The following is a 110,568-nucleotide window of genomic DNA, read 5'->3' on the forward strand; positions in this document are numbered from 1 at the left end:
CTCGGCTTCGTCGAAGCGCTTGATCATCGCGGCGGAGGGGCCGTTGCCGATGCGGCTGAAGATCAGGATGCCGAGGGTGGCGAGGATGAAGCCCGGGATGATTTCGTACAGGCCGGTCCATCCGAGGAGGTTCTTCCACAGGATCACGGTGACGGCGCCCAGCATCATGCCCGCCAGGGCACCGTTGCGGGTCATGCCCTTCCACACCAGGGAGAGGATCACCACCGGGCCGAAGGCGGCACCGAAGCCGGCCCAGGCGTAGGACACCAGGCCCAGCACCTTGCTCTCGGGGTTGGAGGCGATGGCGATGGCGATCACGGCCACCAGCAGCACCATGGCGCGGCCGACCCAGACCAGTTCGTTCTGGCTGGCGTTCTTGCGGAAGAAGGCCTTGTAGAAGTCTTCGGTCAGGGCGCTGGAGCACACCAGCAGCTGGCAGCTCAGGGTGGACATCACGGCCGCCAGGATGGCGGACAGCAGCACGCCGGCAACCCAGGGGTTGAACAGCAGCTTGGCCAGTTCGATGAACACGCGCTCGGGGTTGGCGGTGACCGGGCCGGCCACTTCCGGGTGAGCGGAGAAGTAGGCGATGCCGAAGAAGCCGACGGCGACCGCGCCGCCCAGGCAGGCGATCATCCAGATCATGGAGATGCGGCGGGCGTTGGGGATGGACTTCACCGAATCGGCGGCCATGAAGCGCGCCAGGATGTGCGGCTGACCGAAGTAGCCCAGGCCCCAGGCCATCAGCGAGATCACGCCGATGAAGGTGGCGCCCTTGAGCATGTCGAAGTGGGCGGCGTCCTGCAGTTCGATGGCTGCGAAGGTCGGCTCGATGCCGCCGTTGATCATCATCACCACGACCGGGGTGAGGATCAGGGCGAAGATCATCAGGGTCGCCTGCACGGTGTCGGTCCAGCTCACCGCCAGGAAGCCACCGACGAAGGTGTAGGCGATGGTGGCGGCGGCACCGGCCCACAGCGCGGTCTCGTAGGACAGGCCGAAGGTGCTTTCGAACAGGCGGGCGCCGGCGACGATGCCGGAGGCGCAGTAGATGGTGAAGAACACCAGGATCACCACGGCGGAGAAGATGCGCAGGACGCGGCTGTTGTCTTCGAAGCGGTTGGTGAAGAAGTCCGGCAGGGTCAGGGCGTTGCCGTTGTGCTCGGTCTGCACGCGCAGGCGGCCGGCCACCAGCAGCCAGTTGAGGTAGGCACCGACGATCAGGCCGATGGCGATCCAGGCCTCGGACAGGCCGGAGAGGTAGATGGCGCCCGGCAGGCCCATCAGCAGCCAGCCGCTCATGTCGGAAGCGCCGGCCGACAGCGCGGTGACGAAGCTGCCGAGGCTGCGGCCACCGAGGATGTAGTCGGAAAGGTTGTTGGTGGAGCGATAGGCCGCGAAGCCGATCAGCACCATGGCAGCGATATAGATCACGAAGGTGATCAGCATCGGGTTGCTCATACTCATTGGGGGTCTCCCCTGTCGTTTGTTGTTATTGAGACGCGACGGGTATTCCGCATCTCTCTGGTTGGCATTTGGCAGTTGCTCGTGGCAATTACCGATTGGTTTGCGGGCCCGGCGCAACCCTTGGGGTGCAACCTCTGCCCGTCATCGGTGCTCAGGCGTCATGCCTCGCCGCAGGACGAGACGCCGAGCCACCCGGACTGCACCGGGTCGTCCTGGTCCGGTCTGGCTACGTCGGATCGCCTCCCGGTCAAGTGTCGACCCGGGCGCGCGAAAGGGACAGCGGAATGTAGAGAGCGCAGGCCGCCTTTTCTTTCGAAAAGCTCCGGAGTTATTGCCAAATTCTCTGACTGTCCGACAAGACGTGCAACCCGGTTGCACCATAAGGTGCAACCACCGCTCTGCAATGCTACTTGTGGATGACCTGACCGCGCATCGGAGCGAGGCGCGCGAGCAGGCGATTCTGCGTGCGGCTGGCGATGCCCTCGGCATCCATGGCGTCCTGCAGGTTCTCGACCAGGGCGTTGAAGTCGCTTTCGGTGAGCTGCTGGCCCTTGTGGCTCTCCTCCATGCTGTCGCCGGTGTACCGGCAGGGGCCGCCGGCCTCGACGCAGAACTGCTCCACCAGCTTGTCGCGCAGGCGCTCGATGTCGATGTTGCGGAAATGCTCGACGATGCGCGGGTCCCCGGCGATGTTCAGCAGCATCCCTTCGACGATGCGGGTGATGCCGGCCTTGCCGCCCAGTTCCTGGTAGAGGCTGTCATCCCCGGGTGGCTGCTGGGCACAGGCGGCCACCAGGGCCAGGGCGGCGGCGATGAGCAGGCGGTGCATGTCAGAAGCTCCCCTGCACGGACAGGTAGACGCCGTCCTGGTGGTCGAGGGTGGCGATCTCGCCGAGGCGCGCATAGGCCAGCACCACCGCCAGGTTCTTGTTGGGGAAGTAGCCGATGAACAGGTCCGCCCAGTCGCTTTCCCCCGCGAAGCTCAGGTTGTCGGGCTTTTCACGGTATTCGATGCCAACGGCCCAGTGGCGGTCGGGCAGCACGGCGATGGCGCCTTCCTTGAGCAGCGAGCGCTCGTCGCGCCGGTCACCGCCGAAGCCCAGCAGGCCCAGTTCGTTGGCCCGGCTGTAGCGCAGCCCGCCATTGAGCAGCAGGTTGTAGCCGAAGGCGCCGCCGAGGATGAGGCGGCTCACGGCGAGGTAGCCCTCGGTGTCTTCGTCGCGCCGGGCGCCCACCAGGGAGGGGATGAGGAAGTCCTTCTGCCGCTTGTATTGCAGGCCCAGGGACACCTGCGGCAACGGGTCGTAGATCAGGTCGCCGAACAGCCGCACCTTGAGCCCCACCACATCCTGGCTGAGGGTGTTCTCCGGCAACGACAGGTCGCGGGCCAGGGTGCCGAGGTCGAAGCGCTGGCGGGCATAGGACAGCTCCACGCGGTTGTCCCAGGAGGCGGCCACCCCGGCGGCGTCGAGGCGGTAGTCGCCGGTCTCGACCCGGGTGGCGAAGGCGGTGGCCCCCCACTCGCCCTTCTCGCCGTAGCCGGCCAGCACCGCCCAGGGCGTGATGCCGCCGCCGGCGGCGCCTTCGACGCTGGTCGCGCCGCCGGTGGCGAGCAGGCGTCCTTGGTCGGCGATCGCCGCAGCGGGCAGGGACAGGGCGAGGAGCAGGGCAAGGCATCGGTTCATGGTCAGTGCACCGCGGCGAGGGGTGAGCGGAGTGGCTGGGCGATCCAGGCCTCGAAGGCGGCGGCCGACAGCGGCCGGCTGATCAGGTAGCCCTGGGCGGTGTCGCAGCGCCAGCGTTCGAGCAGGCGCAGGCTGTGGGCGTGCTCGACGCCCTCGGCGACCACCTTGAGGCCGAGGCTGTGGCTCATCTCGATGGTGGAGCGGACGATCACCGCGTCTTCGCTGGTCTCGTCCAGCTCGCGGATGAAGGACTGGTCGATCTTCAACTCCTGCACCGGCATGCTCTTGAGCTGCGCGAGGGAGGAGTAGCCGGTGCCGAAATCGTCCACCGACAGGCTGATGCCCAGCTCGCGCAGGCCATCGAGTACGCGGAGCGCCTGCACGAGGTCGCCCATGACCGCGCTTTCGGTGATCTCGAAGACCACCTGCCCGGGGTGCACGCGGTAGTTGCGCAGCAGCGCCGACACCCGCTCGACCAGGTCGCGGCTCATCAGGTCGTCGGCGGAGATGTTCAGCGAGACCTGCAGATCGAGCCCCCGCCCCGCCCATTCCTGGAGCTGGCGCAGCACCTCTTCGATGACCCAGGCGGTGAGCGACTGGATGCTGCCGGTGCGCTCGGCCAGCGGGATGAACTCGCCGGGCGAGACCATGCCCAGGTGCCGGTGCTGCCAGCGCAGCAGCGCCTCGGCCTGGAGCACCCGGCCTTCGGCGATGTCGAGCTTGGGCTGGTAGTGCAACACCAGCTCGCCACGCCCGGCGGCGTGGCGCAGGTCGCGGATCAGCACCACCTGGCGTTGCAGGGCGTCGTCGCGGCCCTGCTGGTAGAGCTGCAGGTGGCCGGGCGACTGGGCGGCGTCCTGCATGGCGATGCTGGCGCGACGCAGCAGTTCGTCCGGCGTGCCACCGTCGGTGGGGTAGCAGGCGATGCCGATGCGCGAGTCGATGGCGACGTCGAGGCTGCCGATGCGCAGGGGCCGGAGCAGCAGTTGCTGGAGCTTGTCCGCCGCGGCCACCGCGCTGTCGCGGTCGGCGCCCTCGAGCAGCAGGAGGAATTCGTCGGCCACCAGGCGCGCCAGGCTGTCGCCGGGCCGCAGGGTGGCCTGCAGGCGCCGGCAGATCTGCTGCAGGGCCAGGTCGCCGCCGCCTGGCCCGCAGGCTTCGTTGACCGCGCGGAAGTTACCGATGCCCAGGTGCAGCAGCGCGGTGGGACGTGCGGCGGTGATGGCGCTGCCCAGCCGGTCGAGCGCCAGGGCGCGATTGGGCAGGCCGGTGAGCGAATCGTGCAGGGCGTTGTGGGCGAGCTGGCGCTCGCGCTCGGCGATGTCCTCGCGCATGCGGTCGATCGCGCCGGCCAATTGCCCGAGCTCGTCGGATCGATGCAGTTCGACGGTGCTCTGGTAGTCGCCTTCACCGATGCGCCGGGTCGCGAGGGCCAGTTGCCGCACCGGCTGCGAAACGCTGCGGGCCAGCAGCAACGCGCCGGCGAGGGAGCCGAGCAGCGCGCAGAGGGCGATCAGCAGGATGTCCCGGTCCAGCGGCGCGAAGGCCTCCTGGGCCTGCTCCAGGGATTTGTGCAGGAGCAGCAGGACCTGGTAGTCCGCCCCGCTGGACAGCACCAGGCGGCGCCCCATGTAGCGCTGCTCGCCGATGCGCAGGATGTCGCCATCGCGGGTCTTGATCTCGCTCCTGAGCGCCTCCTCCAGATCACCCGGCAACGTGCTGAGCCAGATGTCCGGCTTGCCCGCCTGGGTCGCCACCAGGCTCATGTCGAGGTGGGTGAGCTCGCGCATCTCGCTGGCGAAGTCGGCGTCCAGGCGAAAGCCCATCACCACGCGCGCGATGGGGATGGGCGCGGTGACATTGGCCTCGACCAGCAGGTAGATGTCGTCGTCGATGGGTTGCAGCAGGCCCTGCCCGCCATTGCGCTGGTGCTCCTGCATCAGTTCGGCGAGGCGCGCCGAGGAGTCGCTGCCGACCCGCGCGGCGGTGGAGACCTGCAGCTTGCCGTCCATGCCCAGGAGCATCACCGCACCGGCGTTGATGCGTGCACCGGAGTTGCCGAGGGCGGAGCGGATGGTTTCCTCGTCGCCGCTGGAAACGGCCTCCTTGAAGCCGAAGTCGGCCGCCAGCACCTGCACGGCGTCGTGCAACTGGCGGCTGCGCGACTCCAGCAGGCGCCCGAAGACGCGCCCACCGATATCCAGCTCCTCGCGCGCCTGGGCCTGCACGGCGGCGCCGGTGGCGACCTTGACGGCGAAGTACAGCGCGCCGATCACCACCAGCAGCAGCAGGATGAGGACGCAGGCGATGCGCGCCTGGAAGCTGTTACTGAGCCTCACCCGTGGCCCTCTTGAATGCGGCGCCGAAGCCCTTCTCTTCCGGCACCCGGGGTTGTACGGCAGGCGCGCCTTGCAGGGTCAGCGGGAAGCGCTGGACGAGGCCGGCGGCCGGGACTTCCACCTCGCCCGCGGCGACGGGCAGCATGCCGGCGACCTGGGGGTGCCAGAGGCTGGCGGTGTAGCGCCCGGGTGGCAGGTCGAGGGCCAGGCGGCCGGCGTCATCGCTGACGGCGAAGAAGGGGTCGTCGGTGATGTAGACGTAGCCGAGCATCCAGTCATGGATGTTGCAGCCGAGCACGACGACGCCGGGCTTGTCGAATACCACAGGGGCCGCCGGCGTGCCCTGGTAGAGGCGCAGCTCGAAGCGCTTGGCCGGCGAGAAGGAGTAGACGTGGTGGCGGATGTTGTCGCTGTTGGGGAAGCTCACGGCGGTGCCGGTGTGCACCGCCAGCACGTAGGGGGCGAATTGCTTGTCGCGCTGGTCCATCACGGCCGTGTCGGGGATGGCGGCGCTGCCCGAAGGGCCCTTCAGGCTGAGCACCGCATTGCCCAGGGGCTGGCCATGGCCATCGACCACCTCGCCCTGCAGGGTCGCCGCCGAGAGCGAGCCGCCCAGGCAGCACAAAAGACCGATCAGGCCCACCCCGGGGGCCCATGGAGCGAAGCGCAGCATGTCGTCTTCCACCCTTTCAAAGGCCGGCGGGGGCCGGCTCGTGCGCCATGCCCCTGGCCTGTGCGAACCAGTTGGATTGCAGATTAGCTGTCGATCGGCGGAACTTCACGCGGCCCGCGGAAGCAATTGGCCATCACCGTCGCTTCAATGGCCGCTGCGCAGGCGCCGGGGGGTGAGGCCGAGGTAGCGGCGCATGGCGTTGGTCAGGGCGCTCTGGCTGGAAAAGCCGCATTCCTCGGCGATGCGCACCAGCGCCAGGTCGCTCTCGCGCAGCAGCCGGGCGGCGCGATCGAGGCGGGTCTTGAGCAGGTACTGGTGGGGACTCAGGCCCACGCTGTCCTTGAACTGGGCATGGAAATGGCTGGGGCTGAGGCAGGCGACCTGGGCCAGTTCGGCGACGCTGATGCGCCGCGCGAGGTTCTGGCGGATGTGCGCGTCGAGGGGTTCGAGGTCGAGCCCACCGACCGGGCGCCGGGGCGGGTCGGCGAACAGGCGCAGGTGCAGGGCCCGCAGCAGCACGCCACCCAGGGAGCGGGCGAGGATCGGGTCGCTGCCGTAGCGCGCCAGCTCGGCGCCGGCGTAGCTCAGGAGGTTCTGGAAATCGGCGTCCAGCTCGGGGTAGCGCGGGGTCTCGAACAGGCGCACGAGCAGTTCACGGTCTTCGCTGCTGGTGCCCTGCTCGTCCAGGTCGAGGATCAGCATGCGGTTCTCGCCCATGCCGGCGAACTGGTGTTCGGCATCCCCCGGCACCAGGCAGGCGCGCATGCGGCAGACCTCGCCGCCCCGGCCGTTCACCTCGAATTCGGCGCGGCCAGCCAGGGACATCACCAGTTGGTGATGACCGTGGGCGTGGGCGTGGGCCTGTTCATCGAGGCGCAGGAGGCGGGCAACTAGCATGGCGGGTCGTGGTCAGAATTTGCGCATTTTAGGCAAGTGGCCAGCCGTTGCCCAGCACCGCCCGGCAGCACGAGGGCGACCCACGCGCTTGAAAAGCCCGCGATACAGCCCCATCTGCCTCACATGCCCCGACCACACGCCTTCAATTCCCAGCTACCAGGTGCCCAATGAGCGATCAGGACATCAACGCCGATCTGGTCGAAGAAGCGACCGCCCCGCACAGCACAGGCCTGGTCCTGCCCGGACAGACATTGCCGGACACGGTCTACATCATCCCCATCCACAACCGCCCGTTCTTCCCGGCCCAGGTGTTGCCGGTGATCGTCAACGAGGAGCCCTGGGCCGAGACCCTGGAACTGGTGGCCAAGACCGACCATCACTGCCTGGCGCTGTTCTTCATGGAGAACCCGCCGGAGGACCCGCGCCACTTCGACCCGTCCACCCTGCCGGAACACGGCACCCTGGTGCGCGTGCACCACGCCAGCCGCGAGGGCGGCAAGCTGCAGTTCGTCGCCCAGGGCCTGTCGCGGGTGCGCATCCGGGGCTGGCTCAAGCGCCATCGCCCGCCCTACCTGGTGGAGGTGGACTACCCGCGCAACCCGGCGGACCAGCGCGACGAGGTGAAGGCCTACGGGATGGCGCTGATCAACGCCATCAAGGAGTTGCTGCCGCTCAACCCGCTGTACAGCGAGGAGCTGAAGAACTACCTCAACCGCTTCAGCCCCAACGACCCCTCGCCGCTCACCGACTTCGCCGCCGCGCTGACCAGCGCCCCGGCAAGGGAGCTGCAGGAGGTGCTGGACACGGTGCCGGTGCTCAAGCGCATGGAGAAGGTGCTGCCGCTGCTGCGCAAGGAAGTGGAGGTGGCGCGCCTGCAGAGCGAGCTCTCCGCCGAGGTGAACCGCAAGATCGGCCAGCACCAGCGCGAGTTCTTCCTCAAGGAGCAGCTGAAGATCATCCAGCAGGAGCTGGGCATCACCAAGGACGACCGCAGCGCCGACGCCGAGCAGTTCCAGCAGCGCCTGGTGGGCAAGGTCCTGCCGGAGCAAGCGAAGAAGCGCATAGACGAGGAGCTGAACAAGCTGTCGATCCTTGAGACCGGCTCGCCGGAATATGCGGTGACGCGCAACTACCTGGACTGGGCCACGAGCGTGCCCTGGGGCGTGTACGGCAAGGACAAGCTCGACCTCGGCCATGCGCGCAAGGTGCTCGATGCGCACCACGCGGGGCTCGACGACATCAAGAACCGCATCCTCGAATTCCTCGCCGTCGGCGCCTTCAAGGGCGAGATCGCCGGCTCCATCGTGCTGCTGGTGGGACCGCCCGGCGTGGGCAAGACCAGCATCGGCAAGTCCATCGCCGAATCCCTGGGTCGCCCCTTCTACCGCTTCAGCGTCGGCGGCATGCGTGACGAGGCCGAGATCAAGGGCCACCGCCGCACCTACATCGGCGCCCTGCCCGGCAAGCTGGTGCAGGCACTGAAGGAAGTGGAGGTGATGAACCCGGTGATCATGCTCGACGAGATCGACAAGCTCGGCGCCAGCTACCAGGGCGACCCGGCGTCGGCGTTGCTGGAGACGCTGGACCCGGAGCAGAACGTCGAGTTCCTCGACCACTACCTGGACCTGCGCATGGACCTGTCCAAGGTGCTGTTCGTGTGCACGGCCAACACCCTGGACTCCATCCCCGGGCCCCTGCTCGACCGCATGGAGGTGATCCGCCTGTCCGGCTACATCACCGAGGAGAAGCACGCCATCGCCAAACGCCACCTGTGGCCGCGCCTGCTGGAGCGCACCGGGGTGCCGAAGGAGCGCCTGTCGATCACCGACGGCGCGCTGACCGCGGTGATCGAGGGCTACGCCCGCGAGGCCGGGGTGCGCCAGCTGGAGAAGCAGCTGGGCAAGATCATCCGCAAGTCGGTGGTCAGGCTGCTGGAGGACCCGGCGACCAGGATCAAGGTCGCGCAGAAGGATCTGGAACCCTTCCTCGGCATGCCGCCGTTCCGCAAGGAGCAACTGCTCTCGGGCACCGGCGTGATCACCGGGCTGGCCTGGACAAGCATGGGCGGCGCCACGCTGCCGATCGAGGCGACGCGCATCCATACGCTGAACCGCGGCTTCAAGCTCACCGGCCAACTGGGCGAGGTGATGAAGGAGTCGGCCGAGATCGCCTACAGCTACATCAGTTCGAACCTGAAGAAGTTCGGGGGCGACGCCGGTTTCTTCGACCAGGCCTTCGTCCACCTCCACGTGCCGGAAGGCGCGACGCCCAAGGATGGCCCCAGCGCCGGCATCACCATGGCCAGCGCCCTGCTCTCCCTGGCCCGCGACCAGGCACCGAAGAAGGGCGTGGCCATGACCGGCGAGCTGACCCTCACCGGCCAGGTGCTGCCCATCGGCGGGGTGCGCGAGAAGGTGATCGCCGCGCGGCGGCAGAAGATCTTCGAGCTGGTCATCTCGGAGGCCAACCGCGGCTCCTACGAGGAATTGCCGGACTACCTGCGCGAGGGCATGACGGTGCATTTCGCCCGGCGCTTCTCCGATGTCGCCAAGGTGCTGTTCGGCTGACGCCCGCGGTGCCTACCCAGGGGCCGGGGCAGCGGATATGCTGCTCCGGCCCTTGAACGACGGAGCCGTCCATGAAACCTGCCCGCCTTCCCCGCCTGCTGCTGCCCGCCGCCCTGGTGCTGCTGGCCGCGTGCGCCCATGAATCCACCAGTCTGGTGGTGCAGAAACAGAGCAGTTGCCCGATCGAGCTGGACAAGGGCCAGTTGCTGGTCCTGACCCTGCCGAGCAATCCCACCACGGGTTTCCGCTGGGTGGTGAAGGACGCCGCGCCGGGTGTGCTGCGCAGCCTCGGCCCTGAGGTGTACGACACGCCGGAGGAAGCCGGCCTGGTGGGCGGCGCCGGCGAATCCACCTGGCGCTTCAACGCCGCGCAGAGCGGCGAAGGCCGCCTGCTGCTGGTCTACCAGCGCCCCTGGGAAGCCGACGTAGCGCCGGAGCAGACCTTCGATTGCAAGGTCAGCGTCGACTGACCGCGCGGGCCCGCGACCTGGCGGGCCCTGCTGGCTAAACGCCGCGCATACCCCATGACGCCCACCGCCGGGCCTAGGACTCGGCGGTGATGCTGTGCTGGCCGCGCAAGCCCTGGTACAGGCACAGCTGGTTGCGACCGGCGCGCTTGGCCTGGTACAGCGCGCTATCGGCAGCGTTCAGCAGCGCATCGGCACCTTCGCCATCGGCGGGGAAGCAGGCCAGGCCCAGGGAAATGGCGATGGGCCCCAGGGGCTGGCCGCCGTAGCGGATCTGCAGGCGCGTGACCCCGAGACGGAGCGCCTCGCAGCGATCGATGGCATCTTCGAGGCTGATCTCCGGCATCACCAGGGCGAACTCCTCGCCGCCGTAGCGGCAGGCCAGGTCGCTGGAGCGCACGTGGCGCTTCATTTCGAGCGCCAGGTGGCGCAGGACCAGGTCGCCGGCCTCATGCCCGAAGGTGTCGTTGAAGCGCTTGAAGTGGTCCACATCCAGCAGCACGACGATCACCGGCGACTGCTTGCGACCGGCACGCAGCAGTTCGCGGCGCAGGGTCTCGTCGAGGAAGCGGCGGTTGTGCAGGCCGGTCAGAGCGTCCATCACCGACTGCTGGCGCAGGCTCTCACGCAGGCTGAGGTTGGCCACGCCCAGGGACACCTGTTCGGCGAAGGCTTCGGCCAGCTCCAGGTCGGCGCCCCCGCCGCACAGGGTCATCACCCCCAGGGGTTCGCCCTGGGCCATCAGGGGCACGCAGAGCGACCCGTTCCGGGCCAGGTGACGTTCGTGCAGGTGCGGGCAGACCAGGTCCTTGTCCACGTCCAGCACCAGGTGGCTCTGCCCGCGACGGATGGCCCAGCAGTCGTCGGGCTCGAACAGCTCGACGCTGCCGGCCTCCCAGCCCCCCCAGCAGCCGGCCTCTTCGAGAACGTCCCGCGAGGGGTGGTAGAGGTGCAGGCAACCATCGCTCTGCGGGAACAGCTGGCCGGCGAAGCGGCTGATGATGTCGAAACACTCGTCGAACTCGTTCACCGAATGCAGGGCACCGGCCATGCGGCTCAACAACGAGATCTGGTGGTTGCGCAGTTCCACGCGCTGCATGCCCAGGCTCAGCTGCTCGCTGAGCAGGTTCTGGGCGATACGGGCTTCGCGGCCCTCGCGCAGCATGCGGAAGGTGAAGTGGAAGAGCAGCGCGATCACCAGCAGGTCCAGCAGGGTGATCAACCCCAGCATCGCCATCCCGGCCCAGCCGCGCCATTCGATCTCCTGCTTGGCCAGCAGCACGCGCTGCTCGACCACCCCCTGCATCTCGCCGAGGCGCAGGCGGATCGCATCCATCAGTTGCTTGCCCTTGCCGGTGCCGACCAGCTCGCTGGCGGCGGCCAGCCCTTCGCTGCGGCGCAACTCGATGACCCGGGCGAAGAACGCGCGCTGCTCGGCGATCAGGCCGGTGAGCAGCTGCAGGTCGTCGAACAGTTCGTCGCCAACCAAGGTGACGCGGAAGCGCGCCATGTCCTTGTCGACATCGCCGTAGCCCTGGTAGAGCGGGGTCAGGTAGTCGTCGCGGCCGGTCAGGGCGAATCCGCGCTGGCCGGTTTCCCCGTCCTTGAGGGAGGAAAGCAGGTCGGTGAGCTCGCGCCCGGTGTGTTCATGCTGCTCCAGCTGGCGCTCGGCGCTGCCGACCCAGCGGGTGGTGGCCAGCGGCAGCACGATATTGAGTGCCAGCATGCCGATCGCCAGCAGGAATCCGGCCTGCAGGCGAGTCGCCGTCTTCATCACATCGTCGTCCTCGTAGCGGGGTGCGTTTTCAGTCTAGCGGCGCAATCGGCGACTGCACCTGGCGTTTTGCGCCTGGAGCCCGATCGTGTCGATGCGCAGAGTGGCGCAGGGCCGAGAAAGGCCGCAGCGAGTCGCCAGTGGGCGACCGCGCCCATTCATTCGAGGAGCTTCCCATGCAGTGGCTGTTGATCGGGCTGGCCGGCGCGCTGGCCTACCTCTACGGCGATGCCAACGACCTGGCCACGCTGTGCCTGTGGACCAAGCCGGTACCCATCCTCGCCCTCCTCGCCTGGCTGGTGCGCAGCGCCCCACCCGGCCACTACCGACGCTGGATAGTGCTGGGCCTGCTGCTGTGCCTGGCCGGCGACATGCTCCTGCAGGGGTCGCCGGATTTCTTCGTCTTCGGCCTGGGGGCCTTTTTGCTCGGCCACCTGGCCTATATCGGCGCCTACCTGTCCGACACCCGGCGCCTGGCGCCCCGGGCGCTGTTGCCGGCAGTGCTGTTCGGTGCCGGCATGTTCGCGGTGCTGGCCCGTGGCGGCCTCGGCGGCCTGCTGGTGCCGGTGGCGCTCTATGCCCTGACCATCAGTGCGATGCTCTGGCGCGCCCTGGCCCGCCTGGGCACCCGCGGGCCGGGGCGGCGTTCGGTGAGGGTCGCGGCGGCGGGGGCGCTGTGCTTCGTGGTCTCGGACAGCCTGCTGGGGATCAACCGCTTCGTGGCGCCCTTCGAGACGGCCGGGCTGGCCATCATGCTCACCTACTGGCTGGGGCAGCTGGGCATCGTCGCCTCGGCGGTGCTGCACGGGCGACGCTGATTTTCGACCGATCGGCACGCCGGGATTCTGGCCGGGCGCGGTCTTGGCTAGAATGCCGGCCTTTCCACCAGCTGGTACCGGCACCGTGAAGCACAACCCCGACCGCATCTACGCCACGCCTCAGGCTCAAGTCACCGACTTCGCGTTCAACGAGGACGTGGTCAAGGTGTTCCCGGACATGATCAAGCGCTCGGTGCCGGGCTACCCGACCATCGTCGAGAACATCGGCGTGCTGGCCGCCCGCTTCGCGCAGCCCAATACCCGCCTGTACGACCTCGGCGCCTCCCTCGGCGCGGTGACCCAGGCCCTGCGCCGCCACGTGCGCAGCGAAGGCTGCCGGGTGCTGGCCGTGGACAACTCGGCGGCGATGGTCGAGCGCTGCCGCGAATACCTGCATGCCCAGGACTCGATGTACCAGGAGCTGCTGCCGGTGGAAGTCCTGGAGGCCGACATCCTCGCCCTGGACTTCGAGCCCGCCTCCCTGGTGGCGATGAACTTCACCCTGCAGTTCGTCGCCCGCGAGGAGCGCCAGGCCCTGCTGGCACGCATCCGCCAGGCGCTGCTGCCAGGCGGCGCGCTGATCCTCTCGGAGAAACTGCGCTTCAACGACGCGGCGGAGCACGAGTTGCTCACCGACCTGCACATCGACTTCAAGCGCGCCAACGGCTACAGCGAGCTGGAAATCGCCCAGAAACGCAGCGCCCTGGAGAACGTGATGCGCCCGGACAGCCTGGAGGAACACCGCGAGCGCCTGCTGGCGGCCGGTTTCTCCCGCGTGGTGCCCTGGTTCCAGTGCCTCAACTTCGCCTCGCTGATCGCCCTGCCATGATCCGTACGCTCGACCTCGACGCCCTGCAGCAGACGCTGATGGGCACCCCGCTGCAGGACTGGGCCGCCGACCTGCCCGCCCAACTCGACGCCAAGCTGGCCGTCGGCCACGGTGACCTGGCGCGCTGGGGCGCGGCGGTGGAGGCCCTGCCCGCGCTGACCCCGACCAGTGTGGAACTGGCCCGGCGCTTCGCCCTCGACGGCCCCTGCGACGACGCCACCCGTGCCACGCTGAAGACCGCCCTGCAAGGGCTGATCCCCTGGCGCAAGGGGCCCTTCGAGCTGTTCGGCGTGCACCTCGACACCGAATGGCGCTCGGACTGGAAATGGACACGGGTCTCGCCGCACCTCGACCTGCGCGGCAAGCGGGTGCTGGATGTGGGCTGCGGCAATGGCTACTACCAGTGGCGCATGCTCGGCGCCGGTGCCGAGAGCGTGGTGGGTATCGATCCCAACTGGCTGTTCTTCTGCCAGTTCCTGGCGATCAAGCGCTTCCTGCCGGACCTGCCTGCCTGGCACCTGCCCCTGGCCCTGGAAGAGCTTCCGGCCAGGCTGGAGGGCTTCGACACGGTGTTCTCCATGGGCGTGCTCTATCACCGCCGCTCCCCCATCGACCACCTGTTCGACCTCAAGGACTGCCTGGTGCGTGGCGGCGAGCTGGTGCTGGAAACCCTGGTGGTGGAAGGCGACGCCCAGCAGGTGCTGGTGCCCGAGGACCGCTATGCGCAGATGCGCAACGTGTGGTTCCTGCCATCGGTGCCGGCGCTGGAACTGTGGCTGCGCCGCGCCGGCTTCGTCGATGTGCGCTGCGTGGACGTCAGCGCCACCAGCGTCGAAGAGCAGCGCAGCACCGAGTGGATGCGCTTCCAGTCACTGCCCGAGTTCCTCGACCCCGCCGACCACAGCCGCACGATCGAGGGGCTCCCTGCCCCGGCACGGGCGGTGGTGGTGGCGAGGAAGCCGTAGCTGGAAGCTGGAAGCTGGAAGCTGGAAGCTGGAAGCTGGAAGCTGGAAGCTGGAAGCTGGAAGCTGGAAGCTGGAAGCTGGAAGCTGGAAGAGCCTGGGGGATTGACGAAAGCCGTCAACCTCCAGACTCATTTATTCCACTCGCCGGCCGTAGGCTGGGCCACGCTTCACCGGCCCACCATTCGGGGTCATGCCGAGCGCAGGCCGCATGGGTCTCGCAAAACTCGTGGACACCGCCTGGCCCACCCTACACACGACGCTTCAAGCTTCAAGCTCGTGACGCTTGCGCCGCTTGGATCAGTTCCTTCATCTCCACCACCGCCTGCTTGAAGCCAACGAACAGCGCGTGTGCCACCAGGGCATGGCCGATGTTCAGTTCGTTGATGCCGGGGATGGCGGCCACCGGCTCGACGTTGTGGTAGTGCAGGCCATGGCCTGCATTGACCACCAGGCCCAGCTTCAGGCCCAAGGCCACGCCTTCACGGATGCGCTGCAGCTCACGGGCGGCCTCTTCCGGGGTGTGGGCGTCGGCATAGCGGCCGGTGTGCAGCTCGATGGCCGGGGCACCGACGCGATGGGACGCTTCGATCTGCGCCGGATCGGCGTCGATGAACAGGGAGACTTCGCTGCCCAGGCGCGCCAGGCGCTCGACCGCCGCCTTGATCCGCGCTTCCTGCCCGGCGACATCGAGGCCGCCTTCGGTGGTCAGCTCCTGGCGGGTTTCCGGGACCAGGCAGACATGTTCGGGGCGGATTTCCTCGGCGAAGGCGAGCATGTCCTCGGTCACGCCCATCTCGAAGTTCATGCGGGTCTGCATGACCTCCTTGAGTACGCGCACGTCGCGTTCCTGGATGTGCCGGCGATCCTCGCGCAGGTGCACGGTGATGCCGTCGGCACCTGCCTCCTCGGCATCCAGGGCGGCCTTCACCGGGTCCGGATAGCGGGTGCCACGGGCCTGGCGCAGGGTGGCGACGTGGTCGATGTTGACGCCGAGCAGAACACGGTTGGCTTCAGTCACGGGAAGGTTCCTTGATCGTCATGAAGAGTTCGCGGCTGGCCAGTGGCCGTCCGCCGAGATGGGGCGCCAGGGCCTGGCGCATCAGGCGCTTGGCCGCAGCGAGGGCGCCGGGGGCACTCCAGTCGGCCTCGGCCAGGGCCAGCAGCTCGGCGCCCTGGAACAGGCCGGGCTGCAACTGCCCGACGGGCTCCAGGCCGGCGTCGGGCAGCAGGCGGTAGATGCCACTGGCGAGGATGGGCGCGCCGCTGAGGTCCAGGTCCAGCGCGAAACCATAGCCCAGCTCGTCCAGCAGGCGCCATTCGAAGGCGCGCAGCAGCGGCTCCAGCGGTCGGCCGGCGGCCAGGGCCTGAAGGGTGGCGGCGTAGTGCTCGAACAGCGCGGGGTGCGGCGCTTCGGCCGGCAGCAGGCGGATGGTCAGTTCATTGAGGTAGAGGCCGCTGAAAAGGGCCTCGCCGGTGAGGAAGTGGGGGATGCCGGCACCTTCCAGACGCCCCACGTTCTTCAGGTCGCCGCGGCCGCGGAATTCGACCTCCAGCGGCACGAAGGGCCGGGCCAGGGTCCCGGCCTTGCCCCGCGCGCCCCGCAGGACGGCGCGCAGGCGCCCTTCCGGGGTGAGGAAATCCACCAGTGCGCTGCTTTCGCGGTAGGCCCTGCTATGCAGCACGAAGGCCGGTTGCGCACAGGTCTGCATCGGCTACTGGTCGTTGTAGCCCAGGGAACGCAGGGCACGCTCGTCGTCGGACCAGCCGCCCTTCACCTTGACCCAGAGGTTGAGCATGACCTTGGAGTCGAACAGCACCTCCATGTCCTTGCGCGCCTCCTGGCCGATGCGTTTGATGCGCTCGCCACCGTCGCCGATGATGATTTTCTTCTGGCCGTCGCGCTCCACCAGGATCAGTGCGTGGATATGGAGGATGCGGCCTTCCTGCTTGAATTCCTCGATCTCGACGGTGATCTGGTAGGGCAGTTCGGCACCCAGCTGGCGCATGATCTTCTCGCGAACCAGCTCAGCGGCGAGGAAGCGGCTGCTGCGATCGGTGATCTGGTCTTCGGGGAAGAAGTGCTCGCCCTCGGGCAGGCGCTCGGCGACCAGGCGCTCGAGGGTGTCGAGGTTGTGCCCCTGCTGGGCGGAGATGGGTACCACCTCGGCGTTGGGCAGTTGCTCCTGGAGCCAGGCCAGGTGCGGCATCAGGTCGGCCTTGTCGTCCAGGCGGTCGGTCTTGTTGATGGCCAGGATCACCGGGCCCTGGACGTACTGGACGCGTTCGAGCACCAGTTGGTCCTCGTCGGTCCAACGGTTGCGGTCCACCACGAAGATCACCACGTCGACGTCCTTGAGGGCGGCCGAGGCGGTCTTGTTCATGTAGCGGTTGAGCGCTTTCTCGTTGTTCTTGTGCAGGCCGGGGGTGTCGACGTAGACGGCCTGGACCTCGCCCTCGGTCTTGATACCGAGCATGTTGTGGCGGGTGGTCTGGGGCTTGCGCGAGGTGATCGCGAGCTTCTGCCCGAGGATGTGGTTGAGCAGCGTGGACTTGCCGACGTTGGGACGCCCGACGATAGCCACGTAGCCGCAGCGCGGATTGTTCGATTCAGTCATGGCCGTTCTCCACGCCCAGGGCCACCAGTGCCGCCGCCGCCGCCACCTGTTCGGCGATGCGTCGGCTGGCACCCTGGCCTCGGGTCTTGTCATTGAGCAGGGCGACTTCGCACTCGACGAAGAAGGTGCGGCAATGAGGCTCGCCCTGGATATCCACCACTTCATAGCGGGGCAGTTCGCAGGCCCGCGACTGGAGGAATTCCTGCAGACGGGTCTTGGGGTCCTTGTTGGTATCGACCAGGGTCAGGCCTTCCAGCTCGTTGTGCAGCCAGGCCAGCACGCGCTCACGCGCGCAATCCATGCCGGCATCGAGGTAGATGGCCCCGATCAGCGCTTCCAGCGCATCGGCGAGGATGGACTCGCGGCGGAAACCACCACTCTTCAGCTCGCCGGAGCCCAGGCGCAGGTATTCGCCCAGCTCGAAGCCCCGGGCCAGCAGGGCCAGGGTCTCGCCCTTGACCAGGCGGGCGCGCAGGCGCGATAGCTGGCCTTCGCGCGCCTGGGGGAAACGCTCGTAGAGCGCCTCGCCGGCGACGAAGTTGAGGATGGCATCACCGAGGAACTCCAGGCGCTCGTTGTTGCGCCCGGCGAAGCTGCGATGGGTCAGGGCCAGGGTCATCAAACCCTGGTCCTGGAAGGTGTAGCCGAGCTGACGCTCGAGACGGCTGAGGGATACGCTCACGGGACTCGCACACGGAATTCTTTGTCGAAATGCACCACGAGGTCGAGGTTCTCGACCAGCGGCTCGCGTTTTTCGTATTTCAGCGTGGCATAGAAGTCGTTGTTCTCGACCTTGACCTGCAGGGCCTTCTCCAGGTCGATGTCACGGATGCTGTTGACCATCATGCCCTTGCGCACGTAGTCCAGGAAATCGCGCGGCGTGGAGATGGCCTGGCCTTTCTCGTTCTCAACGGACTTGATGAGCTTCTCGAGCGCGTAGTAATCCATGTAGTGCGGGACGATCTTGAAGGCGGTACTGGCCAGGAACGCCACGATGGCCAGGACAACCAGCCAGCCCAGTATCGACAAGCCCCTCTGCGAATGCGCAAACGTCATGATGACCTCAATGTCAGTGTTGTTATGCGGGCCGGCTGGCCCGTTGCAAGACTATATATAGCGGGCGGCGCTGCGTTGAACAGCGCCGCAAAAGCGAAAGTCGGCAGGCCTCAGTGAATGAGGCCTACGCGGGAGAAGTTGGGCAGGTTGTTCATCTTCGGGTCCGGCCAGCTCATCCACACGGCGAAGGCCTTGCCGACGATGTTGCGGTCCGGAACCATGCCGAGCAGGTCCTTGGGAATGTTGGGGTCGTTCCAGTAGCGACTGTCGTTCGAGTTGTCGCGGTTGTCGCCCATCATGAAGTAGTGCCCTTGCGGCACCACCCATTCCTTGCCCGGCTCCATGCGGTAGCGCTTCATTTCCTTGCGGATCAGGTGCTCGGCCTCGCCCAGCTTCTCCTCGTAGAGGCGGGAGCTGCCCAGGGTGCCAGGCTCGTCGCCGACCAGTTTCTCGGCCACCTGCTCGCCATTGACGGTCAGGCGCTTGTCGCTGCTGTAGGCGATGCGGTCGCCCGGCAGGCCGACCACGCGCTTGATGTAGTTGATGTTCGGGTCGCTGGGGTAGCGGAACACCATGACATCACCGCGCTGCGGGTCGCCGACTTCGATCACCTTGGTGTCCACCACCGGCAGGCGTATGCCGTAGGCGAACTTGTTGACCAGGATGAAATCCCCCACTTCCAGGGTCGGCTTCATCGACCCGGACGGAATCTGGAAGGGCTCGACCAGGAACGACCGCAGCACCAGCACGATGGCCAGCACCGGGAAGAAGGACTTGCCGTATTCCACCAGCAAGGGCTCCTTGTCGAGCTTTTCCATCACCTCCGGGTCGGGCTCGCTGACTTGCCCCTGGTAGGCGGCAATCGCGGAGCGCCGGCGCGGAGCCAGCAGAACCAGATCGATGAGAGCGAGCACGCCGCAGACAGCCACGGCGAGAACCAACAGAAGCGGGAAATTGATCGACATAGACCCTAGCTATCCACTTTGAGCACTGCGAGGAAGGCTTCCTGTGGAATCTCCACACTGCCGACCTGCTTCATCCTTTTCTTACCGGCCTTCTGCTTTTCCAGCAGCTTCTTCTTACGGCTCACGTCGCCGCCGTAGCATTTGGCCAGAACGTTCTTCCTGAGCGCCTTGACGGTAGTACGCGCGACGATCTGACCACCGATCGCCGCCTGGATCGCCACGTCGAACATCTGCCGTGGGATCAGTTCCTTCATCTTCTCGGTCAGCGCGCGGCCTTTGTAGTGGGCCTGGTCGCGGTGCACGATGAGCGCCAGGGCATCGACCTTCTCGCCGTTGATCAACACATCCAGCTTGACCAGGTTGGCCGACTGGAAACGGTCGAAGCTGTAGTCCAGGGACGCATAGCCACGGCTCACGGATTTCAGGCGGTCGAAGAAATCGAGTACCACTTCGTTCATCGGCAGGTCGTAGCAAACCTGAACCTGGCTGCTGAGGAATTGCATGTCGCGCTGCACGCCACGCTTCTCGATGCACAGGGTGATGACGTTGCCCAGGTGTTCCTGGGGCACGAGGATGTTGGCACGCACGATGGGCTCGCGCATGTCCTCGATGAACGAGAGGTCTGGCAGCTTGGACGGGTTGTCGACGTAGATAGTCTCGCCGTTCTTCTGCACCACTTCGAAGATAACGGTGGGCGCGGTGGTGATCAGGTCCAGGTCGTACTCGCGCTCAAGGCGCTCCTGGATGATCTCCATGTGCAGCATGCCGAGGAAGCCGATGCGGAAGCCGAAGCCCAGGGCCTCGGAGCTTTCCGGCTCGTACTGCAGGGCGGCATCGTTCAGGGTCAGCTTCTGCAGCGCTTCGCGGAAGTCCTCGAAGTCGTCGGAGCTGACCGGGAACAGGCCGGCGTAGACCTGCGGCTTGATGCGCTGGAAGCCCGGCAGCACATCGACATCCGGGGTGTTGGACAGGGTCAGGGTGTCGCCCACGGGGGCACCGAGGATGTCCTTGATGCCGGCGATGATGAAGCCCACTTCACCGGCCTTGAGATCGGCCATCTCGGTGTGCTTGGGGGTGAAGACGCCGACGCTGTCCACCTGGTGGATCTTGCCGGTGGATTTCACCAGGATCTTGTCGCCCTTCTTCACCCGGCCGTGCTTGACGCGTACCAGCGAGACCACGCCAAGGTAGTTGTCGAACCAGGAGTCGATGATCAGCGCCTGCAGCGGCGCGTCGATCTCGCCTTCGGGCGACGGGATGACCTTGACCAGTTGCTCGAGCACGTCGATCACGCCCATGCCGCTCTTGGCGCTGCACGGCACCGCGTCGGTGGCGTCGATGCCGATGATGTGCTCGATCTCTTCCTTGACCCGCTCGGGCTCGGCCTGGGGCAGGTCCATCTTGTTCAGGACCGGCATCACTTCCAGGCCCTGCTCGATGGCGGTGTAGCAGTTGGCGACCGATTGCGCCTCGACGCCCTGGCCGGCATCCACCACCAGCAGCGCGCCTTCGCAGGCGGCCAGCGAGCGGCTGACTTCATAGGTGAAGTCGACGTGGCCGGGGGTATCGATGAAATTCAGTTGGTAGGTCTTACCATCCTGCGACTTGTAGTGCAGGGTCACGCTGTGGGCCTTGATGGTGATGCCGCGCTCGCGCTCCAGGTCCATGGAGTCCAGCACCTGGGCCTCCATCTCGCGATCGGACAGGCCGCCGCACATCTGGATGAAGCGGTCGGCCAGGGTCGACTTGCCATGGTCGATGTGGGCGATGATCGAAAAATTGCGGATATGACTCAGGTCACTCACGGGGTCGACACTCGAAAAAAGCCGCAAGCCGGTTGCTTGCCGAAAAATAGCCGGGGAGTTTACCTGATCGGCAGCGCGGGCGTCACGCCCGCATGGCGGAGCACAGGCATGAAAAAGGGCGACCCGGGTCGCCCTTTTTCAGTGCATCGGATTACTCCGAAAGCTTGAAGGTGATGAAGCTGGCACGGCCCTGGCGCAGCACGCGCATGGACACGGAGCGGTTCTTCGGCAACTCCTTGGCCACCTTGGCGAAGGTCTGCACCGAGTCGATGGACTGATTGTTCAGGTGGCTGATCACGTCACCCGGACGCAGGCCCATCAGGGCGGCGGGGCCGTCCTGGACTTCCCTGATCACTACACCACCCTTGATGTCGAGGCTCTTCTTCTGCTCGGCGGACAGTTCGGCGACCAGCACGCCCAGGCGGTTGCTGCTGCGCTCGGCACCTTGCGGCGCGCCGGTGGAGGTCACTTCCTCCCCATCTTCGGGCAGGGAACCGATGGTCAGCGCCAGCTTCTTGCGCGAACCCTCGCGGACCACGTCGAGGTCGATCTTGCTACCGGGCTTGAGAGCCCCGACCAGATGCGGCAGGTCGGCGGACATGACGATCGGCTGGCCGTTCATGCTGAGGATGACGTCGCCGACCTGGAGGCCGCCCTTGGCTGCGGGACCGTCGTCGAGTACCTGGGCCACCAGGGCACCGGCGGGCTTGTCCAGGCCGAAGGATTCGGCCAGGTCCTTGTTCACTTCCTGAATCACCACGCCGAGCCAGCCGCGGCTGACCTTGCCCTCGGCCTTGAGCTGGTCGGCGACGCTCATGGCGACGTCGATCGGGATGGCGAAGGACAGCCCCATGAAGCCACCGGAGCGGGTGAAGATCTGCGAGTTGATGCCCACGACCTCGCCATCCAGGTTGAACAGCGGGCCACCGGAGTTACCCGGGTTGATGGCCACGTCGGTCTGGATGAAGGGCACGTAGTTCTCGTTCGGGAGGCTGCGCCCCTTGGCGCTGACAATACCGGCGGTCACCGAGTGGTCGAAGCCGAAGGGGGAGCCGATGGCCAGCACCCAGCTGCCGACCTTCAGGGCGTCGGACTTGCCGAGCTTGACGATGGGCAGGTCCTTGCCTTCGACCTTGAGCAGGGCCACGTCGGTGCGCGCATCGGCACCGATCAGCTTGGCTTCGAGCTCGCTGCGGTCGGACAGGCGCACGATGATCTCGTCGGCGTCGGCCACCACATGGTTGTTGGTCAGGACGTAGCCGTCCTGGGAGATGATGAAACCCGAGCCCAGGGATTGCGCCTCGCGCTGGCGACCACCGCCCGGGTTACGCGGCATCTGCGGCATGCTGCGCTCGAAGAACTCGCGGAGCATGGGCGGCAGGCCTTCCAGGTCTGGCATGGCCTGGTTGCCGGCGACGGCGCGATCCGGAAGCTTCTGCCGCGTACTGATGTTGACGACCGCCGGAGAGGCCTCCTCCACCAGCGGGGTGAAGTCGGGCAGCTCTGCCCGGGCGACAAGGGTTTGACCGAGCAGCAGCAGGGCCGCGACCGCGGACATGCAGGATTTCATGCTTAGCATCGACATACAGCTCCCGTCATGAAACGAGGAATGTGAACCCGTACGAGCCGACCGGCCGGGCGGGCAAACGCAATTCGGGCCGGGGGAATCCCCCCAGCCCGATACACCATAACCAAGAATTCGCTTGCGGGACCAATGCCGAGGAGCGATCAGCCCAGGGACCCTGACAGGCTCGCATGGACATGGCCGCTCCGCCCCGGGCGTCGCTCAAATCACTGGGCCGCCTGGGGGGCTGCGGTTCCGGCCGTACGCATAGACAACGCGATACGCTCCGCAGTTCCCACGGGGATTTCGCCAACCACAGTCACCATCACGTCACCTTCGCTGGTGCCGAGCCGGCGGGATACGGCAACGGTCGGACCGAGCTCGACACGCACATCTTCCACAGACGCACCGTGCAGGGGCTCGAGGAAGACCGAGAAGCGCGCCAGGCCATCGCCATAGAGCAGGCAGGCCACCGGATCCGACGATACCGGGCTGCGACGCTGGACCGCACTGGTCAGGGCGAACCCCTCCGGCAACCAATCGGAGCGCCAGGCATTGGCCAGGGCCTTGGGCGCCTCGGCGTAGCGCACGGGCTCACAGCCCTGCCCCGCCTGGAGCTGGCTGTCACTGGGTGCTTGCGTGGTGTCGATCTGGGTGAACTGGAAACGCTCCAGCAGCATGCCCTTCTCATTGAGCATCAATGACTTGAGCGGCAGGCCGGTCTCCCGGTCCAGATGCAATTCGAAGCCGTACCGATGCTGGTCGCGCGGGTTGAGTGAGAGCACCACGGCCTGGCGCCCCGCCACCCGCGACTCACCCACCAGGCTCAGGTCATAGGACTTTGCCACCTGGGCGACATCGAGATCACGGGCCGGCCAGACCTGGCCGTCGACCATCTGGTCGGAAAGCGCACCACTCACACACTCGGTACGTCCATCCACACGGAGGATTTCCTGGGCGGGCCCATCGAGCTGCTGCAGCCTCTCACGCACCTTGCCGGCATCGACGCGATGCCAGACCTGGTGAGTGGAGAAGCTGCCGCTTCGTTCATAGATGAAGGTGCCCTGGAAATTCTGCCGCTGCTCGGCGTCAGCGAGTCGCTTCAGCCAGTCCTGTGCATCGGCGGCGTGGGCGGCCTGAACCAGCCAACCACCGCCGAGCAACACGAAGAGTGGAAATGCGCGCATGTTTCTCCTTAGCGGCTTTCCAGGCTGGCGGCACGCGCATAGGGCAGCGCACTGTCAGTCCCACTCATGGCGGCCTGCTGGGCGTGCTGGCGCAGGTAGGCCGGCAGGCGCTGATCATGCCAACCCGAGGTCGCTTGCGCGGCACCGGACAGCGGCGGACGCACGCCTTGGGAGTCAGTGCTGTAACCGGCAAGAACTGTGTCCTTGCTGGCTTGCGGCGCACTGATCACCGGCTGCGGAGCGCTTTGCTGGGCCAACTGCTGAGCACCCACCTCGTCCTGGTTGTACATGCGCACCCCAGCGAGCACGGCCAGCGTCACCGAAGCGGCAACCGCCAGGCGGCCAAGACTACGCCAAGGACCACGAGTGGCCTGGGCCGGCAGCGCCTCATCAGCCAGCGCGGCGGAAACCGCGGCGGCGATGTCGAGGCGCGGCTCGATCAGTTCCTTGTGCATGACGGCACGCGCTATATGGTAGCGAGACCAGGTGGAACGGAGCTCCTCATCGCCGCTGGACGCGAGCACACGTCGCAACTCCAGTTCATCCGCTTCGTTATCCATTACCGCGGACAGCGATTCCTGCAGGGCTTCACGACTCATGGCGATTCCTCTCTTAGCTGTCGCCGCTGTCTCAGGATTCCTGCAACAGGGGTTGCAGGGCTTTATCGATAGCTTCTCGCGCCCTGAAAATACGCGAGCGAACCGTACCAACCGGACATTGCATGACGCTGGCAATGTCCTCGTAACTCAGACCATCGAATTCACGTAAAGTCAGCGCAGTACGCAAATCTTCCGGCAATTGCTGGATGGTCCGATGGACGGTGCCTTCGATCTCATCCCGCAGCAATGCCCGTTCCGGTGATTCGTTGTCCTTGAGGGCATGGTCGCCATCGTAGAACTCCGCATCCTCGGCACTTACATCGCTATCCGGCGGGCGCCGACCGCGCGCCACCAGATGGTTCTTCGCCGTGTTGATGGCGATGCGGTACAGCCATGTGTAGAAAGCGCTGTCACCGCGAAAATTCCCGAGTGCGCGATAGGCCTTGATGAAGGCCTCCTGAGCAACATCCTGAGCTTCCTGGGCGTCGTGGACGAATCGCACGATCAGACCCAGAATCTTGTGCTGATACTTCAGCACCAGAAGATCGAAAGCTCGTTTGTCGCCTCGCTGCACCCGTTCGACCAGTTGCTGATCCTGTTCCTGGGTTAGCATGGACACTCCTCGTTGGAGCTCGAGGGGCACTGCGCCAGCCAGTGGATCGGCTTGCCAAAATAGACTCGGGCGTTGCGCAAAAGTTCTCCCCTCCAAGCAAGCTTCCTACAAGACTGTTTCCGTCTTGCACGGAATCGCGCAGCAGAGCACTGGCCACTGCTGCGCGGATAATTATTCGCCTGATTTGCCGCTGCCAGGAACGCAGAAAACGCTCCGCGGCACAACTCAACAAGCACGTCACCTCATGTGCGACGGATGTAAGAAACCAGGGGGACTAAGAAAGTTCCCGGGATTCTCTGCCGGACATAAGCCCGCTATTGTGCCGCCCACCCCCTCTATATACTAGTGGCCGCATTTTCGCGGGATCCCGACATGAGCCAACACTTTCAGCACGACGTCCTGGTGATCGGCAGCGGTGCCGCCGGCCTCACCCTGGCGCTGACGTTGCCCGAGCACCTGCGCATCGCGGTATTGAGTAAAGGTGACCTTTCCAACGGGTCAACCTACTGGGCACAAGGGGGTGTGGCGGCGGTCCTGGACGACACCGACACCGTCGACTCCCATGTCGAGGACACCCTCGTCGCCGGCGCCGGCCTGTGCCGTGAAGACGCCGTGCGCTTCACCGTCGAGAACAGCCGCCAGGCGATCCAGTGGCTGATCGACCAGGGCGTGCCCTTCACCCGCGAGGACGAAAACGCCCGCGAGGACGGTGGCTTCGAATTCCACCTGACCCGCGAGGGCGGCCACAGCCATCGACGCATCATCCACGCCGCCGACGCCACTGGCGCCGCCATCTTCAACACCCTGCTGGAACAGGCCCGTCGGCGCCCGAACATCGAACTGCTGGAACAACGCGTCGCCGTCGACCTGATCACCGAGCGCAAGCTCGGCCTCGAGGGACATCGCTGCCTCGGCGCCTACGTGCTCAACCGCGCCAGTGGCGAAGTCGACACCTATGGCGCCCGCTTCACCGCCCTCGCCTCCGGCGGCGCGGCCAAGGTCTACCTCTATACCAGCAACCCCGACGGCGCCTGTGGCGACGGCATCGCCATGGCCTGGCGCGCCGGCTGCCGGGTGGGCAACCTGGAGTTCAACCAGTTCCACCCCACCTGCCTCTACCACCCGCAGGCCAAGAGCTTCCTCATCACCGAAGCGGTGCGCGGCGAGGGCGGCCTGCTCAAGCTGCCCAACGGTGAACGCTTCATGCAGCGCTTCGACCCCCGTGCCGAACTGGCCCCGCGCGACATCGTCGCCCGCGCCATCGACCACGAGATGAAGCGCCTGGGCATCGACTGCGTCTACCTGGACATCAGCCACAAGCCGGCCGAATTCGTCAAAAGCCACTTCCCGACCGTCTACGAGCGCTGCCTGGACTTCGGCATCGACATCACCCGCCAGCCGATCCCGGTGGTACCCGCCGCCCACTACACCTGCGGCGGCGTGGTGGTCGACCGCGATGGCCACACCGACATCCCCGGCCTCTATGCCATCGGCGAGACCAGCTTCACCGGCCTGCACGGCGCCAACCGCATGGCCAGCAACTCACTGCTGGAGTGCTTCGTCTACGCCCGCGCCGCCGCCCACGACATGCTCGCCCAACTCGACACCATCCCCCTGCCCGCCCGCCTCCCGGCCTGGGACGCCAGCCAGGTCACCGACTCGGACGAGGACGTGATCATCGCGCACAACTGGGACGAACTGCGGCGATTCATGTGGGACTATGTCGGCATCGTGCGCACCAACAAGCGCCTGCAACGCGCCCAGCACCGGGTGCGCCTGCTGCTCAGCGAGATCGACGAGTTCTATTCCAACTACAAGGTCAGCCGCGACCTGATCGAGCTGCGCAACCTGGCCCAGGTCGCCGAGCTGATGATCGAGTCGGCCATGCAACGCCGCGAAAGCCGCGGACTGCACTACACGCTCGATTATCCCGACCAGCTGCCCGAGGCCCGTGACACTATCCTGGCGCCACCCATCTATGGCGATTGAAACGCAGGTGCACGCGCAGGCGCCTGTGGCTCCGCTCATCGAGTGAATCCGCGGGGATGCACAGGCCCCGCGTCATGATCGCGCCCTCGGGGCGATAGACCAGCAACACCACCATCGGCAATGCAAGGCTGTCGGGGCTCAGGCGCACGGCGCACCATTGCCCGTCGTGGCGCCGCAGCCGCCAGCCGTCGGCGTCCAGGCGCAAACCCCGGATGGATGAGGCAGACGCCAGCAGCACCTGGCGCGGCAATGTCCAGGCCGCATGGGCCAGGCAGGCGAACAGGCAGGCGAGCTGCGCCCACCGGGGCAGCTCGGCACAGGCCACGGCGACCAGCGCCAGAGAAAACAGCGACAGGTAGAGCACCAGCAGGCGCCGCGAAGGGCGCCAGTGGCATTCGAAGGCGCTACTTGGGCTGGACACGGTCCAGGATCATTTTCACCATGTACCGCAGGTCGGAATCTTCCGGCTCACCGCGCTGCATGAACCAGCCGAACATGTCCTGGTCCTCGCATTCGAGCAGCTTGCGGAAGCGCGCCTGGTCCGCCTCATCGAGGCTCGGGTACACCTCCCGGACGAAAGGTACCAGCAGCACATCGAGCTCCAGCATGCCGCGGCGGCTGTGCCAGAAGAGTCGGTTCAGTTCAGTTGCGTCGGCCATCAGAGCGCCTCCAGGGAAGAGGCCGGCATTATAACGACCCGGGCCGCATGCGGCACCCGCTGACAACCGGCATGGCGGGCTCTATCATGACGCCCCTGACCCCAATTCCTGCGATCACCGATGGCCGACTCAGCATTCTTCTGCCCGCTCACCCACGAAGGCCTGCTCGCCGTACGTGGCGTGGACGCCGCCAAGTTCCTCCAGGGCCAGGTCACCTGCAACCTTGCCTACCTGGACGAGCGCACCACCAGCCTCGGCGCGCGCTGCACCCCCAAGGGCCGCATGGTCTCCAGCTTCCGCATCCTCGCCGAGGGCGACGGCTTCCTGCTGGCGCTCGACGCCGGGCTGCTGGAAGCGCAACTGGCGGACCTGAAGAAGTACGCCGTGTTCTCCAAGTCCACCCTCGGTGACGAAAGCCCCGACTGGGTGCGCTTCGGCCTCGCCCGCGGCGACGACGTGCTGCTGGGCCTGGGCCTCGAATTGCCGCAGGACGCCGACAGCGTCGCCCGCGCCAATGGCCTGATCGCCCTGCGCCTGTCCGACGGCCGCAGTGAACTCTGGGCCCCGCGCTCCGAAGCCGAGGCCCTGCGCACCCGCCTGGCCGCGCACCTGCCCGAGGCGCCCCTGGACGCCTGGCTGCTCGCCCAGGTCCGCGCCGGCGTCGGCCAGGTCTTCGCCGCCACCCGCGAGCTGTTCATCCCGCAGATGATCAACCTCCAGGCCGTCGGCGGCGTCAGCTTCAAGAAGGGCTGCTACACCGGGCAGGAAATCGTCGCCCGCATGCAGTACCTGGGCAAGCTCAAGCGCCGCCTGCAACGCCTCGCCCTGTCCGCCGGGGAACGTCCGGCGCCGGGCACCGAACTCTTCTCCCCCGTGCATTCGAGCAGCGTGGGCGAGGTGGTGCTGGCCGCACCGACAGGACAGGGATTCGAATTGCTCGCCGTACTCCAGGAAGATGCGGTGAATGACGGACGGATCCACCTGGGGACGGCCGATGGCCCAACCCTCGACCTGCTGACACTGCCCTATACCCTGGATGCCGACCGCGAGATTCAGCGCTAGACAGCACCGGCCCGTCCCCCTTTTCAAGAGAGCATCCATGAGCAAGCTTGCAGAACGCGTCCAACAAGACCTGATCAACGCCATCGACAACGACGAGCTGGTCCTGCCCACCCTTCCCGAAGTCGCGCTCAAGGTGCGCGAAGCCGCCGAAGACCCGGATGTCAGCATCCCGGCCCTGTCCAAGGTGATCGGCAACGACGCCGCCCTCACCGCGCGCATCATCAAGGTGGTGAACAGCCCGCTGCTGCGTACCAACAAGGAAATCACCGACCTGCAGATGGCCATCAGCCGTCTCGGCATCAACTACACCTGCAACCTGGCCACGGGCCTTGCCATGGAGCAGATGTTCCAGGCCACCTCCGATGTGGTCGACCGCAAGATGCGCGAAGTGTGGAACAAGAGCACCGAGATCGCCGGCATCTGCCACGTGCTCTGCCGCCACTACACCCGCCTCGCCCCGGACCAGGCGACCCTGGCCGGCCTGGTGCACCAGATCGGCGTGCTGCCGATCCTCACCTACGCCGAGGAACACTACGAACTGCTGGCCGACTCCATCAGCCTCAACCACGTGATCGAGCGCATCCACCCGATCATCGGCGACCGCATCCTGCGTGCCTGGGAATTCCCCGAACCCATCGCCCAGGTGCCGAGCCAGTTCCTCGACTTCACCCGCAACTCGCCCAAGGCCGACTACGTCGACATCGTCCAGGTCGCCACCCTGCAGAGCTACCTGGGCAGCGAGCACCCCTACACCCAGCTCGACTGGAGCCAGATCCCGGCGTTCGCCAAGCTGGGCCTCGACCCGCAGGTGGACATGCAGGCCGACGAAGACCTCTCCGCCGCCATGGAAGCGGCCATGGGCATGCTGCAGTAATACAACTGCAACGCGCATCCGCGAAAACGTCGCTAGACTCCGGTCATTCCGGAGTCCAAGGAAGTCACGGATGCGCGCCCTACTCCTGTTCCTTTCCCTCTGCCTGAGCGGCGCCTGCGCCGCCCAGGAACTGCGCCTAACCAACGGTGAATGGGCGCCCTATCTCGGCGCGAAGCTGCCTCACCAGGGCGTCGCCTCGCGCATCGTCGCCGAAGCGTTCGCCCTCGAAGGGATCGATGTGCGCTGGGAGTTCTACCCCTGGGCCCGCGCCCTGCGCCTGGCCGAACGCGGCGAACGCGACGGCAGCGCGGTCTGGCTGCGCAGCGCCGAGCGCGACGCACGCTTCTTCGTCAGCGACCCGGTGATCGAGAGCGGCTACTACCTGTTCCACCGCAAGGACCTCCCGCTCGACTGGCAGCGGGTCGAAGACCTCGCCGGCCTGCGCCTCGGCGCTACCCTCGGCTACGACTATGGCGAGGCCTTCCAGCGCGCCGAGGCCGAGGGGCGCCTCCAGGTGCAGCGCCTGCCCAGCGAGGAACAAGGCCTGCGCATGCTGCTGGCCGGGCGCATCGACGTGTTCCCGGTGGACAAGATCGTCGCCATCGCCATGCTCCAGGACAACTTCACCAGCGCCGAGCGCGCTCGCGTCAGCTTCCATGCCCAACCGCTGCGCAGCGACACCCTGCACCTGCTGCTGTCGCGCACCGACCCGGCCAATGCCGAACGCATGGACCGCTTCAACCGGGGCCTGGCACGCCTGCGCGAGAGCGGCAAGGTCGCCCGCTACCTGCTCGAAGCCCAGCAACCGCTGAGCATGCTGCCCTAGGCCGGCGGAAAGCTGACCCGCACCCGCAAGCCACCCGAGACGCCGTCATGCAGGCTGATGTCCGCCAGGTGCGCCCGGCAGATTTCCCCGACTATCGCCAGGCCCAGCCCCGCGCCACTGACCTGCGGCGATCGCCGGTAGAAGCGTTCGAACACCTTGTCGCGATCCTCGGCGGGGATGCCGCTGCCATCGTCCTCCACCTCCAGCACCGCCGGCGCGAGCACCCGCAGGGTCACATTGCCGCCCTTGGGCGTGTGCGCCAGGGCGTTATCCACCAGGTTGCTGAGCAGCTCGTTGAGCAGCGTCGGCTCGCCCATCACCCAGGCCATGTCCTCCGCCTCCAGGGCCAGGGCGATGCCCCGCGCATGGGCCAGCGGCGCCAGGGCCATGCCCAGCTCACGGGCCAGGGCGCCCAGCTCGATGCGCTCGGCCCCACCCTCGGCGATGGCTCGCGCGCCGCTCTCGATGCGCGCCAGGGACAGCAGCTGGTTGGCCAGGTGGGTCAGCCGGTCGGTGTTGGCGGCGGTGTCCTCCAGGGTGCGATACCACTGCGCAGGCTCCCGCTCGCGCAACCCCAGCTCCACCCGCGCCTTGAGCGCCGCCAGCGGCGTGCGCAACTCGTGGGAGGCATCGGCGATGAAATCCGCCTGGCGCTGGAACAGCCCGCGCAGGCGTTCGGTGAACTGGTTCAACGCATCCACCAGCGGCTTCAGCTCGGTCTGCACCGCCACCACCGGCAGCGGGCGCAGGTCATCGGCCTGGCGCTCCTCCACGGCGTTGCGCAGCTGGTTCAGCGGGCGCAGGGCCGCGCTCACCACCATCCAGACCAGCCCCAGGGCAGCCAGCGACATCACCGCCAGGCGCCACAGGGTATCCACCAGCAGGCCCCGCGCCAGGCGCTCGCGGGCCTCCTCGGTCTCGGCCACGCGGATCTCCGCCATGCCGTTGATGCTCTCCTCGCTCACCGGCCGCAGCAGGCTCACCACGCGCACGTCGACGCCGTCGTAGCGCGCATCGTAGAAGCGCGCCAGGGCCGGGTAGTCGTCGGTGCGCGGCGTCCCACTGGGCGGGCCGGGCAGGTTCTCGTAGCCGGAAACCAGTTTCCCCTCGATGTCGGTCACCTGGTAGAAGATGCGCCCCGCGCTGTCGTACGCGAAGGTATCCAGGGCCACGTAGGGCACATCGGCCTTGAGCCGGCCGTCAGCCTCGTAGAGCCCGGCGGAAATGGCCCGCGCCGAGGCCAGCAGGGTGCGGTCGTAGGCGGTGTCGGCGGCATCGCGGGCGTTGAAGTAGGCACTCAGGCTGCCGATCAGCAGCAGCACCGCGAGCAGCGCGGCCAGGCGCCGCAGCAGCCGCCCGCGCAGGCTGCCGGCCTCACGCATCCTGGTGTTCCAGCAGGTAGCCGAGGCCACGGAAGGTGACGATGCGCACCGCACTGCCTTCCAGCTTCTTGCGCAGGCGGTGGATGTAGATCTCGATGGCGTCCGGGCTCGCCTCCTGGTCCAGGCCGAACACCTGGGAAGCCAACTGCTCCTTGCTCATCACCCGACCGGGCCGGGCGATCAGCACCTCCAGCACCGCCTGCTCGCGGGAGGTGAGCGTCAGCACCTCGTCGTCCAGGCTGAAGCGCCGCGTCCCCAGGTCATAAAGCAGGGGCCCGCAGCGCTGCTGCTGTTCGCCGCCGAGCACGCTGCGCCGCAACAGCGCCTTGACCCGCGCCTCCAGCTCGGACAGCTCGAAGGGCTTGGCCAGGTAGTCGTCCGCGCCGAGGTTGAGACCATGCACCCGGTCCTTCACCTCGCCACGCGCGGTGAGCATCAGCACCGGCAGCGTCTTGCCCCGCCCGCGCAGGCGCGCCAGCACCTCGAAGCCATCCAGCCGCGGCAGCCCCACGTCGAGCACCGCCAGGGCGTAGTCCTCGCTGGCCAGGGCCAGGTCGGCGGCCACGCCGTCATGCAGTACGTCCACCGTCCAGCCCACGGCCTTGAAGGCCTGGGCGACGCTCTCGGCCAGTTGGGGGTGGTCTTCGACCAGCAGGATTCGCAAGGCGGTGTACTCCGGAAGGCAGCGATCGGGCTGAAGTGTAACGGCCGGAAAGCCGCTGTGAATGACACGCGGGATTTCTTTCACGTTGAAAGCCTGGCGAAAGTTTCAGGCCCTAGCATCCGGCCAGGGTGGCAAGAACCACCCGCAGACGCAGGCTCCTGGTCGGGCCCGCGCTAACAAAAACAAGAATTGGAGACCAACGATGCTCACTGCCTCCCGGCAGGCGCTGCCGCCTGTTCGCACCCTCACCCTCGCCCTCGCAGGCTGCACCCTCGCCCCCTTCGCCCAGGCCGACTTCCTCAAGGACAGCTCGGCGACCCTGGAAGCCCGCAACATCTACCTGAACCGCGATTTCCGTGACGGCGACGGCCAGTCCCGCCGCGACGAATGGGCCCAGGGCTTCATCCTCAACATCGAATCCGGCTACACCGAAGGCACCGTCGGCTTCGGCCTGGACGCCCTCGGCATGCTCGGCATCAAGCTCGACTCCGGTCGCGGCCAGAGCGGCACCGACCTGCTGCCGGTGCAGGACGACGGCGGCACCCCGGGCGAATACGGCAAGCTCGGCCTCACCGCCAAGGTGCGCGTCTCCAGGAGCGAGCTGCGCCTGGGCAGCCACATCCCCGAACTGCCGGTGGTCAAGGCCAGCGATAGCCGCATCCTGCCCCAGGTGTTCGAGGGCGGATTGCTCACCTCCAAGGAGATCGAAGGCCTCAGCTTCACCGGCGGTCGCCTGCGCGAGGTCAAGGACCGCGCCTCGACCAACTCCGAGGACATCGCCCTGAACAACAAGAACCGCCGCTTCGCCAGCGCTGCCAGCGGTTCGCACTTCGACCTCGCCGGCGCCGACTACGCCTTCAGCAAGCAGCTCACCGGGCGCTACTACTTCGCCGAGCTGGACGACGTCTACCGCCAGCACTTCTTCGGCCTGCTCGCCACCCAGCCCCTGGGCGCCGGCACCCTCAGCGCCGACCTGCGCTACGCCATCAGCGACGACAGCGGCCGCGCCGACGCGGGCAAGGTGGACAACCGCGCGCTCAACGGCATGCTCAGCTACGGCCAGGGCAGCCACAAGGTCGGCCTCGGCTACCAGCGCATGAGCGGCGACACCGGCTTCGCCTACGTCGATGGCAGCGACCCCTTCCTGGTCAACTTCGTGCAGATCAACGACTTCGCCAACGCCGACCAGCGCTCCTGGCAGGCCCGCTACGACCTGGACTTCGCCGCCATGGGCGTGCCCGGCCTGAGCTTCATGACCCGCTACATCACCAGCGACAACGCCCAGGTCACCAACAGCGCCGAGGAAGGCCGCGAGTGGGAGCGCGACGTCGAGTTCAAGTACGTGGTGCAGAGCGGCACGCTCAAGGACCTCACCTTCCGTGCCCGCCACGCCGGTTTCCGTTCCACCTTCGCCCGTGACGCGGACGAGCTGCGCCTGATCGTCAGCTACGCCCTGCCGATCTGGTGATCCACAATAAGACTCCACAGGAGAACACCGATGAAGATCGCCCTCACCCGCCTCGCCCTGCTCGCCACCGGCTTGCTGCTCTCCAGCCAGCTGCTGGCCGAGCCCAAGCGCCCCGAGTGCATCGCCCCGGCCGCGCCCGGCGGCGGCTTCGACCTCACCTGCAAGCTGGCGCAGAGCGCCCTGATGGACGCCAAGCTGCTGAGCAAGCCGATGCGCGTCACCTACATGCCCGGCGGCGTCGGCGCGGTGGCCTACAACGCCGTGGTCGCCCAGCGCCCCGGTGACGCCGGCACCATCACCGCCTGGTCCAGCGGCTCGCTGCTCAACCTCGCCCAGGGCAAGTTCGGGCGCTTCGACGAGAACGCCGTGCGCTGGCTGGCCGGCATCGGCACCAGCTACGGCGCCATCGCCGTGCGCAACGACTCGCCCTACAAGAACCTCGACGACCTGGTCAAAGCCCTCAAGGCCGACCCGGGCAAGGTGGTGATCGGCTCCTCCGGCACCGTCGGCAGCCAGGACTGGATGCAGACCGCCCTCCTGGCCAAGGCTGCCGGCATCGAGCCGCGCAACCTGCGCTACGTGGCCCTGGAAGGCGGCGGCGAGATCGCCACCGCCCTGCTCGGCGGGCACATCCAGGTCGGCAGCACCGACATCTCCGATTCCATGCCGCACATCCTCGCCGGCAACATGCGCATCCTCGCCGTGCTCTCCGACGAGCGCCTGCCCGGTGACGACAAGGCCGGCATCCCCACCGCCAAGGAGCAGGGCTACGACATTACCTGGCCGGTGGTGCGCGGCTTCTACCTGGGGCCCAAGGTCAGCGACGAGGACTACGCCTGGTGGAAGGCCGCCTTCGACCAGCTGCTGGCCTCCGAGGACTTCGTCAAGCTGCGCGACCAGCGCGAGCTGTTCCCCTTCGCCATGACCGGCCCGGAACTGGACGCCTACGTGAAGACGCGGGTCGCCCAGTACAAGCAGATGGCCCAGGAATTCGGCCTGACACAGTAAGGCTCACCTCCGCAGCCGGCTGAGCGCCCCGCCAGCCGGCCCTCCGCGCCTTCGACCCGCGAGGAACTCACCATGCTTTTTCAACGCCTGTTCAGTCTGGGCTGGCTCGCTGCATGCCTGGTTTTTGCCGTGCTGGCCTGGGACTACCACGCCGCCTTCTCCTACGAGCCGGTCGGCCCGCGCGCCTTCCCCCTGCTGATGCTGGGGCTGATGGCCGCCGCGCTGCTCTGGCTGACGCTGCGCCCCACACCGGTGGCGCACCAGCACGACGAGCAACCGCTGGACGCCGCCACGCTGCGCAAGGTGGCCGCCTGCATCGCCCTGCTCGTCGTCTACGCCGGGCTCTTCGAGCCGCTGGGCTTCATCCTCTCCAGCAGCCTCATCGGCGTCTTCATGGCGCGTCTCTACGGCGGCCGATGGCTGCCCAGTGCCATCGCCGCGCTGCTGATCAGCGCCGGCCTCTACCTGCTGTTCGACAAGACCCTGGACGTGCCGCTGCCGCTGGGCGTCCTCGACTTCCTGGAGTGATGACATGGAAACCTTGAGCTACCTGGGCCAGGGCTTCGGCGTTGCCCTTTCCCCCTACAACCTGGTCACTGCGCTGATCGGCACCCTGATCGGCACCATCGTCGGCCTGCTGCCGGGCCTCGGTCCGATCAACGGCGTTGCCCTGCTGATCCCCGTGGCCTTCGCCCTCGGCCTGCCGCCGGAGTCGGCGCTGATCCTGCTGGCAGCCGTGTACCTGGGCTGCGAATACGGCGGGCGCATCAGCTCCATCCTGCTGAACATCCCCGGCGAAGCCTCCACCGTGATGACCACCCTCGACGGCTACCCCATGGCCCGCCAGGGCCTGGCCGGCGTGGCCCTGTCGCTGTCGGCCTGGAGCTCCTTCATCGGCGCCTTCATCGCCACCTGCGGCATGGTGCTGTTCGCCCCGCTGCTGGCCAAGTGGGCCATCGCCTTCGGCCCGGCGGAATACTTCGTGCTCATGGTCTTTGCCATCGTCGCCCTGGGCGGCATGGCCGGCGACCGCCCGATGAAGACCTTCATCGCCGCCCTGCTCGGCCTGTTCCTCTCCACCATCGGCATCGACGCCAACAGCGGCGTGTACCGCTTCACCTTCGACAGCATCCACGTCGCCGACGGCATCCAGTTCGTGGTGCTGGTGCTGGGCCTGTTCTCGGTGAGCGAGATCCTCCTGCTGCTGGAGAAGACCCACCACGGCCACGTCGCGGTGAAGGCCACCGGGCGCATGCTGTTCAACCTCAAGGAGGCCGCCTCGGTCGCCGTGGTCAACCTGCGTTGCGGGGTGATGGGCTTCATCCTCGGCGTGCTGCCGGGCGCCGGCGCCACCCTGGCCAGCGCCGTGGCCTACATGACCGAGAAAAAGCTCGCCGGCGACAAAGGCAAGTTCGGCCAGGGCGACATGCGCGGCCTGGCGGCCCCGGAAACCGCCATCGGCGCCTCCGCCTGCGGCGCCATGGTGCCGATGCTGACCCTGGGCGTCCCCGGCTCCGGCACCACCGCGGTGATGATCGGCGCGCTGACCCTGTACAACATCACCCCCGGGCCGATGCTGTTCCAGCAGCAGCCGGATATCGTCTGGGGCCTGATCGCCTCGCTGTTCATCGCCAACCTCATGCTGGTGATCCTCAACATCCCGATGATCCGGCTGTTCACCCGCATCCTCAACGTGCCCAACTGGGTGCTGGTGCCGGTGATCGCCATCATCACCTCCATCGGCGTCTACGCCGTGCACGCCACCACCTTCGACCTGTTCCTGATGGTCGCCATCGGCATCTTCGGCTACATCCTGCGCAAGCTGGACTTCCCCCTCTCGCCGCTGCTGCTGGGCTTCATCCTCGGCGGGCTGATGGAACAGAACCTGCGCCGTGCGCTGTCCATCTCCAATGGCGAGTTGGGCATCCTCTGGTCCAGCCCCATCACCCTCGGCACCTGGGCCCTGGTGCTGGTGATGCTGGCCCTGCCGCTGGTGCGCATCTGGCGCCGTCGCGCTGCCCGCCGGGAGGCCCTGGCGGATGCGTGATGGCTGGCGCGGCTGGTGGGCGACGCCTCTGGTGGGCGCGGCGGGCGGCCTGCTGGCCAGCCTCGCCCACTGGCCGCTGCCGTGGATGATCGGCGCCCTGGTGGCGGTCATCCTGTTCCGCTGCGCCACCCCCTGGCAGATCCGTGACCTGCCGGGCGGGCGCAAGACCGGGCAATGGATCATCGGCATCGGCATCGGCCTGCACTTCTCCCCCGAGGTGGTGGAGCAGGTGCTGGCGCACTTCTGGCTGATCCTCTTCGGCGCGCTGTTCACCACCCTTTCCAGCGTCGCCGCCGTGTGGCTGCTGCGGCGCACCGGGGAAGACCCGGCCACCGCCTTCTTCTCCAGCATGCCCGGCGGCTCCGGGGAAATGGTCAACCTCGGCCTGCGCAACGGCGCGTCCCCCAGCCGCGTGGCGGCCGGGCAGAGCCTGCGCGTGGTGGCCGTGGTGCTCTGCGTCCCGGCGGTGTTCAAGCTGCTGCTGGGCGAGGGCCCGGCGCTGCACCCGGCGGCACCGGTGGACTGGGCCTGGCTGGCCCTGCTGGTGCCGGCCGGCGGGTTGCTGGCCCTGCTCTGGCAACGCCTGCACCAACCCAACCCCTGGCTGTTCGGCCCGCTGCTGGTCAGCGCCGGCGCCAGCATCCTCTACGACCTGCACCTGGGCCTGCCGCCCGGTGCCAGCCAGGTCGGCCAGCTGCTGATCGGCAGCGGCCTGGGTTGCCACTTCGACCGCGCCTTCTTCAGCCGCGCCCCCAGCTTCCTCGCCCGCACCCTGGCGGGCACCGCACTGATGATCGGCGCCGCCACCCTGTGCGCCCTCGGCCTGGGCTGGCTCACCGCACTGGACATCCGCTCACTGACCCTCGGCATGATGCCCGGCGGTATCGCCGAGATGAGCCTCACCGCCGAAACCCTGCAACTTTCCGTGCCCCTGGTGACCGCCTTGCAGGTCCTGCGCCTGCTGCTGGTGCTGTTCCTCGCCGAACCCGCCTACCGCCGCTGGCGCCAGCGCGCCCGCCCGTAGGTTGGCGCCGAGTGCAGCGAGGCCCGACGGCAGCCATTTGATTAACGGATATGTCCCCACGCTCCGCTTGGCGGGGGCCCTGCCCTATCCTCTGCCCATCGCCTGCCGCCGACGGTAATCCCCCATGCCACGTCCGCGCCCCAACCGCACCACCCGCTGGCTGCCACTCCTGGCGCTGCTGCTGACCCTCGGCGCCTGCAGCCGGCTGGACCTCGCCTACCGCAACCTCGACTGGCTAATCCCCTGGTCCATCGCCGACTACGTGAGCCTCGACAAGAGCCAGCGCACCTGGCTCGAACCGCGCATCCAGGCGCACCTGCGCTGGCATTGCAGCACCCAGTTGCCGCGCTACGCCGCCTGGCTGCAGGAGGTGGAGCGCCTGGGCCAGGCCGACCACCTGGACGCCGACGCCTTGCTCGGCCACATGCAGGGCTTCAAGGAGGCGGTCGACGCCGTCGCCGTGGAGATCACCCCGACCACCGTCACCTTGCTGCAGGGCCTCGACGCCAGGCAGGTGGAGGAGCTGAACGCCTCGCTGGACGAGAAGGAGCGCGCGCTGCGCAAGGAACACCTGATCCCTCGCGACGAGCAGGTCGAGCAACGCCGCGAACGCATGGAGAAACGCCTCAAACCCTGGTTCGGCAAGCTCTCCGCGCAACAACGGGCGAAGGTCGATGCCTGGGCCGAGAACCTGGGCGACAGCAATGCGCTGTGGGTGGACAACCGCAAGCTCTGGCAATCAGCCCTGCGCGACGCCCTCGCCGAACGCGACGGCGCGGGCTTCGCACCGCGCATCGCCGCCCTGCTGCAGGAGCGGGAGGCATTCTGGAGCGAGGCCTACCGGGCCCACTTCGAGCGGGGCCAGGTCGCCCTGTCGCAATTGCTCGCCGACCTGTTCAACGACGCCAGCGCCAGCCAGCGCGAGCGCCTGCGCACCCGGCTGCAGGACCTGCGGCAGGACATCCAGCAGTTGCAGTGCCCGACGGCCTGAGCCCCGCTCAGCCGCGCAGGCGCGCGCCGACCCAGGCCAGCACCGCCGACGCCAGGCACAGGTGAAAGAAATCGACCCGGGGCACACCCAGCCAGTCGCCCTGGGTACCGATCACCAGCCCCGCCAACAGGAACGCCAGCGAACCGGCCACCGCCAGCGCCCAGCGTCGTGAGCGCCCCGGCCAGGCCAGCGCCAGCAGGGCCAGGGCATTGCCCACCAGTGCCAAGGGGGCCGGCGCCAGCAGCATCGCCGCCGCCAGGGCCAGCACCGCCAGGTGACGCGACGCGCCGCGCAGCCAGACGAACGCGATCAACGGCAGGCCGATGCGCGAGGAAACCAAAGCCAGTTGACGGTGCACCTCGTCGAGGGCGCCGAAGCCCGCATAGAGCGCAGCCCCGGCCAGCGCGGCCAGCGCCATCGAGACGAAGCCCGCCGCGCGCCAGCCCTGACGCTCGCGGCCGTGGAGCCAGGCGGCCAGGAGGCAGGCGCTGGCCAGCAGCAGCTCGCCGCCGACATGGAGGATCAGCATCGGGGTGGAAGCGGGCATGGGGCGTCCTGTCGCGGGCCGTTGGGGATGCCCGGCAGGCTATAGCGAGAGGATGACCCGGCGCATGGCGGCTCACGCCAAAGCGCGCGACGCCATGCGCCAGTGCCGTCAGAGCGGCGGCACGCTCCAGTCGATGGGCGCCAGGCCGTGCTGTTCGAGGAACTTGTTGCAGCGGCTGAAGTGGCCGTTGCCGAGGAAGCCACGGTAGGCCGAGAGCGGCGAAGGGTGGGCGGAACGCAGCACCAGGTGCTTGGTGGAATCGATCAGGCGCTGCTTGCTCTGCGCGTGGGAACCCCACAGCAGGAACACCAGGTTCGGCTGGTGCGCGCTGACGACCTCGATCACCCGGTCGGTGAACGGCTGCCAGCCCTGGTTGGCGTGGGACCCGGCGCGGGCCTGCTCCACGGTCAGCGAGGTGTTGAGCAGCAGCACGCCCTGCTCGGCCCAGCTCTGCAGGTGGCCGTGGTCGGGCATGTCGATGTTCAGGTCACGCTTGAGCTCCTTGTAGATGTTCAGGAGCGACGGCGGGATGGGCACGCCCGGCTGCACCGAGAAGCACAGGCCATGGGCCTGGCCGGGGCCGTGGTAGGGGTCCTGGCCGATGATCACCACCTTCACCTCGTCCAGCGGGGTGGAGTTCAGCGCGTTGAAGATCAAGGGGCCGGGCGGGAATATCACCTTGCCGGCGGCCTTCTCGGCGCGCAGGAACTCGCCCAGCGCCTTCATGTAGGGCTTGTCGAACTCATCGCGCAGGGCTTCTTTCCAGCCCGCTTCGAGCTTTATCCGATCAACGGTCTCGGTCATGTCTCTTCCAGTTCTCTGGCGCCTTGCGGCGCGGATGAGGCGGGCGAAGGCCGCTCAATGGTCGGGCACCCTAAAAAATGCCCTCTACTCTTGTCAATCAAGGTGGAACATGGAGATCGCATCCGATGGACAACCGCCACGATGGCCTGAAGTTCTCGCTCTACAGCAGCTTCCTCAAGGGCAACGCCAAGGTGCCGCAGATGCCGGAGACCTCGCTGCGCCTGCGCAAGCTGCTGGCCTCCGAGCATGCCTCGCTGGAGCAGGTCACCCGCCTGCTGCACAGCAACCCGCCGCTCGCCGCCTACCTGCTGCAATTCGCCGAGACCCCGATGCTGCGCAACCTGCGCCAGGGCGTGAGCCTGCAGGAGGTGATCTCGCGCCTGGGCATGCAGCGCCTGAACAACCTGGTGCTCAGTTTCGCCATCCAGCATCTGTTCACCAGCCAGGACCCGGCCCTGCAGAAGGTCTTCCGCGCCCGCTGGAATGCCGCCCTGCTCTGCGCCGCCCACAGCGCCTGCCTGGCCCAGTTGCTCACGCGCCTGCCCCTGGAGGACGCGCTGCTCGCCGGCCTTGTGCAGGACATCGGCAGCCTGCCGTTGCTCGACGAGCTGGAGCGCTGGCCCGACGTCTCACGCGACGAGGACGACCTGCAACGCCTCTGCGACCAGCTTTCTGCAGATGTCGGGGTGATCGTGCTCACCAGTTGGAAGCTGCCGCCGCAGCTCATCGACTGTGCGCGCAACCGCAGCGAATGGTGCCGCGCGCACAAGGGCACGGCGGACCTGGTGGACGTGGTGCAGGTCGCTCGCCAGTTGGCCGCGCGGGAACTCGACGATGAGCAGCTGGTGCAGCTGCCCGCCTGGCAGCGCCTGCTGGGGGAACGCCTCGACAGCCTGCCGCCGGAGGCGGTACGCGCGGAACTCGCCAGCGAGGTGGGCTTCTGGTTCAAGCTGCTCGGCGGCAAGGGCCACGCCTGAACCGCATCAGCCCTGGTGCAGCGCCCGGTAGTGGCTGGGCGCCATGCCCACCACCTTGCGGAACAGCCGCGAGAAGTAATAGACGTCCTCGTAGCCCAGTTGCTCGGCGATCTGGCGGATGCCCTGGTCGCCCTCGTCGAGCAGGCGGCAGGCATGGGCCATCTTCAGCTGGATGAAATCCTGGATCGGCGCGTGCCCGGTGAGCGCGCGGTAGGTCTTGGCGAAGTGGAAGCGCGACAGCTTGAACTGCGCGGCCAGCTGATCGAGGTTGAGGCTGTCGTGCAGGTGCGCGCGCATCACCGCCTGCACCGCGTCGATGTCCAGCACCCGCCCGGACTTCAGCACCCCGCGTGCCGGCAGAACGGCGAGCGAGGTCAGCAGGGTCTGCAGCTGGTGCGCGGCATGCACGAAGTGCAGCGGGGCGAGGCCGTGGCGGCGCAGCCCCAGCAGCGCGTCGAAGTCCGCCAGCAGGCGCGGCTGGGCGCCGATGCGACGCAGGCCGGCCGGCCCCAGCGGGCGCAGGAAGTCTTCCACCAGTTCCCCCTCGAAGTGCACCCAGTAGATGCTCCAGGGCCGCTGCGGGTCGGCGCCATAGGCGTGCATGCGCCCGCGGGGCAGCAGCAACAGGTCGCCGCCGACCACGTCGAATCGTCCATCCCCGGTCTCCAGCCAGCCTTGCCCGGCACGGCAGTAGATGAGCAGGTGATCATCCGGTGCCAGGCGCAGCATGCGGTGCCCCCCGGCCTCCGGATAGAAGCCCAGGGCCAGGGGGTAACAGCCCGCCGTCAGCGGGTTGCGCGCCAGCATGCGACGCAGGCGCGGCGGCGTGGTGAAGCGCACGCCATTGGCCGGCAGCGGCCAGTTGGAAGTTTCGACGGAGCGGCTCATGGTTGTTCTTGTGTCGGCCTGCAATCACAAGATCGTCCATCCAGCCGACAAGATCGTCAATCCACATCCGCCGTGCGCGCCGCTATAACGGCAAGAAAACAACAAGACGCCCGGCACGGGTGGAGGACGAGATGACCAGGACGATTCCGCAACTGATCGATGGCCAGTGGCGCGACAGCCGCTCCCGCGAGCTGATCGAAGTCACCGACCCCGCGACCCAGGCCGTGCTGGCCCTGGCGCCCAAGGCGACGCCCGAGGAAATCGAGGCCGCCATCGCCAGCGCCAAGCAGGCCTTCACCAGCTGGCGCGAGGTGCCGGTACCGGAACGGGCGCGGCTGATGCTGCGCTACCAGCACCTGCTCAAGGAGCACCACGACGAGCTGGCCGAAATCCTCGCCAGCGAAACCGGCAAGACCTTCGCCGACGCCAAGGGCGACGTCTGGCGCGGCATCGAGGTGGCCGAGCACGCCGCCAACATCGCCAGCCTGATGATGGGCGAGACGGTGGAGAACGTGGCCCGCGAGATCGACACCGCCAGCTGGATCCAGCCGCTGGGCGTGTGCGTCGGCATCACCCCCTTCAACTTCCCGGCGATGATCCCCCTGTGGATGTTTCCCCTGGCCATCGCCTGCGGCAACACCTTCATCCTCAAGCCCTCCGAGCAGGACCCGCTGACCCCCAACCGCCTCGCCGAGCTGTTCCTGGAAGCCGGCGCGCCCAAGGGCGTGCTGCAGGTGCTGCACGGCGGCCGCGAACAGGTGGACGCCCTGCTCACCCACCCGGACATCCGCGCCATCTCCTTCGTCGGCTCGGTGCCGGTGGGCCAGCACATCTACCGCACGGGCACCGCGCACCTGAAGCGCGTGCAGGCCTTCGCCGGGGCCAAGAACCACATGGTGGTCATGCCCGACGCCAACAAGGACCAGGTCCTCAGCAACCTGCTGGGCGCCAGTTGCGGTGCCGCCGGCCAGCGCTGCATGGCCATCAGCGTGGCGGTGTTCGTCGGCGCCGCGCGGGAGTGGATTCCCGAACTGGCCGCGCAGATGGCCGAGCTCAAGCCCGGTCACTGGCAGGACGCCCACGCCGCCTACGGCCCGCTGATCAGCCAGCAGGCCAAGCAGCGCGTGCAGCGGCTGATCGCCGAGGGCAAGGCCGAAGGCGCCGAATGCCTGCTGGACGGCTCGCACTGCGAGGTGGCGGGCTTCCCCGACGGCAACTGGCTGGGCCCGACCCTGTTCCGTGGCGTGACCACCAGGATGGGCCTGTACCGCGAGGAGATCTTCGGCCCGGTGCTGGCCTGCATGGAGGTGGACGACCTCGATGCCGCCATCGAGCTGGTCAACGCCAGCCCCTACGGCAACGGCACCAGCATCTTCACCCGCTCCGGCGGCGCCGCGCGGCACTTCCAGCATGCGGTGGAGGTTGGCCAGGTGGGCATCAACGTGCCGATCCCGGTGCCGCTGCCGTTCTTCTCCTTCACCGGCTGGAAGGGCTCCTTCTACGGCGACCTGCACGCCTACGGCAAGCAGGCGGTGCGCTTCTACACCGAGACCAAGACGGTCACCAGCCGCTGGTTCGACGACAGCCCGGTGAGCGGGCCGAACATGACCATCCAGCTGAAGTAGCAACGACCGAGCGTTGTTAGACGAAAAGGGAATCTCAACCCATCCGAGACCGGCGTAAAAGGTTGTTCCACAACAACAAGGAGGAACACCCATGCGCCGATTGACTGCCACCCTGGCCCTCTGGGCCGGGATCACCGCCTGTGCGCAGGCTGCCGAGCCCATCACCCTGGGGCTCAACTACCCGCGCACCGGCTCATACAAGGAAGAGGGATTGGCGCAGATGCGTGGAGCCCTGCTGGCCATCGACGAAATCAACGCCACCGGCGGCGTGCTCGGCCGGCCCTTGCGCCTGTCCGGCAAGGATTCCGCCTCGCGCCCGGAAAAGGCGGTGAAGAACGTCGACAAGCTGGCCGCCGAAGGCGCGGTGATGCTCTTCGGCGGGGCCTCCAGCGCGGTGGCCATCGCCGCCGGCGAGCGCGCCCGAGACCACGGCCTGCTGTACTTCGGCACCCTCACCTATTCCAACGACACCACCGGCAAGAACGGCCACCGCTACATGTTCCGCGAGTGCAACAACGCCTGGATGAGCGCCAAGGTGCTCGGCCAGTACCTGAACAAGACCCTGCCCGACAAACGCTACTTCTACGTCACCGCCGACTACACCTGGGGCCATACCACCGAGGCCTCGCTGCGCCAGGCCACCGCCAGCGAAGACGCCGCCCGCCACGCCGGCGTGCGGGTACCCTTCCCCGGCGCGCGCCTGACCGACTACCAGGACGCCCTGACCCAGGCCGCCGCCAGCGATGCCCAGGTGCTGGCCCTGGTGCTGTTCGGCGAGGACCTGGTGCGCGCCATGCGCATCGCCCGGGACATGGGCCTGACTACGCGCATGCAGATCGTCGCGCCGAACCTGACCCAGGGCATCATCGAGCAGGCCGGCCCCGACCTGATGCAGGGTGTGCTCGGCACCGAGCCCTGGACCTGGCGCGTGCCGGCCCTGGAGAAATCCCAGCGTGGCATGGCCTTCGTCGAAGCCTTCAAGGCGCGCTACCAGATGTACCCCTCCAGCTCCGCCGCCTCGGCCTACAGCATCGTCCAGCAATGGGCCGATGCCGCCAGACGCAGCGGCAGCCTCGGCAGCGAGGCGCTGATCAAGGCGCTGGAAGGCCACTCCTACAGCCTGCTGAAGGACGAACAGCAGTGGCGCGCCTTCGATCACCAGAACCTGCAGACGGTCTATGCGGTACGGGTGAAGACCCGTGACGAGGTGCTCAAGGACCCGCTCAAGCAGGACTACTTCGAAATCGTCGACCGCCTCGACGCCAGCGCCGCCCTCCCCAGCCTCGCCGACTGGCAGGCCGAGCGGCGCGCCGGCAACCAACCCCCGACCTTGCAATGAGATGCCATGGACTTCGAACCCACCGATGAACAACGCCTGCTGGTGCACAGCGCCGCCGCCTTCGCCCGCCACGAGCTGGCGCCGGGCGCGGCGGACTGGGATCGCGACCACCACTTCCCGGTCGAGGTGATCCGCCGCGCCGCCGAGCAGGGCTACCTGGGGCTGTACATCGCCGAGGAGGATGGCGGGCTGGGCCTGTCCCGCCTGTCCGCCTCGCTGATCTTCGAGCAGCTGGCGGCCGGCTGCGTGGCCACCACCGCCTACCTGACCATCCACAACATGGCCGCCTGGATGCTCGCCTCCTTCGCCGACGACGCGCTCAAGGCCCAGTGGCTGCCGGGCCTGCTGGACGGCCGGCTGCTGGCCTCCTACTGCCTCACCGAGCCGGACGCCGGCTCCGACGCCGCGCACCTGCGCACCCGGGCGCGCCGTGATGGCGACGACTACGTGCTCGATGGCAGCAAGTGCTTCATCTCCGGCGCCGGCAGCACCCAGGTGCTGATCGTCATGGCGCGCACCGGCGAGGACGGCGCCAGGGGCATCTCCTGCTTCCTGGTGCCGGCCGACGCCGAAGGCATCCGCTACGGGCGCAACGAAGACAAGATGGGCTGGCGCGCCCAGCCCACCCGCACCATCGCCTTCGAGGGCGTGCGCATCCCCGCCGGCAACCGCATCGGCCCGGAAGGCCAGGGCTTCGTCTACGCCATGAAGGGCCTGGACGGCGGGCGCCTGAACATCGCCAGTTGCTCCCTGGGCGCGGCCCAGGCGGCACTGGAACAGAGCCTGCGCTACGTCGAGGAACGCAAGCAGTTCGGCAAGCCCCTGGCTGAGTTCCAGGCCCTGCAGTTCAAGCTCGCCGACATGCTCACCGCACTCACCGCCAGCCGGCAGATGGTGCGCCTGGCCGCCCATCGCCTGGACCAGCGCCACGCCGAGGCGAGCCTCTACTGCGCCATGGCCAAGCGCTTCGCCACCGACCAGTGCTTCGACATCTGCAACGATGCACTGCAACTCCATGGTGGCTATGGCTATCTGAATGACTACCCTCTGGAGCGCTGGGTACGCGACACCCGCGTCCACCAGATACTCGAAGGCACCAACGAGATCATGCGCGTCATCGTGGCGCGCCGTTTACTGGAACAGGGCGGCACACTCGACCGCCTGCTGTAAGGAGCACCCCATGAGCACTGCCGTAGAGCCGTACCAACCCGGCGTTTTCGATCTGACCCACAAGCTGACCGTGGAGAAGCACGGCCACACCGCGCTGATCACCATCAATCATCCGCCGGCCAACACCTGGGACCGCGACTCGCTGATCGGCCTCAAGCAGGTGATCGAGCACCTCAACCACGACGACGACATCTACGCCCTGGTGGTGACCGGCCAGGGGCCGAAGTTCTTCAGCGCCGGCGCCGACCTCAACCTCTTCGCCGATGGCGACAAGGCCCGCGCCCGCGAAATGGCCCGGCGCTTCGGCGAAGCCTTCGAGACCCTGCGCGACTTCCGTGGCGTCTCCATCGCCGCGATCAACGGCTACGCCATGGGCGGCGGCCTGGAATGTGCCCTGGCCTGCGACATCCGCATCGCCGAGCGCCAGTCGATGATGGCCCTGCCCGAGGCCACCGTGGGCCTGCTGCCCTGCGCCGGCGGCACCCAGGCGCTGCCCTGGCTGGTGGGCGAAGGCTGGGCCAAGCGCATGATCCTCTGCGGCGAGCGCGTGGACGCCGAGACCGCCCTGCGCATCGGCCTGGTCGAGCAGGTGGTGGACACCGGCGAAGCCCGGGGAGCCGCCCTGCTGCTGGCCGCCAAGGTGGCGCGGCAGAGCCCGGTGGCGGTGCGCACCATCAAGCCGCTGATCGAAGGCGCGCGCCAGCGCGGGCCGAACACCTGGCTGCCGGAGGAGCGCGAACGCTTCGTCGACCTGTTCGACGCCGACGACACCCGCGAAGGCGTCAACGCCTTCCTCGAGAAACGCGACCCGCAATGGCGCAACCGCTGAGCGGCCCGCGACGAGCCCCAGGTAGGGAGAAACGATGAATATCCAGTTCGAAGAACGCGTCGGCCTGCACGGTGCCCGCATCGGCATCGCCAGCCTCGACGCCGAGGGCAGCCTCAACGCCCTGAGCCTGCCGATGATCGAGGCCCTCGACGCGAAGCTGCACCAGTGGCAGGACGACCCGGAGGTCGTCTGCGTGCTGCTGCGCGGCAATGGCCCACGCGCGTTCTGCGCCGGCGGCGACGTGCGCAAGCTGGTGGAGGCCTGCCGCGAGCATCCCGGCGAAGTACCGCCGCTGGCGGCGCGCTTCTTCGCCGACGAGTACCGCCTCGACCACCGCATCCACACCTATCCCAAGCCGCTGATCTGCTGGGCCCACGGCCACGTGCTGGGTGGCGGCATGGGCCTGATGCAGGGTGCGTCCATCCGCATCGTCACCCCTTCCAGCCGCCTGGGCATGCCGGAGATCAACATCGGCCTGTACCCGGACGTGGGCGGCAGCTGGTTCCTCGCCCGCCTGCCGGGGCGCCTGGGGCTGTTCCTCGGCCTCACCGCCAGCGCCATCAACGCCCGCGACGCCCTGGACCTGGACCTCGCCGACCGCTTCCTGCTGGACGACCAGCAAGCCGCGCTGCTCGACGGCCTGGTGCAACTGAACTGGCGCGAGCAACCCGGCGCGCAGCTCACCAGCCTGCTGCAATCCCTGGAGCACCAGGCCCGCGACCAGCTCCCGGCCGCCCAGTGGCTGCCGCGCCGCGCCCGCATCGACGCCCTGCTGGACGTGGCCGACCTGCCCACCGCCTGGAAGGCCATCACCGCGCTGCAGCACGATGACGACGCCCTCCTCGCCCGCGCCGCCAAGACCCTCGCCGGTGGCTGCCCGCTCACCGCGCACCTGGTCTGGGAGCAGATCCACCGCGCCCGCTACCTGTCCCTGGGCGATGTATTCCGCATGGAATACGCCATGAGCCTGAACTGCTGCCGCCACCCGGAATTCCCCGAAGGCGTGCGTGCACGGCTGATCGACAAGGACAACGCACCGCGCTGGCACTGGCCCGATGTCGCCGCCATCCCCCGCGCGGTGATCGAGGCGCACTTCGCACCGGTCTGGGATGGCCCGCATCCACTCGCAGCGCTCTAGCCCATTGGCAACGGCCAAGGAGAACAACAATGAAAAAGATCGCCTTCATCGGCCTCGGCAACATGGGCCTGCCGATGGCCCGCAACCTGCTCAAGGCCGGCCATGAACTCAAGGTCTTCGACCTGGTGCAGGCCGCGGTGGACGAACTGGTGGCCGAAGGCGCCAAGGCCGCCAACGACGCCCACGACGCGGTCGCCGGCGTCGACCTGGTGGTGAGCATGCTCCCCGCCAGCCGCCACGTGGAGGGCCTCTACCTGGGCGACGACGGCCTGCTCGCCTTCATCCGCGCCGGCACCCTGGTGCTGGAATGCTCGACCATCTCCCCCGACGCCGCGCGCAAGGTGCATGCCCGGGCCAAGGCGCTGGGCATCGACCTGCTGGATGCGCCGGTCTCCGGCGGCACCGCCGGCGCCGCTGCCGGCACCCTGACCTTCATGGTCGGCGGTGACGGCAAGACCCTGGAGAAGGCCCGGCCGGTACTGGCGGCCATGGGCAAGAACATCTTCCACGCCGGCCCCGAAGGCGCCGGCCAGGTGGCCAAGGTGTGCAACAACCAGGTGCTGGCGGTGCAGATGATCGCCACCGCCGAAGCCATGGCCCTGGGCGTGGCCAACGGCCTCGACCCCAGCGCGCTGGCGGAGATCATGCGCCAGAGCTCGGGTGGCAACTGGGTGCTGGAGCGCTACAACCCCTGGCCCGGCGTGATGGCCAACGCCCCCGCGAGCAACGGCTACCAGGGCGGCTTCATGGCCGAACTGATGGCCAAGGACCTCGGCCTGGCCCAGGAAGCCGCGCAGCTGACCCAGAACAGCACCCCCATGGGTGCCCTGGCGCTGCAGCTCTACAAGATGCTGCTGAAACAGGGCAAGGGCCGCCAGGACTTCTCGGTGGTGCAGCAATTGTTCATCGAGCCGGAGGCCTGACCGCACGCCCGGAAGACCGCAACGACCAGGGGGCGCCTGTGGGGGCGATTTCAATCGCCCAAGGGCCGCACAGCGGCCCCAGAGGTGCGCCGCCCTTCAGGCCTGCCCAAGCGTTGCACGCTACTCCCTGTGGGAGCGAATTCATTCGCGATGCCCCCCACCACGCCCCAAGACTGAAAAGGCCACCGACACGTCGGCCAGGCAAACGCAAAAAGGGCCCCGAGGGGCCCTTTTGCATTCCACCGTCGTCTCAGACCAGGGTAAGGGTGACGTCGATGTTGCCGCGGGTGGCGTTGGAGTAAGGGCAGACGATGTGGGCCTTGTCGATCAGCTCACGCGCCTTGTCCTTGTCCATGCCCGGCAGGCTGATCTGCAGCTCCACCTCGATGCCGAAGCCGGTGGGAATCGCGCCGATGCCGACGATGCCTTCGATGGAAGCGTCCGCCGGGACGGCGTACTTGTCACGGGCACCGACGAACTTGATCGCACCCAGGAAGCAGGCCGAGTAACCGGCGGCGAACAGCTGCTCGGGGTTGGTGCCGGCGCCGCCCGCGCCGCCCAGCTCACGCGGGGTGGTCAGCGAGACGTCGAGGACGCCGTCGGAGGAGATGGCGCGGCCTTCACGGCCACCGGTGGCTTCTGCATAGGCGCGGTACAGGACGTTTTCGATGCTCATGGTGTGTTCCTCTTGATAGCGATCGGGGGTTATTTGGTTCGCTGTAGATTTGTGCGCTAAGCGATTCCATGGAGCGAACATTAGTTCGCTTTTATTTTGCGCGCAATATTTATTTCAAGATGAATTGGGAATAACCCCGCCAGATTCCGGGCATAAGCACGCTTGGCGGGGGCTGGCGCCGGGATCGAGGCGCATCGGGGCGAGGGGATTGGAGGCGCGAGGCGTCTTCAGCCGAAGCTGCGGACCTTGTTGCGCCCGGAATGCTTGGCGGCGTAGAGCGCCGAATCCGCGCTCTGGATGAGCGTTTCCGGGAGGTCGCCGGGCCTGGGGATCATGCTGTGGATACCGATGCTCACCGTGACCACCCCGGCCTGGGCGCTGAGGTGTTCGATCCGCTTCATCTCCACGGCCTCGCGTACGCTCTCGGCGATCACCTGGGCGCCGGCCGGCGCGGTGTGCGGCAGGATGATGGCGAACTCCTCGCCACCGTAGCGAGCGATCAGGTCGGTCGAGCGGATCTTGATCACCTTCAGCGCCTCGCTCACCGCCTTGAGGCAGAGATCGCCGGCGCGGTGGCCGTAGGTGTCGTTGAACAGCTTGAAGTTGTCGACATCGATCATCAGCAGGGAAATGGGCTGGCGGATGATCGCCGCGCGCTGGAATTCCTCGAAGAGGGTCTTGTCGAACTGCCGCCGATTGGCGATGCCGGTGAGTGCGTCGATGGCCGCCAGCTGCGACAGCTCCTCGTTCTCCAGTTGGATGCTGCGCGCCGCCAGCAGGCGCTCCCGGGTACGCCGCACCAGCACCAGCCCGATGACCACCAGTGCCAGCACCAGTGCGGTCACCAGGGTCACCAGCACCACCGCCTTGTCTCGCCACTCGGTGAGCACTTCGCTCTTCTGCATCGCCGCCACCACCAGCAGCGGGTAGCCGTCCAGCACCCGGTAGGCGTACACGCGCTCACGGCCATCGAGGCTGGAAAGGCCCGAGCCGGTGCCCACCGGCGAGTTCTTCAAATCATCCATGAACAGCGGGCTGTCGTGCAGGTTGCCGGTGCCCGGCTCCATGAACGGCCGCCGCACCACCAGCGTGCCGTCGTTCTCGGCGAGCAGGATGGCGCCGTTGCGGCCGATGTCGAAGTCCTTGTAGAAGGCGTTGAAATAGCTGATGCGGATGGTCGCCAGCACCACGCCGTCGAATTCGCCATGCCGGCCGTTGATGCGCCGCGAGATGGGCAGGACCCATTCGCCCGTGGAGCGGCTCTGCACCGGCGAGCTGACCTCGATGTCGCGGCTCACCGAGTTGAGGTGATGCTGGAAGTACTCCTGGTCGGTGTTGCGGGTGGTCGGTGACGGCGGCGCGCTGGTGTAGTGGGTCCAGCGGCCTTCGCGGTCGAACACGTAGATGCCGGACAACTGCTGGGCCCGCAGCTTGTAGGCGTTGATCAGGCCGTCGATGCCCTGGCGGTCGCCGGCGTCGCGGCTCTCCAGCAGGTAGACCAGGCCGCTGAGGATCAGGTCGGCCTCCTTGATGGTTTCCTCGGCGTGCTGGGATACCGAATAGGCCAGGTTGGCGTTGGACTTGTCCGCCTCGGACAGGTAGTGCGAGCGGGAATCGAGCACCTGGTAGAGATTGACGCCGATGGCCACCGCGCCGCCGAACAGGATCAGGAAGTAGGCCAGCCAGAGGGCCAGGCGCGTTCGCAGGAACGGCGCGAGGCGTTTGGCTTCTACGTTCTCCATCCCTCGCTCCTCTGTGGGCCGGCAGAACCGGGCGGCTGTCGTTGCGGGTGGTTGCGACGGCCTCAGGGCATCAGACAGAAAGCTTAGCCAGGGGTGCCGGGGCAGGCAGATATGACGCGGCAGGGGCACGGGATTTCAAAGTGCCACTACGGAGGCGCGATGCTACGCGATTGCGTGCGGGCGCACACCCTCGCAGGTGGCCAGTCAATGATGAAAATCGGGTACAGCGGGGCGTGTGGCGCTAGAAGCCGGCGCGGGCCAGCGCCAGGTTGAGCGCCAGTGGATGATGGCCCTGGCAATGGAGTACGCCGTGCTCGTCGACCACGCCGAGGCCGAAGGCTTCGTTCGTTTCCTCGAAGAAGAGGAAGCCGCCGGGCAGCTCGGCGACCACCAGGACCTGCTCCAGCTCGCCGTAACGCAACCGGGGATGGGCAGTGAAGGGAACGCGACAGGCGGCGAACACCACCTGCTGGGCAGGGGAACAGTCGTGCAGCTGCTGGTGGACCAGGTTCTTCAATTCGGCGGCGGAAATGCTCTGACAAGTATCCATGGCGGGTCCGTCCTGTTCTTGTTGGGTAACCGGGCCTGGCGAAAGGATGATCGAGACCGAGGACGAAAATCTAGCAGCCCGGGTGCGCCTTGCCACCCCCATCTGTATCAGGATTCGACGAAAGCACGGGTCGCCTCAACTCTGGGGGAAGCGCGGCCCCAGCAGGATGACCAGCGCCCCCGCGACGCAGAGCGCCGCGCCCAGCCAGTCGCTGGCCAGCGGGCGCGTGCGCTCCACCAGGCCCAGCCAGAGCAGCGAGGTGATGATGTAGATGCCGCCGTAGGCCGCATAGGCGCGCCCGGCGTAGGCCGCCTCGACGCGGGTCAGCAACAGCGCGAAGCACAGCAGGCTGAACAGGCCGGGGGCGATCCACCAGGCGCTGCGGTCGAGGCGCAGCCACATGAAGAAGGCGTAGCAGCCGGCGATCTCGAACAGTGCGGCGAGGAAGAACCAGAGGTAGTTGAGCATGGCGGATGTCCTCGTCGAACCCGATGGGCACAGCGCTTGCCGGGGCACACAGCGGTGGTCAGCCGCGCAGCGCGCCCTCGCGCTCCCAGGCGCAGCGCACGCGCAGGTTGGCTTCCTGGGGGCTGTGGAAACCCTGTTCGCTTTCCCAGCGGAAGGTGTGGGTGCCGTTGAGTTCGGTTTCCAGGTGCACCACCGCGCTGCCCCAGTAGAGCTGCTTGAGCAGGGCCTCGAACTGCTGCACCCAGAGGTTCCACTCGTACTCCACCGCGGCGTAGCTGGCACCGAAGTGGATCACCTGGGTCTGGTAGAGCCCCTGCCCCGGGTGGGCGCTGAAGGAGAACATCTCGCGCCCGAGGAAGGGCCAGATGTCGCCGGCGGGCAGGCTTTCGATGACACGGCGGTTGGTCGCGCGGCGCAGTTGCCGCACCTCGTCGTCGTCCGACGGCCAGTCGCGGATGCAGCCATAGACGATGGATTCTGAGTCCACGCGAGCACTCCAGGAAAACAGTGGCAGCCTTCTATCACAGGGCTGCCAGGCAGGAAAGGAATTGCCGCTGATTTCCGCGATCAGGCCTTGCGGCGCCCCAGCAACCAGGCCAGCACGCACATCGTCACCGCCAGGCCGGTGAAGACCATGAAGGGCAACGGGTAGTTGCCCCCCAGGTCGCGACCGAGGCCGGCGAGCACCGGCGTCAGGCTGCCCAGGCTGTAGCCGGCGAAGAGCATCATCGCCGTCCAGCGGCTCACCGCCAGCGAGGTGTGCACCTCATAGAGCGGCAGCACCATGGAAAGCGCGAAGGAACCGGACAGCCCCAGCCCCAGCAGCACTGCCCAGACCTCGGGGTACAGGCCGGGGGCGAAGGTGATCATCCCCAGGCACAGCGAGCTGGTGATGCCGCAGCCGAGCAGCAGCTGGTAGCGGTTGTCGTAGCGCTGGGCCAGCCACGGCAGGATGAAGGCACTGGGCAGCCCCACCAGCATGAACAGGCTGAACAGGCTGTTGCTGCGCAGCACGCTGAAGCCGGCCTCGTGGTAGCGCGCCACCAGCCAGGTGGTGAGGGCGTAGAACAGCCCGGCCTGGATGGCGAAGAAGGCGGTGATCAGCCAGGCGCGCGGCTCGCCCCAGGGCAGCCCGCCGGAGCCACCGGCCTCGCTGGCCGTCTCCGCACGGTTGGGCAGGCACAGCCAGAGCACAGTCGCCGCCAGCGCCGGCAGGGCCCAGAACGCCAGGCCCATCGACCACTGGTTGGCCAACGCCTGGGTCACCGGCTCGGTGAGGACCGCGCCGGACGCGCCACCGATCGTCATGCTCAGGGAATACCAGGCGACCACGCGGCCGACCCGGTCATGGAAGTGGCGCTTGATGAAGCCCGACACCAAGGGCCCGGCAATGGCGATGCCGCCCCCCAGCAGCACCGCGCTGCCGATCAGCACCGCGCTGGCGTGCCCGGCGACGCGAACGCCGCAGGCGATGACGATGAGCAGCAGGCACAGGCCGATCACCCGCTCCAGGCCGAAGCGCATGGCCAGGCGCGGCGCCAGGGGCGCCAGCAGGCCCATGCACAGCACCGGCAGCGCGGTGGTGAGGCTGATCAGCCCACGGCTCAGGTCGAGCTCGCTGGCGATGCGTTCGATCAAGGGGGCGAGGGAGGTGATGCCGGGGCGCAGGTTGATCGCAGCCAGCACCAGAGCCAGCATGAACAGGGCTCGGGAAGCAGGTTTCACAAGGAGTCCAGATAGTCGTTGGCGTGCACGCCGGGGGTGCAACCCTACTCCGCGAAAGCGCAGCCGGGCAAGACGTGGGCGGGCATAAATTGACCGAGCGGACAGAAAATCCAGGACCGCGCAGGACCGCGCAAGGCGCTTTACCTGAAAGACCGATCGCGAATGAATTCGCTCCTACCGGCGGCGCGCCGCATGGCCTGGAAGCCGCTGTGCCGGCCCCGCAATCGCAGGGCCGGCACCGCATGCATCAAGCCTGCTGGCGGCCCTTGGCGCGCATCTTGTCCGACATGCTGGCCATCTCGTCGTAGAGCAGTTGCGGGTTCTTCTGCTTCACCGCCCAGGCCATGCGGCCCTGCTCGTGGGGCAGGATCATGAAGGTGCCGGCAGCCACTTCGCCGAAGATGTAGTCGGCGATATCGGCCGCGCTGATCGGCGAGCTTTCCAGCAGCTTGCCCACTTGCTGCTTCATGGCCGGGGTCGGGCCACGGAAGGAGTCCAGCAGGTTGGTCTGGAAGAACGACGGGCAGACCACGTGGACGCCGATGCCTTCCTGCTTGAGTTCGATCAACAGGCTTTCCGACAGCGCCACCACACCGGCCTTGGCCACGTTGTAGTTGCTCATCGCCGGGCCCTGCATCAGCGCGGCCATGGAGGCGATGTTGACGATGCGGCCCTTGCTGCGCTGCAGCAGCGGCAGGAAGGCCTTGCAGCCCTTGACCACGCCCATCAGGTTGATCGCGATCTGCCAGTCCCAGTCCTCCAGGGACAGTTCCTCGAAGAAGCCGCCGGAGGCGACACCCGCGTTGTTGACGATGATGTCGATGCCGCCGAGCTTCTGCTCGCAGGCCTGGGCGAAGGCGGTGAGCTGGCTGTAGTCGCGCACGTCGCAGCGCTGGGTGAAGCCGTCGCCGCCCGCTTCGCGAACCAGTGCCAGGGTTTCCGCGAGCCCGGGCTCATTGACGTCGGAAAGGGCCAGCTTGCTGCCTTCGCGGGCCCAGCGCAGGGCGATCTCACGGCCCAGACCGGAGCCAGCGCCGGTGATCATGATGCGGTTCTGCATGGTGAGGTTGCCTTCTTGGTATGTGCGTTGGTGCCCGCAGTTTAGCGAGGCGCCATGCGCCGCAGCGCGAAATCAGGGCGCTGAATGACGGGGGCAAATCAATGCATCGACGCCTTGCGCAGCCCCTCGCCAGGCGCTAGCGCGAACGACGCAGCACGCGCGCCAGGAGAAGGCCGTAGACCAGCAGATTGAGGCCGACGACGATGCCGCCGAGCCAGAGCTGGATGCCCGGTGTCAGGCCCGCCGGGTAGATCACCGGCAGCACGTGGTGCTCGATGAAACCGCCCTGGTAGCCCTGCTCGCCGGCCGCGCGACGCAGCGAATTCTCCAGCGGCGTGAGCGGGCAGATCAGGTGCAGCCACTCGACGGTCACGCCCCAACAGGCAGCGGGCAGGTGCACCAGCGCCAGCCTCGGCCAGCGCAGCACCAGCAGGCCGCCCAGCAGCACGAACAGGATGAATCCCAAGTGGAAGAGCACCACCGCGTCCGCGGCAATCCGGTAGGGCATCCTGCTGTCTCCGTGTCGTCCGGCCGCCGCCCCTAACTTCCGATAGTCGGCAACCCATTGTTTTTACTGGTCAAAAGCGCCCACGCAAGAATCTTTCATGAACCTTTGCAAATCGGGCGAAGTCGGAATTTACAGGAGCGGCCACAGGTTTTGCATGCAGCGATGCACGCGCCTTGCGGCCGCACCGGGACGTCCAAGAACAAGGTCCATAGAAGGAGTTCCACCATGGGTATCAGTACCATTCTGCTCGTCATCCTGATCCTGCTGCTCATTGGCGGCCTGCCGGTGTTCCCCCACTCCCGTGGCTGGGGTTACGGCCCCTCGGGCATCATCGGCACCCTGCTGATCATCCTGCTGGTGCTGATGATACTGGGCAGGATCTGACGACCGCTCTCTCACGGGCCACGTTGGCGGATGTGGTCTGTGGGGCGAGCGACCTCCCCTCTCCTCTTTATCCCTTTCCCTCGCAAGCCCTTTGCCGCACTCGCGGACCATCGGCGCCTTTCACTGCCCCATTCCTGACCGAGCATCTTCGCAGGCGGGCCCCATTGCTCCCTGGCGGAACCGCGCACCCAACAAAAAGGGCAGCCCGAAGGCTGCCCAATGTGCACGGAGTCTTGCGTGGATCAGTGGGCGACGGCGCCGCTGGCACCCAGGCCGGTCTGCGAACGGACGAACTGCGGGAAGAAGCGTGCGCGTTCCTCGTCGGCCGCGGCGGACTTGTCGGTGATGGAGAAGAACCAGATACCCACGAAGGCCACGAGGATCGAGAACAGCGCCGGGTACTCGTAGGGGTAGATGGCTTCGGCATGACCGAGGATCTGCACCCAGATGGTCGGGCCGAGGATCATCAGGCCGACCGCGGTGACCAGGCCCAGCCAGCCGCCGATCATGGCGCCACGGGTGGTCAGCTTCTTCCAGTACATGGAGAGGATCAGCACCGGGAAGTTGCAGCTCGCCGCGATGGAGAAGGCCAGGCCGACCATGAAGGCGATGTTCTGCTTCTCGAACAGGATGCCCAGGCCGATGGCCAGGACGCCGAGCGCGACGGTGGTGATCTTCGATACGCGCAGCTCATCCTTTTCGTTGGCCTTGCCTTTCTTGAACACCGAGGCGTACAGGTCGTGGGAGACCGCCGAGGCGCCGGCCAGGGTCAGGCCGGCGACCACCGCGAGGATGGTGGCGAAGGCCACGGCCGAGATGAAGCCGAGGAACAGGCTGCCGCCCACGGCGTTGGCCAGGTGCACGGCCGCCATGTTGTTGCCGCCCAGGAGTGCGCCGGTGGCGTCCTTGAAGTCCGGGTTGGTGCTGACCAGCAGGATCGCGCCGAAGCCGATGATGAAGGTCAGGATGTAGAAGTAGCCGATGAAGCCGGTGGCGAAGAACACCGATTTACGGGCTTCCTTGGCATCGCTGACGGTGAAGAAGCGCATCAGGATGTGCGGCAGGCCGGCAGTGCCGAACATCAGCGCCAGGCCCAGGGAGATCGCCGAGATCGGGTCCTTGACCAGGCCGCCGGGGCTCATGATGGCCTCGCCTTTGGGGTGGACCTTGATGGCCTCGCTGAACAGCATGCCGATGTCGAAGTTGACGTGCTTGAGCACCATGATCGCCATGAAGGAGGCGCCGGACAGCAGCATCACCGCCTTGATGATCTGCACCCAGGTGGTGGCCAGCATGCCGCCGAACAGCACGTACAGCACCATCAGCACACCGACCAGCACCACGGCCACGTGGTAGTTCAGGCCGAACAGCAGCTCGATCAGCTTGCCGGCACCGACCATCTGCGCGATCAGGTAGAAGGCCACCACCACCAGCGAACCGCAGGCGGACAGGGTGCGGATTTCCTTCTGCTTGAGGCGGTAGGAGGCAACGTCGGCGAAGGTGTACTTGCCCAGGTTGCGCAGGCGCTCGGCGATCAGGAAGAGGATCACCGGCCAGCCGACCAGGAAGCCGATCGAATAGATCAGGCCGTCGTAGCCGGAGGTGTAGACCAGGGCGGAAATACCCAGGAAGGAGGCCGCGGACATGTAGTCACCGGCGATCGCCAGGCCGTTCTGGAAACCGGTGATGCTGCCGCCGGCGGTATAGAAGTCGGCGGTCGACTTGCTGCGCTTGGACGCCCAGTAGGTGATGTAGAGGGTGAAGCCGACGAAGGCCACGAACATGACGATGGCGGAGACGTTCAGCGGCTGGCGCTGCACGTCGCCTTCCAGCGCACCGGCGGCCCACAGGGCCGGCGCCACGGCCATCAGGCCGACGATGCCGCAGATGGAGAGAATGCGCGCGATCATTGCTGCGCCTCCTTGAGGACTTCACGGTTCAGGCGGTCGAACTCACCATTGGCGCGGCGCACGTAGATGCCGGTGAGCACGAAGGCGGAGACGATCAGGCCGACGCCGATCGGGATGCCCCAGGTGATGGAGGAGCCCGGGCTGAGCTTGGTGCCGAGCACCTGGGGCTCGAAGGCGATGAGCAGGATGAAGGCCAGGTACAGGCCCAGCATGATGGCGGAGAGAATCCAGGCGAAGCGTTCGCGCTTGGCGACCAACTCCTGGAAGCGCGGATTCTCGTGAATCCGCTGGTAGATGCTGTCGTTCATTGTTGTTGTCCTCTACACAGCACGTTAGTGGTGAAAACAACTCTAGAACGCTTGTACACACGCAACAGACGACCTTAGTCGTAGCGCCGGCGCTTTCTCGACCAAGGTCGTAGATGGCTCATAAAGCGGATCTATCGACACTATTTCCGATGCAAATTTCCTTGCATGGACGAGGCCCCCTAATCTGCACGCAACCAGGAATCATTCCCATCAACGGGGAGACCCATCATGCTCAAGACCGCAACCTTCACCGTCATGCACTTCGCCATCGCCTTCAGCGTCGCCTATGCGCTCACCGGCAGCGTGGCCATCGGCGGGCTGGTGGCCATCGTCGAGCCGCTGGTCAACTCCGTGGGCTTTCACTTCCACGAAAAACTCTGGAAGCGCTTCGAGAAGGCCAAGGCCGAAGGCACCGGCACACAGCGGCACACCTGGCTGCACCAGCACGCCTGACGCGGACGGCGGCCCGGTAATGCGCTGAAACCAGTTCACAGGGGGTCAGCGCATTCCTACCGAACCTTTGAATCCGCTAAGATGCGCGGCTTTGCCGCCACGCGCACCTAGCCCAATGAGCCCGACCAGCCGATTCCCCGTTCTGCCCTACCTGCTCGCCTCGATCGCCGCCCTGTTGCTGCTCGCCGCCCTCTGGTACGGCCAGGGCAAGCCGGTGATCCTGCCCGATGCGGCGACCCCGACGCACAAGCTGCAGTGCGCCTCCTACAGCCCGTTCGACAAGGACCAGTCGCCCTTCGACCAGCCCTTCGTGCTGCGCCCCGAGCGCATGGACGCGGACCTGGAACTGCTCGCCACCCGTTTCCATTGCGTGCGCACCTACTCCATGACCGGCCTCGAGGCCATCCCGGAGCTGGCCCGCAAGCACGGCCTGAAGCTGATGCTCGGCGCCTGGGTCAACGGCAACCCGGTGGACACCGGCAAGGAAATCGATGCGTTGATCAAGGCCGCCAACGCCAACCCCGACGTGGTCGAGGCGGTGATCGTCGGCAACGAGACCCTGCTGCGCAAGGAAGTCACCGGCGCCCAGCTGGCCAGGCTGATCGGCCAGGTGAAGGCCCAGGTCAAGCAGCCGGTCACCTATGCGGACGTGTGGGAGTTCTGGCTCAAGCACCCCGAGGTCGCCCCGGCCGTGGACTTCCTCACCATCCACCTGCTGCCCTACTGGGAAGACGACCCGGCCGGCATCGACGAGGCACTGGCACACGTGCGGGACATCCGCGAGGAGTTCGGCAAGCGCTTCGCCCCCAAGGACATCATGATCGGCGAGACCGGCTGGCCCAGCGAAGGCCGCCAGCGCGAGACCGCCCTGCCCAGCCGCGTCAACGAGGCGCTGTTCATCCGTGGCTTCGTGCACATGGCCGAGGAAAACGGCTGGCGCTACAACCTGATCGAAGCCTTCGACCAGCCCTGGAAGCGCGAGAGCGAAGGCGCCGTGGGCGGCTACTGGGGCCTGTTCAGCGCCGACCGCACGGAGAAGGGCGTGCTCGCCGGCCCCGTCTCCAACCTGCCGAACTGGCCGCTGTGGCTGGGCGTCAGCGGGCTGATCTTCGTCTTCACCCTGGCCCTGGCCGGGCGCCCCGCCTCCAGCCGCGCCGCCTTCCTGCTGCCGCTGCTGGCCGCGCTCGGCGCCGGTTGCATCGGCATGTGGGCGGAACTGGCGCGCATCACCGCCCGCTTCGCCGGGGAATGGGCCTGGGCGGCCTTCATCGTCGGCCTCAACCTGGTGGTGCTGGCCCATGGCGCCCTGGCCCTGTCGACCCGCGAGGGCGCCCGTGGCCGCCTGTTCGCCTGGCTCGACGCCCGCGCCGCCTGGTGGCTGTGCGCCGCCGGCTTCGCCGGTGCCGTGCTGATGCTGGCCCTGGTGTTCGACGCCCGCTACCGCAGCTTCCCCAGCGCCGCGCTGCTGCTGCCGGCGGTGGTCTACCTGTGCCGCCCGGTGAAGGCGCCGCGCCGAGAGATCGCCCTGCTGGCGCTGTTCGTCGGCCTGGGCATCATCCCGCAGCTGGTCGAGGAGACCCTGGGCAACATCCAGGCGATCGGCTGGGCCGCCACCGCCCTGCTGCTGACCCTCGCCCTGATCCGCAGCCTGCGCCTCGGCCGCTAGGCCAGGTGCAACGAAAAAGGGATGCCTCGGCATCCCTTTTTTATTGCCCACGACAACCGATTCGCCTCCGTGGGAGCGGTTTCAACCGCGATGCAGCGGACGGGTCCTTTCGCGAATGAATTCGCTCCCACGACAACGCCCAAGGGCATCCCGCACACCAACGCCGGGTTGCACCCGACCTACAGGCCCCCCACGCAATGTAGGGGCGACTTCAGTCGCCAAGCAGTCCGCAGGGCTGCCACTGCAGGGTGTTCCCCGGCAGCACCGCCTGGTGGATGAGAAGAGCGCCATCCACCCTACACAGCCCGACGCAACGAAGCCGAACCCGGCCATGCCGCCCCAACCCGCAGACGAAAAAAAGAACGCCGAAGCGTCCTTTTCATTGCCCACCCGGCACTCAGGCGATGCTCAGCCCACCACGCGGGGCGCGCACCAGGCGCAGGGCGGCGATGACGATGGCGAACACGCCGAGGCTGGCGCTGTAGAGGACCAGGGCCGGCAAGGCGAAGAGCATGGCGGCCACACCCAGGCCCCAACCGGCACGGCCGGGCACGAAGAAGGCGATCAGCGACAGCACCAGGGCGCTCCAGGCGATGACGCGGAAGTGGATCAGCAGGCCGAGGCCGGCGCGCAGTTCGCACTCCCAGCGCTGGGCGTTCTCGGCGCACAGGCCGACCCACTGGCCGTCCTCCATGAGTGCGTAGCGCAGGCCATAGCTGGCCGCCAGCCAGAGCGACAGGACCACCAGCAGGATGATCAGGGGCAGACGGCGTGACATGGTTCTCTCCGAAGAATTGAAAGCGGCGCCAAGGATAAACGCACGCTCGCCTTATGCAAGACAAAGTCTGTAAACAGCGCTAACAAGACATCTGGACCCGCCGTTGCGCCGGGTGCATGCTGTCCGGCGCCACGGGTGAAGGCATTTCGCCTTCCCTCGCGGCACTTTGGCGAGCCCGCACTTGTCATAGCATCGGTACCCCCTCAGCCCGACTTCCTGCAAAGGGACTTGAACCTCATGCTCCGTTTCCGCTTCGCTGCCTTCCTGGGCAGCCTGCTACTGAGTGCCCCGCTGTGGGCGGCCGATATAGAGGCCGCCGGCTATGGCTTCCCGCTGACCAACCCGTTCGAAGCCACCATCGCCACCACCCCGCCGGAGCTGCGCCCGGACCTGCCCGCCGATGACGACATCGACCAGGCCGACTACGACCTCAAGCTGCGCCCGGAGCGCGAGTTCAAGCTGCCGGACAACTTCTGGCCGGTGAAGACCCTGCGCTACCGCCTGGCCCAGCAGGATCACCCCGCCCCGCTGATCTTCATCATCGCCGGCACCGGTGCGCACTATTCCAGCACCTTGACCGAGTACCTGAAGCGGCTGTTCTACGGCGCCGGCTTCCACGTGGTGCAACTGTCCTCGCCCACCAGCTACGACTTCATGGCCGCCGCCTCGCGCTTCGCCACGCCGGGCCTCTCCAACGAGGACGCCGACGACCTCTACCGGGTGATGCAGGCCGTGCGCGCCCAGCATCCGAAGCTGCCGGTCACCGAGTACCACCTCACCGGCTACAGCCTCGGCGCCCTCAACGCCGCCTTCGTCAGCAAGCTCGACGAGACCCGCCGCAGCTTCAACTTTAAGCGCGTGCTGCTGCTCAACCCGCCGGTGAACCTGTACACCTCTATCAGCAACCTCGACCGCCTGGTGCAGACGCGGGTCAAGGGCATCGACGACAACACCACCTTCTACCAGGTGGTGCTGGGCAAGCTGACCCGCTACTTCCAGCAGCGCGGCTACGTCGACCTCAACGACGCCCTGCTCTACGACTTCCAGCAGTCCAAGCAGAAGCTCTCGGACGAGCAGATGGCGATGCTGATCGGCACCTCCTTCCGCTTCTCCTCCTCGGACATCGCCTTCACCTCGGACCTGATCAACCGCCGCGGCCTGATCACCCCGGTCAAGCTGCCGATCACCGAAGGCACGAGCCTCACGCCCTTCTTCAAGCGCGCCTTGCAGTGCGACTTCGACTGCTACATCACCGAGCAGCTGATCCCCTTCTGGCGCGCCCGCTTCGACGGCGGCAGCCTGACCCAGCTGATCAACCAGGTGAGCCTGTACGCGCTGGAGGACTACCTGAAGCAGAGCAGGAAGATCGCCGTCATGCACAACGCCGACGACGTCATCCTCGGCCCCGGCGACCTGGGCTTCCTGCGTCGCACCTTCGGCGACCGCCTGACCGTCTACCCCCTGGGCGGCCATTGCGGCAACCTCAACTACCGCGTCAACAGCGACGCCATGCTGGAGTTCTTCCGTGGCTAAGCACGCCCTCCTCCTCGCCCTGCTGCTGGCCAGCGCCCCCCTTCTCGCCGATGAGCGCCAGGAGCCGGACGGCTTCACCGAGCCGCTCCAGCGGCTGCAGTTCAACCCCGGGCTCGACCAGCGCGAATTCGAGCGCTCCACCTTCGATGCCCTGGAGGTGTACGACCCGCTGGAGTCCTGGAACCGGCGCGTGTACCACTTCAACTACCGCTTCGACCAGTGGGTGTTCCTGCCCGTGGTGCGCGGCTACACCTACGTCACCCCCGGCTTCGTGCGCAGCGGCGTGAGCAACTTCTTCAGCAACCTCGGAGACGTGCCCAACCTGCTCAACAGCCTGTTGCAGTTCAAGGGCCAGCGCTCGATGGAGGTCACCGGACGCCTGCTGCTCAACACCACCATCGGTGTCGCCGGGCTGTGGGACCCGGCGACCCTGATGGGCCTGCCCAAGCAGAGCGAGGACTTCGGCCAGACCCTGGGCTTCTACGGCGTCGGCGGCGGTCCCTACCTGATGCTGCCGATCCTCGGCCCCTCCAACCTGCGCGACACCACGGGCCTGGTGGTCGACTACGTGGCGGACAACCAGATCAACTTCCTCAACGTCCCCGAAGTCAGCAGCGACCACCCGGAGATCACCGCCCTGCGCATCGTGGACAAGCGCTACACCACGAACTTCCGCTACGGCCAGCTCAACTCGCCCTTCGAGTACGAGAAGATCCGCTACGTCTACACCGAGTCACGCAAGCTGCAGATCGCCGAGTAAGAAAGGCGCCGCAGGCCGGGGGACCTGGCCTGCGGCGTCCAACCCATCCAGCGATTCGATCAGAAGCACGCAAAATCACGCACCATCCATCCGATTCCTTGGATTAGCATCGCACCATCCATTTCCAAGGAGGCCCCATGAGCACCTACCGCCAGATCATCGAACAACGCCCCGGCCAACCGGCTTCCGATGGCGCCGGGGTCAACCTGATCCGCGTCTTCGCCGAACAGGGTATCCCGCGCTTCGACCCCTTCCTGATGCTCGACGAATTCGGCTCGGCCAACCCGGACGACTACGTCGCCGGCTTCCCGCCCCACCCCCACCGGGGCTTCGAGACCATCACCTACATGATCGAGGGGCGCATGCGCCACGAAGATCACCTGGGCAACGTCGGCCTGCTGGAAAACGGTGGCGTGCAATGGATGACCGCCGCGCGCGGCATCATCCACAGCGAGATGCCGGAGCAGGAGCAAGGCGTGATGCGCGGCTTCCAGATCTGGCTCAACCTGCCGGGCAAGGACAAGCTGGGTGACCCGGGCTACCGCGACTTCGCCCCGGGCGAGATCCCGCGGCTGCGCACCTCGGGCGGCGTCGATGCGCTGGTGATCGCCGGGCGCTTCGACGACGGCGAGGTGCAGCAGGACGGTGCCGTGCAACGCCCGCACACCGAACCGCAACTCTTCGACCTGCAACTGCAGGCCGGCGGGCGCGTGGCCCCGCGCCTGGCGGATGGCTTGCGGGTGATGCTCTACGTCTACGAGGGCGAGGTGCACGTCAACGGCAACCCGGTGCCCAAGGGTCGCCTGGTGCGCCTGTCCGAACAGGGTGCAGTGGAACTGGCCAGCGCCGGGGGCGCCCGGGTGCTGCTGCTCGCCGGCCGCCCGCTGGGGGAACCCATCGTGCAGTACGGCCCCTTCGTGATGAACACCCGCGAGGAGATCGAGCAGGCCCTGCGCGATTACCGCGACGGCCGTCTGGCGAGCTAGCCGGCTCGCTAGTAGGCCACCGGCGTCGGCACCGGCGATGTGGCTTGCAGGCCGAGGAACGCCTGCAGGTCGGCCTTCTGCGCCATGGCGTCCTGGTAGCCCAGCTCGATCAGCTCGTTGCAGTAGCCGGGCTCGAACAGCAGGTAGCTGATCACCCCGGCGCCGCTGGCCTTGGTCGCCCCCGGCCCACGCAGGAAGGTGCGGATCGCCCGAGGCATTTCCCGCCGATGGCGCGCGGCGATGGTGTCCAGCGGCCGGCTCGGCGAGATCACCAGCACCTCCACGGGCTTCAACCCGAGGTTGCGCGGGCGCTGCCCGGCGGGGATCGCCTGGCTCAGCTGGTTGATGCGCTCGAGCAGCTCGATGTCGCTTTCCAGGTTGTCGATGAAGGTGCTGTTGAGCATGTGCCCGCCGATCTGCGCCAGGCTCGGCGGGTTGCCGGTGCTGGCACGGACCACGCCATCGTTGACGTTGCCCACCCGCGGATTGCCGCTCACCCCCACCACCAGGATGCGATTGGCCCCCAGGTGCAGCGCCGGGCTGATGGGCGCCGACTGGCGCACCGCGCCGTCGCCGAAGTATTCGCGGTTGATCCGCACCGGCGGGAAGATCAGCGGGATGGCGGCGCTGGCCAGCAGGTGGTCCAGGCCCAGGCGGGTCGGCACACCGACGCGGCGATGGCGGAACCAGGGATCGATGGTGGCGCGGCCCTGGTAGAAGGTCACCGCCTGGCCGGACTCGTAGCCGAAAGCGGTCACCGCCACCGCCCGCAGCTGGCGCAGGCGCACGGCGGCGGCGATGCCGGTGAAGTCCAGCTCACGCTCGAGCAGGCCGCGCAGGGGGCTGTTGTCCAGCAGCGCCACCGGCGCGTGGCGGTTCATCCCCAGCAGGCTGTGACCGAGGAAGCGCGCGCTCTGGCGCAGCACACCGGGCCAGTCGCTGCGGTACACCTGGTGGGTGTGGAAGCCTTGCCAGACGGCGGTGAGGCGGCGGATCGCCTCGCTGAAATGCAGGGCGCCGCAGGCCAGGCCAACGGCGTTGATGGCGCCGGCGGAGGTGCCGACGATCACCGGAAAGGGGTTGTGCATGGCATCGGGCAGCAGGTCGGCGATGGCCGCCAGCACGCCCACCTGGTAAGCCGCTCGCGCACCGCCGCCCGAGAGGATGAGACCGGTCACGGGCTTGGCTGCGGCGAGTTCGCTCATGGAGGGCTTCCGAGGTTTTTTCGCGAGTATAGGGCCCGGGTGCAGGCGGCGCTGCTCAGTAGAGCTTCGGCTCGCCTTCCGGCCGGGTCTTGAAGCGGCGATGGGCCCAGAGGTACTGCTCGGGCAGGCGGCTCACCGCCTGCTCGATCCACTGGTTGATGCGCAGGCAGTCGGCTTCCTCGCTCTCGCCGGGGAAATCGGCCAGCGGCGGGTGGATCACCAGGCGGTAGCCGGAGCCGTCGGCCAGGCGCTCCTGGGTGAAGGGCAGCACCCGCGCGCGGCCCAGGCGGGCGAACTTGGTGGTGGCGGTGACGGTGGCGGCGGTGATGCCGAACAGCGGCACGAACAGGCTCTGCTTGCGGCCGTAGTCCTGGTCCGGCGCATACCAGATGGCGCGCCCGGCGCGCAGCACCTTGAGCATGGCGCGCACGTCCTCGCGCTCGATGGCCGTGGCGTCGAGGTTGTGGCGCTCGCGTCCCTGGCGCTGGACGAAGTCGAACAGCGGGTTCTTGTGCTCGCGGTACATGCCGTCGATGGTGTGCACCTGGCCGAGCAGCGCGGCGCCGATCTCCAGGGTGGTGAAGTGCAGCGCCATGAGGATCACGCCCTGGCCTTCCGCCTGGGCCTGGCGCAAGTGCTCCAGGCCTTCTATATGGGCCAGCTTGCGCAAGCGCGCGGCCGGCCACCACCAGCTCATGGCCATCTCGAAGAAGGCGATGCCGGTGGAGGCGAAGTTCTCCCTGAGCAGGCGCTCGCGCTCGGCGACGGACAACGCGGGGAAACACAGCTCCAGGTTGCGCCGGACGATGTGGCGACGCGAACCGGCGAACCGCTGCATCGACGCGCCCAGGACCCGCCCCAGTCGCAACAGGACGGGATACGGCAGCTGGACGATCAGCCACAGCACCGCCAGGCCCAGCCACAGGGGCCAGAAGCGCGGGTGGAGAAAGGCAGCGCGGAAGCGGGGACGTTGCATCGGTGGGTCCGTAAGGCTGTGTGGGCAAAGGCCGGCATTCTACAGAATTAGCCGTCGGCCGGCGCCCATCCCGGGCCGCGCTTCTTGCGACGGCCCGGCGATCTCGCTATAAGTCCTGCCCACCAGACCCTGCAGAACGACCATGAGCCAAGCTGACCTCCTCGACCAAGATCCCGTGTTCCAGCTCAAGGGCAGCATGCTCGCCATCACCGTGATGGAACTGGCGCACAACGACCTCGAACGCCTCGACCGGCAACTGGCCGAAAAGGTCGCCCAGGCCCCCAACTTCTTCCAGAACACCCCGCTGGTGATGGCCCTGGACAAGCTGCCGGCCAGTGAAGGCCAGCTGGACCTCGTCGCCCTCCTCGACGTCTGCCGCCGGCACGGCCTGCGCACCCTGGCCATCCGCGCCAACCGCGACCAGGACATCGCCGCCGCCAACGCCCTCGACATCCCCGTGCTGCCGCCCTCAGGTGCCCGCGAGCGGGTCATCGACCCGGTGGAGCCGGGCGCGAAGAAAGTCGAGAAGGCCCCTGAAAAACCCGCCGAACCCGTGAGCCGCCCGACCAAGGTGGTGACCACGCCGGTGCGCGGCGGCCAGCAGATCTACGCCCCCGGCGGCGACCTGGTGGTGGTCGCCCCGGTGAGCCCCGGCGCGGAACTTCTCGCCGACGGCAACATCCATGTGTACGGTCCCATGCGCGGCAGGGCGCTGGCCGGCATCAAGGGCGACACCAAGGCCCGGATCTTCTGCCAGCAACTGGCCGCCGAACTGGTCTCGGTGGCCGGCCAGTACAAGGTCGCCGAAGACCTCCGCCGCGAGCCGCTCTGGGGGCATTCGGTGCAGGTCAGCCTGTCGGGAGACGTGTTGAACATCACCCGTCTTTAACGGATACTGCCGCGAATTTTCAGGGACCTGAACGGGAGCCAGGACGGCCGATCAAAGGCCTGCAAGTTCCCGATTTTCTTATTATTTGGGGTGAATCACCTTGGCCAAGATCCTCGTTGTCACGTCCGGCAAGGGTGGCGTGGGCAAAACCACCACCAGCGCCGCCATCGGCACCGGCCTCGCTCTGCGCGGGCACAAAACCGTCATCGTCGACTTCGACGTCGGCCTGCGTAATCTCGACCTCATCATGGGCTGTGAACGCCGCGTGGTGTACGACTTCGTCAACGTCATCAACGGCGAAGCGACCCTGACCCAGGCCCTGATCAAGGACAAGCGCCTCGAGAACCTCTACGTCCTGGCCGCCAGCCAGACCCGCGACAAGGATGCGCTGACCCTCGAAGGCGTCGGCAAGGTCATCGAAGAACTGGCGCAGAACTTCGAATACGTCGTCTGCGACTCCCCCGCCGGCATCGAGAAAGGTGCCCACCTGGCCATGTACTACGCCGATGAGGCGATTGTCGTGACCAACCCGGAAGTCTCCTCGGTACGCGACTCCGACCGCATGCTCGGCCTGCTGGCCAGCAAGTCGCGCCGCGCCGAGAAGGGCGAGGACCCGATCAAGGAGCGCTTGCTGCTCACCCGCTACAACCCGGAGCGCGTCACCAAGGGCGAAATGCTCGGTGTCGAGGACGTCGAGGAAATCCTCGCCATCCACCTGCTCGGTGTCATCCCGGAATCCCAGGCGGTGCTCAAGGCATCCAACCAGGGGGTTCCGGTCATCCTCGACGAGCAGAGCGACGCCGGCCAGGCGTACAGTGATGCTGTCGATCGCCTGCTCGGCAAGGAACTGCCCCACCGGTTCCTCGACGTTCAGAAGAAAGGACTCTTGCAACGCCTTTTTGGAGGCCGTGAATGAATATTCTTGACTTCTTTCGCGAGCGGAAGAAGCAGAACAGCGCTTCGATCGCTAAAGAACGACTCCAGATCATCGTCGCCCACGAGCGCGGCCAGCGCAGCCAGCCGGACTACCTCCCGGCCCTGCAGAAGGAACTGGTCGAGGTGATCCGCAAGTACGTCAACATCGACCAGGACCAGGTCCAGGTCATGCTCGAGGACCAGGGCAACTGCTCCATCCTCGAGTTGAACATCACCCTGCCCGATCGCTGATCGGGTTGCGGTGCCAGACGGCGGCCTCGGCCGCCGTCGTCATTTCCGGAACAGACCCATGCCCCTCTCGCAGATCCAGATACTCCACCAGGACCCGGCCTTCCTGGTCATCAACAAGCCGACCCTGCTGCTTTCCGTGCCGGGCCGCGCCGATGACAACAAGGATTGCCTGATCACCCGCCTGCAGGAGAACGGCTACCCGGAAGCCCTCATCGTCCACCGCCTGGACTGGGAAACCTCGGGCATCATCCTCCTGGCCCGCAATCCCGACAGCCACCGCGAGCTGTCCCGCCAGTTCCACGACCGCGAGACCGAGAAGGCCTACACCGCGCTCTGCTGGGGCCAGCCCGAACAGGACAGCGGCCGTATCGAACTGCCACTGCGCTACGACCCGCCGACCAAGCCGCGCCACGTCGTCGACCACGAGCAGGGCCGCCACGCCCTGACCTTCTGGCGCGTGCTGGAGCGTTGCGGCAACCACTGCCGCGTCGAGCTCACCCCCATCACCGGCCGCTCCCACCAGTTGCGCGTGCACATGCTCTCCATCGGCCATCCGTTGCTGGGCGATCGCCTCTACGCCCACGAAGAAGCGCTGGCGGCCCACGAGCGCCTGTGCCTGCACGCCAGCATGCTCGCCTTCAGCCACCCGGTGACCGGCGAGCGCCTGCGCTTCGAATGCCCGGCGCCGTTCTGAGGCGATGACCGACAGCCTCTACTACGACCGCACCCAGGGTGCCCCGCCCTGGCCGACCCTGGTGATGGCGATCGAAGCCCTTGGCCGCCCGGGCACGCGTGGCATCGACCTGGGCTGCGGCGCCGGTCGCGACACCCTGGAAATGCTCCGTCGTGGCTGGGAGGTTCTGGCCATCGACCGCGCCCCCGAAGCCATCGAGCGCCTGCTCGGCCAGGTGCCGTCCGAGCAACTGCCGCGCCTGCAGGCGCTCTGCGCCCGCTTCGAGGAGTGCGAACTGCCGGCGGCGGACATCATCAACACCGCCTTCGCCCTGCCCTTCTGCCACCCCGACGACTTCCCCGCCCTGTGGCAGCGCATCGATGGCGCCCTCGCGGGCGGCGGCCTGTTCTGCGGCAACCTCTTCGGCGAGCACGACGACTGGGCCGGCCCGGAACTCAGCATCCTCGGCGAAGACGAGGTACGCGGCCTGTTCACCGGCTGGGAGCTGCTGCACTTCGAGGTGATCGACCGTCAAGGCTCCACCGCCCGGGGGCGCACCAAGCGCTGGCATCTGTACTCGGTTGTCGCACGGCATCCTTGCCCCCCGGCCCGGCCGGCCCTATGGCCGCCTTAGTGAAAATTCACCGCCCTGCGCCTCCTAATCACCGAGCCCGATGCGATAAACTCCGGCCCACTGCCGCCTGGAGTCCGATATGCGCGAAGAGTTGAACCAGGGCCTGATCGATTTCCTCAAGGCCTCTCCCACCCCCTTCCACGCCACCCGCAGCCTGGCCCAGCGCCTGGAGGCCGCGGGCTATGTGCACCTCGACGAGCGCGACGCCTGGCGCGCCGAGGCCGGTGGGCGCTACTACGTGACCCGCAACGATTCCTCGCTGATCGCCGTCCGCCTCGGCAAGCGCCCGATGCTCGACGGCGGCCTGCGCCTGGTCGGTGCCCACACCGACAGCCCCGGCCTGCGCGTGAAACCCAACCCCGAACTGCATCGCCAGGGCTTCTGGCAGCTGGGCGTCGAAGTCTATGGCGGAGCCCTGCTGGCCCCCTGGTTCGACCGCGACCTCTCGCTCGCGGGCCGCGTCACCTACCGCGCCGCCGGCAAGGTGGAAAGCCAACTGGTGGATTTCCAGGCGCCCATCGCCGTGATCCCCAACCTGGCCATCCACCTCAACCGTGAGGCCAACCAGGGCTGGGCCATCAACGCGCAGACCGAACTGCCGCCGATCCTGGCCCAGCTGGCCACCGGCGAAACCCGTGAATTCCGTGACCTGCTGGCCGAGCAGCTGACGCTGGAACACGGCGTCAACGCGGATGCGGTGCTGGACTACGAACTGAGCTTCTACGACACCCAGAGCGCCGCCGTGATCGGCCTCGGCGGCGACTTCATCGCCGGGGCGCGCCTGGACAACCTGCTCTCCTGCTACGCCGGCCTGCAGGCCCTGCTGGCCGCCGAGGGCGACGAGAGCTGCGTGCTGGTCTGCACCGACCACGAGGAAGTCGGCTCCTGCTCCGCCTGTGGCGCCGACGGCCCGTTCCTGGAGCAGGTCCTGCGCCGCCTGATGCCCGAAGGCGACGCCTTCACCCGCATCGTCCAGCGCTCGCTGCTGGTTTCCGCCGACAACGCCCACGGCGTGCACCCGAACTACGCCGACAAGCACGACGGCAATCACGGGCCCAAGCTCAACGCCGGCCCGGTGATCAAGATCAACAGCAACCAGCGCTACGCCACCAACAGCGAGACCGCCGGCTTCTTCCGCCACCTGTGCCTGGAAAACGAAGTGCCGGTGCAGAGCTTCGTCACCCGCAGCGACATGGGATGCGGCTCCACCATCGGCCCGATCACCGCCAGCCAGCTGGGCGTGCGCACCGTGGACATCGGCCTGCCGACCTTCGCCATGCACTCCATCCGCGAACTGGCCGGCAGCCATGACCTCGCCCACCTGGTGAAGGTGCTGGCCGCCTTCTACTCCAGCCACGACCTGCCTTGAACGGAGACAGCCGCATGCTCAGCCACATCCGCAACAGCCTCGAGGAAGCCCGGTCGGCGCTGGAGAACTTCATCGCCAACGAGCAGGCCCTGCGCAGCATCGAGCGCGCGGCGGAACTGCTGGTGGAAAGCTTCGAGACCAAGGGCAAGGCCTTCTCCTGCGGCAATGGCGGCTCCATGTGCGACGCCATGCATTTCGCCGAGGAACTGACCGGGCGCTACCGCAGAAACCGCCCGGGCATCGCCGCCATCTCCATCAGCGATGCCAGCCATATCAGCTGCGTGGCCAACGACTTCGGCTACGACCACATCTTCTCGCGCTACATCGAGTCCCACGGCCGCGAAGGCGACGTGCTGCTGGCCTTCAGCACCAGCGGCAAGAGCCCCAACGTGCTCAAGGCCGCCGAAGCCGCCAAGGCGCTCGGGGTGAAGGTCATCGCCCTCACCGGCAAACCGGGCTCCGCCCTGGAAGCGCTCGCCGACGTATGCATCTGCGCCCCCGGCGGCGACTTCGCCGACCGCGTGCAGGAGCTGCACATCAAGGTGGTGCACATCCTCATCGAGCTGGTCGAACGCAGGCTCGCGCCTGAGAATTACGCTTAGAAGCAGCCGCAAGCGACAAGCCTCAAGCGGCAAGAACGATCGTGCAGGGGCGAACTCATTCGCCCAGCGGGCCGCAGGCCCGCCCTTCCCTCCAGTTCCCGGGCTGAAGCCCGGGCTACTCCTACAGCTCCCCCTTCGCTCCACCACTTGCAGCTTGAAGCTTGCCGCTTGTAGCTGCCCTTACTCCGGCACCTCCACGCTCACGTGAATCGCATCGTGCCGCCAGAACTCCAGGTCGCAGTCGATCAGGCGACCGTGCTGGTCGCGGTTGACGCGGGTGATGCGCAGCGCCGGGCTGCCGGGGGCGACCTTCAGGGTCGAGGCGGCTTCCGGGTGCAGCGCCGTCGGCACCATGTCGAAGCGCACGCGGCCGTAGCGGATGCCGTACTCGCTGCCATAGAGGTCGGTCAATGAGCGGGTCAGGTCGAAATCGAGGATGCCGGGGAAGTACTGCGGGTTGAGGTAGTGCTCGACGTAGAGCACCAGGCGCCCGTCGATGCGCCGTGCGCGGCGGATCAGGTAGACGCTCGACAGTGCCGGCAGCTCAAGCAGCTCGCAGATTTCCACGGTGGCCGGCATCAGCCGCGCGCTCAGCACTTCGGTGGCCGGCACCCGGCCCTGTTCGCCGACCATGGCGTGGAAGTGGCTGCGTATAAGCGGGTTGTAGGCCACCCGAGGCGGCGAGACGAACCAGCCACGACGCTCTTCGCGGTAGATCAGCCCTTGCGCCTCCAGCTGGCCGAGCGCCTCGCGCAGGGTGATACGGGTGGTGTCGAATAGCTCGCTCAACTTGCGTTCGGCCGGCAGCTTGCCACCCAGCGGCAGCAGGCCGTGCTCGATCTGCTCCTGCAGTGCGCGGCAGATGGCGGTAACGGTACGGGGCGCCTCATCGCGCATCGAAAGACTCCAATCTGGAATAGACCAGCACCATAAAAGTGCGACGCTGGCGGTGATGTGACCATGCTATGCAGCCTAGATGACTGTCCCGTGACAGCACGCCTGACTTGCACGCTGCATGCCAGCGCACCCTTGTGACGCCCGCCACATCGGACCTCCGGCCATGGTCTACGCTTGCTGTCGCCGGAAGAACGGGGCCCGCGGCATCGCGCGGTGCAATCAAACCGTCATCTAGGACCTTTAGATTGGCCTGGTTGTTGCTGATCTAGACCAATACCCAACCCTGCTAAGGAGCTTCATATGAAACGCCTGCTGCTGGCTTCACTGATTGGAACCACCCTGGCCCTGAGCACCCAGGCCATGGCGGATGACGCTGCGCTCAAGACCCTCGAGGAGGCCGCCCGCAAGGAAGGCGCGGTGAACAGCGTGGGCATGCCCGACAGCTGGGCGAACTGGAAGGACACCTGGGTCGACCTGGAGAAGAAGTACGGCCTCAAGCACATGGACACCGACATGAGCTCGGCGCAGGAAATCGCCAAGTTCGCGGCCGAGAAGGACAACGCCACCGCCGACATCGGCGACGTCGGCGCGGCCTTCGGCCCCATCGCCACCCAGCAGGGCGTCACCCAGCCCTACAAGCCGAGCACCTGGGAGCAGGTCCCGGAATGGGCCAAGGACAAGGACGGCCACTGGGCCCTCGCCTACACCGGCTCCATCGCCTTCATCATCAACAAGCAACTGGTGAAGGAGCCGCCGAAATCCTGGGCCGACCTGGAGAAAGGCAAGTACAAGGTCGCCATCGGTGACGTCAGCGCCGCCGCCCAGGCGGTCAACGGCGTCCTCGCCGCCGCCATCGCCAAGGGCGGTGACGAGAAGAACATCCAGCCGGGCCTGGATCTCTTCGCCAAGATCGCCGAGCAGGGCCGCCTGTCCCTGTCCAACCCGACCATCCAGACCCTGGAGAAGGGCGAAGTGGAAGTCGGCATCGTCTGGGACTTCAACGGCCTGTCCTACCGCGACCAGATCGACCCCAGCCGCTTCGAGGTGCTGATCCCCTCCGACGGTTCGGTGATCTCCGGCTACACCACCATCATCAACAAGTACGCCAAGCACCCGAACGCCGCCAAGCTGGCCCGCGAATACATCTTCAGCGACGCCGGCCAGATCAACCTGGCCAAGGGCAACGCCCGTCCGATCCGCGCCGAGCACCTGACCCTGCCGGCCGAGGTGCAGGCCAAGCTGCTGCCCAACGAGCAGTACGCCAAGGTCAAGCCGATCAAGGACGCCAAGGCCTGGGAAGAAACCTCCAAGGCCCTGCCGGGCCTGTGGCAGGAAAACGTCATCATCAACATGGAATAACGAGCGACAACCGGGCGCCGGCCTCTGCCGGCGCCTCGTCGCTTCCGGGGCCCGCCCATGAACCGAAAAGCCATACTGGTCCTGCTCGACGGCCTCGGCCACAGCGTCGCCCGTCACGCAATGGGCCACCTGCACGCTTACTGCGCCGCCGGCCGGGCCGCCTACTACCGGCTCGAATGCGAGCTGCCCGCGCTGTCCCGCCCGCTCTATGAATGCATCCTCACCGGAGTGCCGCCCATCGACAGCGGCATCGTGCACAACGACGTCTCGCGCCTGTCCAACCAGCGCAGCGTCTTCCACTACGCCCGCGCTGCCGGCCGCAGTACCGCCGCCGCCGCATACCACTGGGTCAGCGAGCTGTACAACCGCAGCCCCTTCGACCCCGCCCGCGACCGCCACACCGATGCCCCCGAGCTGCCCATTCAGCACGGCCACTTCTACTGGGCGGACCACTACCCGGACTCGCACCTGTTCGCCGACGCCGAGAGCCTGCGCGTGCGCCATGCGCCGGACCTGCTGCTGGTGCACCCGATGAACATCGACGACGCCGGCCACAAGCACGGCCTCGACACCCCGCAATACCGCAATGCCGCGCGCATGGCCGACGTGATCCTCGCCGAGTACCTGCAACGCTGGCTCGACGCCGGCTACCAGGTGCTGGTGACCGCCGACCACGGCATGAACGCCGACCGCTCCCACAACGGCCTGCTGCCGGAGGAGCGCGAGGTGCCGCTGTTCGTCCTCGGTGACGCCTTCAGCCTCGATGCCGGCGCGCAACCGAAACAGACCGAGCTCTGCGGCACCCTCTGCGAACTGCTCGGCGTGCCCCACGACAAACCCTTCTGCCGGGAGCTGTTGAAGTGAATTCAGCCAACCGCGGCAAATGGCTGGCCCTGCTGTGCCTGCTGCCATTCGCCCTTTTCTTCGTCGCCTTCCAGATCGCGCCGCTGGCGTGGGTGGCGATCAACAGCCTGAACAGCCCCGAAGGCTGGGGTCTGGGCAACTACGCCAAGGTGTTCGCCTCGAAGTTCTACCTGCAGGCGATCAAGCACAGCCTGCAGATCTCCTTCTGGTCGAGCCTGATCGGCATCCTCATCGCCATCCTCGGCAGCTACTCGCTGCGCCAGGTGGATAGCCGCCTGCGCGACTTCGTCATGGCCTTCTCCAACATGACCAGCAACTTCGCCGGCGTGCCCCTGGCCTTCGCCTTCATCATCCTGCTGGGCTTCAACGGCGCGCTGACCCTGCTGCTCAAGCAGAGCGGCCTGATCGAGGACTTCAACCTCTATTCCAAGACCGGCCTGATCGTGCTCTACACCTATTTCCAGATCCCCCTCGGCGTGCTGCTGCTCTACCCCGCCTTCGACGCCCTGCGCGAGGACTGGCGCGAATCCGCCTCGCTGCTCGGTGCCAGCACCTGGGACTTCTGGCGGCACATCGGCCTGCCGGTGCTGACCCCGGCACTGCTGGGCACCTTCATCATCCTGCTGGCCAACGCCCTGGGCGCCTATGCCACCGTCTACGCCCTGACCACCGGCAACTTCAACGTGCTGCCGATCCGCATCGCCGCCATGGTCGCCGGCGACATCGCGCTGAACCCCAACCTCGCCAGTGCCCTGGCCATGGTGCTGGTGGGCCTGATGGCGCTGATCACCATCGTCCACCAGTGGCTGCTGAAGAGGAGCTACCATGTCGCGCGCTGAAGCCCCCGCCGCCAGCCTCTACCACCGCATCGTGGTCTGGCTGCTGTTCCTGATCCTGCTGCTGCCGCTGGCCGGCACCCTGCTCTACTCGCTGTCCACCAGCTGGTCGGCGACCATCCTGCCCGACGGCCTGACCTTCAAGTGGTACCTGGCGCTGTGGAGCGACGCCCGCTTCCTCACCGCCTTCGGCCAGTCGCTGCTGGTGTGCTTCGGCGCCCTGGCGCTGTCGGTGGTGCTGATCCTGCCGCTGCTGTTCGTGGTGCACTACCACTTCCCGAAGCTGGACGCGCTGATGAACATCCTCATCCTGCTGCCCTTCGCGGTGCCGCCTGTGGTGTCTTCGGTGGGCCTGCTGCAGCTCTATGGCTCGGGCCCGCTGGCCATGGTCGGCACGCCGTGGATCCTGATCGGCTGCTACTTCACCGTCGCCCTGCCGTTCATGTACCGCGCCATCACCAACAACCTCCAGGCGATCAACCTGCGCGATTTGATGGACGCTGCCCACCTGCTCGGCGCCAGCACCTGGAAGGCCGCGCTGCTGGTGGTGCTGCCCAACCTGCGCAAGGGCCTGATGATCTCGCTGTTCCTGTCGTTCTCCTTCCTCTTCGGCGAGTTCGTCTTCGCCAACCTGCTGGTGGGCACGCGCTACGAGACCCTGCAGGTCTACCTGAACAACATGAAGAACAGCAGCGGCCACTTCAACAGCGCCCTGGTGATCTCCTACTTCTTCTTCGTGCTGCTGTTCACCTGGGCAGCCAACCGCCTAAACAAGGACAAGACATGAGCTTCCTGAGCATCAAGGGCCTGCACAAGCATTACGGCTCGACCCCCATCTTCAGCGACATCGACTGCGAGATCGGCAAGGGCGAGTTCGTCACCCTGCTCGGCCCTTCCGGCTGCGGCAAGTCCACCCTGCTGCGCTGCATCGCCGGCCTCACCGAGGTCAACGGCGGGCAGATCCTCCTCGATGGCCAGGACCTGGTGCCGCTGGCGCCGCAGAAGCGCGGCATCGGCATGGTGTTCCAGAGCTATGCGCTGTTCCCCAACATGACCGCCGCGCAGAACGTCGCCTTCGGCCTGCGCATGCAGAAGACCAGCAAGGAAGACAGCGCCCGCCGCGTGCAGGAAGCCCTGGCCATGGTGGAGCTGGACAGGTACGCCGACCGCTACCCGCACCAGCTCTCCGGCGGCCAGTGCCAGCGCGTGGCCCTGGCCCGCTCCCTGGTCACCCGCCCGCGCCTGCTGCTGCTCGACGAGCCGCTCTCGGCCCTGGACGCTCGCATCCGCAAGCACCTGCGCGAACAGATCCGCAGCATCCAGCAGGAACTGGGGCTGACCACCATCTTCGTCACCCACGACCAGGAGGAGGCGCTGACCCTGTCCGACCGCATCTTCCTGATGAACGCCGGACGCATCGTCCAGAGCGGCGACGCCGAAACGCTGTACACCGCGCCGGTGGACGCCTTCGCCGCCGGCTTCATCGGCAACTACAACCTGCTGGAAGCCGAAGACGCGACGCGCCTGCTGGCACGCCCGATAGCCAGCCGTATCGCCATACGCCCGGAAGCCATCTCGCTGAGCAGCGACGGTGCCATCGAGGCACAGGTGCGCGGCCACAGCCTCCTGGGCAACGTCATCCGCTATCGCGTGGAGGCGCGGGGCGTGGAACTGGTGGTGGACGTGCTCAACCGCAGCGCCGACGACCTGCACGGCAAGGGCCAGCGCATCGGCCTTGCCATCGATGACAGCGCGATCCGGGAGGTGGCGTGATGACCCTGGCAATATTCGACCTCGACGACACCCTGATCGACGGCGACTGCGCGAGCCTGTGGAGCGAACACATGGCCGCCATCGGTTGGGTGGACGGCGAATCCTTCGTCAGGAAGGACCACGAACTGATGGCCCTCTATGCCGAGGGCAAGCTGGCGATGGAGGACTACATGGCCTTCAGTCTGTCGCCCCTGGTCGGTCGCACGCCCGAGGAGGTGGCCTTCGTCGTCGAGCCCTTCGTCGAGGACGTGATCGAGCCGATCTTCCACAGCGACGCCACCCGCTGCCTGGCCAGCCACCGCGAGGCCGGCGACCGCATCCTGGTGATCTCCGCCTCGGCGCATTTCCTCGTCAGCGCCATCGCCGCACGGCTGAAGATCGACGAAGTACTGGCCATCGACCTGGAGGAACGGCACGGCCACTACAGCGGCAACACCCGCGGCGTGCTCACCTACCGCGAAGGCAAGGTCACCCGCCTGCACGAGTGGCTGACGGCCGAAGGCGAAAGCCTCGACGGTGCCTACTTCTACTCCGATTCGCGCAACGACTTGCCGCTGCTAAAGCAGGTCAGCAACCCCCGCGTGGTCAACCCCGACCCCGCCCTGCGCGAACATGCCGAGCAGGCGGGCTGGCCGATCCTCGAATGGCGCTGACCCTTGCCGCGCCAGTGCCGCAGGGCAGTGAGACTCAACGGTCCCCGTGGGCGAATGCCCTGAGTTCGTCCCCGGCCATGCGGTAGCGCACCCATTCGTCCTGGGGGCTGGCGCCGATGGAGCGGTAGAACTGGATGGCGGGCTCGTTCCAGTCCAGCACGCTCCACTCCAGGCGGCCGCAGCCACTGTCGCAGGCCAGGCGCGCGAGGTGGCGCAGCAGGGCCTTGCCGGCGCCCACGCCGCGTTGCTGCGGGGAGACATAGAGGTCTTCCAGGTACATGCCCTTGCGGCCCAGCCAGGTAGAGTAGCTGTAGAAATACACGGCGAAGCCGATGGGCTGGCCATCCAGTTCGCAGATCAGCGCGTGGGCCGGGGTCGCGCCTTCGAACAGGCTCTGTTCGATGTCGGCCACCGTGGCGACCACTTCGTGCTCGGCCTTCTCATAGATGGCCAGCTCGGTGATGAAGGCGAGGATCTGGCTGGCATCACTGCGCACGGCTTCGCGGATATGAAGGCTCACGGGAACTCCTTGTCGATGAACGTCGGCGCCTGGGCGCGAGGGCGGACATGCTAGGCGCCCGCTGGTTTCCGCGAAAGGGGGACGCGCATAATCGGCGCTCGCCAACCGCCCAGGAAAGCCCCTCATGCTGTCTCACGTCTGCATCGGCACCAATGACTTCTCCCGCGCCTTGGCGTTCTACACGCCGCTGATGGAGGCGCTGGGCCTGCCGCAGAAATTCTGTGACCCGTCACAACCCTGGGCGGGCTGGATGCCGGCGGATGCGCCACGCCCGCTGCTGGTACTGGGCGCGCCGTTCGACGGTGAAGCGGCGACGGCGGGCAACGGCCAGATGGTCGCGCTGCTGGCACCGGATCGCGCCACCGTGGACCGGTGCCACGCCCTGGCACTGGCCAACGGAGGACGCTCTGAAGGCGCCCCCGGCCTGCGTCCGCACTACCACCCCGACTACTACGGCGCCTATTTCCGCGATCCCGATGGCAACAAGCTGTGCGTGTGCTGCCACCGGGCCGAATGACGCTCAGGGCACGGTGTTGTCGCCCTCGCCCGGCAGTTCCGGTTCATGGTGACGCGGGCGCAGTTCGGGCTCGGGGTCGCGGGGCTTCTGCAGGCGCTCCACCTCGGCGTCGATCTCCGCCTCCTCGTCCGGGGTGATCTCCGGCAGCTCGCCGTCTTCGGTGACGCTGGGGTCGCTGTCGATCATGGGGTGCCTCCTCAGGTGCCGTATTTCAGGTACTGGACGATGCGGTCCTTGGCCAGCAGGCGCTCAGCCTTGAGGGTGTGCAGCGCTTCGTCGGAGACCCCGAGGCCGGCGTTGGAACCCAGCTCCACCAGCTTGAGGTCGGCCGACTCGTAGTCGTCGATCAGGCGCACCAGCTTGTGGTCCTCGCGCTTGCGCCGCTCCAGCTCGCGGGCGTCGACTCCGATGTCCTGGCTCAGGTCATGTTTGACGGGCATGTTCCACCTCGCTTTTTCCATGGGTGTCAGGAGTTGTGAGGAACGCCTGCAGCGAAGGTTCGAGGTATTTGGTCGGCCACGCCGCCGTGGCAGAATCGGCCCCTCAATCACGCAGGAGGCAGGAGCCTGACCATGAGCGATGCACAGGAAGTGGAGATCAGCCGCTTTCTCAGCTTTGTGCTGAGGCACAAGCCCGAGGCCATCGGCCTGCAGCTGGACAGCGAGGGCTGGGCCGATGTCGAGGCGCTGATCACCGGGGCGGTGCGCGCGGGCAAGGACCTCGACGAAAGGACGATCCGCCGGATGGTGGACGGGAACGACAAGAAGCGCTTCGCACTCTCCGAGGATGGCCGCCGCATCCGCGCCGTGCAGGGACATTCGAGCGCATCGGTGCAGCGACAGTACGAAACCGTGGTACCGCCGCAGCGGCTGTTCCACGGCACCGCCAGCCGCTTCCTCGACAGCATCTTGCAGAAGGGGCTGATCGCCGGTTCGCGCCACCACGTGCACCTTTCCACGGACCGTGAGACGGCCACCCAGGTCGGCGAGCGCTATGGCGAGCCGGTCATCCTGGAAGTGGACGCCCGCGCCATGCACGAAGACGGTTTCGCCTTCCACCAGGCAGAGAATGGCGTATGGCTGACCGCGCGGGTGCCGGTGGCGTACCTGAAGCGGGAAGGATGAACGGCAGTTGGCTCTTCCCGGGAGCCCCGATGAAAGCGCTCCATTGAAAAAGGCAGCCCGAGGGCTGCCTTTTTCGTGGAGCAGGGTGGATCAGCTGTTACGGATCAGGTGGTCGAAGGCGCTCAGGGAGGCCTTTGCACCTTCGCCCACGGCGATGACGATCTGCTTGTAGGGCACGGTGGTCACGTCGCCGGCGGCGAACACGCCGGGCAGCGAGGTCTCGCCACGGGCGTCGACGATGATCTCGCCACGCTGGCTCAGCTCGACGGTGCCTTTGAGCCAGTCGCTGTTGGGCAGCAGGCCGATCTGCACGAAGATGCCTTCCAGTTCCAGGGCCTTGAACTCATCGGAGTTGCGGTCCTTGTAGGTCAGGCCGGTGACCTTCTGGCCGTCGCCCTTCACTTCGCTGGTCAGTGCACTGGTGACGATGTCGACGTTGGAGAGGCTGCGCAGTTTCTTCTGCAGCACGGCGTCGGCACGCAGTTGGCTGTCGAACTCGATCAGCGTCACGTGGGCGACGATGCCGGCCAGGTCGATGGCCGCTTCCACGCCGGAGTTGCCGCCGCCGATCACCGCCACGCGCTTGCCCTTGAACAGCGGGCCGTCGCAGTGCGGGCAGTAGGCGACGCCACGGCCGCGGTATTCCTGCTCGCCGGGCACGTTCATCTCGCGCCAGCGGGCACCGGTGGAGAGGATCACGGTCTTGGCCTTGAGGCTGGCTCCGCTCTCGAACTTCACTTCGTGCAGGCCGCCTTCGGCCTTGGCCGGGATCAATTGGCTGGCGCGCTGCAGGTTCATGATGTCGACGTCGTACTGCTTGACGTGCTCTTCCAGCGCGCGGGCCAGTTTCGGGCCTTCGGTCTCCTGCACGGAGATGAAGTTCTCGATGGCCATGGTGTCCAGCACCTGGCCACCGAAGCGCTCGGCCGCGACGCCGGTACGGATGCCCTTGCGAGCGGCGTAGATGGCAGCCGACGCACCGGCCGGGCCACCGCCGATCACCAGGACGTCGAAGGCGTCCTTGGCATTGAGTTTCTCGGCGTCACGGGCGGAGGCGCCGGTGTCGATCTTGGCGAGGATTTCCTCCACGCCCATGCGGCCCTGGCTGAACAGTTCGCCGTTCAGGTAGATGCTCGGCACCGACATGATCTGGCGTTGCTCGACCTCATCCTGGAACAGCGCGCCGTCGATGGCGACGTGGCGGATGTTGGGGTTGAGCACGGCCATGAGGTTCAGCGCCTGGACCACGTCCGGGCAGTTCTGGCAGGACAGCGAGAAGTAGGTTTCGAAGTTGAACTCACCCTGGATGCCCTTGACCTGCTCAATCACGTCGGCTTCGAGCTTGGAGGGGTGGCCGCCGACCTGCAGCAGCGCCAGGACCAGGGAGGTGAATTCGTGGCCCATGGGGATGCCGGCGAAACACAGGCTGATATCCGCACCGGGGCGCTCCAGCGAGAAGGAAGGCGTGCGGGCATCGCCACCGTCTTCGCGCAGGGTGATCTTGTCGGTCAGGCCGACGATGTCATGCAGCAGGTCGCGCAGCTCCTTCGATTTGTCGCTGTCATCGAGGGACGCGACGATCTCGAACGGCTGGGTGACCTTTTCCAGATAGGCCTTCAACTGGGTTTTAAGATTGGCGTCCAACATGATTCGGCTCCTGCTTGTTTCGGGCAAAGGGGGCCCCGCGGCGAGCGCATGCGCGCCCGCCCTGCTCGCTCGAATTCGGGCTTTTGCAGGGTGGCCGGCCTGGGGCCGACCACCGGGGGGAGGTACTGCGGGTACTGCTTAGATCTTGCCAACCAGGTCCAGGGACGGAGCGAGGGTCTTCTCGCCTTCCTTCCACTTGGCCGGGCAGACTTCGCCCGGGTGGGCGGCGGTGTACTGGGCAGCTTTCAGCTTGCGCAGGGTTTCGCCGACGTCACGAGCGATCTCGTTGGAGTGGATCTCAACGGTCTTGATGATGCCTTCCGGGTTGATCACGAAGGTGCCGCGCAGGGCCAGGCCTTCTTCCGGGATGTGCACGCCGAACGCGTTGGTCAGCTGGTGGGTCGGGTCACCGATCAGCGGGAACTGGGCCTTGCCGACGGCCGGGGAAGTCTCGTGCCACACCTTGTGGGAGAAGTGGGTATCGGTGGTCACGATGTAGACCTCGGTACCGGCCTTCTGGAATTCGCCGTAGTTGTTGGCGGCGTCTTCGATCTCGGTGGGGCAGTTGAAGGTGAAGGCTGCCGGCATGAAGATCAGTACCGACCACTTGCCCTTGAGGGATTCTTCGGTGACTTCGATGAACTTGCCGTTGTGGAAAGCGTTGACCTTGAAAGGTTGAACTGCGGTGTTGATCAGAGACATCGAGTGGTCCTCTATCTATGGGGTTGGAAGTTCGGGTCAAGAATTTACCCGACGAATACTAGGCGGTCAGCCCGTAAAGAGCTTATTGATTGAGGGCATCGCCATCATTGCTTTCCTAAATCGATCCTGGAAAGCCGCTACAGCCCAGTAGCCACGCGGCCTTGCGCGCGGCCACCGGAGCGAGGGGAGCCTGGATCAGGCCAGGGACACGTCGAGCAGGACGACTACTTTACCGGAAACCTGGTTGCTGCCGAGGGCCGCGAAGGCCGCTTCCACGTCCTTGGCAGCGAAGCTGCGCTCCAGCTGGGGCTTCAGCCGGCCTTCGCCGAACAGGGGCCAGGCGTGCTGCCCCAGGTCACGCAGCAGGTCGGCCTTGAAGGCGTCGTCGCGGTTGCGCAGCGTGGAGCCGATCAGCTGGATGCGCTTGCCCAGCACCAGCGCCATGTCCAGCTCGGCCTGGCGCCCACCCATGAGGCCGATGTTGACCCAGCGACCGTCGCGGGCCAGCAGCTCCAGGTTCAGCGCCGCATAGTTGCCACCGACAGGATCGAGGATGACGTCGAAGGGGGCGAAGTCGCGCAGACTCTCCAGCGCTTCGCCACGCAACGCGCCACCCTGGGCGCCAAGGCTTTCGCAATAGGCCAGGCGCTCGGCGGAACCGACGCTGACCCAGACGGGGCTGCCGAACGCCTTGCACAGTTGGATGGCGGCGGAACCGACACCACTCGCACCGGCATGCAGCAGCACCTTCTCGCCGGGCTTGAGGCCCGCCAGCTGGAACAGGTTGAGCCAGGCGGTGGCGTAGACCTCGGGCAGCGCGGCCCCTTCGGCCAGGCTGAGGCCCTCGGGAACCGGCAATACATGGCCGGCATCCACCACCACTTCCTCGGCCATGCCGCCGCCGGCCAGCAGCGCACAGACACGGTCACCGACCTGCCATGCCGCACCCGCGCCCACCTCGGTGATCACCCCGGAGCATTCGAGGCCGATGATGTCGCTGGCACCCGGCGGCGGCGGGTAATGGCCCGCGGCCTGCAACAGGTCGGCGCGGTTCAGACCCGCTGCCGCCACACGAATGCGGACCTGCCCCACATCACAGCCAGGAACCGGGCGTTCAGCCCATTCCACGCGCCCTTCAACGCCTTGCAATGCTTTCACGCTGCCTCCATAGTGACCCAGGACTCGCCCGGCGGCTGACCGCCGGGCTTTTGCTTTGCGCCGATGGAACCCGGCGCCCTCAAATACGGCCTAATATGCGTTATCACCTCCCCCGACGTCGACTCAGCATGAAGCGTTCACTGATCTGCTCCGCCCTTGCGTTTGTATTCAGCATCAGCGTCCTGCCGCTGCATGCGTCCACCACCTCGGCAAGCGACAGCTGGGACTCGATCCAGCCCGACCGTGAGCAGGTGATAGCCAGTCTCAACGTGGTGGAGCTGCTCAAGCGCCACCATTACAACAAGCCGCCGCTCAACGACGAGCGCTCGGTGAAGATCTACGAGGGCTACCTCAAGCTTCTCGACCCGGCGAAGATGTATTTCACCGCCGGCGACATCGCCGAATTCAACCAGTGGAAGACGCAATTCGACGACTTCCTGAAGAGCGGCGACCTGGACCCGGGCTTCACTATCTACAAGCGTCATCTGGACCGCCTCAAGGAGCGCCTGGACTTCGCCCTGGCCATGCTCGACAAGGGCGTGGACAAGATCGACTTCAGCGTCGACGAGAGCCTCGAGACCGATCGCGAGAAAGCCACCTGGGCCAAGGACCGCGCCGCCCTCGATGACCTCTGGCGCAAGCGCGTGAAGGACGAGGTCCTGCGCCTGAAGATCGCCAACAAGGAGCCGAAGGCGATCCAGGAGCTGCTGGTAAAGCGCTACAAGAACCAGCTCTCGCGCCTCGAACAGACCCGTGGCGAGGACGTGTTCCAGGCCTATATCAACGCCTTCGCGCAGACCTACGATCCGCACACCCAGTACCTCTCCCCGGACAACGCGGAGAACTTCGACATCAACATGAGCCTGTCGCTGGAAGGCATCGGCGCCGTGCTGCAGAGCGACAACGAGCATGTGAAGGTGGTGCGCCTGGTCCCCGCCGGCCCCGCCGAGAAGAGCAAGCAGATCGCTCCGGCCGACAAGATCGTCGGCGTCGCCCAGGGCAACGGTGAGATGGTCGACGTGATCGGCTGGCGCCTGGATGAGGTCGTGAAACTGATCCGCGGCCCGAAAGGCTCGGTCGTGCGCCTGGAAGTGGTCCCCGCGAACAACGCCCCCAACGACCAGAGCAGCAAGATCGTCTCCATCACCCGCGAAGCGGTGAAGCTCGAAGAGCAGGCCGCGAAGAAATCCGTGCTCAACCTCGAGCATGACGGCCATGCCTTCAAGCTCGGCGTGATCGAAGTGCCGGCCTTCTACCTGGACTTCAAGGCGTTCCGTGCCGGCGACCCCGAGTACAAGAGCACCACGCGCGATGTGAAGAAACTCCTCGGCGAACTGCAGAAGGAGAAGGTCGACGGCGTGGTGATCGACCTGCGCAACAACGGCGGCGGCTCCCTGCAGGAAGCCACCGAGCTGACCGGCCTGTTCATCGACCAGGGTCCGACCGTGCTGGTGCGCAACAGTGACGGCCGCGTCGACGTGCTGGCCGACGAGAACACCGGCATCTTCTACAAGGGCCCGATGGCCGTGCTGGTCAACCGCCTGTCCGCCTCGGCCTCGGAGATCTTCGCCGGCGCCATGCAGGACTATCACCGCGCGCTGATCATCGGTGGCCAGACCTTCGGCAAGGGCACCGTGCAGACCATCCAGCCACTCAACCATGGCGAGCTGAAGCTGACCCTGGCCAAGTTCTACCGCGTCTCCGGCCAGAGCACCCAGCACCAGGGCGTGATCCCCGACATCGAGTATCCCTCGGTGGTCGACACCAAGGAAATCGGCGAAAGCGCGCTGCCCGAGGCCATGCCCTGGGACAGCATCCGCCCGGCGATCAAGCCCGAGGTCGACCCCTTCAAGCCCTTCCTCGCCGAGCTCAAGGCCCGTCACGATTCGCGCACCGCGCACAATCCCGACTTCGTCTACAGCCGCGAGCGCCTGGCCCTGGCCCAGAAGCTGATGAAGGAAACCACCATCACCCTCAACGAGGCCAAGCGCCGCGCCCAGCAGGCGGACATCGAGTCCAAGCAGCTGGCGATGGAGAACAGCCGTCGCAAGGGCAAGGGCGAGGAGCCGCTGAAGGAGCTGAAGAAGGAAGACGAGGACGCGCTGCCACTGGACGATGACAAGACCAAGCCGGAAGACGACGCCTACCTGACCGAGACCGGGCAGATCCTGCTCGACTACCTGGGTCTGAACTCGGCAGTGGCCAAGCACTGACCGAACGTCATCAGAACGTCACGAAATCGTCGTGAAATGCAGGGGCCGCTAATGCGGCCCCTTGCTTTTGAGCCGCATTCACGAGAGCCACCATGACAGTCACCGAGCAGTTGAGCGCACTGGGCCATATCCTCGCTCACGGCGACCTGAACAGCCTTTTCCAGCCGATCATTTCGCTTTCCGAACGCCGCATCCTCGGCTACGAGGCCCTCACCCGGGGCCCTTCGAACAGCCCCCTGCACTCCCCCGTCACCCTGTTCGCCGTCGCGCGCCACGCCGGTCGCCTCAGCGAACTGGAGATGGCCTGCCGCAGGCGTGCCTGTACGCGCTTCCACGAGCTCAAGCTCGACGGCAAGCTGTTCCTCAACGTGTCCCCTGAATCCCTGCTCGACCCCGCCCACCAGCCGGGGCGCACGCTGCAGTTGCTGCAGGCCTTCGGCATCCCGCCGAGCCAGGTGGTGATCGAGCTGACCGAACACGCCCCGACCGAAGATTTCGGTCTGCTCGACACCGCCCTGCACCACTACCGCGCCATGGGTTTCTCCATCGCCCTGGACGATCTCGGCGCCGGCTACTCCAGCCTGCGCCTGTGGTCGGAGCTGCGTCCCGACTACGTGAAGATCGACCGCCACTTCATCGACGGCATCCACCAGGACGCGGTGAAGCGCGAGTTCGTCGGTTCCATCCTGAAGATGGCCAAGGCTTCCCGCGCCCAGGTGATCGCCGAGGGCATCGAGCTGCCGGAAGAACTGGCCGTGCTCGCCGAAATGGGCCTGGACCTGGTGCAGGGCTACCTGCTCTGCCGCCCCCAGGAACAACCTCCCCGCGACGCCCGCCCGTTGTTGCCGCAGCTGGAAACCAGCGGCACGCTCGCCGAAGAAGGCTCCGACCTGCAGGCCCTGCTCAACGAGCAGGCGGCAGTGGACCAGAACACCCCGATCGCCGAAGTCCTCGAAGCCTTCCGTGCCCAGGCCAATCTCAACTCCCTGGCCGTGCTCGACGCCCAGCAGCAGCCGGTGGGCATCGTCCACCGCCACCTGCTTTCCGATGCCCTGCTCAAGCCCTTCGCCACCGACCTGTTCGCCCGCAAACCGATCAGCCGGCTGATGAGCGACGACTTCCTCGCCGTCGAGCTGTGCCAGTCTCTGCAACAGGTCAGCCGCCTGCTCACCAGCCGCGCGCGCCAGCGCATCGAAGAGGACTTCATCATCGTCTCCGAAGGCCGTTACCAGGGCCTGGGAAGAGTGATCGACGTACTCAAGCTGATCACCGAAAAGAAGATCCAGCAGGCCCGTCATGCCAACCCGCTGACCCTGCTGCCGGGCAACGTCCCCATCCAGCAATGCCTGGCGCGACTGCTCCAGCAGGGCCGTACGGCGATGATCTGCTACGTGGACATCGACAGCTTCAAGCCCTTCAACGACCTCTACGGCTACGCCAAGGGCGATGAAGTGCTGCTGTGCCTGGCGCAATGCCTGAACGAGCGCGTCGACCCGGCACGGGACTTCGTTGGCCATATCGGCGGCGACGACTTCATGCTGGTACTGGGCTCGGAAGACTGGCGCGCCAAGCTCAACCACCTGCTGGAAGACTTCCAGGGGCAGTGTCGGCGTTTCTACCGCACCGACCACCTGCAGGCCGGCTGCTTCATCGCCCACAACCGCCATGGCGAGCGCGAGGAGTTTCCGCTGCTGTCGTTGTCGATCGGTGTGGTCAACTTGCGCGCCGAAGCCTGCAGCCAGCTGGACGCCAGCCAGCTCGCGGCGCTCGCCTCGGAAGCCAAGCGCCATGCCAAGGCGGTGCCCGGCTACAGCCTGCACATCATCGATGCGGCCTGAAACGGCGCGAGGGACAAGCCGGGATCAGAAGCCCAGGCGCGCGGCGCTGGCGGCCATGCGCTCGGCGGCAGCCGGGTCGGGCGCCAGGCCCGGTCCACCCTCGCGGTAGAGATCAGCCAGGCGCTTGGCAGCCAGGGGATGCCCGGCCGACTCGGCGAGCGCCCACCACGAAGCCGCTTCGGCGGCATCGGGCGGGTTGCGGGTATCACCTGCCAATGCCAGCACCCCGAGCTGATAGCAAGACTTGCCATCACCGGCGCGGGCCGCCAGGCGCAGCATGCGGATGCCCTCTTCCCGCGCCCCGAAGCCCTGCCCACGGTGCAACAGGAGATGACCGTAGAAGCTCTGCGCGGCGACATCCCCCAGATTGGCCATGCGCGCGTATTGACCCTGCATCCAGTTCCACGCCCGCGGCTGCTTGACCAAGGCAGGCCAACGCAGCAGCCAGCGTGCAACGAGATAGCCGACGCGAGCGCGCATCTTCCAATGCCGCATCAGGTTTCCTCGGGGTAGGTGAACTCGAATACCCGCACCACTTCGGCCGCATGCCAGGACGCGGCGGCGATGCCGTCCGGCGGCCCGGAGAAGCGCCCGAGGCGCACCACGCATTCGAAGAAGCCGGTACGCGGCAGGCGGCTGGCCCCCTGGCTGATCACCAGGGAGCTGCGCAGCGGACGCTCGGCACGGGCGTCCAGTGCGGCAAGGTGCTCCAGGGCGGCGGTAAGGGTCTGCATGGCGGGGGTAGGCAGTTGGAGGCGCTCCACCAGGGCGCGGTAGGTCAGCAGATGGCGCTGCCGGCGGGCATCTTCCAGCTCACCCAGCAGGGCCTGCCAGTGCTGGCGGCTGATGCGCACGCTCAAGATTCCGCCTCCCAGCCCGCGACACCGAGGACGCGTGCCAGCGAGCGCTTGATCGCGGCATCCGGCTCGCGCTCGCCGCTCTCGATCAGGCCCAGGTAGACGGGGCTGATGCCGACCGCTCGGGCGACTTGTTCAAGACTTTGCCCCTGCTCCTCACGCAGCGCCTGCAACTGCGAGAACGAAGGGGCGGAGACGGCGCCTGTGGGCGCCTGGGTGGCTTGTCCGGCAGCCTGTAGCAGTGCCTGGTAATCAGCCCAGGGCAACACCGCGTACTCTGCTTCACCGTCACGCATGATCACTTGCACGTTCATTGCAACTCCCGTGGACAGCAGTGCCGACAGCTTCAGCACTTTCCTTGCAGATCGCCATATTAACAGGGCGAATCGGCCTCCGGGGGCCATCAGTGAGCACGCAGCAAAACCGTGATCGCGCGCGCTTTTCCAATCTTAGAGCACGTCTTCCAAGGCCTCTTCACGAGCAGGGATGCGATCGAGGGACGCCGCCACATCAGGCGCCTGCGCATCACGCCAGGAGCGGAAGGCATCCAGCTCGGCGCTCCAGGTCTTAAGCACCCAGGCGAGTACGCCCAGGTCATCGATCAGGCCGACGCCCAGCACCCAGTCGGGGATGGCGTCCACAGGCGTGAGGAAATACACCAGCCCGGCGACGATCGAGAGAAACGCCTTCGGACTGATATCGCGGTACTGGCCACGCAGGCGCGCCACGCACAGCGCCAGTAACACTTGCAGGTCTTCCTTCACCGCACCCAGGCGGCCGCTCTGCCTCGCGCTTTTTCGGGTCACCGCGAGCAACAGCGCAGGCAGCCGCCCGCGCGCCAGGAAACGACGTGCAATGGGCAGGTAACGCTCCAGATTCCAGGGGGCTTTCATGGTCGCTCCTCGTTGAACCGCATGGGAACGGGGCTATCGGGGGTTACCCACAGAAGCTGTGGATAACCTTGTTGACAGATTATTGCCGAAACCTGCGAAAGCCCGTCATGCCTGGCTTTGCTACAGATCGGCGATTTTTTGGCCAGGCCAAAAAGATCAACGAAATCAACTGGTTGAAAATCAGCCAGAGCCTGCGACAGCGCACCGCAGTGACAAGGCCCGTGGCTGCCTGGTCATGTGCATAACCGTAACACCGTCCATGTGCGCCACCTTCGTTCAGACCCATGAGTCAGGCCCTGGTTCGCCCTGCGACCTGCGTATGGCAGCAGGGATTCATGTCGCTGCACAAATGAAAACGCCCCGCACGAGGCGGGGCGTTTCAGGGGGCGTTCGGCTTACTGCTGCGGGGCGGCAGCCGGGTCCTTGATGCCGATCAGCTCCAGGTCGAACACCAGGACGGAGTTCGCCGGGATCGCCGGGCTCGGGCTCTGCTCGCCATAGGCCAGCTCGCTCGGGATGTAGAGCTTGTACTTCTCGCCGACATGCATCAGTTGCAGGCCTTCGACCCAGCCCGGGATCACGCCGTTGACCGGCAGGTCGATCGGGCTGCCACGCTGGATGGAGCTGTCGAAGACGGTGCCGTCGGTCAGCTTGCCTTCGTAGTGGACGGTCACCACATCGGTCGCCTTGGGCTGAGCGCCATCGGCCTTCTTCACGACTTCGTACTGCAGGCCGGAAGCGGTGGTGGTCACGCCTTCACGCTTGCCGTTCTCTTCGAGGAACTTCTTGCCCGCCTTGGCGGATTCCTCGTTGATCTTGACCATGCGCTCTTCGGCACGCTTCTGCAGGAAGGCGAAGGCTTCGACCAGCTCATCGTCCTTCAGGCGTTGCTCTTTCTTGCCGATGGCATCTTCGATGCCCTGGGCGACAGCTTTGGAATCCAGGTCATCCATGCCTTCCTGAGCCAGGCTCTTGCCCATGTTCAGGCCGATGCCGTAGGAGGCTTTCTGTGCCGGGGTCTTGAGCTCGACGCTGGTCTGCGAATCGCAGCCAGCGAGCACCAGGCCCACCAGAGCCACAGCCGCCGCCAAACGATGTTGTTTCATGCTGATTCCTTGTCTGTCCGCCGTGAAGGCTTGTTCTATGAAGCCGCGAGCTTAGCAGGCCCCCGCGACCAGTGGCTATGGGCATATAGGATCAATCGGCAGGCAATTAGTTCAGCGCTGCCCGGCAGGAAAATGCATGAAATACCTGCATGTTTGCGCAACGGGGCGAGGGTCGGGGATGGGACTTTTTCGCGGGCAAAGAAAAAGCCCTCAGGTATCGCTACCTGAGGGCTTTCCGATATGGCGCAGCGGACGGGACTCGAACCCGCGACCCCCGGCGTGACAGGCCGGTATTCTAACCGACTGAACTACCGCTGCGCGTTACTGCGAGATTGGTGGGTGATGACGGGATCGAACCGCCGACCCTCTGCTTGTAAGGCAGATGCTCTCCCGGCTGAGCTAATCACCCTTCACTCTCGAAGTGGGGCGCATTCTAGAGAGGTATCCCTACCCTGGCAAGCCCCTTTTGAAAAAAAATTTGCTAGCCGTTCCAAAGGCTTAGCGCAGGGTTGGCCTGAGTGCTCCGGGGGAGAATAATGCGCGCTTTGTGTCCGGAGAGAATTCCCCCATGTGGTTCCGTAACCTGCTCGTCTACCGCCTCACCCAGGATGTGCCCTTCGACGCCGAGGCCCTGGAAGCCGCGCTGGCCACCAAGCCGGCCCGCCCCTGCGCCAGCCAGGAACTGACCACCTACGGCTTCGTCGCCCCCTTCGGCAAAGGCGCCGATGCGCCCCTCGTGCACGTCAGTGAGGGCTTCCTGCTGGTCGCCGCACGCAAGGAGGAACGCATCCTCCCAGGCAGCGTGGTGCGTGACGCCCTGAAGGAGAAGGTCGACGAGATCGAAGCCGAGCAGATGCGCAAGGTCTACAAGAAAGAGCGCGACCAGCTCAAGGACGAGATCGTCCAGACCTTCCTGCCCCGCGCCTTCATCCGCAAGTCGGCCACCTTCGCCGCCATCGCCCCCGCCCAGGGCCTGATCCTGGTCGACGCCTCCAGCCCGAAGCGTGCCGAAGACCTGCTGTCCACCCTGCGCGAGGCCATCGGCTCCCTGCCCGTGCGCCCGGTCTCGGTGAAGATCGCCCCCACCGCTACCCTCACCGAGTGGGTCAAGACCCAGGAAGCCGCCAAGGACTTCTACGTGCTCGACGAGTGCGAGCTGCGCGATACCGATGAAGACGGCGGCGTGGTCCGCTGCAAGCGCCAGGACCTGACCAGCGACGAGATCCAGCTGCACCTGTCTTCCGGCAAGCTGGTCACCCAGCTGTCCCTGGCCTGGCAGGACAAACTGTCCTTCGTGCTCGACGACAAGCTGGTGGTCAAGCGCCTGCGCTTCGAAGACCTGCTGCAGGAGAAGGCCGAGCAGGATGGCGGCGACGACTCCCTGAGCCAGCTCGACGCCAGCTTCACCCTGATGATGCTGACCCTCGTCGAGTTCCTGCCCCAGTTGATCGAAGCCCTCGGCGGCGAAGAGATCCCCCAGGGCGTCTGACACCGCCCCGCGCCCGGCCGCTGCCGGGCGCCTTTTCCCTTAAGGAACGAGCATGCGCGCACTGGCCGCCCTGAGCCGCTTCGTCGGCAATACCTTCGCCCTCTGGATCCTGCTGTTCGCCCTGCTGGCCTTCTACCAGCCGGCCTGGTTCCTGCCCCTGGCGAAATGGATAGTGCCGCTGCTCGGCCTGATCATGTTCGGCATGGGCCTGACCCTGAAGACCGAAGACTTCCGCGAGGTGGCGCGCCGCCCCCTGCGCGTGCTGATCGGCGTGCTCGCCCAGTTCCTGATCATGCCCGGCCTCGCCTGGCTGCTGTGCCAGGTGTTGCGCCTACCGCCGGAGGTAGCCGTTGGCGTGATCCTGGTGGGCTGCTGCCCCGGCGGCACCGCCTCCAACGTGATGACCTGGTTCGCCCGTGGCGACCTGGCCCTGTCCGTCGCCATCACCGCAGTCACCACGCTGCTCGCCCCGCTGGTCACCCCGGCGCTGATCTGGCTGCTGGCCTCGGCCTGGCTACCGGTGCAGTTCGGCGCACTGTTCATGTCGATCCTCCAGGTGGTGCTGCTGCCCATCGCCCTCGGCCTCATCGCCCAGCGCCTGCTCGGCGTCCGTGTGCGCCACCTGGTGGAGGTGCTGCCCCTGGTTTCGGTGGTGAGCATCGTCATCATCGTCGCTGCGGTGGTTGCCGCCAGCCAGGCGAAGATCGCCGAATCCGGCCTTCTGATCATGGCCGTGGTGGTCCTGCACAACGGCCTCGGCCTGGCCTTGGGCTACCTCGCCGGCAAGCTCTTCGGTATGCCGCTGGCCCAGCGCAAGACGCTCTCCATCGAGGTCGGCATGCAGAACTCCGGCCTCGGGGCCGCCTTGGCCAGCGCCCACTTCTCGCCGCTGGCGGCGGTACCCAGTGCGCTGTTCAGCGTCTGGCACAACCTCTCGGGCTCCCTGCTCGCCGCCCTGTTCCGGCGCATGAAGGATGAATCCGACAAGCCCGCCGACTGACGTCTGTCAGGCCGCCCGTCCCGCACAACTTGTCCGGGCGGCCAGGATGTGCAAAATACTGCGCAGTGCAGGGACGGCCCTGCCACTCATCGAGTGACCATCACGGGGACGGCCCCGATCCAATCCGTCGTACCTTTGGAGGTCACCATGTCCTGGATCATCCTGTTCTTCGCCGGCCTGTTCGAGGTGGGCTGGGCCGTCGGCCTGAAATACACCGAAGGCTTCACCCGCCCACTGCCCACCGCGCTTACCGTGCTGGCCATGGCCATCAGCCTGGGCCTGCTCGGCATGGCCATGAAGCACCTGCCGCTGGGCACCGCCTATGCGATCTGGACCGGTATCGGCGCCGTCGGCACCGTGATCGCCGGCGTGATCCTCTTCGGCGAATCCGTCGCGCTGATGCGCCTGGGCAGTGTCGCGCTGATCATCTGCGGCCTGATCGGCCTGAAGGTCAGCACCTGACTCACAGCCGCGCCCCCATGAAAAAGCCCGCCATTGCGGCGGGCTTTTTCGTTGCGATGCGACCTAGCGCAGGTCGCCCCGCAGGGCCGCGACCTGGGCCTGCAGGCTCAGGCGGTCGACCGTCTCGGGCGCCAGCGGCGCGCCGGCCACCAGGTTGATGCGCGACCAGAAGCGCTTGAACAGGCCCTTGCCCGGATCACGGCTGAAGAAGCTGCCCCACAGCCCCTGCAGCGCCATCGGGATCACCGGCACCGGGTTCTGTTCGAGGATGCGCTCGACCCCGTTCTTGAACTCGTTGATCTCGCCGTCCGTGGTCAGCTTGCCCTCGGGGAAGATGCACACCACTTCACCGGCCTTCAGGTACTCGTCGATCTTCTTGAAGGCACGGTCGTAGACCAGAAGGTCCTCGCTGCGCCCGGCGATGGGCACGGTGCCGGCGGTACGGAAGATGAAGTTGAGCACCGGCAGGTTGTAGATCTTGTAGTACATGACGAAGCGCACCGGCCGCCGCACCGCGCCACCGATCAGCAGCGCGTCGACGAAGGACACGTGGTTGCACACCAGCACCGCCGGGCCCTCCTCCGGGATGGCGTCCAGGCCCTTGTGCTCGACGCGGTACATCGAGTGGCCCAGCAGCCAGATGAGGAAGCGCATGCTGAACTCGGGGACGATCTTGAAGATGTAGCTGTTCACCGCGATGTTCATCAGCGACACCACCAGGAACAGCTGCGGGATCGACAGCCCGGCGACGCTCAGGAACAGGATCGAGGCGATGGCCGAGACCACCATGAACAGAGCGTTGAGGATGTTGTTGGCGGCGATCACCCGCGCCCGCTCGTTCTCGGCGGTGCGCGACTGGATCAGCGCGTACAGCGGCACGATGTAGAAGCCGCCGAACAGGCCGATGCCGAAGATGTCGGCGAGGATCAGCCAGGCCTGCGGCACGCTGATCACCGCCAGCCAGTCATGGGGCGCAGCGGCCTGCGGGAAGCCGCCCGAATGCCACCAGAGCAGGATGCCGAAGACGGTCAGGCCGATGGAGCCGAAGGGCACCAGGCCGACCTCCACCTTGCCACCGGACAGGCGCTCGCAAAGCATCGAGCCCATCGCGATGCCGATCGAGAACACCGTGAGGATGAGCGTGACCACGCTCTCGTCGCCGAACAGCAGGTCCTTGGAATAGGCCGGGATCTGCGTCAGGTACACGGCGCCGAGGAACCAGAACCAGGAGTTGCCCACCAGCGAGCGCGACACCGAAGGACGCTGGCCCAGGCCCAGACGCAGGATCACCCAGGACTGGCTGAAGATGTTCCAGTCCAGCTTCAGCTCCGGCATCGCCGCCGCCGCGCGGGGAATGCCGCGGCTGGCCAGGTAGCCGAGGGACGCGGTGATCAGAATGGCAGCGGCGACGATCGGCTCGTAGCGCTCGCTGGACATCATGATCCCGGCACCGATGGTGCCCGCGAGGATGGCCAGGAAGGTGCCCATCTCCACCAGCGCGTTGCCCCCCACCAGTTCCTGCTCGCGCAGGGCCTGGGGCAGGATCGAATACTTCACCGGGCCGAACAGCGCCGAGTGGGTGCCCATGGCGAACAGCGCCGCCAGCAGCAGCCAGAGGTTATCGAGGAAGAAGCCCAGTGCGCCCACCGCCATGATCCCCACTTCGGCCAGCTTGATGGCGCGGATCAGCGAGTCCTTGGCGAACTTCTCGCCGAACTGCCCGCCCAGGGCGGAGAAGAGGAAGAACGGCAGGATGAACAGCAGGGCGCAGAGGTTGACGTAGATGGTCTTGTCGCCGGAGATCGCCAGCTTGTAGAGGATGGCGAGGATCAGCGACTGCTTGAAGATGTTGTCGTTGAAGGCGCCGAGCAGCTGCGTCACGAAGAACGGCAGGAAACGTCGCGTGCCCAGCAGGGCGAATTGCGAATGTTGGCTCATCTTCCTTGGTACCTGGTAGTGGCTGGGGTGAAGCCGGTGCGCGAGGCACGTCGCTGATTTGACAGCAACTGGCCAGCCCCAGGCCACACCTTGAGACGAAAAATGCCGAATCCCCACGCAAAAAGGGCGCCTTTCGCGGCGCCCTCTTCCCCTCAGATCGGCAGCTGCCCCAGCCCCCAGCGCAAGGCGAAGAACAGCAGCAACCCGCCGAGGATGGTCGCCAGCAGGTGGCGGGTGACGGCAGCGATGAGGATGCAGCCGAGCCCCGCCAGCAGGTAGGCGTTGTCCAGCGCCACTGCCGCATGCTCGCCGTCGGGCATCACCATGCCGGGCACCACGATGGCGGTGAGCACCGCGGTCGGCACGTAGTGCAGCCCCTGGCGCACCAGCGGCGGGAAGCGCAGGTCCGGCCAGGCGAAGAGGCTGTAGCGGATGGCGAAGGTGATCGCGGTCATGCCGAGGATCAGCAGCCAGGTTTCCATCAGAGCACCTCCTCGAGCTGGCCCAGGCGATAGCGCCGCTCCAGCACCACGCCGACGACGATGCCGCTCAACGCCGCCGCCATCAGCCCGAGCTTGTAGGGCAGCGCGTGGCACAGCAGCGCCACGGCCCCGGCCACCAGTGCCGCCGCCACCTGTGGGCGGTTGCGCAGCATGGGCACGACGATGCCGATGAAGGTCGCCAGCATGGCGAAATCCAGCCCCCAGGCCGCGAGATTGGGCACGGCCTGGCCGAACACCACCCCCACCAGGGTGTAGGACGCCCAGCTCAGGTACATCGCCAGAGCGGCCCCGAGGAAGTACCAGTGCTTGAGCGGCGACCCGTCTTCCTCGGCATAGCGGTGCTGCACCACGGCGAAGGCCTCGTCGGTGAGCCAGAAGGCCAGGGGCATGCGCCAGCGCTTGGGCAGGTGGCTGACGAAGGGTTGCAGGCTGGCGCTGTAGAGAGCGTGGCGCAGGTTCACCACCAGCGTGGTGAGCAGCACCACCGCCACCCCTGCGCCCCCGCTGAGCAGGGTGATGGCGATGAACTGCGCCGAGCCGGCGAACACCAGCAGGGACATGCCGAGGGTCTGCCAGGCGTCGAGCCCGGCCCCGGCGGCGAGGGTGCCGTAGATGATGCCGAAGGGCATGGCGCCGATGAGCATCGGCACGATGTCGCGCACGCCGCGGACGAATTCTGTAGAGCGGGACATGGGATTCTCCTTGTCCCCCCACTCTGCCAGCCGGGGGCTCAGCCGGTCTTGAACGATCTTGCGCAGGCGCTGCGGTACTCACCCGGACCGACGCCGTAAGCCTGCTTGAACTGGCGGGTCAGGTGGCTCTGGTCGGCGAAGCCCAGCTGCATCGCCACCGGCAGCGGCGCGCAGCCTTCGCGCAGCAGCGCCCGAGCCTGCTCCAGGCGACGCTGCTTCAGCCAGGCGTGGGGTGGCAACCCGGTGGCCCGGCGGAACACCCGGGCGAAATGGAACGGCGAAAGCCCCACCAGGGCAGCCAGCTCCTCCAGGGAGGGTGGCGATGCCAGGCGCGCCGCCAGCATCTCGCGGGCCAGCGCCACGGCATGGGGCTCCTGCCCTGCCGGCCGGGGCGCACCAATGCACGCGTGGCGGCTGAACAGCAGCAGGATCGCCTCGCGCCAGGCCACCTGCTGCTCCAGGGCGGAGGCGTTGCGCTCCAGCAGGCGGTGCAGGTCGAGGAAGCGGCGGGTCACCTCGGGGTCATGCAGCACGCTGTCGGCGAAGGTGGGCAGGCCGCCGGTGGCGATCTCCAGTTCGTCCAGCACCTCGGTCACCCGGTGCAGGTCGGGGTAGAAGCCGCGGTAGCGCCAACCTTCCTCGTGGGCCTTGGAGCCCGTATGCAGCTCGTCCGGGTTGATCAGCACCATGCTGCCGACGGCAGCCAGGTGGTCGCTGCCGCGGTGGCGGAAGCGCTGGGCGCCGGATTCGAGGACGGTGAAGACGTAGCCCTCGTGCACATGGGGCGAGAAACGCTGCTCGATGTAGCGCGCGTGCAGGAGTTCGACCCCGCCCAGCGCGCTGGCCTGCCAGAAGCGCGTCCGCTCGCCACCCGTGCTCATTGGCCGAATGAGGCTTCCAGGGCCTGCTTCACGGCCGGCCACTCATGGTCGGTGATGCTGTAGAGCACGCTGTCGTCGAGGCGCCCGTCCGCCAGGCGGCGATGGTTGCGCAGGACGCCTTCGCGCTGGGCACCGAGTTTCTCGATGGCCTTCTGCGAGCGCAGGTTGCTGCCGGCGGTCTTCAGTTGCACGCGCACCACCTGCCACTCCTCGAAGGCATGGCGCAGCATCAGGTACTTGATCGAGGCATTGAGGCCGCTGGCATGCTCGCTGCGGGCCAGCCAGGTCCAGCCGATCTCCACGGCCGGCAGCGCGGGCATGAAATCGGCGAAGCGGCTGGTACCCACCAGGCGGTCGCCCAGGCGGATGGCGAACACCACGGCCTGGCCTTCACGCTGCTCGGCCAGGCCCTGGCGGTACCAGTCCGGGCGCAGCGGGCCGCTCATGTAGACCAGCTCATCGCGATTGGCCTCGGCCAGTGCCGAGAGTTCGGTGATGTCGGCCTCCCCCAGCGGCTCGAGGCGCAAGGCGCCGCGCTGCAGGATCACCGGTTGCGGATTGAACATCTGCGCCTCCTCAGGCGAAAGACCCCTGCTGATCAGAGCGTCCGGGCACCCGGAAGTGCCCTGCAGGGCGCCGGCCCGGACACCTGGAGGTCCGCCGGCGAGGCTGCCAAGCTAGCAGCCCCGCCTGCGGGGCTCAACCCCGCCTGCGACCTTGGTCGCAGCCGCCTGACGGACAACCGGCTTTGGTGCGAAACTGCCGCCTCGGGACACAGGCGGGCGTCCCCGTCCGCCGCCTTCACTCCGGAGTCTGCATGTCGTTGTCCAGCGGGCTGATCGCCGCGGTCGCCCTTCTCTACATGGCCGTGCTGTTCGCCATCGCCTTCTACGGCGACCGCCGCCGCGCGCCGATGCCGCCCAGGGGCCGCGCCCTGGTCTACAGCCTGTCGCTGGCGGTGTACTGCACCAGCTGGACCTTCTTCGGCGCGGTCGGCCAGGCCGCCGGCCAGCTCTGGGCCTTCCTGCCGATCTACCTCGGCCCCATCCTGCTGATGGTCTTCGCGCCCTGGGTGCTGCAGAAGATGGTGCTGATCAGCAAGCAGGAGAACATCACCTCCATCGCCGACTTCATCGCCGCGCGCTACGGCAAGTCCCAGGCCCTGGCGGTGGTGGTGGCGCTGATCTGCCTGGTCAGCGTGCTGCCCTACATCGCCCTGCAGCTCAAGGGCATCGTCCTCGGCGTCAACCTGCTGATCGGCTCCGGCGCGGAATCCACCGGCACCCGCGCCCAGGACACGGCGCTCATCGTGTCCCTGGTGCTGGCGCTGTTCACCATCCTCTTCGGCACCCGCAACCTCGACGCCACCGAGCACCACCGGGGCATGGTCCTGGCCATCTCGTTCGAGTCGCTGGTCAAGCTGCTGGCCTTCCTCGCGGTGGGCACCTTCGTCAGCTTCAGCCTGTTCGACGGCTTCGACGACCTGACCATGCGCGCCATGCAGGCCACCCACCTGGAGAGCTTCTGGCTGCAGCCGGTGGACTGGCCGACCCTGATCGTGCAGACCGGCGTTGCGATGATCGCCTTCGTCTGCCTGCCCCGGCAGTTCCACGTCTCGGTGGTGGAGAACATCGAACCCCGCGACCTGCGCACCGCGCGCTGGGTGTTCCCGCTCTACCTGGGGCTGGCGGCGCTGTTCGTGGTGCCCATCGCCCTGGCCGGGAAGATGCTGCTGCCCGCCGGCGTGATGCCCGATTCCTTCGTCATCAGCCTGCCGCTCGCCGAGGCCCATCCGTCCCTCGCCCTGCTGGCCTTCATCGGCGGTGCCTCGGCCGCCACCGGCATGGTGATAGTCGAGGCCGTGGCACTCTCGACCATGGTCTCCAACGACATGCTGCTGCCCTGGCTGCTGCGCCGGCAGAGCGCCGAACGCCCCTTCGAGGTATTCCGCCACTGGATGCTCTCGGTGCGCCGCATCAGCATCGTGGTGATCATCCTCCTGGGCTACGTCAGCTACCGACTGCTGGGCTCCACGGCGAGCCTGGCGACCATCGGCCAGATCGCCTTCGCCGCCATCGCCCAGCTCGGCCCGGCCATGGCCGGCGCCCTGTACTGGAAGCAGGCCAACCGTCGCGGCGTGTTCGCCGGCCTCGCCACCGGCGCCCTGCTCTGGGCCTACACCCTGGTGCTGCCGCAGGTGGCACGCGGGCTCGGCTGGCCGCTGGAGGCCTTCCCCGGCCTCGCCGGGCTGATGGCCAACCCGCTGAACCTGCCCATCGACCCGCAGACCCAGGGCGTGGTGCTGTCGCTGGCCGGCAACTGGCTGCTGTTCGCCTGGGTCTCGGTGTTCTCCCGCACCCGGGTCTCCGAGCACTGGCAGGCCAGCCGCTTCATCGGCCAGATCGTCTCGGCACGGCCGAGCAACCGCTCGCTGCTGGCGGTGCAGGTGGAAGACCTGCTGATGCTCGCCGCGCGCTTCGTCGGCGAGGAGCGCGCACGGCAGAGCTTCGTGCGCTTCGCCTATCGCCAGGGCACCAGCTTCAACCCGGTGCAGAACGCCAACCAGGACTGGATCACCCACACCGAGCGCCTGCTCGCCGGCGTGCTCGGCGCTTCCTCCGCGCGCGCGGTGGTGAAGGCCGCCATCGAAGGCCGCGAGATGCAGGTGGAGGACGTCGTGCGCATCGTCGACGAAGCCTCCGAGGTGCTGCAGTTCAACCGCGCGTTGCTGCAGGGGGCCATCGAGAACATCACCCAGGGCATCAGCGTGGTCGACCAGTCACTGCGCCTGGTCGCCTGGAACCGCCGCTACCTGGAGCTGTTCGACTATCCCGAAGGCCTGATCAGCGTCGGCCGGCCCATCGCCGACATCATCCGCTACAACGCCGAACGCGGCCTGTGCGGGCCGGGCGATGCCGAGGCCCACGTCTCGCGCCGGCTGTTCTGGATGCGCCAGGGCAACGCCCACACCTCCGAGCGGCTGTTCCCCAACGGCCGGGTCATCGAGCTGATCGGCAACCCCATGCCCGGCGGCGGCTTCGTCATGAGCTTCACCGACATCACCGCGTTCCGCGAAGCCGAGAAGGCCCTCAAGGAAGCCAACGAAGGCCTGGAGCAACGCGTCATCGACCGCACCCTCGAACTGTCCCAGCTCAACCAGGCGCTGATCGAAGCCAAGGGCACCGCCGAGGCGGCGAACCAGTCGAAGACGCGTTTCCTCGCCGCCGTCAGCCACGACCTGATGCAGCCGCTGAACGCCGCCCGGTTGTTCTCCGCCGCCCTCGCCCACCAGCAGGACGCGCTGCCGGTTGAATCCCGCGAGCTGGTGGGCCACCTCGACAGCGCGTTGCGCTCGGCGGAGGACCTGATCACCGACCTGCTGGACATCTCGCGCCTGGAAAGCGGCCGCATCACCCCCGACCGCGCCGCCTTCCCCCTGGCCACGCTGTACGACGCCCTCGGCGCCGAATTCAAGGCACTGGCCCAGGAGCAGGGCGTGGACTTCCGCGTCAGCGGCAGCAAGCTGCGCATCGAGAGCGACATGAAGCTGCTGCGCCGTGTGCTGCAGAACTTCCTCACCAACGCCTTCCGCTACGCCAAGGGCCACGTGCTGCTGGGCGTGCGCCGCGAGGGCGGGCTGTTGCGCCTGGAAGTCTGGGACCGCGGCCCGGGCATTCCCGAAGACAAGCGCAAGGTGATCTTCGAAGAATTCAAGCGCCTGGACAGCCACCAGACCCGCGCAGAGAAAGGCCTGGGCCTGGGCCTGGCCATCGCCGACGGCCTCTGCCGCGTGCTCGGCCACCCCCTGGAAGTGCGCTCCTGGCCGGGCAAGGGCAGCGTGTTCAGCGTCAGCGTGCCCCTGGCGCGCACCCCGGCGCCCTCGCCGGTGGCAGTGCCGAAGGAAACCAACGGCCACGCCCTCGACGGCACCCAGGTGCTGTGCATCGACAACGAGGACAGCATCCTCACCGGCATGCACAGCCTGCTCTCGCGCTGGGGCTGCCAGGTCTGGACGGCGCGCAACCGCCTGGAATGCGAACACCTGCTGGCCGAGGACGTGCGCCCGCAACTGGCGCTGGTGGACTACCACCTCGACGAGGGCGAGACCGGCACCGAGCTGATGGCCTGGCTGCGCACCCGCCTCGGCGCCCCGGTACCGGGCGTGGTGATCAGCGCCGATGCCCGCGCCGAGCTGGTGGCGGAGGTCCACGCGGCCGGCCTCGACTACCTGGCCAAACCCGTCAAGCCCGCCGCCCTGCGCGCCCTGCTCAGCCGGCACCTGGCACTGCGCTGAGCGCGAAGCCCCGGTGACAGCGGCGACAGTCGATAGGCCGCTGTTCTCCTCGGCGATGCGGGACGGTATAAGGAACCCCTGGCGCACCCTGCCGCCAGGCCGTCATGCCAGGAGCCATCGCAATGAATCTTTCCAGTGGGTCGGGCCCGGTGCCGACCCACCTTCCCGAGCGCCCAGCCGAGGACTACCTCGCCGAACGGGTCGCCACGCTGTTCTCCACCAGTCCCTCGACTGCGGTCGGCAACGTCTTCTCCGGCTCCATGGTGTTCGGCGTCTACCACGCCAGCGCGCCGCTGCGCGGGCTGTGCATCTGGCTCGCCGTGCTGGTGGTGCTGATGGTCGTGCGCCTGTCCCTGGTGCGCGCCTGGCGCCGCGACCCGCAACGCTTCCCGCCACTGACCTGGGCACGCATGACCATGTGCCAGTGCGGCGCGGTCGGCCTCGCCTGGGGCATCGGCGCCATCTGGCTGATGGGCTACGGCACGCCCTACGAGGACGTGATCTTCGGCTGCATCGCCCTCGCCTCGGTGATGGTGGCGATGAGCAACGTCTCGTACTGGCCCGCGCACCTGGCCTTCCACGTGCCGATGTTCTTCTTCCTCGGCATCGCCTACGGGCGTGACCCGGAACCCCAGGCGATGTACCTCGCCGTCTCCGCCTGGGTGGTCTGCCCCTTCATCGCCGAGATGGGCCGGCGCCTGCAGATCCGCTTCAACGAGGCCCTGAAGCTGGCCTGGGAGCACCAGGTGCTGGCGCACAAGTACGCCCTGGCCAACCAGGAACTGGCGATCCTCAGCCGCACCGATGACCTGACCCGCATCGCCAACAAGCGCCACCTCGACGAGACCCTCAGGCGCGAATGGCACCGCTGCGCGCGCAACCACGAGTACCTCGGCGTACTGATGCTCGATATCGATCACTTCAAGCTCTACAACGACAGCTACGGCCACCTCGCCGGCGACACCTGCATCCGCCAGGTGGCCGAGGCGATGCGCGCCAGCATCCGTGAACACTGCGACTTCGTCGCGCGCTTCGGTGGCGAGGAGTTCACCGTGGTGATGCCGGGGGCCGACCTGGAAACCGCCTGCACCATCGCCGAACGCATCCGCGCGGCCGTGGAAGCCCTGCAGCTGCCCCATGCCGGGGCCGAGCGCGGCTACCTGACCGTGAGCATCGGCGTCGCCTCCACCGAACAGGGTACGGCGATCAGCGAGGAAGCCCTGGTGGGCAATGCGGACGTGGCGCTCTACGCCGCCAAGCACGGCGGTCGCAACCGGGTGGAAGCCTTCCGCGGTCAATCGACCCTCCTCGCGTCGGCGACCTGAGGCAGCCCTCAGCTCTTCAGGAAGCCCCTGAGCAGCTCGCCCACCCGGCCGCCCAGCTCCTGGTTGGCCGAGAGTTGCAGCCCGCGCGCCAACTCGCTGTCCACCACCTGCTCCACCAGCGGCCGCAGCGCCAGCAACTGGCGATTGAGGCCTTCCAGCTCGGCGACGTGGGGCAGGCTGGTGCTCAGCAGCGGGTTGACCAGGTGATCGACGATCATCCGCACGATGCCCTCCGCCACCGGTTCCACCTGCTGGCGGATCGTGGCGAACTGTTCCAGCAGCACCCGCAGCGGAATGCCCGAGCGGTGCAGTTGCACGCCGGCGTTGAAGACGCGCGGGTTGAGCACCCGCAGGTGGTCACCGGCGAACTCGATCAGCCCCAGCGCCTGGGCGATGTCCATGGCCTCGTCGGTGAGCTCGTCGCCGAACAGCACCTGCACTTCGTCGAAGCCCAGGGGCGTGGGCTCCAGCTGCGCCCAGTCGCCGACGATGGCCTGCTCCAGGCCCAGTACGTGGGCCAGGTCGCGACCCTGGTCCCAAGCCTCGAACAGCTCGCGGATGCTGGCGATGCTGTAGCCACGCTCCAGCAGCTGGCCGATCAGGCGCAGGCGCGCGAGATGCTCGCCGCTGTAGATGCCCACGCGCCCGCGGCGCTCGGGTGGCGGCAGCAGCCCGCGATCCTGGTAGGCACGCAGGTTGCGCACGGTGGTGCCGGCCTCGCGGGCCAGCTCGTCGACCGTGTATTCCTCGCCCGGAACGGGCTCGGGGATGTGCGGCGCCTGGGCCAGCAGCCGCTGCAGGAAGGTAGGGGGATTCTTCATGGGCGGATCATATCCCCGCGCCTCGGCGGCCAACAACAGCGCGGCCGGAAGCCCAACCTATGGCTGGACCTGCTGGCCAACGGCGCCCGCCGCAAGCCGCTTTCGGCCCTTCGAGCCGCCTGCCACGGTGCTTTGCGCGCGACGGTAACGCGGTAACAGCCATCCCGTGCATCAGGGCCGGGCGTCTGGCCAGTCCCGCCTACCTGGCCGACAATCGATGACATCGAACGATGTAACGATTTCGGCCAGCAGGAGATCCGCCATGCCCGCCTTCCCCACGCCCACCCTCCCCTCGCGCCAGGAGGCGAACTGATGAACGCGCCCCTCGGCCTCGAACCCCAGCGCATCACCGTGCAGGGCGATGGCGTGCGCCTCGCCACCTATCAATGGGGCAATGCCAAGGGACCGACCCTGCTGCTGGTGCACGGCTACCCGGACAGCCACGAAGTCTGGCTGCCGCTGGTGCGCGAACTGGCGGCGGACTACCGCATCATCGCCTACGACGTGCGCGGCGCCGGCGCATCCGAAGTGCCATCGCGTATCCGCGACTACCGCCTGCCGCACCTGGCCAACGACCTGGAAGCGGTGATCCGTGCCCTCAGCCCGGATCGCCGGGTGCACCTGGTGGCCCACGACTGGGGGTCGATCCAGAGCTGGGAGGCGGTGACCGAGCCGCGCATCCAGCCGCTGCTGGCGTCCTACACCAGCATCTCCGGCCCCTGCCTCGACCACGTCGGCCACTGGATGCGCAGCAGGCTGCGGGAGAGGCGCGCCGGGGCCTACCTGCAGATGCTCGGGCAACTGCTGAGCTCCTGGTACATCGCCTTCTTCCACACCCCGCTGCTGCCGGAACTCACCTGGCGCCTGGGGCTCGCCCGTGCCTGGCCAGGCCTGCTGCGCCGCATCGAGGGCGTGGCCAGGCCTCACGTCAGCAGCACCCAGCTCGCCGACGGCCAGCACGGCGTGCGGCTCTACCGCGCCAACTTCATCAGCAGCCTGTTCCGCCCGCGCGAGCGCCACACGGACGTGCCGGTGCACCTGGTCATCCCGACCCGCGACCGCTTCGTGCGGCCGCAGCTGTTCGAGGAGCTGACCCGCTGGGCGCCGACCCTGTGGCGCCGTGAAGTGCGCGCCGGGCACTGGCAACTGCTGGCCGAACCCCAGCGCCTGGCGCTGTGGCTGCGCGAATTCGTCGACCGCGAGGAACCGGCCAGGAGGGCCTCATGAAACCGCCGCATCACCGCCTCGAACAGCGCAAGGTGCGCTTCGACTTCGCCGATACGCCGCTGCACTGGGTGCCGGGCGAGCCCGAGGCCTCGCACATCATGAACAGCCTGCACCTGATCCTGCCGGCCGGTGAATTCTGGTTCTGCCGCGTGTACAACAAGGCCCTGCCGCTGGTGAGCGACCCGCTGCTGGCCGAAGACGTGCGTGGCTTCGTGCGCCAGGAGGCGCAACACGCCCGTGCCCACGACAGCGCATTGAAACCCTACCTGGAACGCCACGGGCTGGACCCGACGCCGGTGACCGCCGGCATCTATCGCCTGTTCGACAAGGTGCTCTGCGACCATCCCCTGGGCGAAAACCGCCTGAGCCATTCCCTGCAAGGCTGGTGGTTGCGCCAGCGCGTCGGCCTGATCGCCGCCGTGGAGCATTTCACCTGCGTGCTGGGCAACTGGATCATCACCACCCGCAGCCTCGACCAGGCCGACCCGGTGATGCTCGACCTGCTGCGCTGGCACGGCGCCGAAGAGGTGGAGCACCGCTGCGTCGCCCATGACCTGCACGTGCACCTGGGCGGGAGCCTCCTGGCGCGGTGGTTCTACATGGTGGTGGCCTGCATCGCGCTGATCACGCTGTTCAGCGTCGGCTCCGCCAGCCTGATGCGCCAGGACCCCGCAACCTCCAAGCGCGCCGGCTTCCTGCGTCACTGGCGGAGACTGGGCGCCCGCGACAAGCTGCCCACGCCCGGCAGCATCGGCCGCGCGGTGCTGCGCTATTACCAGCCGGGCTTCCACCCGCACGGCGAAGGCGACCTGGCGGTGGCGCTGGACTACCTGGAGCGCTCACCGGCGGCCCGGCGCGCAGCGGCGGAGCCAGCCCCCTAGCAGGCCACTCGGGCGCTCAGCAGGCCGGTGCCGGCGAGCGAGGCCCGGCAACCGGGCCAGAACGGAGGCATCACTCGTCCAGCTCATCCGGCAGCGGCAGCCCCGCCGCGCGCTCGAGCAGCTCGCCAGGCAGGCTCTTGCTGGCGCGGGCACCGAGCAGCTTGATGTTCTCGGCGCGGCTGACGAGGTTGCCGCGGCCCTCCACCAGCTTGTTGCGGGCGGCAGCGTAGGCCTTGTCCAGCTGCTGCAGGCGGCTGCCCATCTCGTCCAGGTCCTGCACGAAGGCGACGAACTTGTCGTAGAGGGCGCCGGCGCGCTCGGCGATCTCGCGGGCGTTCTGGCTCTGCCGCTCCTGGCGCCAGAGGCTGTCGATCACCCGCAGGGTAGCCAGCAGCGTGGTCGGGCTGACGATGACGATGTGCTGGTCGTAGGCCTCCTGGAACAAGCCGGGATCGGCCTGCAGGGCGGCGGCGAAGGCGGCTTCGATCGGCACGAACAGCAGCACGAAGTCCAGGCTGTGCAGCCCTTCCAGACGCTGGTAGTCCTTCACCGAAAGACCCTTGAGATGGTTGCGCAAGGACAGCACGTGCTGCTTCAGCGCCTGGGCGCGGACGGCCTCGTCCTCGGCGGCGATCAGCACCTGGTAGGCGGTGAGGCTGACCTTGGCATCGACCACCACCTGCTTGTCGCCGGGCAGCCGGATCAGTACGTCGGGCTGGAAGCGCTGGCCATCGGCGCTGCTCAGGCTGACCTGGGTCTGGTACTCGCGGCCCTTCTCCAGGCCGGCATGCTCCAGCACCCGCTCCAGCACCAGTTCACCCCAGTTGCCCTGGGTCTTCTGGCCCTTGAGCGCGCGGGTGAGGTTGGTGGCCTCGTCACCCAGGCGCTGGTTGAGCTGCTGCAGGCGCTCCAGCTCCTTGCCCAGGGAGAAGCGCTCGCGCGCCTCCTGTTGATAACTCTCCTCGACGCGCTTCTCGAACGCCTGGATGCGCTCCTTCAATGGGTCGAGCATCTGCCCCAGGCGCTGCTGGCTGCTCTCGGTGAAGCGCTGCTCGCGCTCATCGAAAATCTTTCCGGCCAGCTCGGCGAACTGCGCACGCAGGTCATCGCGGGCTGCCTGCAGGTCGGCCAGGCGCTGGGCGTGCGATTCCTGCTGCTCACGCAGCTCGGCGGCCAGGGCGGCACGCTCGCTGTCCAGGCGGCGCAGCTCGCCTTCCTTGCGCTCGCGCTCCTCGCTCCAGGCGGCCAGCGCCTCACGGCCTGCCTTGCGCTCGGCGCCGAGCAGCTCGGACTCTCGCCGCAGGGCGGCCAGTTCGGCCTGCTGGGCGGCGTTGTGCTGGGTGAGTTCACGGATTTCCGCACGGCTGTCGTCGAGCTGGGCACCGAGCCCGTCCTGGGCCATCTGGGCGATGGCGAGGCGTTCGTCGAGGAGCATGCGCTCGACGTCAGCGGCGGCGATGCGGCGTTGCAGGTGCCAGGCCAGGCCCAACAGGGGGACGGCGGCGAGCGCGAGGCCGATCAGCAGATTGGGCAAATCGAGGGGCATGGAAAGCTCCGCGGGAAGGTGCCGGGCAGTATACCCAGCGCCCACGCGGCGGTCAGGCGCCGGGCAGGCGGCTCAGCAGGCGCTTGGCTTCGTGGGAACCCTGGGCGGCTGCCTGCTCCAGCCAGTGGCAGGCCTGCTGCATGTCTTGGGTACGGGGCTGCACATAGAGGCGACCCAGCTCGAGCTGGGCGCGGCGGTCGCCGGCGCGGGCGGCCTGGCGCAGCATGTCGAAACCGATGCGGCGGTCGCGGGTGTTGCCGCAATCGCGGCAGAGCATCTGCCCGAGGCGACTCTGGGCGGCTACCACGCCTTGGCGAGCGGGCTGCTTGAGCAGCTTGCCGGCCAGGCGCTTGACGCTGGCGGCCTGGCCGAGGCGCGGGTTGTCGAGCAACCAGAGGGCCACGCGCAGGGGCAGGCGCTGGTTGTGCTGGGACATTTCGGCGAGAGCTCTGGACTTCATGTAAAGGGTGTGGAGGCCGGAAAGGCGCGCAACTCTACTCCTTTTTTTCCACAGGTAAAGTCTTGCAAAGCCTGTGAGTGGCGTTCTAGAGCAAGCGCTTGGGACAATCCACAGAAGCTGTGGATAACTCTGTGGGAAAGGTCATTGAAATGCCCTTCGAAGCCGATGAAACGGGCGCCTCCTGCAAATTGGCGATTTTTTCACCAACCTGAAAACCCTTTATTTTTCATTGCTTTAAAAAAGCGGCACGAAAAATCAAGCGTTTACGGGCGAATGTGACTGCGAAATGACAAGGTGCTTCGCCATTGTGCACAACTCATTCCTGTCAACCCCCTGAATGCCCCGTTTCAGGGCGCCGCAGCGCATTTTTGCCGGCGAAAGTCCGTAGGCGCGGTGCCCGTCCAGCGACGAAAGGCTCGGGAGAAGGAGCTCTGCTCGGCGAAGCCCAGCAGGTAGGCGATCTCCAGCAAGGCGAAGTCGGTGTGCTGCAGGTAGAGCTGCGCCAGGTCCTTGCGGACCTCGTCCAGCAAGGTGGGCAGGGCCAGCGCCGATTCCCCCAACCGGCGACGCAGGACGCGCGTGCTGAGCCCCAGGCGCCCCGCCACATCATCGAGGCCGACCTGCCCTTGCGCCAGGCCGGTGCAAAGCGCGGCCCGGATTTCGTTGGCGAGATTGGCGTCGAGACGGTACGCGGCCAGGCAGGCATCGCCCTGGGCGTCCATCAAGGCGCGCAGATGCGGGTCGGCCTCGCGCAGCGGCATCTGCAACAGGGCCTTGTCGAACACCACGGCATGGCGTGCACAACCGCCCAGCACGGGGCAACCCAGGACGTCGGCGTAGGCCTCCTTCCCGGCGTCTAGGGGGTGACGGAACTCCACCCGCACCGGCTGCGCACGCTCCTCGCTCAACCAGCGGCCGAACGCCAGCCAGCCGGCCAGGGCCATCTCCACAGCCTGGCGAGGCACCCAGGGCAACGCCCGCGGCCGCCAGGTCAGGGCGACGAACTCGCCCTCCTCTTCCAGCCGGGTTTCCCCGATGTCCCAGACCAGTTGTTCGAAGCGCTGCAGGCGCGTGATGGCCTCGCCCAGGGTGGCGCAGCTCATGGCCGAGTAGCCCAGCACCTGGAAGGAGCGCGGACGCACGGCCAACCCCAGGCGCATGCCGATCAGCGCATCACCGGCGAGGCGCTCGGCCTGGAGCAGGAGGGCGAAAGCCTTGAACAGCGGCAGGCGGTAGCCCGGCAGCGCCAGTTGCTCCGCCTGGATATCCACCGCCCGCAGCAACGCGTCGACATCCAGCCCACGTTCGCCGGCGGCGGGCAGCAGCGACTCGACGTAGCTCGCGGCGATACCGGCGGGCGATGCGACCAGGGCCAGCAGCCGCTGGGGCCAGGACTCGGTCATGCCGGCTGTGGCAGGTGGCCGTCGATCAGGAACTGCGTCATGCGGAACAGGCGCGGCGTATCCGGTGCCTGGGCATGCTTGAAGGCGACGTACTCGGCGGTGGTCTCGCAGAGCCAGGGCGTGAGGTTGCGTGGTCGCCGCTCGGTGAAGGCCTCGGGGGTGAACAGGGCGATATTGGTGCCCTGCAGCGGGCAGCGCGCGGAGCGGTACTCGAAGGCCTCCACGCCTGCGGCACGCATGGCCGCGCCGAGCGCCTGGCTGGCGCGGTAGTCCACCGGGTCGGCCAGTGCCTGAGCGTGACGATCGAACGGTGGCGATTGCAGTTGCACGCCACGCTCCACCTGGAAACGCGCCTCGAAGGAGGAATGCTCGGACAGGATGCGCCCGCTGGGGGGCGGCACGGCCATGCCGCTCCACAGGACGAAGCGGTAGAACGCCCCCTCGGCCATGGCGGTCTCCAGGCGCGAGGCGGCGTAGAACAGGCTCGGCTCGTGGACGGTGCCGAAGCGCGACCCCCAGCGCAGCGGCGGGTAGCGGAACGGGGTCTT

Annotated in this window: 112 protein-coding genes and 2 tRNA genes (2 of these 114 running past the window's edge); 52 read left to right on the plus strand and 62 right to left on the minus strand. The window is 67.0% G+C overall.

The features are described 5' to 3' along the window. From putP to HSX14_RS21975, 6 genes are all read right to left on the minus strand, one after another. Positions 1-1,467, minus strand: the 5' portion of a protein-coding gene (gene putP / locus HSX14_RS21950) for a sodium/proline symporter PutP (protein ID WP_173172120.1). Its footprint begins 27 nt before the window's first position; only the first 1,467 of its 1,494 coding nucleotides appear in the window; it begins with the start codon at positions 1,465-1,467; its stop codon lies beyond the left edge, outside the window. 406 nt (positions 1,468-1,873) lie between these two features. Then, positions 1,874-2,296 (minus strand): group I truncated hemoglobin, encoded by a 423-nt coding sequence (locus tag HSX14_RS21955; RefSeq protein ID WP_173172118.1) that lies wholly within the window; start codon positions 2,294-2,296, stop codon positions 1,874-1,876. Position 2,297: 1 nt separating this feature from the next. After that, positions 2,298-3,152 (minus strand): DUF3034 family protein, encoded by an 855-nt coding sequence (locus tag HSX14_RS21960; RefSeq protein WP_173172116.1) that lies wholly within the window; start codon positions 3,150-3,152, stop codon positions 2,298-2,300. A 2-nt stretch (positions 3,153-3,154) separates the two neighbouring features. After that, a complete protein-coding gene (locus HSX14_RS21965) occupies positions 3,155-5,491 on the minus strand; it encodes a bifunctional diguanylate cyclase/phosphodiesterase (protein WP_173172114.1) in 2,337 nt (778 codons plus the stop codon). After that, positions 5,478-6,164, minus strand: a complete 687-nt coding sequence (locus tag HSX14_RS21970; RefSeq protein WP_228723483.1) for a methylamine utilization protein — start codon at positions 6,162-6,164, stop codon at positions 5,478-5,480. The genes HSX14_RS21965 and HSX14_RS21970 overlap by 14 nt, the downstream gene beginning before the upstream one ends. Before the next feature lie 144 nt (positions 6,165-6,308). Next, positions 6,309-7,061: an AraC family transcriptional regulator gene (locus HSX14_RS21975; protein WP_173172112.1), complete on the minus strand. Its 753-nt coding sequence runs from the start codon at positions 7,059-7,061 to the stop codon at positions 6,309-6,311. 167 nt (positions 7,062-7,228) lie between these two features. Between HSX14_RS21975 and lon the strand changes: the two genes are divergently transcribed. Continuing rightward, positions 7,229-9,628: an endopeptidase La gene (gene lon / locus HSX14_RS21980; RefSeq protein WP_173172110.1), complete on the plus strand. Its 2,400-nt coding sequence runs from the start codon at positions 7,229-7,231 to the stop codon at positions 9,626-9,628. A 71-nt stretch (positions 9,629-9,699) separates the two neighbouring features. Then, positions 9,700-10,098, plus strand: a complete 399-nt coding sequence (locus tag HSX14_RS21985) for a protease inhibitor I42 family protein (RefSeq protein WP_173172108.1) — start codon at positions 9,700-9,702, stop codon at positions 10,096-10,098. Positions 10,099-10,171: 73 nt separating this feature from the next. On the opposite strand, the gene HSX14_RS21990 is transcribed toward HSX14_RS21985, so the two are convergent. Beyond that, entirely contained in the window at positions 10,172-11,869 is a 1,698-nt protein-coding gene (locus HSX14_RS21990; RefSeq protein ID WP_173172106.1) for a diguanylate cyclase, read from the minus strand. Positions 11,870-12,045: 176 nt separating this feature from the next. Between HSX14_RS21990 and HSX14_RS21995 the strand changes: the two genes are divergently transcribed. From HSX14_RS21995 to cmoB, 3 genes are read left to right on the plus strand one after another with little or no spacing between them, the layout of a single operon-like run. Beyond that, complete coding sequence (locus HSX14_RS21995) at positions 12,046-12,687, plus strand: lysoplasmalogenase (RefSeq protein WP_173172104.1); 642 nt, start codon at positions 12,046-12,048, stop codon at positions 12,685-12,687. Between the two features lie 52 nt (positions 12,688-12,739). Beyond that, positions 12,740-13,516 carry a carboxy-S-adenosyl-L-methionine synthase CmoA gene (gene cmoA / locus HSX14_RS22000; protein WP_173172102.1) on the plus strand — a complete coding sequence of 259 codons (777 nt, stop codon included), beginning with the start codon at positions 12,740-12,742 and terminating at the stop codon, positions 13,514-13,516. Beyond that, positions 13,513-14,481 carry a tRNA 5-methoxyuridine(34)/uridine 5-oxyacetic acid(34) synthase CmoB gene (cmoB, locus tag HSX14_RS22005; RefSeq protein WP_173172099.1) on the plus strand — a complete coding sequence of 323 codons (969 nt, stop codon included), beginning with the start codon at positions 13,513-13,515 and terminating at the stop codon, positions 14,479-14,481. Before cmoA ends, cmoB begins: the two co-directional genes overlap by 4 nt. 268 nt (positions 14,482-14,749) lie before the next feature. On the opposite strand, the gene pdxJ is transcribed toward cmoB, so the two are convergent. From pdxJ to rpoE, 11 genes are all read right to left on the minus strand, one after another. Continuing rightward, positions 14,750-15,499, minus strand: coding sequence for a pyridoxine 5'-phosphate synthase (pdxJ, locus tag HSX14_RS22010; RefSeq protein WP_173172097.1), 750 nt, complete (start codon positions 15,497-15,499; stop codon positions 14,750-14,752). Then, on the minus strand, positions 15,492-16,190 hold the full coding sequence (recO, locus tag HSX14_RS22015) for a DNA repair protein RecO (protein WP_173172095.1): 699 nt from the start codon (positions 16,188-16,190) through the stop codon (positions 15,492-15,494). Before recO ends, pdxJ begins: the two co-directional genes overlap by 8 nt. A 3-nt stretch (positions 16,191-16,193) precedes the next feature. Continuing rightward, positions 16,194-17,096: a GTPase Era gene (gene era / locus HSX14_RS22020; protein WP_111260519.1), complete on the minus strand. Its 903-nt coding sequence runs from the start codon at positions 17,094-17,096 to the stop codon at positions 16,194-16,196. Then, a complete protein-coding gene (gene rnc, locus HSX14_RS22025; protein WP_111260518.1) occupies positions 17,089-17,778 on the minus strand; it encodes a ribonuclease III in 690 nt (229 codons plus the stop codon). The genes era and rnc overlap by 8 nt, the downstream gene beginning before the upstream one ends. Next, a complete protein-coding gene (locus HSX14_RS22030) occupies positions 17,775-18,152 on the minus strand; it encodes a DUF4845 domain-containing protein (protein WP_173172093.1) in 378 nt (125 codons plus the stop codon). Before HSX14_RS22030 ends, rnc begins: the two co-directional genes overlap by 4 nt. Positions 18,153-18,262: 110 nt before the next feature. Beyond that, a complete protein-coding gene (lepB, locus tag HSX14_RS22035) occupies positions 18,263-19,117 on the minus strand; it encodes a signal peptidase I (protein ID WP_111260516.1) in 855 nt (284 codons plus the stop codon). Positions 19,118-19,122: 5 nt separating this feature from the next. Then, positions 19,123-20,922 (minus strand): translation elongation factor 4, encoded by a 1,800-nt coding sequence (lepA, locus tag HSX14_RS22040; RefSeq protein ID WP_173172091.1) that lies wholly within the window; start codon positions 20,920-20,922, stop codon positions 19,123-19,125. A gap of 151 nt (positions 20,923-21,073) precedes the next feature. After that, the gene (locus HSX14_RS22045) at positions 21,074-22,501 is read right to left on the minus strand and encodes a DegQ family serine endoprotease (protein WP_173172089.1); all 1,428 of its coding nucleotides are present in this window, start codon (positions 22,499-22,501) and stop codon (positions 21,074-21,076) included. A gap of 212 nt (positions 22,502-22,713) precedes the next feature. Then, complete coding sequence (locus HSX14_RS22050) at positions 22,714-23,673, minus strand: MucB/RseB C-terminal domain-containing protein (RefSeq protein WP_173172087.1); 960 nt, start codon at positions 23,671-23,673, stop codon at positions 22,714-22,716. A gap of 8 nt (positions 23,674-23,681) precedes the next feature. Next, positions 23,682-24,272, minus strand: coding sequence for a sigma-E factor negative regulatory protein (locus tag HSX14_RS22055; protein WP_173172085.1), 591 nt, complete (start codon positions 24,270-24,272; stop codon positions 23,682-23,684). Between the two features lie 31 nt (positions 24,273-24,303). Continuing rightward, positions 24,304-24,885, minus strand: a complete 582-nt coding sequence (gene rpoE / locus HSX14_RS22060; RefSeq protein ID WP_021221243.1) for an RNA polymerase sigma factor RpoE/AlgU — start codon at positions 24,883-24,885, stop codon at positions 24,304-24,306. A gap of 372 nt (positions 24,886-25,257) precedes the next feature. Here rpoE and nadB point away from each other — a divergent pair, with 372 nt between their 5' ends. Then, entirely contained in the window at positions 25,258-26,874 is a 1,617-nt protein-coding gene (gene nadB / locus HSX14_RS22065; RefSeq protein ID WP_173172083.1) for an L-aspartate oxidase, read from the plus strand. Here nadB and HSX14_RS22070 read toward each other — a convergent pair. Continuing rightward, positions 26,843-27,295: a protein YgfX gene (locus HSX14_RS22070; protein ID WP_173172081.1), complete on the minus strand. Its 453-nt coding sequence runs from the start codon at positions 27,293-27,295 to the stop codon at positions 26,843-26,845. The genes nadB and HSX14_RS22070 overlap by 32 nt on opposite strands. After that, positions 27,279-27,533 carry an FAD assembly factor SdhE gene (locus HSX14_RS22075; RefSeq protein WP_173172079.1) on the minus strand — a complete coding sequence of 85 codons (255 nt, stop codon included), beginning with the start codon at positions 27,531-27,533 and terminating at the stop codon, positions 27,279-27,281. The genes HSX14_RS22070 and HSX14_RS22075 overlap by 17 nt, the downstream gene beginning before the upstream one ends. A gap of 120 nt (positions 27,534-27,653) precedes the next feature. On the opposite strand from HSX14_RS22075, the gene ygfZ reads away from it, so the two are divergent. The 3 genes from ygfZ (at position 27,654) to HSX14_RS22090 (ending at position 30,295) form a co-directional block, all read left to right on the plus strand. Next, entirely contained in the window at positions 27,654-28,595 is a 942-nt protein-coding gene (gene ygfZ / locus HSX14_RS22080) for a CAF17-like 4Fe-4S cluster assembly/insertion protein YgfZ (RefSeq protein ID WP_173172077.1), read from the plus strand. 37 nt (positions 28,596-28,632) lie between these two features. Then, a complete protein-coding gene (locus HSX14_RS22085; protein WP_111260507.1) occupies positions 28,633-29,469 on the plus strand; it encodes an HDOD domain-containing protein in 837 nt (278 codons plus the stop codon). 70 nt (positions 29,470-29,539) lie between these two features. Next, positions 29,540-30,295, plus strand: coding sequence for a substrate-binding periplasmic protein (locus HSX14_RS22090; protein ID WP_173172075.1), 756 nt, complete (start codon positions 29,540-29,542; stop codon positions 30,293-30,295). Here the strand turns inward: HSX14_RS22090 and HSX14_RS22095 are convergent. Next, positions 30,292-31,677, minus strand: coding sequence for a sensor histidine kinase (locus HSX14_RS22095; RefSeq protein WP_173172073.1), 1,386 nt, complete (start codon positions 31,675-31,677; stop codon positions 30,292-30,294). The two genes, HSX14_RS22090 and HSX14_RS22095, sit on opposite strands and share 4 nt — an antisense overlap. Continuing rightward, positions 31,670-32,341: a response regulator gene (locus HSX14_RS22100; RefSeq protein ID WP_173172071.1), complete on the minus strand. Its 672-nt coding sequence runs from the start codon at positions 32,339-32,341 to the stop codon at positions 31,670-31,672. The genes HSX14_RS22095 and HSX14_RS22100 overlap by 8 nt, the downstream gene beginning before the upstream one ends. A gap of 202 nt (positions 32,342-32,543) precedes the next feature. Between HSX14_RS22100 and HSX14_RS22105 the strand changes: the two genes are divergently transcribed. From HSX14_RS22105 to HSX14_RS22130, 6 genes are all read left to right on the plus strand, one after another. Then, positions 32,544-33,809 (plus strand): OprD family porin, encoded by a 1,266-nt coding sequence (locus HSX14_RS22105; protein ID WP_173172069.1) that lies wholly within the window; start codon positions 32,544-32,546, stop codon positions 33,807-33,809. A 30-nt stretch (positions 33,810-33,839) separates the two neighbouring features. Further along, the gene (locus tag HSX14_RS22110) at positions 33,840-34,817 is read left to right on the plus strand and encodes a Bug family tripartite tricarboxylate transporter substrate binding protein (RefSeq protein WP_173172067.1); all 978 of its coding nucleotides are present in this window, start codon (positions 33,840-33,842) and stop codon (positions 34,815-34,817) included. A 72-nt stretch (positions 34,818-34,889) separates the two neighbouring features. Further along, positions 34,890-35,345 carry a tripartite tricarboxylate transporter TctB family protein gene (locus HSX14_RS22115; RefSeq protein WP_173172065.1) on the plus strand — a complete coding sequence of 152 codons (456 nt, stop codon included), beginning with the start codon at positions 34,890-34,892 and terminating at the stop codon, positions 35,343-35,345. 4 nt (positions 35,346-35,349) lie between these two features. Then, a complete protein-coding gene (locus HSX14_RS22120) occupies positions 35,350-36,864 on the plus strand; it encodes a tripartite tricarboxylate transporter permease (protein WP_173172063.1) in 1,515 nt (504 codons plus the stop codon). Beyond that, positions 36,857-37,888, plus strand: coding sequence for an AbrB family transcriptional regulator (locus HSX14_RS22125; RefSeq protein ID WP_173172061.1), 1,032 nt, complete (start codon positions 36,857-36,859; stop codon positions 37,886-37,888). The genes HSX14_RS22120 and HSX14_RS22125 overlap by 8 nt, the downstream gene beginning before the upstream one ends. A 124-nt stretch (positions 37,889-38,012) precedes the next feature. Beyond that, on the plus strand, positions 38,013-38,879 hold the full coding sequence (locus HSX14_RS22130; RefSeq protein WP_173172059.1) for a DUF6279 family lipoprotein: 867 nt from the start codon (positions 38,013-38,015) through the stop codon (positions 38,877-38,879). A 7-nt stretch (positions 38,880-38,886) separates the two neighbouring features. On the opposite strand, the gene HSX14_RS22135 is transcribed toward HSX14_RS22130, so the two are convergent. Both HSX14_RS22135 and ung read right to left on the minus strand, forming a co-directional pair. After that, complete coding sequence (locus tag HSX14_RS22135) at positions 38,887-39,426, minus strand: hypothetical protein (protein WP_228723484.1); 540 nt, start codon at positions 39,424-39,426, stop codon at positions 38,887-38,889. A 108-nt stretch (positions 39,427-39,534) separates the two neighbouring features. Next, entirely contained in the window at positions 39,535-40,230 is a 696-nt protein-coding gene (gene ung / locus HSX14_RS22140) for a uracil-DNA glycosylase (protein WP_173172057.1), read from the minus strand. A gap of 125 nt (positions 40,231-40,355) precedes the next feature. On the opposite strand from ung, the gene HSX14_RS22145 reads away from it, so the two are divergent. Next, positions 40,356-41,207, plus strand: coding sequence for an HDOD domain-containing protein (locus tag HSX14_RS22145; protein ID WP_173172055.1), 852 nt, complete (start codon positions 40,356-40,358; stop codon positions 41,205-41,207). A 6-nt stretch (positions 41,208-41,213) separates the two neighbouring features. On the opposite strand, the gene HSX14_RS22150 is transcribed toward HSX14_RS22145, so the two are convergent. After that, positions 41,214-42,095: an AraC family transcriptional regulator gene (locus HSX14_RS22150; protein ID WP_111260495.1), complete on the minus strand. Its 882-nt coding sequence runs from the start codon at positions 42,093-42,095 to the stop codon at positions 41,214-41,216. A 131-nt stretch (positions 42,096-42,226) separates the two neighbouring features. Between HSX14_RS22150 and HSX14_RS22155 the strand changes: the two genes are divergently transcribed. The 6 genes from HSX14_RS22155 (at position 42,227) to mmsB (ending at position 49,119) form a co-directional block, all read left to right on the plus strand. Further along, positions 42,227-43,720 carry a CoA-acylating methylmalonate-semialdehyde dehydrogenase gene (locus HSX14_RS22155; RefSeq protein WP_173172053.1) on the plus strand — a complete coding sequence of 498 codons (1,494 nt, stop codon included), beginning with the start codon at positions 42,227-42,229 and terminating at the stop codon, positions 43,718-43,720. Positions 43,721-43,811: 91 nt separating this feature from the next. Beyond that, positions 43,812-45,059, plus strand: coding sequence for an ABC transporter substrate-binding protein (locus HSX14_RS22160; protein ID WP_173172051.1), 1,248 nt, complete (start codon positions 43,812-43,814; stop codon positions 45,057-45,059). A 6-nt stretch (positions 45,060-45,065) separates the two neighbouring features. After that, positions 45,066-46,229, plus strand: a complete 1,164-nt coding sequence (locus tag HSX14_RS22165) for an isobutyryl-CoA dehydrogenase (RefSeq protein ID WP_173172048.1) — start codon at positions 45,066-45,068, stop codon at positions 46,227-46,229. Positions 46,230-46,239: 10 nt separating this feature from the next. Next, entirely contained in the window at positions 46,240-47,058 is an 819-nt protein-coding gene (locus tag HSX14_RS22170) for an enoyl-CoA hydratase (protein ID WP_173172046.1), read from the plus strand. Between the two features lie 34 nt (positions 47,059-47,092). Continuing rightward, positions 47,093-48,196, plus strand: coding sequence for an enoyl-CoA hydratase/isomerase family protein (locus HSX14_RS22175; protein ID WP_173172044.1), 1,104 nt, complete (start codon positions 47,093-47,095; stop codon positions 48,194-48,196). 29 nt (positions 48,197-48,225) lie between these two features. Next, on the plus strand, positions 48,226-49,119 hold the full coding sequence (gene mmsB, locus HSX14_RS22180) for a 3-hydroxyisobutyrate dehydrogenase (protein WP_173172042.1): 894 nt from the start codon (positions 48,226-48,228) through the stop codon (positions 49,117-49,119). A gap of 250 nt (positions 49,120-49,369) precedes the next feature. On the opposite strand, the gene HSX14_RS22185 is transcribed toward mmsB, so the two are convergent. The 8 genes from HSX14_RS22185 to HSX14_RS22220 all read right to left on the minus strand — a co-directional run bounded on the left by HSX14_RS22185 (position 49,370) and on the right by HSX14_RS22220 (position 55,848). Further along, entirely contained in the window at positions 49,370-49,795 is a 426-nt protein-coding gene (locus HSX14_RS22185) for an organic hydroperoxide resistance protein (protein ID WP_173172040.1), read from the minus strand. 227 nt (positions 49,796-50,022) lie between these two features. Continuing rightward, positions 50,023-51,537, minus strand: a complete 1,515-nt coding sequence (locus tag HSX14_RS22190) for a sensor domain-containing diguanylate cyclase (RefSeq protein ID WP_173172037.1) — start codon at positions 51,535-51,537, stop codon at positions 50,023-50,025. Positions 51,538-51,778: 241 nt separating this feature from the next. Next, positions 51,779-52,087 (minus strand): hypothetical protein, encoded by a 309-nt coding sequence (locus HSX14_RS22195; RefSeq protein ID WP_173172035.1) that lies wholly within the window; start codon positions 52,085-52,087, stop codon positions 51,779-51,781. 135 nt (positions 52,088-52,222) lie between these two features. After that, positions 52,223-52,555, minus strand: coding sequence for a YnfA family protein (locus tag HSX14_RS22200; protein WP_173172033.1), 333 nt, complete (start codon positions 52,553-52,555; stop codon positions 52,223-52,225). Between the two features lie 58 nt (positions 52,556-52,613). After that, positions 52,614-53,042, minus strand: coding sequence for a hypothetical protein (locus HSX14_RS22205; RefSeq protein ID WP_111260484.1), 429 nt, complete (start codon positions 53,040-53,042; stop codon positions 52,614-52,616). A gap of 80 nt (positions 53,043-53,122) precedes the next feature. Further along, positions 53,123-54,280 carry an MFS transporter gene (locus HSX14_RS22210; protein WP_173172031.1) on the minus strand — a complete coding sequence of 386 codons (1,158 nt, stop codon included), beginning with the start codon at positions 54,278-54,280 and terminating at the stop codon, positions 53,123-53,125. Between the two features lie 247 nt (positions 54,281-54,527). Further along, positions 54,528-55,340 (minus strand): SDR family oxidoreductase, encoded by an 813-nt coding sequence (locus HSX14_RS22215; protein ID WP_173172029.1) that lies wholly within the window; start codon positions 55,338-55,340, stop codon positions 54,528-54,530. A 136-nt stretch (positions 55,341-55,476) separates the two neighbouring features. Then, positions 55,477-55,848, minus strand: coding sequence for a DUF2784 domain-containing protein (locus HSX14_RS22220; protein ID WP_173172027.1), 372 nt, complete (start codon positions 55,846-55,848; stop codon positions 55,477-55,479). Between the two features lie 225 nt (positions 55,849-56,073). On the opposite strand from HSX14_RS22220, the gene HSX14_RS22225 reads away from it, so the two are divergent. Beyond that, positions 56,074-56,232, plus strand: a complete 159-nt coding sequence (locus tag HSX14_RS22225; RefSeq protein WP_021221276.1) for a DUF3309 family protein — start codon at positions 56,074-56,076, stop codon at positions 56,230-56,232. Between the two features lie 242 nt (positions 56,233-56,474). Here HSX14_RS22225 and HSX14_RS22230 read toward each other — a convergent pair whose 3' ends face one another. Next, on the minus strand, positions 56,475-58,142 hold the full coding sequence (locus tag HSX14_RS22230) for a cation acetate symporter (RefSeq protein ID WP_111260480.1): 1,668 nt from the start codon (positions 58,140-58,142) through the stop codon (positions 56,475-56,477). After that, the gene (locus HSX14_RS22235) at positions 58,139-58,450 is read right to left on the minus strand and encodes a DUF485 domain-containing protein (RefSeq protein ID WP_021221278.1); all 312 of its coding nucleotides are present in this window, start codon (positions 58,448-58,450) and stop codon (positions 58,139-58,141) included. The genes HSX14_RS22230 and HSX14_RS22235 overlap by 4 nt, the downstream gene beginning before the upstream one ends. A gap of 228 nt (positions 58,451-58,678) precedes the next feature. Between HSX14_RS22235 and HSX14_RS22240 the strand changes: the two genes are divergently transcribed. Then, a complete protein-coding gene (locus HSX14_RS22240) occupies positions 58,679-58,903 on the plus strand; it encodes a DUF2061 domain-containing protein (RefSeq protein WP_116858109.1) in 225 nt (74 codons plus the stop codon). A gap of 115 nt (positions 58,904-59,018) precedes the next feature. Next, positions 59,019-60,569, plus strand: a complete 1,551-nt coding sequence (locus HSX14_RS22245; RefSeq protein ID WP_173172025.1) for a glycoside hydrolase family 17 protein — start codon at positions 59,019-59,021, stop codon at positions 60,567-60,569. 397 nt (positions 60,570-60,966) lie between these two features. On the opposite strand, the gene HSX14_RS22250 is transcribed toward HSX14_RS22245, so the two are convergent. Beyond that, positions 60,967-61,347, minus strand: a complete 381-nt coding sequence (locus HSX14_RS22250; RefSeq protein WP_111260477.1) for a hypothetical protein — start codon at positions 61,345-61,347, stop codon at positions 60,967-60,969. Between the two features lie 237 nt (positions 61,348-61,584). Here HSX14_RS22250 and HSX14_RS22255 point away from each other — a divergent pair, with 237 nt between their 5' ends. The 3 genes from HSX14_RS22255 (at position 61,585) to HSX14_RS22265 (ending at position 64,626) form a co-directional block, all read left to right on the plus strand. Then, positions 61,585-62,880 (plus strand): alpha/beta fold hydrolase family protein, encoded by a 1,296-nt coding sequence (locus tag HSX14_RS22255; RefSeq protein ID WP_173172023.1) that lies wholly within the window; start codon positions 61,585-61,587, stop codon positions 62,878-62,880. Beyond that, complete coding sequence (locus HSX14_RS22260; protein WP_173172021.1) at positions 62,873-63,640, plus strand: MlaA family lipoprotein; 768 nt, start codon at positions 62,873-62,875, stop codon at positions 63,638-63,640. The genes HSX14_RS22255 and HSX14_RS22260 overlap by 8 nt, the downstream gene beginning before the upstream one ends. Positions 63,641-63,777: 137 nt before the next feature. Beyond that, positions 63,778-64,626, plus strand: a complete 849-nt coding sequence (locus HSX14_RS22265; RefSeq protein WP_173172018.1) for a pirin family protein — start codon at positions 63,778-63,780, stop codon at positions 64,624-64,626. Positions 64,627-64,634: 8 nt separating this feature from the next. Here HSX14_RS22265 and HSX14_RS22270 read toward each other — a convergent pair whose 3' ends face one another. Further along, on the minus strand, positions 64,635-65,831 hold the full coding sequence (locus HSX14_RS22270; protein WP_173172016.1) for a patatin-like phospholipase family protein: 1,197 nt from the start codon (positions 65,829-65,831) through the stop codon (positions 64,635-64,637). Between the two features lie 55 nt (positions 65,832-65,886). Then, positions 65,887-66,807, minus strand: a complete 921-nt coding sequence (locus HSX14_RS22275; protein WP_173172014.1) for a lipid A biosynthesis lauroyl acyltransferase — start codon at positions 66,805-66,807, stop codon at positions 65,887-65,889. Positions 66,808-66,949: 142 nt separating this feature from the next. Here HSX14_RS22275 and minC point away from each other — a divergent pair, with 142 nt between their 5' ends. The 7 genes from minC (at position 66,950) to lpcA (ending at position 72,141) form a co-directional block, all read left to right on the plus strand. Further along, positions 66,950-67,696 (plus strand): septum site-determining protein MinC, encoded by a 747-nt coding sequence (minC, locus tag HSX14_RS22280; RefSeq protein WP_111260471.1) that lies wholly within the window; start codon positions 66,950-66,952, stop codon positions 67,694-67,696. 100 nt (positions 67,697-67,796) lie between these two features. Continuing rightward, positions 67,797-68,612: a septum site-determining protein MinD gene (minD, locus tag HSX14_RS22285; protein WP_111260470.1), complete on the plus strand. Its 816-nt coding sequence runs from the start codon at positions 67,797-67,799 to the stop codon at positions 68,610-68,612. Continuing rightward, positions 68,609-68,863 carry a cell division topological specificity factor MinE gene (minE, locus tag HSX14_RS22290; protein WP_069559735.1) on the plus strand — a complete coding sequence of 85 codons (255 nt, stop codon included), beginning with the start codon at positions 68,609-68,611 and terminating at the stop codon, positions 68,861-68,863. Before minD ends, minE begins: the two co-directional genes overlap by 4 nt. A gap of 58 nt (positions 68,864-68,921) precedes the next feature. After that, positions 68,922-69,557 (plus strand): RluA family pseudouridine synthase, encoded by a 636-nt coding sequence (locus tag HSX14_RS22295; protein WP_173172012.1) that lies wholly within the window; start codon positions 68,922-68,924, stop codon positions 69,555-69,557. A 4-nt stretch (positions 69,558-69,561) separates the two neighbouring features. Continuing rightward, positions 69,562-70,170, plus strand: a complete 609-nt coding sequence (locus HSX14_RS22300) for a class I SAM-dependent methyltransferase (protein WP_173172010.1) — start codon at positions 69,562-69,564, stop codon at positions 70,168-70,170. A gap of 79 nt (positions 70,171-70,249) precedes the next feature. After that, positions 70,250-71,539: a M18 family aminopeptidase gene (locus HSX14_RS22305; RefSeq protein ID WP_173172008.1), complete on the plus strand. Its 1,290-nt coding sequence runs from the start codon at positions 70,250-70,252 to the stop codon at positions 71,537-71,539. A 14-nt stretch (positions 71,540-71,553) separates the two neighbouring features. Then, on the plus strand, positions 71,554-72,141 hold the full coding sequence (gene lpcA / locus HSX14_RS22310; protein ID WP_173172006.1) for a D-sedoheptulose 7-phosphate isomerase: 588 nt from the start codon (positions 71,554-71,556) through the stop codon (positions 72,139-72,141). A 180-nt stretch (positions 72,142-72,321) separates the two neighbouring features. Here lpcA and HSX14_RS22315 read toward each other — a convergent pair whose 3' ends face one another. Then, a complete protein-coding gene (locus HSX14_RS22315) occupies positions 72,322-73,038 on the minus strand; it encodes a UTRA domain-containing protein (protein ID WP_173172004.1) in 717 nt (238 codons plus the stop codon). Positions 73,039-73,338: 300 nt separating this feature from the next. Between HSX14_RS22315 and HSX14_RS22320 the strand changes: the two genes are divergently transcribed. Genes HSX14_RS22320 through HSX14_RS22345 form a run of 6 tightly spaced genes read left to right on the plus strand, consistent with a single transcriptional unit; the run spans position 73,339 to position 78,523 of the window. Next, positions 73,339-74,397, plus strand: coding sequence for an ABC transporter substrate-binding protein (locus HSX14_RS22320; RefSeq protein ID WP_111260464.1), 1,059 nt, complete (start codon positions 73,339-73,341; stop codon positions 74,395-74,397). Between the two features lie 57 nt (positions 74,398-74,454). Beyond that, on the plus strand, positions 74,455-75,261 hold the full coding sequence (locus tag HSX14_RS22325) for an alkaline phosphatase family protein (protein WP_173172002.1): 807 nt from the start codon (positions 74,455-74,457) through the stop codon (positions 75,259-75,261). Next, on the plus strand, positions 75,258-76,100 hold the full coding sequence (locus tag HSX14_RS22330; RefSeq protein ID WP_173172000.1) for an ABC transporter permease: 843 nt from the start codon (positions 75,258-75,260) through the stop codon (positions 76,098-76,100). The genes HSX14_RS22325 and HSX14_RS22330 overlap by 4 nt, the downstream gene beginning before the upstream one ends. Further along, positions 76,087-76,884 carry an ABC transporter permease gene (locus HSX14_RS22335; RefSeq protein WP_173171998.1) on the plus strand — a complete coding sequence of 266 codons (798 nt, stop codon included), beginning with the start codon at positions 76,087-76,089 and terminating at the stop codon, positions 76,882-76,884. The genes HSX14_RS22330 and HSX14_RS22335 overlap by 14 nt, the downstream gene beginning before the upstream one ends. Then, positions 76,881-77,870, plus strand: a complete 990-nt coding sequence (locus tag HSX14_RS22340; protein WP_173171996.1) for an ABC transporter ATP-binding protein — start codon at positions 76,881-76,883, stop codon at positions 77,868-77,870. The genes HSX14_RS22335 and HSX14_RS22340 overlap by 4 nt, the downstream gene beginning before the upstream one ends. Beyond that, positions 77,870-78,523: an HAD family hydrolase gene (locus HSX14_RS22345; protein WP_173171994.1), complete on the plus strand. Its 654-nt coding sequence runs from the start codon at positions 77,870-77,872 to the stop codon at positions 78,521-78,523. Before HSX14_RS22340 ends, HSX14_RS22345 begins: the two co-directional genes overlap by 1 nt. Before the next feature lie 34 nt (positions 78,524-78,557). Here HSX14_RS22345 and HSX14_RS22350 read toward each other — a convergent pair whose 3' ends face one another. Beyond that, positions 78,558-79,043 (minus strand): GNAT family N-acetyltransferase, encoded by a 486-nt coding sequence (locus tag HSX14_RS22350; protein WP_173171992.1) that lies wholly within the window; start codon positions 79,041-79,043, stop codon positions 78,558-78,560. Between the two features lie 124 nt (positions 79,044-79,167). On the opposite strand from HSX14_RS22350, the gene HSX14_RS22355 reads away from it, so the two are divergent. Then, on the plus strand, positions 79,168-79,560 hold the full coding sequence (locus HSX14_RS22355; RefSeq protein ID WP_173171990.1) for a VOC family protein: 393 nt from the start codon (positions 79,168-79,170) through the stop codon (positions 79,558-79,560). Positions 79,561-79,563: 3 nt separating this feature from the next. Here the strand turns inward: HSX14_RS22355 and HSX14_RS22360 are convergent, their stop codons facing one another. Both HSX14_RS22360 and HSX14_RS22365 read right to left on the minus strand, forming a co-directional pair. Beyond that, entirely contained in the window at positions 79,564-79,746 is a 183-nt protein-coding gene (locus HSX14_RS22360) for a hypothetical protein (RefSeq protein WP_173171988.1), read from the minus strand. An 11-nt stretch (positions 79,747-79,757) separates the two neighbouring features. Continuing rightward, a complete protein-coding gene (locus HSX14_RS22365; protein ID WP_173171986.1) occupies positions 79,758-80,000 on the minus strand; it encodes an HP1242/YdcH family protein in 243 nt (80 codons plus the stop codon). Between the two features lie 132 nt (positions 80,001-80,132). Between HSX14_RS22365 and HSX14_RS22370 the strand changes: the two genes are divergently transcribed. Next, a complete protein-coding gene (locus HSX14_RS22370) occupies positions 80,133-80,684 on the plus strand; it encodes an RNA 2'-phosphotransferase (RefSeq protein WP_173171984.1) in 552 nt (183 codons plus the stop codon). 90 nt (positions 80,685-80,774) lie between these two features. Here the strand turns inward: HSX14_RS22370 and ahpF are convergent, their stop codons facing one another. The 3 genes from ahpF to HSX14_RS22385 form a co-directional block, all read right to left on the minus strand. Beyond that, on the minus strand, positions 80,775-82,331 hold the full coding sequence (gene ahpF, locus HSX14_RS22375) for an alkyl hydroperoxide reductase subunit F (RefSeq protein ID WP_173171982.1): 1,557 nt from the start codon (positions 82,329-82,331) through the stop codon (positions 80,775-80,777). 138 nt (positions 82,332-82,469) lie between these two features. Next, positions 82,470-83,033, minus strand: a complete 564-nt coding sequence (gene ahpC, locus HSX14_RS22380) for an alkyl hydroperoxide reductase subunit C (protein ID WP_021221309.1) — start codon at positions 83,031-83,033, stop codon at positions 82,470-82,472. Between the two features lie 195 nt (positions 83,034-83,228). Next, the gene (locus HSX14_RS22385) at positions 83,229-84,191 is read right to left on the minus strand and encodes an NAD(P)H-quinone oxidoreductase (protein ID WP_173171980.1); all 963 of its coding nucleotides are present in this window, start codon (positions 84,189-84,191) and stop codon (positions 83,229-83,231) included. Positions 84,192-84,319: 128 nt separating this feature from the next. Here HSX14_RS22385 and HSX14_RS22390 point away from each other — a divergent pair, with 128 nt between their 5' ends. Then, positions 84,320-86,404, plus strand: a complete 2,085-nt coding sequence (locus HSX14_RS22390) for a carboxy terminal-processing peptidase (protein WP_111260453.1) — start codon at positions 84,320-84,322, stop codon at positions 86,402-86,404. A 92-nt stretch (positions 86,405-86,496) separates the two neighbouring features. Next, complete coding sequence (locus tag HSX14_RS22395) at positions 86,497-88,242, plus strand: bifunctional diguanylate cyclase/phosphodiesterase (protein WP_173171978.1); 1,746 nt, start codon at positions 86,497-86,499, stop codon at positions 88,240-88,242. A 24-nt stretch (positions 88,243-88,266) separates the two neighbouring features. Here HSX14_RS22395 and HSX14_RS22400 read toward each other — a convergent pair whose 3' ends face one another. The 7 genes from HSX14_RS22400 to HSX14_RS22430 form a co-directional block, all read right to left on the minus strand. Further along, entirely contained in the window at positions 88,267-88,737 is a 471-nt protein-coding gene (locus HSX14_RS22400; RefSeq protein WP_173171976.1) for a sel1 repeat family protein, read from the minus strand. After that, positions 88,737-89,102 carry a hypothetical protein gene (locus HSX14_RS22405; RefSeq protein WP_111260450.1) on the minus strand — a complete coding sequence of 122 codons (366 nt, stop codon included), beginning with the start codon at positions 89,100-89,102 and terminating at the stop codon, positions 88,737-88,739. Before HSX14_RS22405 ends, HSX14_RS22400 begins: the two co-directional genes overlap by 1 nt. Continuing rightward, positions 89,099-89,413 carry a helix-turn-helix domain-containing protein gene (locus tag HSX14_RS22410; RefSeq protein ID WP_173171974.1) on the minus strand — a complete coding sequence of 105 codons (315 nt, stop codon included), beginning with the start codon at positions 89,411-89,413 and terminating at the stop codon, positions 89,099-89,101. The genes HSX14_RS22405 and HSX14_RS22410 overlap by 4 nt, the downstream gene beginning before the upstream one ends. Before the next feature lie 135 nt (positions 89,414-89,548). Further along, entirely contained in the window at positions 89,549-89,992 is a 444-nt protein-coding gene (locus HSX14_RS22415; protein WP_173171972.1) for a YkvA family protein, read from the minus strand. Positions 89,993-90,387: 395 nt separating this feature from the next. Then, a complete protein-coding gene (locus HSX14_RS22420) occupies positions 90,388-91,098 on the minus strand; it encodes a BamJ family beta-barrel-assembly machinery protein (RefSeq protein WP_111260447.1) in 711 nt (236 codons plus the stop codon). Positions 91,099-91,339: 241 nt separating this feature from the next. Then, positions 91,340-91,416, minus strand: a tRNA-Asp gene (locus tag HSX14_RS22425). Positions 91,417-91,431: 15 nt separating this feature from the next. Further along, positions 91,432-91,507 (minus strand) — tRNA-Val (locus tag HSX14_RS22430). A 159-nt stretch (positions 91,508-91,666) separates the two neighbouring features. On the opposite strand from HSX14_RS22430, the gene rdgC reads away from it, so the two are divergent. The 3 genes from rdgC (at position 91,667) to sugE (ending at position 94,049) form a co-directional block, all read left to right on the plus strand. Continuing rightward, on the plus strand, positions 91,667-92,587 hold the full coding sequence (gene rdgC, locus HSX14_RS22435) for a recombination-associated protein RdgC (RefSeq protein ID WP_173171970.1): 921 nt from the start codon (positions 91,667-91,669) through the stop codon (positions 92,585-92,587). 52 nt (positions 92,588-92,639) lie between these two features. Next, positions 92,640-93,587 (plus strand): bile acid:sodium symporter family protein, encoded by a 948-nt coding sequence (locus HSX14_RS22440; RefSeq protein WP_173171968.1) that lies wholly within the window; start codon positions 92,640-92,642, stop codon positions 93,585-93,587. A gap of 147 nt (positions 93,588-93,734) precedes the next feature. Continuing rightward, positions 93,735-94,049: a quaternary ammonium compound efflux SMR transporter SugE gene (gene sugE / locus HSX14_RS22445; RefSeq protein ID WP_173171966.1), complete on the plus strand. Its 315-nt coding sequence runs from the start codon at positions 93,735-93,737 to the stop codon at positions 94,047-94,049. 63 nt (positions 94,050-94,112) lie between these two features. Here the strand turns inward: sugE and HSX14_RS22450 are convergent, their stop codons facing one another. The 5 genes from HSX14_RS22450 to HSX14_RS22470 form a co-directional block, all read right to left on the minus strand. Next, positions 94,113-95,987: an MFS transporter gene (locus HSX14_RS22450; protein WP_173171964.1), complete on the minus strand. Its 1,875-nt coding sequence runs from the start codon at positions 95,985-95,987 to the stop codon at positions 94,113-94,115. Between the two features lie 152 nt (positions 95,988-96,139). Next, entirely contained in the window at positions 96,140-96,469 is a 330-nt protein-coding gene (locus HSX14_RS22455) for an AzlD domain-containing protein (protein WP_173171961.1), read from the minus strand. Beyond that, the gene (locus tag HSX14_RS22460) at positions 96,469-97,182 is read right to left on the minus strand and encodes an AzlC family ABC transporter permease (RefSeq protein ID WP_173171959.1); all 714 of its coding nucleotides are present in this window, start codon (positions 97,180-97,182) and stop codon (positions 96,469-96,471) included. The genes HSX14_RS22455 and HSX14_RS22460 overlap by 1 nt, the downstream gene beginning before the upstream one ends. Before the next feature lie 38 nt (positions 97,183-97,220). Further along, complete coding sequence (locus tag HSX14_RS22465; protein WP_173171957.1) at positions 97,221-98,063, minus strand: helix-turn-helix transcriptional regulator; 843 nt, start codon at positions 98,061-98,063, stop codon at positions 97,221-97,223. Continuing rightward, positions 98,060-98,629, minus strand: a complete 570-nt coding sequence (locus HSX14_RS22470; RefSeq protein WP_173171955.1) for a GNAT family N-acetyltransferase — start codon at positions 98,627-98,629, stop codon at positions 98,060-98,062. The genes HSX14_RS22465 and HSX14_RS22470 overlap by 4 nt, the downstream gene beginning before the upstream one ends. 251 nt (positions 98,630-98,880) lie before the next feature. Between HSX14_RS22470 and HSX14_RS22475 the strand changes: the two genes are divergently transcribed. Next, on the plus strand, positions 98,881-102,357 hold the full coding sequence (locus HSX14_RS22475) for a PAS domain-containing hybrid sensor histidine kinase/response regulator (RefSeq protein WP_173171953.1): 3,477 nt from the start codon (positions 98,881-98,883) through the stop codon (positions 102,355-102,357). 122 nt (positions 102,358-102,479) lie between these two features. Continuing rightward, a complete protein-coding gene (locus HSX14_RS22480; RefSeq protein WP_173171951.1) occupies positions 102,480-103,682 on the plus strand; it encodes a GGDEF domain-containing protein in 1,203 nt (400 codons plus the stop codon). An 8-nt stretch (positions 103,683-103,690) separates the two neighbouring features. On the opposite strand, the gene HSX14_RS22485 is transcribed toward HSX14_RS22480, so the two are convergent. Then, positions 103,691-104,503, minus strand: coding sequence for a MerR family transcriptional regulator (locus HSX14_RS22485; protein ID WP_173171949.1), 813 nt, complete (start codon positions 104,501-104,503; stop codon positions 103,691-103,693). 312 nt (positions 104,504-104,815) lie between these two features. On the opposite strand from HSX14_RS22485, the gene HSX14_RS22490 reads away from it, so the two are divergent. Continuing rightward, complete coding sequence (locus HSX14_RS22490; RefSeq protein WP_173171947.1) at positions 104,816-105,730, plus strand: alpha/beta fold hydrolase; 915 nt, start codon at positions 104,816-104,818, stop codon at positions 105,728-105,730. Continuing rightward, positions 105,727-106,611, plus strand: a complete 885-nt coding sequence (locus HSX14_RS22495; protein WP_173171944.1) for a metal-dependent hydrolase — start codon at positions 105,727-105,729, stop codon at positions 106,609-106,611. The genes HSX14_RS22490 and HSX14_RS22495 overlap by 4 nt, the downstream gene beginning before the upstream one ends. Before the next feature lie 70 nt (positions 106,612-106,681). Here HSX14_RS22495 and HSX14_RS22500 read toward each other — a convergent pair whose 3' ends face one another. The 4 genes from HSX14_RS22500 to HSX14_RS22515 form a co-directional block, all read right to left on the minus strand. Beyond that, positions 106,682-108,046 carry a DNA recombination protein RmuC gene (locus HSX14_RS22500; protein WP_228723644.1) on the minus strand — a complete coding sequence of 455 codons (1,365 nt, stop codon included), beginning with the start codon at positions 108,044-108,046 and terminating at the stop codon, positions 106,682-106,684. 163 nt (positions 108,047-108,209) lie between these two features. Further along, on the minus strand, positions 108,210-108,593 hold the full coding sequence (locus tag HSX14_RS22505) for a tetratricopeptide repeat protein (protein ID WP_228723485.1): 384 nt from the start codon (positions 108,591-108,593) through the stop codon (positions 108,210-108,212). A 371-nt stretch (positions 108,594-108,964) separates the two neighbouring features. Further along, the gene (locus HSX14_RS22510; protein ID WP_173171938.1) at positions 108,965-110,020 is read right to left on the minus strand and encodes an AraC family transcriptional regulator; all 1,056 of its coding nucleotides are present in this window, start codon (positions 110,018-110,020) and stop codon (positions 108,965-108,967) included. Continuing rightward, positions 110,017-110,568, minus strand: partial view of an RES family NAD+ phosphorylase gene (locus HSX14_RS22515; RefSeq protein ID WP_111264583.1) — the 3' portion only. It continues 201 nt past the right edge of the window; the window shows 552 of its 753 coding nt (coding positions 202-753); its start codon lies off the right edge, out of view; the stop codon is at positions 110,017-110,019. Before HSX14_RS22515 ends, HSX14_RS22510 begins: the two co-directional genes overlap by 4 nt.

This window comes from Pseudomonas tohonis, from assembly GCF_012767755.2.
Lineage (GTDB): Bacteria > Pseudomonadota > Gammaproteobacteria > Pseudomonadales > Pseudomonadaceae > Metapseudomonas > Metapseudomonas tohonis.

Excerpts from the sequence above, each read along its gene's own strand:
- HSX14_RS21955 (WP_173172118.1), bottom strand. The coding sequence starts at position 2,296 with ATGCACCGCCTGCTCATCGCCGCCGCCCTGGCCCTGGTGGCCGCCTGT.
- HSX14_RS21960 (WP_173172116.1), bottom strand. The coding sequence starts at position 3,152 with ATGAACCGATGCCTTGCCCTGCTCCTCGCCCTGTCCCTGCCCGCTGCG.
- HSX14_RS21970 (WP_228723483.1), bottom strand. The coding sequence starts at position 6,164 with ATGCTGCGCTTCGCTCCATGGGCCCCCGGGGTGGGCCTGATCGGTCTT.
- HSX14_RS21975 (WP_173172112.1), bottom strand. The coding sequence starts at position 7,061 with ATGCTAGTTGCCCGCCTCCTGCGCCTCGATGAACAGGCCCACGCCCAC.
- lon (WP_173172110.1), top strand. The coding sequence starts at position 7,229 with ATGAGCGATCAGGACATCAACGCCGATCTGGTCGAAGAAGCGACCGCC.
- HSX14_RS21985 (WP_173172108.1), top strand. The coding sequence starts at position 9,700 with ATGAAACCTGCCCGCCTTCCCCGCCTGCTGCTGCCCGCCGCCCTGGTG.
- HSX14_RS21990 (WP_173172106.1), bottom strand. The coding sequence starts at position 11,869 with ATGAAGACGGCGACTCGCCTGCAGGCCGGATTCCTGCTGGCGATCGGC.
- HSX14_RS21995 (WP_173172104.1), top strand. The coding sequence starts at position 12,046 with ATGCAGTGGCTGTTGATCGGGCTGGCCGGCGCGCTGGCCTACCTCTAC.
- cmoA (WP_173172102.1), top strand. The coding sequence starts at position 12,740 with ATGCCGGCCTTTCCACCAGCTGGTACCGGCACCGTGAAGCACAACCCC.
- cmoB (WP_173172099.1), top strand. The coding sequence starts at position 13,513 with ATGATCCGTACGCTCGACCTCGACGCCCTGCAGCAGACGCTGATGGGC.
- recO (WP_173172095.1), bottom strand. The coding sequence starts at position 16,190 with ATGCAGACCTGTGCGCAACCGGCCTTCGTGCTGCATAGCAGGGCCTAC.
- era (WP_111260519.1), bottom strand. The coding sequence starts at position 17,096 with ATGACTGAATCGAACAATCCGCGCTGCGGCTACGTGGCTATCGTCGGG.
- HSX14_RS22030 (WP_173172093.1), bottom strand. The coding sequence starts at position 18,152 with ATGACGTTTGCGCATTCGCAGAGGGGCTTGTCGATACTGGGCTGGCTG.
- lepB (WP_111260516.1), bottom strand. The coding sequence starts at position 19,117 with ATGTCGATCAATTTCCCGCTTCTGTTGGTTCTCGCCGTGGCTGTCTGC.
- HSX14_RS22045 (WP_173172089.1), bottom strand. The coding sequence starts at position 22,501 with ATGCTAAGCATGAAATCCTGCATGTCCGCGGTCGCGGCCCTGCTGCTG.
- HSX14_RS22050 (WP_173172087.1), bottom strand. The coding sequence starts at position 23,673 with ATGCGCGCATTTCCACTCTTCGTGTTGCTCGGCGGTGGTTGGCTGGTT.
- HSX14_RS22055 (WP_173172085.1), bottom strand. The coding sequence starts at position 24,272 with ATGAGTCGTGAAGCCCTGCAGGAATCGCTGTCCGCGGTAATGGATAAC.
- rpoE (WP_021221243.1), bottom strand. The coding sequence starts at position 24,885 with ATGCTAACCCAGGAACAGGATCAGCAACTGGTCGAACGGGTGCAGCGA.
- nadB (WP_173172083.1), top strand. The coding sequence starts at position 25,258 with ATGAGCCAACACTTTCAGCACGACGTCCTGGTGATCGGCAGCGGTGCC.
- HSX14_RS22075 (WP_173172079.1), bottom strand. The coding sequence starts at position 27,533 with ATGGCCGACGCAACTGAACTGAACCGACTCTTCTGGCACAGCCGCCGC.
- ygfZ (WP_173172077.1), top strand. The coding sequence starts at position 27,654 with ATGGCCGACTCAGCATTCTTCTGCCCGCTCACCCACGAAGGCCTGCTC.
- HSX14_RS22085 (WP_111260507.1), top strand. The coding sequence starts at position 28,633 with ATGAGCAAGCTTGCAGAACGCGTCCAACAAGACCTGATCAACGCCATC.
- HSX14_RS22090 (WP_173172075.1), top strand. The coding sequence starts at position 29,540 with ATGCGCGCCCTACTCCTGTTCCTTTCCCTCTGCCTGAGCGGCGCCTGC.
- HSX14_RS22095 (WP_173172073.1), bottom strand. The coding sequence starts at position 31,677 with ATGCGTGAGGCCGGCAGCCTGCGCGGGCGGCTGCTGCGGCGCCTGGCC.
- HSX14_RS22105 (WP_173172069.1), top strand. The coding sequence starts at position 32,544 with ATGCTCACTGCCTCCCGGCAGGCGCTGCCGCCTGTTCGCACCCTCACC.
- HSX14_RS22110 (WP_173172067.1), top strand. The coding sequence starts at position 33,840 with ATGAAGATCGCCCTCACCCGCCTCGCCCTGCTCGCCACCGGCTTGCTG.
- HSX14_RS22115 (WP_173172065.1), top strand. The coding sequence starts at position 34,890 with ATGCTTTTTCAACGCCTGTTCAGTCTGGGCTGGCTCGCTGCATGCCTG.
- HSX14_RS22120 (WP_173172063.1), top strand. The coding sequence starts at position 35,350 with ATGGAAACCTTGAGCTACCTGGGCCAGGGCTTCGGCGTTGCCCTTTCC.
- HSX14_RS22125 (WP_173172061.1), top strand. The coding sequence starts at position 36,857 with ATGCGTGATGGCTGGCGCGGCTGGTGGGCGACGCCTCTGGTGGGCGCG.
- HSX14_RS22130 (WP_173172059.1), top strand. The coding sequence starts at position 38,013 with ATGCCACGTCCGCGCCCCAACCGCACCACCCGCTGGCTGCCACTCCTG.
- HSX14_RS22135 (WP_228723484.1), bottom strand. The coding sequence starts at position 39,426 with ATGCCCGCTTCCACCCCGATGCTGATCCTCCATGTCGGCGGCGAGCTG.
- ung (WP_173172057.1), bottom strand. The coding sequence starts at position 40,230 with ATGACCGAGACCGTTGATCGGATAAAGCTCGAAGCGGGCTGGAAAGAA.
- HSX14_RS22145 (WP_173172055.1), top strand. The coding sequence starts at position 40,356 with ATGGACAACCGCCACGATGGCCTGAAGTTCTCGCTCTACAGCAGCTTC.
- HSX14_RS22150 (WP_111260495.1), bottom strand. The coding sequence starts at position 42,095 with ATGAGCCGCTCCGTCGAAACTTCCAACTGGCCGCTGCCGGCCAATGGC.
- HSX14_RS22155 (WP_173172053.1), top strand. The coding sequence starts at position 42,227 with ATGACCAGGACGATTCCGCAACTGATCGATGGCCAGTGGCGCGACAGC.
- HSX14_RS22160 (WP_173172051.1), top strand. The coding sequence starts at position 43,812 with ATGCGCCGATTGACTGCCACCCTGGCCCTCTGGGCCGGGATCACCGCC.
- HSX14_RS22165 (WP_173172048.1), top strand. The coding sequence starts at position 45,066 with ATGGACTTCGAACCCACCGATGAACAACGCCTGCTGGTGCACAGCGCC.
- HSX14_RS22170 (WP_173172046.1), top strand. The coding sequence starts at position 46,240 with ATGAGCACTGCCGTAGAGCCGTACCAACCCGGCGTTTTCGATCTGACC.
- HSX14_RS22175 (WP_173172044.1), top strand. The coding sequence starts at position 47,093 with ATGAATATCCAGTTCGAAGAACGCGTCGGCCTGCACGGTGCCCGCATC.
- mmsB (WP_173172042.1), top strand. The coding sequence starts at position 48,226 with ATGAAAAAGATCGCCTTCATCGGCCTCGGCAACATGGGCCTGCCGATG.
- HSX14_RS22185 (WP_173172040.1), bottom strand. The coding sequence starts at position 49,795 with ATGAGCATCGAAAACGTCCTGTACCGCGCCTATGCAGAAGCCACCGGT.
- HSX14_RS22190 (WP_173172037.1), bottom strand. The coding sequence starts at position 51,537 with ATGGAGAACGTAGAAGCCAAACGCCTCGCGCCGTTCCTGCGAACGCGC.
- HSX14_RS22195 (WP_173172035.1), bottom strand. The coding sequence starts at position 52,087 with ATGGATACTTGTCAGAGCATTTCCGCCGCCGAATTGAAGAACCTGGTC.
- HSX14_RS22200 (WP_173172033.1), bottom strand. The coding sequence starts at position 52,555 with ATGCTCAACTACCTCTGGTTCTTCCTCGCCGCACTGTTCGAGATCGCC.
- HSX14_RS22215 (WP_173172029.1), bottom strand. The coding sequence starts at position 55,340 with ATGCAGAACCGCATCATGATCACCGGCGCTGGCTCCGGTCTGGGCCGT.
- HSX14_RS22220 (WP_173172027.1), bottom strand. The coding sequence starts at position 55,848 with ATGCCCTACCGGATTGCCGCGGACGCGGTGGTGCTCTTCCACTTGGGA.
- HSX14_RS22225 (WP_021221276.1), top strand. The coding sequence starts at position 56,074 with ATGGGTATCAGTACCATTCTGCTCGTCATCCTGATCCTGCTGCTCATT.
- HSX14_RS22230 (WP_111260480.1), bottom strand. The coding sequence starts at position 58,142 with ATGATCGCGCGCATTCTCTCCATCTGCGGCATCGTCGGCCTGATGGCC.
- HSX14_RS22235 (WP_021221278.1), bottom strand. The coding sequence starts at position 58,450 with ATGAACGACAGCATCTACCAGCGGATTCACGAGAATCCGCGCTTCCAG.
- HSX14_RS22240 (WP_116858109.1), top strand. The coding sequence starts at position 58,679 with ATGCTCAAGACCGCAACCTTCACCGTCATGCACTTCGCCATCGCCTTC.
- HSX14_RS22245 (WP_173172025.1), top strand. The coding sequence starts at position 59,019 with ATGAGCCCGACCAGCCGATTCCCCGTTCTGCCCTACCTGCTCGCCTCG.
- HSX14_RS22250 (WP_111260477.1), bottom strand. The coding sequence starts at position 61,347 with ATGTCACGCCGTCTGCCCCTGATCATCCTGCTGGTGGTCCTGTCGCTC.
- HSX14_RS22255 (WP_173172023.1), top strand. The coding sequence starts at position 61,585 with ATGCTCCGTTTCCGCTTCGCTGCCTTCCTGGGCAGCCTGCTACTGAGT.
- HSX14_RS22265 (WP_173172018.1), top strand. The coding sequence starts at position 63,778 with ATGAGCACCTACCGCCAGATCATCGAACAACGCCCCGGCCAACCGGCT.
- HSX14_RS22270 (WP_173172016.1), bottom strand. The coding sequence starts at position 65,831 with ATGAGCGAACTCGCCGCAGCCAAGCCCGTGACCGGTCTCATCCTCTCG.
- HSX14_RS22275 (WP_173172014.1), bottom strand. The coding sequence starts at position 66,807 with ATGCAACGTCCCCGCTTCCGCGCTGCCTTTCTCCACCCGCGCTTCTGG.
- minC (WP_111260471.1), top strand. The coding sequence starts at position 66,950 with ATGAGCCAAGCTGACCTCCTCGACCAAGATCCCGTGTTCCAGCTCAAG.
- minE (WP_069559735.1), top strand. The coding sequence starts at position 68,609 with ATGAATATTCTTGACTTCTTTCGCGAGCGGAAGAAGCAGAACAGCGCT.
- HSX14_RS22295 (WP_173172012.1), top strand. The coding sequence starts at position 68,922 with ATGCCCCTCTCGCAGATCCAGATACTCCACCAGGACCCGGCCTTCCTG.
- HSX14_RS22300 (WP_173172010.1), top strand. The coding sequence starts at position 69,562 with ATGACCGACAGCCTCTACTACGACCGCACCCAGGGTGCCCCGCCCTGG.
- HSX14_RS22305 (WP_173172008.1), top strand. The coding sequence starts at position 70,250 with ATGCGCGAAGAGTTGAACCAGGGCCTGATCGATTTCCTCAAGGCCTCT.
- lpcA (WP_173172006.1), top strand. The coding sequence starts at position 71,554 with ATGCTCAGCCACATCCGCAACAGCCTCGAGGAAGCCCGGTCGGCGCTG.
- HSX14_RS22315 (WP_173172004.1), bottom strand. The coding sequence starts at position 73,038 with ATGCGCGATGAGGCGCCCCGTACCGTTACCGCCATCTGCCGCGCACTG.
- HSX14_RS22320 (WP_111260464.1), top strand. The coding sequence starts at position 73,339 with ATGAAACGCCTGCTGCTGGCTTCACTGATTGGAACCACCCTGGCCCTG.
- HSX14_RS22325 (WP_173172002.1), top strand. The coding sequence starts at position 74,455 with ATGAACCGAAAAGCCATACTGGTCCTGCTCGACGGCCTCGGCCACAGC.
- HSX14_RS22335 (WP_173171998.1), top strand. The coding sequence starts at position 76,087 with ATGTCGCGCGCTGAAGCCCCCGCCGCCAGCCTCTACCACCGCATCGTG.
- HSX14_RS22340 (WP_173171996.1), top strand. The coding sequence starts at position 76,881 with ATGAGCTTCCTGAGCATCAAGGGCCTGCACAAGCATTACGGCTCGACC.
- HSX14_RS22345 (WP_173171994.1), top strand. The coding sequence starts at position 77,870 with ATGACCCTGGCAATATTCGACCTCGACGACACCCTGATCGACGGCGAC.
- HSX14_RS22355 (WP_173171990.1), top strand. The coding sequence starts at position 79,168 with ATGCTGTCTCACGTCTGCATCGGCACCAATGACTTCTCCCGCGCCTTG.
- HSX14_RS22360 (WP_173171988.1), bottom strand. The coding sequence starts at position 79,746 with ATGATCGACAGCGACCCCAGCGTCACCGAAGACGGCGAGCTGCCGGAG.
- HSX14_RS22365 (WP_173171986.1), bottom strand. The coding sequence starts at position 80,000 with ATGCCCGTCAAACATGACCTGAGCCAGGACATCGGAGTCGACGCCCGC.
- HSX14_RS22370 (WP_173171984.1), top strand. The coding sequence starts at position 80,133 with ATGAGCGATGCACAGGAAGTGGAGATCAGCCGCTTTCTCAGCTTTGTG.
- ahpF (WP_173171982.1), bottom strand. The coding sequence starts at position 82,331 with ATGTTGGACGCCAATCTTAAAACCCAGTTGAAGGCCTATCTGGAAAAG.
- ahpC (WP_021221309.1), bottom strand. The coding sequence starts at position 83,033 with ATGTCTCTGATCAACACCGCAGTTCAACCTTTCAAGGTCAACGCTTTC.
- HSX14_RS22390 (WP_111260453.1), top strand. The coding sequence starts at position 84,320 with ATGAAGCGTTCACTGATCTGCTCCGCCCTTGCGTTTGTATTCAGCATC.
- HSX14_RS22395 (WP_173171978.1), top strand. The coding sequence starts at position 86,497 with ATGACAGTCACCGAGCAGTTGAGCGCACTGGGCCATATCCTCGCTCAC.
- HSX14_RS22400 (WP_173171976.1), bottom strand. The coding sequence starts at position 88,737 with ATGCGGCATTGGAAGATGCGCGCTCGCGTCGGCTATCTCGTTGCACGC.
- HSX14_RS22410 (WP_173171974.1), bottom strand. The coding sequence starts at position 89,413 with ATGAACGTGCAAGTGATCATGCGTGACGGTGAAGCAGAGTACGCGGTG.
- HSX14_RS22415 (WP_173171972.1), bottom strand. The coding sequence starts at position 89,992 with ATGAAAGCCCCCTGGAATCTGGAGCGTTACCTGCCCATTGCACGTCGT.
- HSX14_RS22420 (WP_111260447.1), bottom strand. The coding sequence starts at position 91,098 with ATGAAACAACATCGTTTGGCGGCGGCTGTGGCTCTGGTGGGCCTGGTG.
- rdgC (WP_173171970.1), top strand. The coding sequence starts at position 91,667 with ATGTGGTTCCGTAACCTGCTCGTCTACCGCCTCACCCAGGATGTGCCC.
- HSX14_RS22440 (WP_173171968.1), top strand. The coding sequence starts at position 92,640 with ATGCGCGCACTGGCCGCCCTGAGCCGCTTCGTCGGCAATACCTTCGCC.
- sugE (WP_173171966.1), top strand. The coding sequence starts at position 93,735 with ATGTCCTGGATCATCCTGTTCTTCGCCGGCCTGTTCGAGGTGGGCTGG.
- HSX14_RS22450 (WP_173171964.1), bottom strand. The coding sequence starts at position 95,987 with ATGAGCCAACATTCGCAATTCGCCCTGCTGGGCACGCGACGTTTCCTG.
- HSX14_RS22455 (WP_173171961.1), bottom strand. The coding sequence starts at position 96,469 with ATGGAAACCTGGCTGCTGATCCTCGGCATGACCGCGATCACCTTCGCC.
- HSX14_RS22460 (WP_173171959.1), bottom strand. The coding sequence starts at position 97,182 with ATGTCCCGCTCTACAGAATTCGTCCGCGGCGTGCGCGACATCGTGCCG.
- HSX14_RS22465 (WP_173171957.1), bottom strand. The coding sequence starts at position 98,063 with ATGAGCACGGGTGGCGAGCGGACGCGCTTCTGGCAGGCCAGCGCGCTG.
- HSX14_RS22470 (WP_173171955.1), bottom strand. The coding sequence starts at position 98,629 with ATGTTCAATCCGCAACCGGTGATCCTGCAGCGCGGCGCCTTGCGCCTC.
- HSX14_RS22475 (WP_173171953.1), top strand. The coding sequence starts at position 98,881 with ATGTCGTTGTCCAGCGGGCTGATCGCCGCGGTCGCCCTTCTCTACATG.
- HSX14_RS22480 (WP_173171951.1), top strand. The coding sequence starts at position 102,480 with ATGAATCTTTCCAGTGGGTCGGGCCCGGTGCCGACCCACCTTCCCGAG.
- HSX14_RS22485 (WP_173171949.1), bottom strand. The coding sequence starts at position 104,503 with ATGAAGAATCCCCCTACCTTCCTGCAGCGGCTGCTGGCCCAGGCGCCG.
- HSX14_RS22490 (WP_173171947.1), top strand. The coding sequence starts at position 104,816 with ATGAACGCGCCCCTCGGCCTCGAACCCCAGCGCATCACCGTGCAGGGC.
- HSX14_RS22495 (WP_173171944.1), top strand. The coding sequence starts at position 105,727 with ATGAAACCGCCGCATCACCGCCTCGAACAGCGCAAGGTGCGCTTCGAC.
- HSX14_RS22500 (WP_228723644.1), bottom strand. The coding sequence starts at position 108,046 with ATGCTCCTCGACGAACGCCTCGCCATCGCCCAGATGGCCCAGGACGGG.
- HSX14_RS22505 (WP_228723485.1), bottom strand. The coding sequence starts at position 108,593 with ATGTCCCAGCACAACCAGCGCCTGCCCCTGCGCGTGGCCCTCTGGTTG.
- HSX14_RS22510 (WP_173171938.1), bottom strand. The coding sequence starts at position 110,020 with ATGACCGAGTCCTGGCCCCAGCGGCTGCTGGCCCTGGTCGCATCGCCC.